Genomic DNA, 111,520 nt, shown 5'->3' on the forward strand with positions numbered 1-111,520 from the left:
TCGGCGCCGTTACGCACAAACTAGCGCATCTGATTTACGGCGTTATCCGAACAGGCAAGCCATTCGACGCAAATTTCTTATCGAATCGGCTTGTAATTCAAGACGGTATCTGACCCCGGCTGTGCTCAAGTAGTTAGGGCTGAGGTCGTGTCCGAATGTCAGACCTGACCCCGGCTGTGCCGGCTGTGCTGAATTTATGGATTAAAGTAAGCAGAGCAGAAACAAAAAACGCGGCCGGGGCCGCGTTTTCTTTGGGGACTGGCTGCTTACGCTGCTGCCAGCTTTTCCAGCTGCTCCTGCATCTTGCTGAGCGTGGCCGAGAAGTTCGCCACGCGTTCCTGCTCCTGCGCCACGACGGCGGCCGGGGCGCGGGCGACGAAGCTCTCGTTCGACAGCTTGCCGTTCGCCTTGGCGATTTCACCGGCCACGCGCGCGATTTCTTTCGACAGGCGTTCGCGTTCGGCGGCGACGTCGATCTCGACCTTGAGCATCAGCTTGGTCGTGCCGACGATCGACACGGCCGCCGGCGATTCCGGCAGCGCATCGACGATCTGCACTTCGGCCAGCTTGCCCAGCAGCTGGATGTACGGTGCGAACACCGCCATGTCAGCGCGCCCGGCGTCGCTCGACGGTTCGACGATCAGCGGCACGCGCAGCGACGGCGCCAGCGACATCTCGCCGCGCAGGTTGCGGGTGGCGTCCACCAGCGCCTTCAACTGCTCCATCCAGGCTTCGGCGCCTTCGTCGATCTGCGTCGCATCGGCTTGCGGATACGGTTGCAGCATGATCGTCGGGCCGGTCTTGCCGGCCAGTGGTGCGATGCTCTGCCACAGTGCTTCGGTCACGAACGGGATGATCGGATGCGCCAGGCGCAGGATCACTTCCAGCACGCGCAGCAGCGTGTGGCGCGTCGCGCGTTGCTGCGCTTCGGTGCCTTGCTGGACCTGGACTTTCGACACTTCCAGGTACCAGTCGCAGTATTCATCCCAGACGAACTTGTAGATGCTGTTGGCGATATTGTCGAAGCGGTAGTCGGCAAAGCCCTTGGCGACATCCTGCTCGACTCGGTTCATCAGCGAGATGATCCAGCGATCGGCCTGAGATAAGTCTTCAGGCAATGGGGCGCCGCAATCCTTGCCTTCGGTGTTCATCATCACGAAGCGGGTCGCATTCCACAGCTTGTTGCAGAAGTTACGGTAGCCTTCGGCGCGGCCCAGGTCGAAGTTGATGTTACGGCCCAGCGACGCGTAGCTGGCCATCGTGAAGCGCACGGCGTCGGTGCCGAATGCCGGGATCCCGTCAGGGAATTCGCGGCGCGTGGCCTTGCCGATCTTTTCGGCGGCGCGCGGGTCCATCAGACCCGTGGTGCGCTTGGCCACCAGCGTCTCGACGTCGATGCCGTCGATCAGGTCGATCGGGTCGAGCGTGTTGCCCTTCGACTTCGACATCTTCTGGCCCTGCGAATCGCGTACCAGGCCGTGCACGTAGACGGTCTCGAACGGCACCTTGCCAGTGAAGTGCGCGGTCATCATGACCATGCGCGCGACCCAGAAGAAGATGATGTCGAAGCCCGTGACCAGCACCGACGACGGCAGGAACATCTTCATGTCGGGCGTTTCTTCGGGCCAGCCCATGGTCGAGAAGGGCACCAGCGCCGACGAGAACCACGTGTCGAGCACGTCGTCGTCGCGGCGCAGTGCGCCGGTGATGCCGGCAGCTGCGGCCTTGGCCTGCGCCTCGGCTTCATCGCGCGCGACGACGATCTGGCCGTCTTCGGCGAACCAGGCCGGAATGCGGTGGCCCCACCACAGCTGGCGTGAAATGCACCAGTCCTGGATGTTGCCCAGCCACTGGTTGTAGGTCGTGCTCCAGTTTTCGGGGACGAACTTGATCTCGCCACTGGCGACTTTTTCCAGCGCGACGTCGGTGATCGACTTGCCCGGATTGAACGTGCCTTCCGGCGCCGGCTTGGTCATCGCGACAAACCACTGGTCGGTGAGCATCGGCTCGATCACGACGTTGGTGCGATCGCCCCGCGGGACCATCAGCTTGTGCGGCTTGATCTGTTCCATCAGGCCCAATGCTTCGAGGTCGGCGACGATCTGCTTGCGCGCGGCGAAGCGGTCCAGCCCCTGGTACTGGGCCGGGCCGTTTTCGTTGATCTTGGCGTCGAGCGTGAAGATGCTGATCGGCGCGAGGCCGGCGCGCTGGCCGACCGCGTAATCGTTGAAGTCGTGGGCCGGCGTGATCTTCACGCAGCCGGTGCCGAATTCTTTATCGACGTAGCTGTCGGCGATGATCGGGATTTCACGACCGGTCAATGGCAGCGTGAGCGTCTTGCCGTGCAAATGCAGGTAGCGTTCATCGGTCGGGTCGACCGCGACGGCGACGTCGCCCAGCATCGTTTCAGGGCGCGTGGTGGCGACCGTCAGGTGGCCGCTGCCGTCGGTGAGCGGGTACTGGATGTACCACATGAAGCCGTCTTCTTCCTGCGAGTCGACTTCGAGGTCGGACACGGCCGTGCCCAGCACCGGGTCCCAGTTCACCAGGCGCTTGCCGCGGTAGATCAGGCCCTGCTCGTACAGGCGCACGAAGACTTCGACGACCGATTTCGAGCGCGGCTCGTCCATCGTGAAGTATTCGCGCTGCCAGTCTGGCGACGTGCCCAGGCGGCGCATCTGGCCGGTGATGGTGCTGCCCGATTTTTCTTTCCACTCCCAGACTTTTTCGAGGAATGCGTCGCGGCCCAGGTCATGGCGCGAAATCTTTTGCGCGTCCAGCTGGCGTTCGACGACGATCTGGGTGGCGATGCCGGCGTGGTCGGTGCCCGGGACCCATGCGGTGTTGTAGCCGCGCATGCGGTAGTAGCGCGTCAGGCCATCCATGATCGTCTGGTTGAACGCGTGGCCCATGTGCAGGGTACCGGTGACGTTCGGCGGCGGCAGCTGGGTGCTGAAGGAGGGCTTGCCCTCGTCCATGGTCGCGGCAAAGTAGCCGCGCTGTTCCCACTCTGCGCGCCAGAACTGTTCAATATCGGCTGGCTCGAAAGACTTGGCTAATTCCATGATGTGGTGGCGTGTGATGTGCGAAAAAGACCATTATAAATTACAAGCGCGTATAATTTACCGCGCTGGACGGGGATTGCTCGTCCGGCACACGCTAGGGGTCCTGCCTGTCGTTCCAACGACACGCGGGTGAGAAATACCCTCCGAACCTGATCTGGATAATGCCAGCGAAGGGAAGCAGCCGATTCGTGCGGCCGTGCGCAGTCTTGCGCCCGACCTTGTCGCACCCGGCAACTCCTTTGCTGGCTCTCACGCACGCAAGGGAGCCACATGAACGCACCGCCGAAGTCTTCACAACTGTTCGATGCCGCCACCGCCACGGTGGACCAGGCAGCCATCGCATCGCTACCCAATTCCCGCAAGGTCTACATCGAAGGCAGCCGGCCCGATATCCGCGTGCCGATGCGCGCGATCAGCCAGTCGGCCACGTCCGACAGCTTTGGCGGCGAACCCAATCCGCCGCTGTTCGTCTACGACACGTCCGGGCCGTACACCGAACCGGCCACCGCAATCGATATCCGCAGTGGCCTGGCGCCGATGCGCCAACCCTGGATCGACGGGCGCGGCGACACCGAGCAACTGGCCGGACCATCGTCGCAATTCGGCCAGCAGCGGCTGAACGATCCGGACTTGAGCGCGCTGCGCTTCAACCTGCAGCGCGCGCCCCGCCGCGCCAGGAGCGGCGCGAACGTCACGCAGATGCACTACGCGCGCCAGGGCATCATCACGCCCGAGATGGAATTCATCGCGCTGCGCGAAAACATGCAGCGCAAGGAATACATCGCGTCGCTGCATGCGTCCGGCCCGATGGGCAAGCGGGTTGCCGACCTGATGGGCCGCCAGCATCCGGGCCAGTCGTTCGGCGCCAGCATCCCCGCTGAAATCACGCCGGAATTCGTGCGCTCGGAAGTCGCACGCGGGCGCGCCGTCATTCCCCTCAATATCAACCACCCCGAAATCGAGCCGATGATCATCGGCCGCAACTTCCTGGTCAAGGTCAATGCCAATATCGGCAATTCGGCCGTGACCTCGTCGATCGGCGAAGAAGTCGAAAAGATGACCTGGGCGATCCGCTGGGGCGCCGACACGGTCATGGATCTGTCGACCGGCAAGCACATCCACGAAACGCGCGAATGGATCCTGCGTAACAGCCCGGTCCCGATCGGCACGGTGCCGATCTACCAGGCGCTGGAAAAGGTCAATGGCAAGGCCGAGGACCTGACCTGGGAGATTTTCCGCGACACGCTGATCGAGCAGGCCGAGCAGGGCGTCGACTACTTCACGATCCACGCCGGCGTGCTGCTGCGCTACGTGCCGATGACGGCGAACCGCCTGACGGGCATCGTCTCGCGCGGCGGCTCGATCATGGCCAAGTGGTGCCTGGCGCACCACCGCGAATCGTTCCTGTACACGCACTTCGAAGACATCTGCGCCATCATGAAGGCGTACGACGTGACCTTCAGCCTGGGCGACGGCCTGCGCCCCGGCTCGATCTACGACGCCAACGACGAGGCGCAACTGGCCGAACTGAAAACGCTGGGTGAACTCACGCAGATCGCGTGGAAGCACGATGTGCAGACGATCATCGAAGGCCCCGGCCACGTGCCGCTGCACCTGATCAAGGAGAACATGGACCTGCAGCTCGAGCAGTGCCATGAAGCGCCGTTCTACACGCTCGGGCCGCTCACGACCGATATCGCGCCCGGGTACGATCACATCACGTCCGGCATCGGCGCGGCCACGATTGGCTGGTACGGCACGGCGATGCTGTGCTACGTGACGCCCAAGGAGCACCTGGGCCTGCCCGACAAGCAGGACGTCAAGGACGGCATCATCACGTACAAGATCGCCGCCCACGCGGCCGACCTGGCCAAGGGCCATCCGGGCGCGCAGCTGCGCGACAACGCGCTCTCAAAAGCACGCTTCGAATTCCGCTGGGACGACCAGTTCAACCTGGGCCTGGATCCCGACAAGGCACGCGAATTCCACGACGAGACCCTGCCCAAGGATTCGGCCAAGGTGGCCCATTTCTGCTCGATGTGCGGCCCGCATTTCTGCTCGATGAAGATCACGCAGGAAGTGCGCGCCTACGCCGCCGCCAATGGCGTGCAGGGCGAGAAGGCCCTGCAGCAGGGGATGCAGGAAAAAGCGATCGAGTTCGTGCGCGACGGCGCCCGGCTGTACCGGGAGGTCTGAATGACGTCCATCGAAGTCAATGGCGCGCCGTGCGGCGTGCCCCCGGGCCAGACGCTCGCCGGGCTGCTCGAGCAGCTGGACCTGAGCGGGCAGGGGATGGCGCTGGCCGTGAACCGCGAGGTGGTGCCACGCCAGCAGTGGCCCACGCGCCGCCTGCAGGCGCAGGACCGGGTCGATATCGTGCGCGCCATCGGTGGCGGCTAAAGGAGAGCAGGATGAATATCATGAACGAAAACATGAAACGAGACGGGCAACCGGATGTACTCACCATCGCCGGGCGCGCCTACCACTCGCGCCTGCTGGTCGGCAGCGGCAAATACCGCGACCTGGCGCAAACGCGCGAGGCCACGCTGGCAGCCGGCGCCGAGATCGTCACCGTGGCGATTCGCCGCGTGAACATCGGCCAGGATCCGAACGCGCCCAGCCTGCTCGACGTGCTGCCGCCGTCCGACTTCACCATCCTGCCCAACACGGCCGGCTGCTTCAATGCGAAGGACGCGGTCTACACGTTGCAGATGGCGCGCGAGCTGCTGGGCGGGCGCAACCTCGTCAAGCTCGAGGTGCTGGGCGACACCACCACGCTGTTCCCGCACATGCCCGAAACACTCAAGGCCGCCGAAACGCTGGTGCGTGACGGTTTCGACGTGATGGTCTACTGCAGCGACGATCCGATCCAGGCCCGCATCCTGCAGGAGATCGGCTGCGTGGCCGTGATGCCGCTGGCGTCGCTGATCGGCTCGGGGATGGGCATTCTCAATCCGTGGAACCTGTCGCTGATCATCGAGCAGGCCACGGTACCGGTGCTGGTCGACGCCGGTGTGGGCACGGCGTCGGATGCGGCGATCGCCATGGAACTCGGCTGCGACGGCGTGCTGATGAACACCGCGATTGCCGGCGCGCGCGACCCGGTGCGCATGGCGCGCGCGATGAAGCATGCGGTGCTGGCCGGGCGCGATGCGTATCTGGCGGGGCGCATGCCGAAGCGCTTCGCGGCCTCGCCATCGTCGCCGGTCGAGGGCAAAGTCACCCCATGACACCGTGCGTGCTGGTCTTCGCCGGGCTCGATCCCGGCGGCGGCGCGGGCCTGGCGGCCGACATCCTGGCCATTGCCGCGCAGGGCGCCCACGCGCTGCCGGTGGCCACGGCGCTGACCTGCCAGGACAACAACCGCGTGTTCGAGGCGCACCCGGTCGACGCCGGCCTGGTCGCGTGCCAGGCCGCGCCGCTGGTTGCTGCCTTCGACATCCGCGCCGTCAAGCTGGGCATCCCCGGCAACGCGGCCAATGCAGCGGCAATCGCGGACGTCATCCGCAGTCTGCGCACGCGGCAGCCGGCGCTGCCGGTAGTGCTGGATCCGGTGCTGGCCAGCGGCCATGGCGATGCGCTGGGGCAGGGCAGCGCCAGCGCCGCCTTGTCCGATTTGCTGACGCTGGCGACGATCGTGCTGCCCAATCTGCCCGAACGCGATGCGCTGGACATGCCAGGCACCATGCAGATGCTCGTCACGGGTGGCCACGCGCCTGGCGACACGGTGATCAACCGCTGGCTGCAGGACGGTCAAGTGTTGGGCGAGTGGCGTTGGCCGCGCCTGCCCGATACCTACCATGGCAGCGGCTGCACGCTGGCTGCCGCACTGGCGGCGCGCCTGGCGCTGGGCGAGTCGATGGCCATCGCCCTCGAGTACGCCCAGGCCTATACACACGCGACGCTGGCGCAATCGTTTGCGATCGCACCGGGCCAGCGCATCCCGCGCCGCCTGTGCCAACCACATTGAAGGAGCCACTATGAAGGGCTTGTATCTCGTCACACCGAACTGGAACGACACCGACCGGCTGCTGGCCGCCACCGACGCTGCGCTGAGCGCCGGCGCAGCGCTCGTGCAATACCGGCACAAGGAGGCCGACGCGCGCCTGCGGCTCGAGCAGGCCACGGCGCTGCTGGCGTTGTGCCGCCGCCACGGCTGCCCGTTCGTCATCAACGACCATCTCGACCTGTGCCAGGCGCTCGACGCCGATGGCGTGCACCTGGGCCACACGGATGGGGGGATCGCGGATGCCCGCGCGCTGCTGGGCCCGGCCAAGATCGTCGGTGCCTCGTGCTACGGCGACCTGGCGCTGGCGCGTGCCGCGCGCGACGCCGGTGCCAGTTACCTTGCCTTTGGTGGCTTTTATCCGTCCCCGGTCAAAAAATACACATTCGTGACGCCACCGGCACTGCTCGACCAGGCGCGCGCCGAGTTCACGCTGCCCCTCGTCGTCATCGGCGGCATGACACCGGCCAACGCCGCGCCGCTGGTCGCGCGGGGCGCCGACATGGTCGCGGCGATCACGAGCGTGTACGGCGCAGCCGACCCGCAGGCAGCCGCGCACGCATTCGGGAGCCTGTTTTCGGCCGGCTGAACCTACAATGGCAGTACTTACGACTTTGTCCTGCCGCCATGATCGCTCCGCGCCTGTTCATCCATACCCGCCGCCATCCTTCCGCCATCCTGCTGCTGGTGCAGCTGCTCGGCATGCTGTCCTATCCGTTCATCGAGGGCACGCGTGCCGGCCAGGTGGCGTTCAACTGCTTCGGCATCGTGGTGCTGGCGTTTGCCATCCGCATGGTGCGGCGCACGCCCGGCGAGGTGCGCGTGAGCTGGGCGCTGGCGGTGCCCATCATCTTCCTGCTGCTGGCGCAGATCCTGCTCGGCTATAACCACCTGCTGGCCTGGTCGTCGGGGCTGGAGGCGCTGTTCTACTTTTATGCGGCCGGCAGCCTGATCGCCTACATGATGGAAGACGAACGGGCCACGACCGACGAGCTGTTCGCGGCCGGCGCCACGTTCACGCTGCTGGCCTGGGCGTTCACGCACATGTACATCCTGCTGCAGGAAGTCCAGCCCGGCACCTTTGCTGCCGCCGTCAATGCGGGCGCGCCGCGTACCTGGACCGAACTCAATTACCTGAGCTTTGCGCTGCTCTCGAGCACGGGCATCGGCGACGTGATTCCACTGACCGCACCGGCGCGGGCGCTGGCCAGCGTCGAAATGCTGGTCGGTTTGATGTACCTGGCGGTGGTCGTGGCGCGGCTGATTGCCTTCACGACCCGCAACCGGATCGAGGTCGGGCGCGCGCGCAAGCGCAAGCTGGAAGAGTGGGAACAGGATTAAGCCACACGGCAGAGATTGCTTGCTAGAATCGTTGTTCGATAACCAACAGGAGCACGTGCATGGCGCACCAACTGGCTGCTTTCACGATCCGCAATTTCACGCCCGATGCATGGCCGGCCTATCGCGCGCTCCGACTGCGCGCGCTGGAAGATGCCCCCGACGCCTTTGGCAGCACGCTGGCCGACGAATCCACGCGGCCGTCCGAAGAATGGGCGGCGCGCCTGGCGCGTGCGGCCACGTCCGGCATCGACCATCCATTGGTAGCCGACGTCGCTGGCAATCTTGCCGGGCTGGCCTGGGCGAAGGTCGACGCGGACGACCCGGCCCTCGTGAACCTGTTCCAGATGTGGGTGGCGCCTGAAGCACGCGGGCAGGGCGTGGCCGCTGGCTTGCTGGCCGAGGCGGTGCGCTGGGCGCAGGCGCGCGGCGCAACTGCTATGCAGCTTGGGGTCAATTGCGCCAACGATGGGGCAGTGCGCTTATATACGCGCGCCGGCTTTGTCGCGACGGGGTGGCAAGAGCCGATGCGGCCAGGATCGGATCAGGTCGAGCAGCGCATGCGTCTGGTCATCGCACCAGTGTGAACATCAGGCTGGTGCGGGGCGTGCGGCGCGCTGAACACCGCTTGTTACCACGTTTTTGATTCAAAGTAGAAATATTTCCTTAATAAACTATTAGTGTGCATAAGCGCGCTACCGCACAGTAGTGCGAGTGCCGAAAAGCAATAGTCCGTTCCGGTTCGCGCTTGCCTGGCAGGCGCCGACCCGATTTCCGTCCTTGGCATGAGTCTCATGCAAAGCAGCTCCGGAAATTGTCTTGAACAGGGAACGACATGATACAAACCGTGAGACGCAACATCAAACGCCTCGTTTGCGGCCTCGGCCTTGCAAGCGCCGTGCTGGCCGCAGGTTGCGGCAGCGGTGACCAGGGCCGTGACCCGGTGCTGGGGCTGCCGGCAGCGAGCCTGGTCAGCGTGGCCGTCGCGCCAACGACCGCATCGGTCGCCATTGGCGCGAGCCAGCAATTCACGGCAACGGCCGCCTACTCCGACGGTACCGCGCGTGACATCACCCGCCTGTCGGCCTGGACCTCGGCCACGCCGGCTGCCGGCACCGTCGATGGCGCCCGTGGCCTTGCTATCGGCGTTGCTGCCGGCACCTCCGTCATCACCGCGGCCTTCGAAGGCAAGAGCGGCGCAGCGACCCTGACCGTCCTGCCGGCCAGGCTGGTGTCGATCGCGGTTGCACCAGTGAATCCGTCGATCAATATCGGCAATGCACAGCAGTTCGTGGCGCTGGGCACCTTCGACGACAAGACGACACGCGACATCAGCGCAGTGTCGACCTTCACGTCGGCCTCCACCGGGGTGGCGTCGATCTCGGCCAGTACTGGCCTGGCGCTCGGCAAGACGGCCGGCACCTCGGTCATCGCTGCCGCCTCCGGCGGGCTCACCGGCAGCGCGACGCTGACGGTGTTGCCGCCAACGCTCGTGTCGTTGGCGCTCACGCCTGGCGCCACCACCTTCGACATCGGCGCCACCGGACAGTTGGCCGTGAACGCCACCTATTCGGATGGCACGGTGGTCGATGTCACGACCGCCAGCACCTACGCCTCGGCCACGCCGGGTGCAGTCAGTGTCGGCACGACCGGCATGATCACCGGCATCGCGGGTGGCACATCGGTCATCACTGCCGGCTTCGGCGGTAAATCGGCCATCGCCAACGCGACGACCAGTGCTGCGGTCGTGACGAGCATTGCCGTCACGCCGGCAAGCGCCGTTGTCGCGGTCAATGGCCTGCGCCGCTACGTCGCAACGGCAACCTACTCGAACAACACGACAGCAGTCATTACCACTACTGCCACTTGGACCTCGTCCTCGACCGCCACCGCCACTGTCCTGCCAACCGGCTGGGCCACCGGCGTCACACCTGGTACGATTGTCGTGACCGCGACCTCTGGCGGCAAATCGGGCAGCGCGAATCTGACCGTCCTTGCACCACGGCCGGTGCCAGTACCTGCGCCTGCACCGGTCCCGGAACCGGAACCGGATCCGGATCCGGCCCCGATCCCTGTGCCAGTGCCAGTGCCAGTGCCAGTCCCAGTGCCCGTGCCAGTCCCCGTCCCAGTACCAGTACCAGTACCAGTACCAGTGCCTCCGGTCGTGGTCCTCGACCCTGTCGACCTGGGTAGCGCGGCGTCGTTCGGTGTGCTGGCCCAGACCTCGCTGACCAACAACGCCGGTGGCACCACCGTCGTTACCGGTAACGTCGGGTCGCCGTCACAAACGACGACGCCAGTCATTGCCGGCGCGTTCCAAACGTACTACACGGGCGCCTTCCTCGATACCGCATTTGCCGACCTCGAGCTGGCCATCACGGACGCCAATCTGCGTCCCTGCACCGTGACGTTCCCGGGCAATATCGATCTGGGCGGCCTGCCTCTCACGCCCGGCGTGTACTGCGCCACCGGCACGATGAACATCACGGGCAAGCTGACGCTCGACGGTCCTGGCGTGTACATCTTCACGAGCACCCAGACGCTCAATACCGTCGCCAATTCCGAAGTGGAATTGATCAATGGGGCCACCGCGGACAACGTGACCTGGGTTCCCGTCGGCGCCACCACGCTCGGTGCAAACAGCATCTTCAAGGGATCGATCCTGGGCCGCGCTGCTGCGATCACCGTGGGCGATAACACGACCCTGCTCAACGGCCGCGTGCTGTCGACCGCTGCCGTCACCCTGAGCAACAACCAGATCACCAAATAAGCGGCTTACCCCATCATGAAAACCACACTCACACTTCTCGCATGCATCGCCATGGCTGGTGCCGGCATCAGCAACGCCTCGGCCGCGGGCCAGGACCAGACCGCCGCCGGGCGCGACGTCATCGACCCGAACTGGGCTGACAGCGCCTGGTACGCTGGCGCCGGCCTGGGCCAGGGCCGCGCCACGATCGACGACGAGCGCATCGCCCGCAGCCTGACTGCCAATGGCGCCAGCCTCGATGCATTCACGACCGACCAGCGCGACCTTGGCTACAAGGTCTTCATCGGCAAGAAATTCAACCGTTACTTTGCCATCGAGGGCGGTTACTTCGACCTCGGCAAGTTCGGCTTCCAGGCAAACACGTCCGGAAACGGCAGCGGTGTCCTGCGCGGCGAGACGAAATTTCGCGGCGTCAATCTCGACCTCATCGGCCATCTGCCGCTGACCGAACGCCTGTCGGCGCTGGCCCGTATCGGTGGCCAGTACGGCCGCTCGACGGCGACGTTCTCGGGCAACCGGCTCAATGCCGTCACCGCGCCGAATCCCGAAAAGGAAGAGAAGTTCCAGGCCAAGGTCGGCCTGGGCCTGCAATACCAGATCAACGATGCCTGGGCAGTGCGCGGCGAAGTGGAGCGCTATCGTCTGCGTGATCCGCTGGGCAACCGTGGCGAGATGGACCTGGCTTCGATCAGCCTGATCCGCGCGTTCGGCCGTCCTGCTGCGCGCACGATCCCTGCGCCGGCGCCGGTGGCTGCGCCGCAGGAAGTGCAACCGGTCGCGCCGGTTGTCGAAGCGGCGCCGCAGCCGGTGTCGGAGAAAGTGTCGTTCGCGGCCGAGGCGCTGTTCGATTTCGACCGCGCGCTCGTCAAGCCGGAAGGCAAGGCTGCTCTGGACGACCTGATGCGCAAGCTGCAAGGCATGGACACCGAAGTCATGATCGCCGTCGGTCACACCGATTCGGTCGGCTCGGACGCGTACAACCAGAAGCTGTCGCTGCGCCGCGCCGATGCCGTCAAGGCCTACCTGGTCTCGAAGGGCCTCGATCAGGCGCGCCTGTACACCGAAGGCAAAGGCGAAACGCAGCCGATCGCGGACAATGCCACGGCCGAAGGCCGCGCCCGCAACCGCCGCGTCGTGATCGAAGTGGTCGGTACGCGCACCACGCGTTAAGGGTCAGCAGGGAGGGTCAGTCGACCTTCCATCGCTGCATCGTCAAGCCGTCCCCGCTGCCAGCAGCCGGGACGGCTTGTTGTTTCATGAGGGTACGGCCTGGCGCCGCAGCGTGATCCGGGTCAGCTCGGACGGCACGCCCAGGCGCAGCGCGAAGCCCGGCCACAATGCGGTGCCATTGTTCAGGTACATGGTCATGCCATCGACGTCGTAGCGGCCCGACACGAAGCCGTTGTTGGCGCGCGCCACCACCCGATCGAGCCCGACGATCATGCCGCCGTGGGTGTGGCCAGACAATTGCAGCGCCACGCCGCGGCTGGCGGCATGACGCGCATTGCGCGGCTGGTGGTCGAGCAGGATCACCGGTGCGCCGGCCGGCGCGCCGCGCAAGGCCGCATCGACATCGGGCGCCGCCGCGCCCGTCTGCGGGGCGGTCACGTCGTTGACACCGGCCAGCACCAGCTGTCCGGCGCCGCGCTTGAGAACGGTATGGCTGTTGTCCAGCGGCGTCATGTTGAGCCCCGCGAAATACGCCATCCACGCCTTGTGGCCGAAGAAGTACTCATGGTTGCCGGGAATGACCCAGACGCCGTCGGGTGCGCGCAGGTCGCGCAGCGGTGCCACGTCGCGTTCGCGGTGTGCAATATTGCCGTCGATGAGGTCGCCGGTAATGACGATCAGGTCGGCGTCCAGCGCATTGGTGTCGGCGACGACCTTGCGCGTCCACGGTGCGTCGAACAGGCGGCTGATGTGCAGGTCGGTCAGGTGCACGACCTGGTAGCCGTCGAATTCGTGTGGCAGGTTCTTCACCTCGATCAGCACGTCTTCGAGCGACGGCGACTTGATCGCCTGGTTCACGCCCAGGGCTGCCAGCAGCGCGGCGGCGACGGCGATGCCATAGCGCAGGCGTGGCGCAATCGCCACGCGCCGGCGCCGGATCGCCATCACGATCAGGGCGCCGGCATCGACCAGCAACTGGAACACGGCCAGCAGCAGGATCGCGCCAAAGCCCCAGTTGAACAGGATCACCAGCCCTTTCGGGAATTCAGGCGAGAACACGCTGCCCGACGACAGGCGCGACCACAGGTGGTATTGCGAGACCAGCACCAGCACGACGGCGCTGGCTACTTTCGATTTCGTGGACAACGGCAGCGGCCAGAGCCAGCGCACCAGGACCAGCAGGCAGGGAAGGCTGAACATCAGATGAAACATCAGCTGCGCTCCATTCGTGCCGGGAAGCGGCCTGCAGTGACGGGAGGGGTGGTGCGTGGGCGCTTCATGACGCCCACGGAATGAGTCGAGTAAATATGCATCGTGCGGTCTGCCTGAATAAACTAACCGGCAAGCATAGCCTAGATTGGCCGCGGGCACAGGCGGCCTCGTCAGCATGGACGGGGCGCGGTATAGTCTTCGATGAGACGCCAGTGCCGGCACGGCGGCTGGCACGGACCCGATCATGATTGGATGGCCATGCAGAAAATAGAGTTCGCCATGTTGATGCGCCTGGCCCAGGCGTCGGCGGCAGTCACGACGCCATGCAGCTGTACCGAGGTGCCCTTGACCGCCTGGATGGCGCAGCCGCTGACGCTGGAACTGGACCGTTTTGAAGACATCGGCACCTTGCTCGACGATCCGTACGACGAGCCGACGTTCACGGAATACCATCCGGCGGGCACGCGCTACGAAAGTGCGGACGCGCCCATCGCGCCCGGCTTTTATCCGTATAACCGCTGCACGGTGGCGCGCTGCACGACGTGTGGCCGGGTTTATCTTCGCTACAACGAGGCTGGCGGCTACTTTACCGAGTGGCGCATTCGCGCGCTGCAGCCAGGCCTGCTGGTGGACGCGCCGTCATCGCAACGTCCGTGATCGGCGACCCGGCGCACGCCGGCTAGGCCGTGCCTTCGCGCCGCTGCATCCGCACCAGCATGAGCTTTGCGGCGCATAGCACGATAAAGGTGATGGCAAACAGGATCAGTCCCAGTGCATACAGCGACGCGACATGCAGCGCTTTTTCCGCTTCGCCGAATTCGTTTGCCAGCGTCGAAGAGATCGAACTGCCGGCAGCAAACAGCGACCAGGACAGCCGATGCGCATTGCCGATCACAAAGGTGACCGCCATCGTTTCGCCCAGCGCCCGCCCCAGGCCGAGCATCACGCCGCCGACCACACCGTTGCGGGTGTAGGGCAGCACGACCCTGCATGCCACTTCCCACTTCGTGCAACCAAGACCATAGGCCGATTCCTTGAGCACTGCCGGCACGATCGTGAAGACGTCGCGCATGACGGATGCAATGAACGGAATGATCATGATCGACAGGATCAGGCCGGCGGTCAGGATGCCCAGGCCGGTTTGTGAGCCTGCAAACAGCTTGCCGATCACCGGAACCTGGCCGAGCGTGCTGGCCAGCAAGGGCTGGACGTAATCCGCGAACAGAGGCGCGAAAACGAAAAAGCCCCACATGCCGTAGATGATCGATGGCACACCGGCCAGCAACTCGACTGCAGTACCCAGCGGGCGGCGCAGCCATGCGGGACAGATTTCGGTCAGAAACAGCGCGACGCCAAAGCTGATCGGAACCGCCACGGCCAGCGCAATGAACGAGGTCGCCAGCGTGCCGCCGATGGCGATCATCGCGCCGAACTGCTCGTTGACCGGGTCCCATTCGACCCGCGTGACGAATCTGGGACCGAACTCGCGCAGGGCCGGCCACGCGCCGATCGTCAGCGAAGCGATGATGCCGGCCAGTATGACCAGAACCGATGCAGCGAACAGGCCGGTGGTTCGATGAAACAGGAAATCCTGGCGCCGTCGTGCGCTCATCGTGCCCGGCCGGCGCGTGGCGTGCAGGTCTGCGTCGGATTCGTCGGGCAGCGCGTGCCGGTGCGCGATCTTGTAGTCAGCCGTATTCATCACGTGTTCCTCGAGGCGCCGTTGGATGGCCCGGGGGCAGGTAATGCGCGTCCCCGACGAATGCGGACTGTAATGACAGCATGTGACGGCGTCATGACGCCTGGATCGGCAGGCGCATCTGCAGCGCGCGGCCATGTTGCCGCAAGCTTGTTATCATGATGTTTTGCAGCGCGCCTGCGCGCGCGGGTCCATTCAAGCAACGGGAAAACGACATGAAAACCAAGGCAGCAATCGCGTGGAAGGCGGGTCAGCCGCTGACGATCGAAGAAGTGGAACTCGAAGGCCCGAAGGCCGGTGAAGTGCTGGTCGAGATCAAGGCCACCGGCATTTGCCACACGGACTACTACACGCTGTCGGGCGCCGATCCGGAAGGTATCTTCCCGTCGATCCTGGGCCATGAAGGCGCCGGCGTGGTGGTGGATGTCGGCCCGGGCGTGACCAGCCTGCGCAAGGACGATCACGTGATTCCGCTGTACACGCCGGAATGCCGCCAGTGCAAATTCTGCCTGTCGCAAAAGACCAATCTGTGCCAGGCGATCCGCTCGACGCAGGGCCGCGGCCTGATGCCGGATGCGACGTCGCGCTTCTCGATCGACGGCCAGCCGATCTATCACTACATGGGCACGTCGACTTTCTCGAACTACATCGTGGTGCCCGAGATCGCCCTGGCGAAGGTGCGCAATGACGCGCCGTTCGACAAGATCTGCTATATCGGTTGCGGCGTGACCACCGGCATCGGCGCCGTGATCTTCACCGCCAAGGTGGAGGCGGGCGCGAATGTCGTCGTGTTCGGCCTGGGCGGTATCGGCCTGAACGTGATCCAGGCAGCCCGCATGGTCGGCGCCGACAAGATCATCGGTGTCGACCTGAACCCGGAACGCGAAGCGATGGCGCGCAAGTTCGGCATGACCCATTTCATCAATCCGACGCAGGTCGAGAACGTGGTCGACGCCATTGTTCAATTGACCGATGGCGGCGCCGACTACAGCTTCGAGTGCATCGGCAACGTGAACACGATGCGCCAGGCGCTCGAGTGCTGCCACAAGGGCTGGGGCAAGTCGATCATCATCGGCGTGGCCGCTGCCGGCCAGGAAATTGCCACCCGTCCGTTCCAGCTGGTGACGGGCCGCGAATGGAAGGGCTCGGCCTTCGGCGGCGCCCGTGGGCGCACCGACGTGCCGAAGATCGTCGACTGGTACATGGAAAACAAGATCAATATCGACGATCTGATCACCCACCACCTGCCGCTCGACCGTATCAACGAAGGTTTCGACCTGATGAAGTCGGGCGAGTCGATCCGCTCGGTGGTCGTGTATTAAGTCAGGGCAGGCCTCGCAGTCTGCGCTCTCTGTCTGAATTCAACGCGGCCTTCGGGCCGCGTTGTCGTTCTGGGCCCCGATTGACGGTCTGCGCCGCGATTTCGACGGCCTGTCGCAGCGCGCTGGTTCGTGACGGGAGCGGCGGCTAGAGTGATGTCATCGCCGGCTGCGTCCGGCCCGTTGTCATTGTCCCTGGCCCAAGGAGAACATCATGCCGCATCCTGCACCGCTCACGCGCCGACTGGCGCTTCCCTTCATCGGTCTGGCGCTGTGCGCTGCGTCGCTGGCATTGACCGTGCCCCTGCAGGCTGGCGCGCAGGAAGCCAAGCGGGCGGTGCGCGTGACGCAGGGCGAGCCGTACGCGCTGGTGCGCGGCAAGGAAGGCAGCTTCAATATCAGTGGCAGCAGCGATGACTGGCCGGCGGTGAAAGCGGCCCAGCGCGTCATTCCCGGCGAGTTCATCTGGTTCCGTGAAGATGGACGCGACTACGTGATCCAGGATGCCGCGGTGATGGCCAAGGTGCGCACGGCCTGGGCGCCGCTGGATCGGCTGAGTGCCCGCATGGACGTGCACAGCAAGGAGATGGATGTGCACAGCAAGAAAATGGATGTGCTGGGGCGCCAGATGGACCGGGTTGCGGTCAGCAAGGACAACCTGCCCAGTGAGCGCGACATGCGTGAAATCGATGGTGGCATGCAGGCGCTGGGCCAGCACATGGAGCGTCTGAGCAGCCAGATGCAAACAGCACGTGACCAGGCCGAGCGCGAGCGCCTGAGCCGCGAGATGGCCGCAACCGGCGCGCGCATGAATGCCGCGGGGCGGCAGATCGGCCAGGCCTACGACTCGCCGCAGATACGCAAGTCGCACGCAGCGATGGAGGCGATCGGCCGCCAAATGGAAGAGGCCGGCAAACCGATGCATGTGCTGGGCGAGCAAATGGGCATGCTGGGCAAGGAGATGGAGCGCGAAAGCAAAGTCGCCGACAAGACGGTGCGCGCATTGATCCGCGATGCACGGGCGAATGGTCTGGCGCGGCCGGCGCCGGTTGCGGGTTGATGCGCGCCCGTTGATGTGAAGAGGGCGGCCATCGAGCCGCCCTTTTGTGCTTCGGAAGGGTTACGGTAATATCTGTTCACAAAAAATTCGCATGGAATCGCCTGCGTGAAGCGAAATCCACCGGGCTGGCAAGTATATTAGTCAGCCAGGCACGACTGCCGCGCTTCCTGCGCAGCGGCCGATGCAGAACCAGAGACAGAATCACCTATTACGGAGCATTCCTTGGCCCGCCGGATCACCCACCGCAATCTTCCCCAGCTTTTTCTGAAGGCGCGAGAATCGTTGTTGCTGCACTTCCGTCCCATCCTCAACCATTTCGGCGTGACCGAACAGCAATGGCGCATCCTGCGCGTGCTGGACGAGCATGAGCAACTCGAGCCACGGGAGATGTGCGAACTGTGCCAGATCCTGAGCCCGAGCATGACGGGCGTGCTGTCGCGGATGGAAGAGCTGGGGCTGATCGAGCGCCAGCGCGTGGCGGCCGACCAGCGCCGCATCTGGGTGCGCCTCGCTCCGAAGGGCGACCGCCTGATCGACGATATCGCGCCGCTCATCGAGCGCCAGTACAAACTGATCGAAGCGGCCTACGGCGCGCAGGTCGTGGCCGATCTGTCGCTGGCGCTCGAAGGTTTTATTGCCGCGCAGACGACGCCGGTCGAGCGCGTGGCGCTGCCGGCGTCGATCAAGCCGGTCAACAGCCGCCGGCCGTAGCCGGCGTGCCTGTGCCGGCGCGCGGGTCGATCAATGCTGGTCGACCTTGCCGCGCCAGGCGCCGGTTTCACTGCCACGCTGCTCGAGCAGTTCCTTCAGATTGGCCAGGTTGGCGCGCGCTTCCATGCGCACGGCGCCCAGGGCATCGCCCAGCGTTTCCAGCGCGCCTTCGGGCTCGTAATCCATCTGCAGCGCGATGCGCGTGACAGTATCCGAGATCTTGTGGAAGGTGACGACACCACCATTTTTCACGCCGGTGACGCTGCGCCATGCAATGCGGTCATCCGGGATCTGCTCGGTGATCTCGGCATCCCACTCTTTCTCTTCGCCGGCGACGTTCGCACGCCAGTGCAGGTGCTTGTCGTCGAGCTGGCGGATTTCCTTCACGCTTTTCATGAATTGCGGGAAGTCTTCGAATTGCGTGAACTGGTTATAGGCAGTGCTTACGGGCACATTGATCTCGATGGTTTCGACAATCCCCGAGCTGGCGCCAAAGCCATTGTTTCCCTTGAGTTTTTTTGACAGCATGACACCGCCAACGGCCAGTGCGGCCATGGTCACTACGCGTCCTAGCATGATCATTCTCCTTGTTAAGATTTTCACGAGCTTGTCGCAAAGCTGGTGTTAACATAAGCGAAACACTCGTCACACGGCGCGCGGTTGCGAAGCTTGAATCGTGAAAATTGCGCGAAGTTAATCCTATTTCTTCGGTGAAATGTCCGAAGATAACGGCGGGAAGGGTGGCAACGTTAGTCGGTGGGCGCTTCTGCGGTGCAGTCCGGATTGATACCAATGGCGCACCGTTCAACAGCGTATTGGTCCGCATTCGTCACGCGTACGCCACGAAACTGGATGGGCATACAGTATATCGCGGCGGTATAATGGCCGGATGCTGAAACTCGACACCCTGAATCCTGAACAATTTGCCGCCGTCACCTTGCCGGCGCAAAGCGCCCTGATCCTGGCCGGCGCCGGCTCGGGCAAGACGCGCGTTCTGACCACGCGGATTGCCTGGCTGATCCAGACCAACCAGGTCTCGCCCGCTGGGATCATGGCGGTGACGTTCACGAACAAGGCCGCGAAAGAAATGCTCACGCGCCTGTCGTCGATGCTGCCGATCAATACGCGCGGCATGTGGATCGGCACCTTCCACGGCCTGTGCAACCGGCTGCTGCGCACGCACTACCGCGACGCCGCGCTGCCGCAGACGTTCCAGATTCTCGATTCGCAAGACCAGCTTTCGCTGATCAAGCGCATGCTCAAGGCGCACAACGTCGACGATGAAAAGTACCCGGCCAAGGCGCTGATGTACTTCATCAACAACGCCAAGGACCAGGGCTTGCGCGCGTCGCAGGTCGAGGCCTACGACCCGATCGAGCGCCGCATGGTCGAGCTGTATGAACTGTACGACCAGCAGTGCCAGCGCGAAGGCGTCGTCGATTTCGCCGAACTGCTGCTGCGCTCGTATGAGCTGTTGTCGCGCAATACGCCGCTGCGCCATCACTACCAGATGCGCTTCCGTCACATCCTGGTCGACGAGTTCCAGGATACCAACGACCTCCAATACAATCTGCTCAAGCTGCTGGCGGGGCAGGGCGAGTCGGGCGGCGGCGCCATCTTTGCCGTCGGCGACGATGACCAGAGCATCTACGCCTTCCGCGGCGCCAACGTCGGCAATATGTCGGCGTTCGAACGCGACTACCAGGTCAAGAACCTGATCAAGCTCGAGCAGAATTACCGCTCGCATGGCCACATCCTCGACAGTGCCAACTTCCTGATCGCCAACAACGCCAAGCGCCTGGGCAAGAACCTGCGCACGGATGCGGGCCAGGGCGAGCAGGTGCGCGTGTATGAGGCCTCGTCGGATCTCGAAGAAGCGCAGTGGATCATCGAAGAATCCAAGAGCCTCATGAACGAGGGCATGGGCCGCAATGAAATCGCGATCCTGTACCGCAGCAACGCGCAGAGCCGCGTGATCGAGCATGCGCTGTTTGCGGCCGGTATTCCGTACACCGTGTATGGCGGCCTGCGCTACTTCCAGCGCGCCGAGGTCAAGCACGCGATCGCCTATCTGCAGCTGATGGACAATCCGCACAACGATTCGGCCTTCATGCGCGTGGTGAACTTCCCCACGCGCGGCATCGGCGCGCGCTCGATCGAGCAGTTGCAGATGGCGGCCGACAGCTACGGTATTTCGCTGTATGCGGCCGTGCCGTACATGACGGGCAAGGCAGGCACCGTGCTGGGCAACTTCGTCAAGCTGATCGAAGGCGCGCGCTTCGAGACCCAGCAATTGCCGCTGCCCGAGCTGGTGCGCGTGGTGCTCGAGCGCAGTACGCTGCTGACGCACTACGGCAATGAAAAAGAAGGCGCCGACCGTATCGAAAACCTGGAGCAGATGGTCAGCGCCGCGACCCAGTTCGTGCAAGAAGAGGGCTTCGGCACCCAGGCGCCGGCCCACCTCGGCCCACCGGCGCAGGCGCAGGCCGGTGAATCGGTCGTGTATCAGGATGGCATCGAGATCCTCGATGGCGGTGCGCCGCTGCCCACCGTGATGTCGCCGCTGTCGGCCTTCCTGTCGCACGCGTCGCTCGAAGCGGGCGATGCCCAAGCGCAGGCCGGGCAAGAGGCGCTGCAACTGATGACGGTGCACTCGGCCAAGGGCCTTGAATTCGACGCCGTGTTCATCACGGGTCTCGAAGAAGGCCTGTTCCCGCACGAGAGCAGCGCGCGCGAGGCCGACGGTGTCGACGAAGAACGGCGCCTGATGTACGTGGCGATCACGCGCGCGCGCCGCCGTCTGTACATGAGCTTTACGCAGCAGCGCATGCTGCATGGTCAAACGCGCTTCAACATGAAATCGCGCTTCTTCGACGAACTGCCCGATGAATCGATCAAGTGGCTGTCGCCGCGCGTCCAGGGCAACTGGTTTGGCGGGCGCAAGTCGACGACGGCATGGGACGACGCCAAGTTCCGCGAAGGCGGCAGCGACAACAAGATCGCGCAGCAGATCACGCAAAAGGCCGGCAATGGTACTGGCTGGCGGGTGGGCGAGAGCGTGGTTCACGCCAAGTTCGGCGAAGGCGTGATCGTCAACATCGAGGGCGGCGCCGGTGCGGCGCGGGCCCAGATCAACTTCGGTTCGGCGGGGGTGAAGGTGCTGGATCTGTCGATCGCGAAGCTGGAGCGGGTAGGCCGCTAAGGGAAAGGCCAACGCCGGCGGCAATGCCGCCAGCGTTGGCTGATTGTTGCTGATCGTTGCTGATTACCGCTGCTTGTCGAGGCTGACCTTGTTGCCGGGTTCTGCCGGTGGCTTGCCGAAGATCTCGCGATAGCCCACATACAGCGCGCACTGCAGCAGCAGGATGAACAGGAAGATCACCCACATGATCACCACGCGCGCGATGCTGCTGCCGCCCAGGATGACAGCGATGACCATGCACACGGTAAAGAAGATGCCGAACCACGCCAGCAGCATCACGATGAAAATGCCGGCGCTGCGTTTGACGGCAAAAAAGCTGTAGAACACGGCCTTGAACGGCGGCATTTTCTGCCAATAGGTCAGCGGCGCAGCAAAGCACAGTGAAATCAGCGCCACCGCGTCGAGCGCAAAAATCAGGAACATCGCCAGCACGTCCTGGCCTGCCAGCACGGCCGGGGTGCCTTCCGTACTCTGGGCCTGCACCTGTTCCCAGAAGTCCGGCTGCACGGCAAAGCGCGTGATCAGCGTCAGGATCAGCGACACGCCCAGATAGACGATGCCGACCTTGCACAGCTCACGCAGCACCGGCTTGCGAAAACCTGTCAGCGCCACGGCCGGCGTGACGCGCTGGCCGTTTTCGATCATCGAGCACGCCATCATGAACGCCATCGAGAACGAGGGAATCAGCACCACCGCCACCATCGCGCCCAGCACCGGCACGGCGCTGATCAGAATACTGACCAGGATATTGGCGAACAGCAGCGTGGTCAGCGCGGCCGGTTGTTGACGAAACAGCAGGGCGCCATTTTTAAGCCAGGTCCAGCCGGTAGATGCAGGTAGTTTGTTCATGTAATGACAGTGGTGGGCAAGCCCGGCGCGGGGTGCGCAATGCGCTCGCGCAGAATACGTTCGAAATGGGTGGGGTCGTGCGGCGTCAACAGTTCGGCCGCGCGGGGAAGGTGCAGATCATACAGGCGTGACAGCCAGAAGCGTAGTGCGCCCGCGCGCAACAGCGGTTGCCAGGCGTCGCGCTCGTCGTCGGTGAACGGGCGCACCGCGTGGTAAGCGTCGAGCAGGGCGCGCACGCGCGCTTCGTCCAGCTCGCCCGTGGCCAGGTCGACGCACCAGTCGTTGACGGTGACGGCCACGTCGTACAGCCAGGTGTCGATGCCGGCAAAGTAAAAGTCGAAGCAGCCGCTCAGGCGCTCGCCTTCGAACATCACGTTATTGCGAAACAGATCGGCGTGCACCGGGCCGCGGGTCAGGTTGGCATAGGTAGCGCTCGCGGCGAATGTGGCCTGGAACGCGACTTCGTCCCGCAGCAGCGTGGCTTCGGCTTCGCTCAGCAACGGGGCGACCTCGGGTGCGGTCGCTGTCCACCAGTCGATGCCGCGCAGGTTCGGCTGCTGCAATGCAAAGTCCTGCGCCGCCAGATGCATCCGCGCCAGCATGCGGCCCACTTCGGCGCAGTGCACCGGCTGGGGAGCGAGCTGCGAGCTGCCGTTCAGGCGGCTGACGATGATCGCCGGCTTGTCGTGCAGGCTCACGATCAGCTCGCCATCGTTGTTGGGCACCGGCGCCGGCACGGGAATGCCGCGCCCGGCCAGGTGGCGCATCAGGTTGACATAGAAGGGGAGCTGATCGAAGCGCAGGTTCTCGAAGATCGTCAACACGTAGTGACCGGACTGCGGACCGGACTGCGTACCGTGCTGAGTATTCAAGAAGAAATTGCTGTTGTCGATGCCGGAGGAAATGCCTTCAAGCCCGACGGCCTGGCCGAGGGGGAACTGCTTGATCCACTGGTGAAGGTCATCCAGCGAGACCGCGGTGAAAACTGCCATGAGCTAGCAAGAAAGAGAAGTGGACGATGGCCGCGAGACTGCCGCGCGAACGCGGCAGGCGGGATCATTGTTTGGTGGTCGGCTCGAGCGCAGGAGGCGGCGGCACATCGGCGCGCGCCGGGACGTTCCCGGCGGCACCGGCACGGGCTGGCGCCGCGGCAGCTGGCTGCTCGTCGGTGTTCTGCTTCTTGGGATTGCCAATATCAAATTCCATCACTTGCCATTGTGGGGCGCGGATGCTGCTGCCCGAGATATCGCCTGGTTGGGCATTTCCCGGTGCAACGTTGGGCTTCATGGTGTAGCGGCTTGGGCCGGCTTGCACTTCGACTTCGTTGATCTTGCCATCATTGCCGCGTTTCTCGGTAATGACCGTGCCTTTGCGCGGCGGGATCGTCGTGGCCGGTACGTCGCTGCCCGGCTCGATGCGCTCGAGCTGCGGCGGCGCGTCGCTTGGACGCTGCTGCTGCGCTGGCTGGGCTGGCGTCGTGGCGCGTGGCGCCGGCTGGGTCTGCGTTTGCGGTGGTGTGGTCGGCTGCGCCGAGGCCAGGCCCGCGTGGGCGAACAGGCACAGCGTCAGGAGGGCAAAGCGGGGTGTCGAGCGCAGCATGATGGTCACCTAATGTCGTTTAGTCCATTGTAGCAAACAGTACCGCCTCCCTGTGAAACGTGTGCCACATCCCATGATTGCTGCGAGGAATTGAGACGCTGGAGCGGGCGCTGCTCATCATGCGGATTCTGCGATAATGGCAGCGACCCTGGCGCCACCCTGACGCCGCATGCTTACCTGATTTTCGCCCCCTATGGACAATACCCTTCTGCTCGTCGACGGTTCCAGCTATCTCTACCGCGCCTTCCATGCATTGCCCGACCTGAGGAGCCCGGACGGCTTCCCGACCGGCGCCATGCACGGCATGGTCAATATGCTGCGCCGCCTGCGTGCCGATTTCCCGGCCGCCTACATTGCCTGCGTGTTCGATGCCAAGGGCAAGACCTTCCGCGATGACCTGTATCCCGAGTACAAAGCCACGCGCGCGTCGATGCCGGAAGACCTGGGCAAGCAGATCGAGCCGATCCACGAAGTGGTGCGGCTCATGGGCTGGCCGATCCTGATGGTCGACGGCGTCGAGGCCGATGACGTGATCGGCACGCTGGCCGTGCAGGCCACCGCGCGCGGCATGAAGACGGTCGTCTCCACCGGCGACAAGGACCTGGCCCAGCTCGTCAACGACAAGGTCATGCTGATCAACACTATGAGCAACGAGCGCCTGGACGACGCCGGCGTGCTGGCCAAGTTCGGCGTGCCACCGAACCGCATCATCGATTACCTGACGCTCGTCGGCGACACCGTCGACAACGTGCCGGGCGTGCCCAAGTGCGGTCCGAAAACAGCGGTCAAGTGGCTCACGCTGCACGGCTCGCTCGATGGCGTGATGGAAAACGCCGGCAGTATCGGCGGCGCCGTGGGCGAGAACCTGCGCGCGGCGCTCGACTGGCTGCCGAAAGGCCGCGAGCTGATCACCGTGAAAACCGACTGCGACCTGGTCAAGCACGTGGTGTCGTTCGAAGAAACGCTGGTGGGCCGGCCCGAAAATGCCGACGCGCTGCGCGAATTCTTCAGCCGCTACGGCTTCAAGACGATGCTGCGCGACCTGGGCGGCGCCAAAGCCGGCGACGGCAGCGTGCGCCCGGCAGCCGGCAGTGCGCCGGGCGGCGGTCCGCTCAATTCGCCGGAAGGCGCGCAGGCCACGCTCGATGGCATGCCGGTCATCAAGGGCGAGTACGAAACGATTCTGACTGACGCGCAGCTCGACACGTGGCTGGCGCTGATCGACGCGGCCACCTTGACGTCGGTCGACACCGAAACCACATCGCTCGATCCGATGACGGCGCAGATGGTGGGCATTTCGCTGTCGGTCGAACCGGGCAAGGGCGCCTACATCCCGCTGGCGCACCGCTACGCCGGCGCGCCTGACCAGCTCGAGCGCGAACACGTGCTGGAAAAGATGCGCGCCTGGCTGGAAAATCCGGCCAAGCCCAAGCTCGGCCAGAACCTCAAGTACGACATGCACATCTTCGCCAACCATGGCATCGCCCTGAAGGGCATCGTGCATGACACGCTGCTGCAGTCGTATGTGTTCGAGTCGCACAAGCCGCACGACATGGACACGATGGCCATGCGCCACCTGGGCTACACGACGATTCCGTTCGTGGACGTGTGCGGCAAGGGCGTCAACCAGATCTGCTTCGACCAGGTCGAACTGGGCCGCGCCACCGAGTACGCGGCCGAGGATTCCGACATCACGCTGCGCCTGCACGGGTCGATGCTGCCGCACGTCGAAGCCGACAAGGGCCTGACGTACATCTACCGCGACATCGAGATGCCGACGATGGAAGTGCTGCACAAGATCGAGCGCAACGGCGTGCTGATCGACAGCGACCTGCTGGGCGTGCAATCGAACGAACTGGGCAAGCGCATGCTCGAACTCGAGCAGCAGGCGTACGAGCTGGCCGGCGGCCCGTTCAACCTGGGTTCGCCAAAGCAAATTGGCGAGATCTTCTTTGTTAAACTCGGCCTGCCGGTGATCAAGAAGACCGCCACCGGGGCGGCGTCGACCGACGAAGAAGTGCTGCAGAAGCTGGCCGAGGATTATCCGCTGCCGAAGATCCTGCTCGAGCACCGCGGCATGTCCAAGCTGAAGTCGACCTATACCGACAAGCTGCCGAAGATGGTCAACGCCAGCACGGGGCGTGTGCACACCAATTATTCGCAGGCGGTGGCAATCACGGGGCGCTTGTCGTCCAATGAGCCGAACCTGCAGAACATCCCGGTGCGCAACGCCGAAGGGCGCCGTATCCGCGAAGCCTTCATCGCGCCGCCGGGCAGCGTGATCGTCTCGGCCGACTATTCGCAGATCGAACTGCGCATCATGGCGCATATCTCGGGCGACGCGGCAATGCTCAAGGCCTTTGCCGATGGCGAAGACATCCACCGCGCGACGGCCGCCGAGATCTTCGGCATCCCGCCCGCGGACGTGCAGAGCGAGCAGCGCCGCTATGCCAAGGTCATCAACTTTGGCCTGATCTACGGCATGAGCGCCTTTGGCCTGGCGGCCAACCTGAACATCGAACGGGGCGCGGCGGCCAATTATATTGAACGCTATTTCGCGCGCTTCTCGGGCGTGAAGCAGTACATGGACGAGACGCGCCTGCAGGCCAAGGCACGCGGCTATGTCGAAACGGTGTTTGGCCGCCGCCTGTGGCTGCCCGAGATTAATTCGCCGAACGGCCCGCGCCGCGCCGGCGCCGAACGTGCGGCGATCAATGCGCCGATGCAGGGCACGGCAGCCGACCTGATCAAGCTGGCGATGATCGCCGTGCAGAACTGGCTTGAAACCGAACAACTTGGCACGCGCATGATCATGCAGGTGCACGATGAACTGGTGCTCGAGGTGCCGCAGGCTGAACTGGAACTGGTGCGCGTGAAGCTGCCCGAACTGATGGCCGGCGTGGCAACGCTGAAGGTGCCGCTGGTGGCCGAAACGGGCGTCGGCGAAAACTGGGAAAAGGCACACTGAACCGTGGGGTGGACGGCTACGCTGTCCACGCGTTGACCCACAAAATCCGTTACAGAACGCGTATTTTTCTCGCAATTTATATGTGAGAATAAGTGATGTTTACGCAACCTGACTACGCGGCACTGTTCGCGGCCTCGCCGTATCCTTACCTGCTCATCAACCGGGATTTCACCATCATTGGTGCAAATCCCGCGTATCTGGAATCGACCGGGCGCACGGCGCAGCAGATCGTCGGCCAGCATATCTTCGAGGCGTTTCCGGCCGATCCGAACGACCCCGCCTCGACCAATGTCGACGAGGTACGCCGATCGATCGAACAAGCTTTTGCGACGAAGCAGCCGCACACCAGCGCGCTGCTGCGGTATGCGGTACCGCGCGAGACGCCCGGCGGGCACGTGTTCGGCGAGCGTTGCTGGAGCGCGATTCACACGCCGGTGTTCGATGCCGCCGGCGAAGTCGCGTTCGTGGCGCAAAACGCCATCGATGTCACGGATCTGTACCGCTTCGACGCCGCCACCGGTGCGTACCATCTCAGGCAGGGCGCGCATGCGGTGCCCGACATGCCGCAGATGAACCGGCCGCAGATGCACGAGGCGATGACGCGCATCCTGAACCTGGAGCGCAGCCAGTTGCAGACGATGTTCAACCAGGCGCCGAGCTTCATCGCGGTGCTTACCGGCCCAGATCATGTCTTCGAGATGGCCAACGAAGCGTATTACCAGCTGGTCGGGCGCCGGGAGCTGATCGGCAAACCCTTGCTCGACGCGTTGCCCGAGCTGGTGGCGCAGGGCGTGCGCCGCGTATTCGACGGCGTTTTCGCCAGCGGCAAGCCGGTCGTGCTGCGCGATTCATTGATCTCGCTCCAGCGCCGGCCCGACAGCCGGCTGGAACACCGCTACGTCGATCTGCTGTGCCAGCCGATCTTCGGCCACGAAGGGCACGTGACGGGCATCTTTGCCCAGGGCAGCGATGTCACCGAGGCCTATCATGCGGCGCAGGCGCTGTTCGAAAAAGTCCAGCAGCTCGAAGAGGTCCGTGAGAACCAGACCTTCCAGCTTGCCCTGGCCGACCGCATCCGTCAGCTCGCCGACCCCGATGATGTGACCGAGGCAGCCTGCGAGCTGCTGGGCCGCGCCCTGCAGGCGTCGCGCGTCCTGTATGCGCAGATCGACGACGCCGCCGGCACCGTTGCGATCGTGCGCGACTGGACCGCCCAGGGCGTGGCGAGCCTGGCCGGCAAGGTCATGGTCATGGACGATTTCGGCCCGCCGATGATCGCCGCGCTGCGCGCCGGCCAGACTGTCGTCAACCACGATGTCGCGCAGGACAGCCGCACTGCGGGCAATACCGGCATCTATGCGCAGATCGGCGTCGGCGCCGACCTGCTGGTCCCGTACATCAAGGCCGGCAAGATGCGGGTCGTGCTGACGGTGCAGAATGCCACGGCGCGCCGCTGGCGCGAGGCAGAGATACGGATGGCGCAGGAGACCGCCGAGCGCACCTGGTCGGCGGTCGAAGCGGCGCGCGCGCACGCCGCGCTGCGCCGTGAACGCGACCAGAGCCAGAGCATCTTCGACAGCATGGGCGAGGGCTTCGCGGTGCTGGACAAAAACTGGAACATCCTGCGCATGAACGCCGAAGGCCTGCGCCTGACCCAGCGCCGCGCCGAAGATGTCATCGGCCACAACCACTGGGAAGTCTGGCCCGAACTGCGCGCTACCCCGGCCGACGCGGTGTTCCAGCGCGTGATGAGCACCGGCGCCCCCGGGATTCTCGAGCTGGCCCACCGCATGCCGGACGGGCGCCAGGCATGGATCGAAACGCGCACCCACCGCTCGCTCGATGGAGGCATCGCGTTCTTCTTCCGCGATGTCACCGAGCGCCGCGAAGCGCAAGAGCAGCTCACTGCCGCCGACCGGCGCAAGGATGAATTCCTGGCGATGCTGGCGCACGAGCTGCGCAATCCGCTCGCACCCATCGGCGCGGCCGCCGACCTGCTGCAACGGGCGCGGCTCGATGAAGCGCAGGTGCGCAAGACCAGCCAAGTCATCGGGCGCCAGGTGCGCCACATGACGAGCCTCGTCGACGATCTGCTCGACGTCTCGCGCGTCACGCGCGGCCTGGTGGCGTTGCACACCGAGCGCCTGGACATCCGGCATATCGTGAACGACGCGATCGAGCAGGTCACGCCCCTGATCCACGCCCGCCGCCATCACCTGGCGCTCGAATTGCCGCCGCAAGCGCCGCTGGTCGAAGGCGATCACAAACGCCTGGTGCAGGTGCTGGCCAACCTGCTCAGCAATGCGGCAAAGTACACGCCCGAAGGTGGCCACATCACCTTGAGCACCGAAGTGCGCGCCACGCACGTGCTGCTGCGGGTAGCCGACGACGGCATCGGCATGGCGCCCGAACTGGTCGCGCGGGCGTTCGAGCTGTTTTCGCAGGCCGAGCGCTCGTCCGACCGGTCGCTGGGCGGGCTGGGGCTGGGCCTGGCGCTGGTGAAAAGCCTGGTCGGCCTGCATCATGGCAGCGTCGCCTGCGAGAGTGCGGGGCAGGGCAAGGGCAGCACCTTCACGGTGTGCCTGCCGCGCCTGGACAGTGAGGTCGCGGCCGCAGGCACTCCGGCCGCCGGCCCGGTGAGCGCGCCGTCGCCGTCGGACCATCTTCGCATCATGGTGGTGGACGACAACGTGGACGCGGCGACGATGCTTGCGCTGCTGCTCGAATCGAACGGGCACGAGGTGCGCGTCGAGCATGCCGCGTTGCCGGCGCTGGCCGCGGCCGAGCACGCGGCGCCGCATGTGTACCTGCTCGATATCGGCCTGCCCGACCTCGATGGCATCGAACTGGCACGGCGCCTGCGCGCCCGCGCCAATGCGCAGCGCGCGGTGCTGGTGGCGATCACCGGCTACGGCCAGGAGCAGGATCGCGCGCGCACTGCGGCCGCCGGCTTCAACCACCATCTGGTCAAGCCGGTCGACATGCAGAAGCTGTACGCAATCCTCGATGAAGTGGTGCCTGCGCACACGTAGCACCGTGCGCGCCCGGTGCAGGCGATGCTAAACTCGCAAGCCTGTCCACCACTGATCGAAGGGATGACCATGAAAGACCTCGTCAACGACGCCGGCAGTCTGCTCGGCGCGAGCGCATACACCGATGGCGTCGGGCGCCGCGACTTCATCCGGGCCGCCATTGGCACCGGTTTTGCCGCCAGCGCGCTGCCAGTCATGGCGCAGACCCAGATCCAGACCGATACCGACGGCCTTGACGCCGGCGACACCATCCTCGTCATCGACGGCCAGGACGTGCCGGTCTATCGCGCCCAGCCCAAGGGCAAGACGGGCGTGCCGGTGATCCTGGTGATCTCCGAGATCTTCGGTGTGCACGAATACATCAAGGACGTGGTGCGCCGCTTCGCCAAGCAGGGTTACATGGCAATTGCGCCCGACCTGTTCGTGCGCCAGGGCGACGCGACCAAGGCCCCGAGCACGGCCGAGCTGATGAAGAACATCGTCTCAAAGACGCCCGATGCACAGGTGATGTCGGATCTCGATCGCGTGGTTGACTGGGCCAAGCAGCGCGGCGGCGACACCGAGAAACTGGGCATCACCGGTTTTTGCTGGGGCGGCCGCATCACCTGGCTGTACGCGGCGCATAACCTCAAGGTCAAGGCGGGCGTCGCCTGGTACGGCCGCCTGGTGGGCGAAGCGACCGCCACGTCGCCCAAGCACCCGATCGATTTTGCCCAGAACCTGAAAGTGCCGGTGTTGGGCCTGTACGGCGCGAAGGACACCGGCATCCCGGTCGAATCGGTACAGCGCATGCAGGCCGCGCTCGACAAGGGCAACAGCCGCTCGACGATCCACGTCTATCCGGAGTCGGGCCACGCCTTCCATGCCGACTACCGCCCGATGTACAACGCGGCGGATGCGCAGGATGGCTGGAACCGCGCGCTGGCGTGGTTTGCCAAATACGGCGTCGCCTGATGTAGCAAGCGCCGCCTTGGACGAGGGCAGGCCGGGAGCGGTACAATGCCCGGTTTGCGGCTCGTCGCACGTACAGAACAAGAGGCCTTCAAATCGACCCGTTTTCAGCCCCATTCATCGACCCGACCCTGCGCTCGATCCTGCTCGCGACGCTCGTCGCCGGCGTCGTCAGCATCTCCGGGGCTGCCATTTTCTCGTTTGCCCTGCTGTCGAAAGTGGTGGAAAAGATGGTCAGCCTGTCGGTCGGCATCATGCTGGCCACATCGCTGCTGCACGCGCTGCCGGAAGCATTCGATTCGGGCGCCGATACCCGCAGCCTGTTCGCCACGCTGCTGGGCGGCTTGCTGACCTTCTTTTTGCTGGAAAAGGTGGCCCTGCTGCGCCACTCGCACCACCACGAAGGCGATGGCCACCACCACGCCCACGGGCACGATGCGCGTGAAGCCGGCAAGGCCGGCTGGATGATCCTGCTCGGCGACGGCATGCACAATTTCACCGACGGCATCCTGATCGCCGCAGCCTTCCTGGCCAATCCGGAGCTGGGAATCGTCACCGCGCTGGCGATCGTCGCCCATGAAATCCCGCAGGAGATCGGCGACTTCATCGTGCTGCTCAATGCCGGTTTCTCGCGACTGCGCGCCTATGTGTTCAACCTGCTGTGCAGTCTGATGGCGGTGGCGGGGGGCTTGCTGGGGTATTACACGCTGGACCGGGCCAGCGGCCTGATTCCGTACGTGCTGGTGTTTGCGTCGTCAGGGTTCATCTATATTGCGGTCAGCGACCTGATGCCGCAGATGCAGCGGCGCTCGACGTTGCGCGAGTCGATCCCGCAGGTGGTGCTGATCGGGCTGGGCGTGGCGATCGTCTTCGCGTTGCACGCGTTCTGATGTCAGCATGATGCGCATGGCGTAGGGTGGACGGCTCCGCCGTCCACGCGTCGACGGTTGAGAATTATGCCGTGCCTTTGGCCACCGGCCGCGCGGGATCGCCGACCCACTCGCTCCACGACCCCGGATACAACGCCGCGCCCGGCAAGCCTGCCACTTCCAGTGCCAGCAGATTGTGGCAGGCGGTTACGCCGGAGCCGCACTGCATGATGGCTGCGGCAGGGTCGTCAATCAGCACACTGAATTCCTCGCGCAGCTGCGCGGCATCCTTGAAACGCCCGTCAGGCCCCAGGTTGTCCTTGAAGAAGCGGTTCTTCGCGCCGGGAATATGGCCGCCCACCGGATCGATGGTCTCGTTCTCTCCACGATAGCGGTCGGCTGCGCGGGCATCGATCACGATCCGTTTGCCGCTTTCCAGATTGCCCAGCACCTCACGCACCGTCACGGTCGGCATGAACGGCGTCCTCACGCTGAACGAACCGCGCGGCCTGGTGCGCACCTCGGTCGTCAACGGCTGCCCGGCAGCCTCCCACGCGGCCAGCCCGCCATCGAGTACCGCCACCGCCTCGTGCCCCAGCCAGCGCAGCAGCCACCACAGGCGCGCCGCGAACATGCCGCCGTGCGCGTCATACGCCACCACTTGCGTGGTGTCGTCGATGCCGAAGTCGCGCAGGGCTTCGGCCAGCACTTCCCGGTCGGGCAGCGGATGCCGGCCAAGGAACACGCCGTCGGCGCCGTTCTTTGCACCCGACAGCACCGTCTCGATATCGGCAAACACCGCGCCTGGCAGGTGGCCGCTCGCGTAAGCGCCACGGCCGGCGGCCAGGTTCATCAGGTCGTGGCGGCAATCGACGACGACCCAGGCCGGGTCGTCGATGTGCGCGGCCAGGTCGGCGGCAGAAATCAGGGTCTGGTGCATGACGGTTCCTTTACGTTTCGCTGGCGATCGGATCGGTGTCCTTGACGACGGCGCCGCGCGCCGTCTTGCGGGTATTGTAGAACGTTGCGGCCACGCCCGACACCAGGATCACGCCCACGCCCAGCCAGACATGCCAGTCGAACGTGTCGCCCCACAGCAGCAGACCCCACAGGCACGAGAACACGATGCCGGTGTACTGCAGGTTGGCCACCACCAGCACCTTGCCGACGCGGTAGGCGCGGGTCATCGCCATCTGCGCCATCAGCGCTGCGCCGCCGATCCCGGCCAGCAGCAGCAGGCTGTATGGCGTATGCGCGTGGAACACGGCGCCCTGTGGTCCGTCGCCGGCCAGCGTGGCCAGCAGGCCCACGACCGCGGTGGTGAGCGAAAAGAAGAACACGACGCGGTATTCGGGTTCGCCCAGCAGACCCAGTTTGCGCACCTGCATATACGCTGCCGCCGACACCACCGACGAACACACGCCGGCCAGTGCGCCGAGCCACTGCCGGCTTTCGATCGCCGGCTGCAGCACCATCGTCACGCCAAAGAAGCTCATGCCGATGGCGATGACCAGCGGCCATTCGGCGTGCTTGGTGCGGGTCCACCAGCCCAGCGCGAACATCCAGGCCGCGATCCAGATCGGGGCCATGTAGTTCAGCGTCATGGCCGTGGCCAGCGGCAGGCGGCCGATGGCGAAGAACCACATCCACAGGGCGGTCACGCCGACGAAGCTGCGGATCAGGTGCGATTTGGCGAACGGCGTCCTGAACGTGCCGCCACGGTGGCGCACCATCGCCAGCAGGATGACGGTGCCGATCAGGCCGCGGTACATCAGCAGTTCGGACGTGGAGTAGAACTCGGAGGCGAGCTTGACGCCCGCGCCCATCGCGGCGAACGCGAAGCTGGCGAACAGCATCCAGAGTGAAGCCATGGTATTCCCAATAAAAAAAGGAGGGGCAGCCGACTGGCCACACCCTCCGCAGCGCTGCGTGTCACGACACGGCTAGGGAAGCACTGATCTATTCTGGGGGATGGAATTGGCTGCGGAAAAAGCCGCCATGCAAGGCGCAAATCGCAGCAATAGCGAGCTATTGCGAGAATTTGCAACGCTGCAGGGTGGCTATTTTCCGCGCCAAGTCCGCCTCCATGAATTAATCAGTGCTTCCCTACAGCGCCATCTTGCTGCGATACCACTCATGGAAGTGCTGCATGCCGTCTTCCATGGGCGACTGGTAGGGACCGACTTCGTTGACGCCGCGCGCCACCAGGATCTTGCGGCCAGCGTCCATGCGCAGGCCGATTTCATCGTCCTCGACCGCCGTTTCCATGTACGCGGCGCGTTCGGCCTCGACGAATTCGCGCTCGAACAGCACGATCTCTTCGGGGTAGTAGAACTCGACCACGTTGCGCGTCTTGTCCGGGCCATCGGGCCACAGTGTCGACACCACCAGCACGTGCGGATACCACTCGACCATGATATTCGGGTAGAGCGTGAGCCAGATCGCGCCGTACTTCGGCGGCGCGCCGTTGTTGAACTTGAGGATCTGCTCCTGCCAGCGTTTGTAGGCAGGCGAACCGGCCTTTTGCAGTGCGCGGTTCACGCCCACGGTCTGCACGCTGTAATCCTGGCCGAATTCCCATTTCAGGTCGTCGCACGAGACGAAGTTGCCCAGGCCCGGGTGGAACGGTTCGACGTGGTAATCCTCGAGGTAGACCTCAATGAAGGTCTTCCAGTTGTAGTCGCACTGGTGCACTTCGACGTGGTCGAGCATGTAGCCCGAAAAATCGAGGTCTTTCGTCACCGACAGCTGGCCGAGCTTGTCCATCACGTTGTAGCCGTTCTGCTCGAACAGCAGCCCGTTCCAGTTCTGGAGCGGCGTCTTCGACAAATTCAGGCACGGGGTATCGGCAAAATGCGGCGCGCCGATCAGTTCACCCTTCAGGTCATAGGTCCAGCGGTGCAGTGGGCAGACGATGTTCGTCGCATTGCCGCGCCCATTGAACATGAGCGCCTGGCGATGACGGCAGACGTTGGACAGCACCTCGATGCCATTGGCGTTACGCACCAGCATACGGCCTTCGTGCTCGGCAGCGAGCGTGGCGAAGTCGCCCGTTTCGGGCACCATCAATTCATGGCCGACGTAGCGCGGGCCATTCACGAACAGCTGCTGCATCTCTTGTTTGAGCAGCGCCTCGTCAAAATACACAGTTACCGGAAGCTGCGCGTTGGATCGCGCCAGCTTGGCGTGGGTAGCCAGATCGGACATCCCAACCCCCCTTAAATAAGCATCCAAAGAAGAGAAAGAATCCAAAGACCAGTATTTAAGTAAAGGAATACGGTATTTCGGACAGAACCGGCGATTATACTTCGGAACGAGCTCTACCGTCTCGGTCCGGCGCGCGGCTGTTGTGCGCGCTGGTGGGGAAATTGCCTTCGTGGCATGATTTTCATGATGAGGGAGGGCTTGGCCCAATCGATGGACGGGGCTGCATGTTGCGAATGGTGCAATGTGCGCCCCCCGTGGTGTGGGATTGATCTAAAATACGCGATTGGATTGACCCACGGCGCACAACTGGACGCCCTTACGATACCGACCTATGGCAAAGAATATGACAGCGGGCAGCGCAGCAGCAGGGGCGGCGCCACCCGAATCCTTCGAGGGGGCGATGGCCGAACTGGCCCAGCTCGTGACACAGATGGAGTCCGGCGCCTTGCCGCTGGACGCCTCGGTCGCGGCGTATGCGCGCGGCTCCGAACTCGTCAAGTACTGCGCAGGGCAGCTCGAGAAAGTCGAGTCGCAGGTCAAGGTACTTGAAGGCGACATGCTCAAGCCGTTCTCGGGCGACGACGAGGGCGTGCAATGAGCGCGCTGGCGTTCGCCGACTGGACCCGCCAGGTCCAGCACGACGTCGAGGGTGCGCTCGACGCGTTCCTGCCAGCGGCCACCCAGGTGCCGCACAAGCTGCACGAAGCAATGCGCTACACGACGCTGGGCGGCGGCAAGCGCGTACGCCCGCTGCTGGCCTACGCCGCCGGCGCGCTGTTCGACGCCGACCCGGCCGCGCTCGCGCGGGTGGCCAGCGCCGTCGAAATGATCCACGTGTATTCGCTCGTGCACGACGACATGCCGTGCATGGACGACGACGCGCTGCGCCGTGGCAAGCCGACGGTGCACGTGGCCTACGACGAAGCGACCGCGCTGCTGGTGGGCGACACGCTGCAGGCGCAGGCCTTCACGGTGCTGGCCGAATGCGCCACCGTGCCGCCGGCGCGCCTGTTGACGATGGTGCGCCTGCTGGCCCAGGCTGCCGGCTCGAACGGCATGTGCGGCGGCCAGGCAATCGATCTCGACAGCGTGGGCCTGGCCCTGACGCGCGATGAACTCGAACGCATGCACCAGTTGAAAACGGGCGCCATGCTGCGCGTGTCGGTGCTGCTTGGCGCGCTCGCGGGCCGCGACCTGACGCCACTCGAAGTCGAGGCCCTGAACGCCTATTCGGCCGCAGTTGGCCTGGCGTTCCAGGTGGTCGACGATGTACTTGATGCGACCGCCGATTCGGCCACGCTGGGCAAGACCGCCGGCAAGGACGCGGCCGACAACAAGCCGACCTATGTGTCGATCCTCGGCCTGGCGCCTTCGCGCGACCTGGCAGAGCAATTGCGGCGTGACGCGCATGACGCGCTGGCGCCATTCGGAGAACAAGCACAGCGGCTGCGTGAACTGGCAGACCTGATCGTGCAGCGGAAGGCCTAAATGAACCTGCTAGACAATATCAACGACCCGTCCGACCTGCGCAAGCTGCCGCGCACCCAGCTCACGCCACTGGCCAAGGAGCTGCGCCAGTTCCTGCTCGAGTCGGTTTCGAAAACAGGCGGCCACCTGTCGTCCAACCTGGGCACGGTCGAACTGACCATCGCGCTGCACTATGTGTACGACACGCCGCGCGACCGCATCGTCTGGGACGTCGGCCACCAGACCTATTCGCACAAGATCCTGACGGGTCGCCGCGGCCGCATGCCGTCGCTGCGCCAGTTGAACGGCCTGTCGGGCTTCCCGAAGCGCGACGAAAGCGAGTACGACACGTTCGGCACCGCCCACTCGTCGACCTCGATCTCGGCGGCACTCGGCATGGCCGCAGCGGCCAAGATCAAGGGTGAAGACCGCCACGCCATCGCCGTCATTGGCGACGGCTCCATGACCGCCGGCATGGCGTTCGAGGCGCTGAACAATGCAGGCGTCGAAGACGACGTGAACCTGCTGGTCATCCTGAACGACAACGACATGTCGATCTCGCCGCCGGTCGGCGCGCTCAATCGCTACCTGGCGCGCCTGCTGTCGGGCCAGTTCTACGCCGCTGCCAAGAACGTCGGCAAGAGCGTGCTGCCGGCCCCCGTGCTCGACCTGGCGCGCAAGCTCGAAGAACATGCGAAGGGCATGGTGGTTCCGGCCACGATGTTCGAGGAATTCGGCTTCAATTACATCGGCCCGATCGACGGCCATGACCTCGAATCCCTGATCCCGACGCTGGAAAACATCAAGAAGCTCAAGGGCCCGCAGTTCCTGCACGTGGTGACCAAGAAGGGCCAGGGCTACAAGCTGGCCGAGGCCGAGCCGATCTTGTACCACGGCACCGGCAAGTTCAATCACCTCGAAGGCATCAAGCCGGCCACCGCGCCGGGCAAGATCACCTACACCGAAGTCTTCGGCAACTGGCTGTGCGACATGGCAGCGGCCGATCAGCGCCTGGTCGGCATCACGCCGGCAATGCGCGAAGGCTCGGGCATGGTCCGCTTCCACCAGGAATACCCGCAGCGCTACTTCGACGTCGGCATCGCCGAGCAGCATTCGGTGACCTTCGCGGCCGGTATGGCCACCGAAGGCGTCAAGCCCGTGCTGGCGATCTACTCGACGTTCCTGCAGCGCGGTTACGACCAGCTGATCCACGACGTGGCGCTGCAGAACCTCGACGTGACCTTTGCGCTGGACCGCGCGGGCCTCGTTGGCGCCGATGGCGCAACCCACGCCGGCAACTACGACCTGGCCTACCTGCGCTGCATCCCGAACATGGTCGTCATGGCCGCGTCGGACGAAAACGAATGCCGCCAGATGCTCACCACGGCTTACCACTATCCGGGCCCGGCGGCCGTGCGCTATCCGCGCGGCGCCGGTGTCGGCACGCCAATCGTCGAGGCCTTGAACTCGATCGAGATCGGCAAGGGCGAAGTACGCCGCAGCGGCAAGAACATCGCGATCCTGGCGTTCGGTTCGATGGTCTCGCACAGCATCCTGGCCGGCGACGAACTCGATGCGACGGTCGCGAACATGCGCTTCGTGAAGCCGCTGGACGTCGACCTGGTCAAGCGTCTGGCGCAGGAACACGACCTGATCGTGACGGTGGAAGAGGGCTGCATCATGGGCGGCGCGGGCGCTGCCGTGATGGAAGCGATGGCCGCTGCCGGCATCGCCAAGCCGGTGCTCAATCTGGGCTTGCCGGATACCTTCATCGACCAGGGCGATCCGGTGGCGCTGCTGTCGTCAGTGGGTCTGGACGCCAAGGGCATCGCGGCATCGATCCGCGCGCGCTTGTCGGGGGCTGGTGAACCGCGCCTGGTGGTGAACAACGGCTGACGCAGTTTCTGCGCGGCTTGACGCAAAAAAGGGCTGGCGATCGACGCCAGCCCTTTTTTTATCCCGTCTGTTTGACGGTTATTGCGCCTGGCGCGGCTTGAGGCGGTCGGCTTCGGCGACCGGGAACGGCGCGCCCAGGACAACGGCGCCGCCGCGGGTGCGGTTCCGTGCCTGGCACTTGTGCGTGCAGGCGGTGGCTGGTGGCGCCACTTCGACGGCATCCTCGCCCATCACCTGACCCATGCGTCCGCCGCTGGCGACGGACCATTGCGACACGCCGCCGCAATGCTGGACCCTGGCCACGTCGCCCGTGCGGGTGACGATATTGTTGGTGCATAGCGGTTCGGCGATGCGGTCGGCGAACTGCGGGCTGTCGCGGCCGACGAATTTCGCCGCATAGTCGTTGCCAAAATTGATGCGCGGCGTGACGGTCAGCGTGGTGTCCTTGAAGGGCACGGTATCGCCTTCGCGGTTACGGAAATTGCGGTTGTCGAAGTAGAAAGCGCTTTGCGCCAGCTTGTGCGTAAACACCGTCTTGGTTTCGTCGCTGCGCTCGACTTCCATCTGGAACAGGCCACCGGTGGCGCAATCCTTGGCCTGGATCTTCATCGTGACGCCCGGCCCGCTGCGGGTCAGCACGATGTCGGCCGAACTGCTCAATTCGACGCTGACAGCGCCGTTCAGGACCAGGCCCCGATGGTCGGGCATCTTGCTGTCGAAGACGGGCGTTGCCTTGCCACCCGTGATGTCTTCCTTGTTGGTAGCGCCGGTCAGCGTGTAATTGAGGATGCCGAACGAGGCGGCATCGACATCGAACTGGACGTAGCGGCCCTGTACCCGGAACACCGATGTCACGGCGCCCGGCGCGACCGACACCGTTTGCGCGCCGCGTTTGCCCAGTACCGTGAAGCCGCCGCTCTCGCAGCCGGCCGAATCTGCTGCGTACGCAGCGTGCGCAGTCATCAACAGGCCCATGCCGCAAGCCACCATCCAATTTTTCATGCTGTTCTCCATTGTCGGAACGTGGCGCCCGATGCGCTGGTGTTCTGAACCGTTAATACCCTGGTGTGCGGCCAGGGTTCAATGAAGATCAATAAATTTTTTCAAGCGGTGCTGATAAGCGGGGACGTGTCAGAAATGGTAGCTGGCGCTGGCCGTGAATGCACGTGGCTTCGGGAAGTCAGGCAGGTAAGTCCGCCAGCGCGCCTGCCAGCCGGCCTGCAGCGTGACATCGCCAACGTCGGTCACGAGCGCAATGCGCACGTCGGCGCTGTCCCTGGCCGCGACGCCGTCATAGGCGAACGGATGCAGCACACCGACGTGGGCGGCCAGGCGCACTGTGTCGGAAAGGGGATAGGCGCCGCTCAGGTCGAGGTAGACGCTGCGCCCCTCGCCATAGTAGGCGGGCGAATAGAACAGGCGCACGCTGGCGCGTTGCAGCGCCACGCCGGCATAGAACTCGTGGTAATTGCGGCGGCCATCGCGCAGATAGGTGTTGCGCGTGATGCCCGCATCCCATGACAGCGTCGACGTCAGCCTGCGGGCCCTGCCGGCATAGGCAGTCAGCTGGCCCTGCGTGCGATTGTCCAGCGTGACGGGCGCCGCGAAGGCGCCGCCGTACCAGCCTGCGGCGGTGTCGTGCTCCACCCGCAATTGCAGCGCAGGGCGCGTGTACAACGCGACGCCGCGGCCGGCATACTCAGAGACCAGCGTCAGGTCGCCACTGGTCTGGGCGCATGCGTCCTTGTACGGCGGCAGGGTCAGCGCAAGCGCAAGGAGGATGGTGCCGTGGCGACGGTCGAAGTACATAGGCAGACGCAGGTGTCAGCTGCCCGTGACAGGGCGGCACATGCGTCAATGTTACCACCCGTCCGCACTGTCATGGCGCCGTCCGCCTGGCGCCGCAGCGTCTGTGCGACCGTGCCCGGCTGGCGCTCGGCCAGCAGCGCCGCGAGGCCAGCCACGTGCGCCGCCGCGTACGACGAACCGGACACCATGTGCCAGCGACGGCCCGGCGCGCAGGTCGGGATGTCGGTGCCGGGTGCGTACACCAGCGTTGATGACGCCAGGTGCCGGTCGCCCGGCCGCGCGACCCCGATCACGCCTGGCAGCGCAGCCGGGAAGCCGCCATCGGGCAGGCGCGGGTCGGCCGCCGCCACCACGATCACGCCGCGCGCGAGCGCCGCCTGCAGCAACGCTTGCAGCAGGCGGTCGGCTGGCCCGGCCAGGCTCAGGTTGATGATCCGGGCGCCGTTTTCAAGCGCATAGTTGATTGCCTTGCCCAGCGTGAGGCTGTTGCAGCGCGCGGGTCGCGCACCGGTTTCCCAGCAGGCGCGCAGGGCCATCAGTTTGACACCCGGCGCCACGCCGGCGATGCCCGCGCCATTGCCAGCCAGTGCGCCGATGATGCCAGCGACTGCCGTGCCATGGACCTCGGCGACATCGCCGGTCTCGTCGACGAAGTTGCGGCGCACCCTGATGCGTCCGGCCAGATCGGGGTGGTCGGCATCGACACCGCTGTCGATCACCGCGACGCTCACGTTGCGCCCCGTGCTGACACGGTGCAGGTCGGTCAGGTGCCAGTCGTGGCCCGCTGGCTGCAGCGGGTAGAGCGGATCGCCGCCGTCCTGTGCCTGGAAATCGGCCAGCGGCTGGGCCCATGCGACGCGCGCATCGTGCGCCAGCGCGGCCACCACGCGCTCGATCGGGGCGTCATCGGATTCTTCCATCACGAAGCAGTCGACGCCGATGGCCGGCATCGGCCAGCTGTCGAGCAGGCGCAGACCATGGGCAGCGGCGATGTCATTCGCCACGCGGCGGCGCGCGGCGCTGCCGCCATCCTTCAGGTAACCGCCGCCGTACGACGCATCGGGGCGAAAGTGCTGGGCCGGCAGGCGCAGCATCACGAGCACCTGGCGCCGCGCGGCTTGCAACAGCGGGTCCGCATGGTCCTGTGCGTGCGCCGGCGTGCCCGCCAGGCCGAGCAGGGCGGCAAGCAGCGCCGCCCATGCGAGCAGGCGCTTCATGGGCCGGCCTGAACGCCGAGCGGCTCGGCCAGCGTGACGGCCGATTCGGTGCGCAGGCGCGCCGCGACGTCGGCCGGTGCTTGCGCGCTGCCCAGCATCCACGCGCCCGTGACCGTCGGACCGCCGACGATGTGCGCGCCGCTGGCCGTCACGATGCGGCGCAGTTCATGTTCCGGCGTGTCCGGTTTGAAGGTCACCGCGACGATGCTGTCGGCGCCGGCCTCGGCGCCGAGCACGCGGTAGGCGTCGTCCTGCACCGCCACCTGCGCCGCCATCTGCGTGTCGCCGGACGCGCGCAGCAGCAGCGCGCCCAGCACGACAATGGCGCAGAACTGCAGGCCCACGGCGGCGCGCAGCCAGCGCCCGTCATTCGCGGCAAGGCGCGTGCGCCAGCCGGGGATGACGGGCGCCGCATCCGTCGGCGCCACCGCATCGAGCTGCGGCAGCAGGCGCGCGAACGCCTTGTCCACGTCCAGGCCTGGCGGCGGCAGGTCGGGGACATCCTGCAGTGTGTAAAGCGCATCAAGATCGGCGCGGCATGTGACGCAGGTATCGAGGTGCGCCTGGACGCGCCGCAGCTCCGCACCGTCGAGGCGACCGTTGGCCAGCCAGGGCAGCAGGTCCTGCGCCTCGCGGTGCGCCCCCGCGCGATCAGGCAGGTGGGTCATGACCGCACCCCGATCTGGCCTTCCAGCAGCACGGCCAGGCGCTTGCGGGCATGGAACAGGCGGGTTTTGATGGTATTCACTGGGCACTCCATGATCTCGGCAATCTCTGTGTAACTCATGTCATGATAAAAAGTCAGCTGGAACGCAGTACGCTGCGCCAGCGGCAATTGGGCCAGCGCCGCATGCACGGCACCGGTCAGCTGCAGTTGCGTCAGTTGCCAGTCGGGCCGGTCGGCCTCGATGCCTTCGCGTTCATCGATGCCGGCATCGACCGGCTCGTCCAGCGCCTGCAGGCTTTTGCAGGCACGCCGGTAGGCAATGGCAAAAATCCACGTCGAGACCTTGCTGCTGCCATTGAACGTCGCCGCCTTGCGCCAGACCACCAGCAGCGTGTCGTTGACGATTTCCTCGATCAGTGGCGTGCTGCGCGTCATGCGCTGCAGGAAGCGCACCAGCCGCGGGTGGTAGGCCCGGTACAGCGTTTCGAAGGCGCGCCGGTCGCCGGCTGCGATACGCTCGACGAGTCCCGCTTCATCCTGCTCCGTGAGCGCCACGGCCGGCCTGGCGTCAAATCCTCGTTCCACCCACATCCTCTCGTTCTTCTACGGTAGATACCCCGCCACGCCGAAAAGGTTCATGGCGTCGTCACGATTGTCGAATGGGGCACGCTGCATGCTAACTGACAGTCGCAGGGCAGCGTGCAGCTTTTTCAGGATTTGGCGGTGCGTGTGCACAGATACACGGCGCCGGCCGTGACGGCAAAACCGGCGATCGACAGGGCGCCAAGCCGCTCGCCCAGGATCGCAAAGCCCATCAGCGCCGTCGTTCCCGGGATCAGATAGAACAGGCTGGCGACCCGGCTCGCGTCGCCGCGCCGCATCATCAGGAACAACAGGCTGACGGCGCCGATGGAGTTGACCACCGACAGCCAGCCGGATGCCAGGACCAGCGTCGGCGTCCACGTTACCTGCCAGCCTTCGAGACCGAGCGCCAGCGGCAGCGCGACGGCCGTGGCCACGGCCAGCTGGATGCAGCCGCCGGTGCGCAAGTCCAGGCCGGCGCAGTACTTCTTCTGGTACAGCGTGCCGAGCGTGATGCCGGCCAGGGCCAGCAGCACCGCGCCGATCCCGGCGGCGCCCATGTGCCAGGCGACGCCCTTGCCAAGCGCCACCAGCAGCACGCCGGCAATGCCTGCGCCCAGCCCGATCCACTGACGCACGCCAACGCGTTCGTGCAGGAACACGCCCGCTCCGAACGCCGTACACAAGGGCATCGCGCCAATGATCAGGGCCGAGACGCCTGCGCTTACGCCCAATTTGAGGCCCGTGTACAGGCCCCCGAACTGCAATGCCTGGACCAGCAGCCCGACGACGACGAGATGCGCATAGTGCGCACGCTGGCGCGGCCACGGCGCTCGGGTGAGCAGGGCCACAAGCAGCAGCACCAGCGCTGCCAGGCCGAAGCGCAGGACCAGCAGTGTGAATGGGCCGGCGAAGGGCAGGGCCAGCTTGCCGACGACGTAGCCGGAACTCCACATCAGGATGAACAGGAACGGCAACGTCAATGCAACAGATGGGCGTGCGACGGGAATGGGTTGAACAAGGATGCGCATGACGGTCTCCGGTGGTGGAGAAGCCACGTTACGCCTCGCTGCTTGCCGATACAATATGCTGATCGATCAACATACTGTTTCCAATGGGGATACCATGCCGGACTTGAAGCCACGCGATTTTACGGATCTGTGGGCCTTTGTCCGGGTGGTCGAGACGGGCAGTTTTTCGGCTGCCGCGCGCCAGACCGGCATGACCAAAGCCAGCGTCAGCAAGGCGGTGGCACGGCTGGAAAGCGCGTTGCAGGTCAAGCTGCTCAATCGCTCGACACGCCGCATTGGCCTGAGCGAAGCGGGGCGCGACATTCACCGGCATGCGCTGCGCATCGTCGACGAAGCGCGCGCCATCGAGAGCGTGGCTGCCGGTTTGACTGCAGGACCGGCCGGCACGCTGCGTGTGACGACATCGATGGCATTCGGGAATGCGCAACTGGCAGCCCTGCTGCCGGCGTTCATGCGCCGTTATCCGGACGTGCGCGTCAGTCTGACGCTGACCGACCGGCATGTCGATCTGGTGGAAGAGGGCATCGACGTCGCCCTGCGCCTGAGTTCCGACATCGGCTTGACGAGCGCGGTGGCGCGGTCGGTCGCGCCACTGCGCTATGTGCTGGCCGCCGCGCCGGCGTACGTGGCTGAATGCGGCTTGCCGCCCGATCTTGCGGCGCTGCAGACGCATCGCTGCCTGATGTTTGCCGATGCCGGCCCTGGCGCGAACTGGCGTTTCGACGATGCGGGCACGCCACTGCAGATCACGCCGTCACGCGCGCTGGTCATCAACAGCAGTCAGGCGCTGCGCGAAGCGATGCTGGGCGGCGCTGGCATCGCGCTGCTGCCGACGTTTGTCGTGGGAGACGATATTCGCGCGGGGCGCGCCGTTCACATCCTCCCGGCATCGAACCCGGTCGGCATGTTCGGCAGCCACGTGCTGGCTGTGTATCGTGAGAACCGGTTCCTGCCGCAGAAGGTCAGGGTGTTCATCGACTACTTGCTGGAGACCTTGGGCACGCTGCCGCCGTGGGATGCGTTTCTGCGTGCGGCGCATCGGGATGACGGCGCCCAGTACCACACCAGCCCGCTGTCGTGAGAGAGCGGGCTGGTGTTTGCTGCCTCACCGGGATCAGGCAAGGCAGGGCGATGGAACAGATTTAAGAGATATCGCCGAAGGAGACGTTACCATTGCCATCCATCGAAAAACTGCCGGTACCGACGATCGCGACAGCGATATCGTTGGCGTCAATGATGTTATCGCCGTTATCTACTACCAGCAGGTTGATGGAACCATTATTGAAGACGACGGCATCGTTGGTTGCGGTGCTCTGGGCGTTATACCCTTCAGTCAGTTTCTGGTACAGTTCTTCGACGGACATGTAGTTCGGGAGATCGATCGGCGATATGTAGAGATGCGCCACGTCAGTGGCGAAGTCGAAGATTGCCGTCGCTTGCTTCTCGACGGTCACGAAATCGATCGACGGCCCTGACTGGCTGCCCCCGGCGGTCGACAAGCTGGAGTCTGTTGCACTGCCGTACACCAAGGTATCCATGCCTTCACTCACCAGGATCTGGTCGCCGCCTGCGCCACCTGCGATCCAGTCGTCGCCGGCGCCGCCGGACAGCATATCGGTACCATCGTTGCCATGCAGGTGGTCGCTGTCGTCGCCGCCGTATAACTTGTCGTCGCCACTGGTGCCGTAGAGGATGTCGTCGCCCTCAAAGCCCCATGCGTTGCTGACGTTCTTGAGGACGTTGCTGCCAGCCGAACCCAGTGTGTAGACAAGTTGAATCGCATCTTTTACGATACCACTTTGTATCGATTCGATTGCGAACGTGCCCGAAGTAACTTGCGCCTGGGCGCCGATCGTGACGACGCCTACGCTTGCGTTGCCGTCAGTTGCAGTCGACATCACGCGTGTGGTAGTCGATGAGCCCTCCAGGAAGATCGCGCCGGCCACGCTGCTTTTCAGGTTGATCCCGCTTTCATTTGCAAAAACATACAGTGTCGGTGTCGGTGCCGGTACCTCGATCGTGAAATCGAGCGCTGCGGTTCGTGTACCGATATTGCCCGCCACATCGTACTGGCGCACCTGCACGCTGTAGCTGCCGACGTCGCTCAGTTCGAGCGTATCCACGCCACTACCGTCGTTGGTGTCGCCGTAGATCCAGGTCTTGCCTTTGTCGGTGCTGTATTCCCAGGCGGTGTCGGTATTCTGGTCCAGGCCGGTGATGTCGATCACGCCGGACGTGGTCGATCCATTGCTTGGCGCATTGTGCAGCGCGATGGCCGGCGTGTCAGGCGCCTCGGTATCGAGCGTGAACGTGAACTCCTCGTAGGAGCGGTTGCCGGCCACGTCCGTGACGCGCACCTGGACGACATTCATGCCTTCGTGTAGGGCCGGGGTGGCAGTCCAGACTTCGGTGGGCGCCGACGCGTCGTTGACATTGACGATGCCATGTTGCTGCTGCACCAGGTATTCGACCGTGGCGCCGGTTTCGACATACTCGAGATTCAGCGTCCCATCGTTCGTCACATGATCGTTATTGCCGCCCAGTTCGCCGTGATGGCTGTCCGTGGCGAGCGTGACATGGGGCCGCAGCGTGTAGCCGTCAAAAACGATGGTCTGTGTGACGGGCGTGGTGGTCGTGCCGCTGGCATCGACGGCGCGCAGCGCAATGGTGGTGACCTGTTCAGGCGGCGGTGCCATGATGGACATCGCGTTGTCGTTGCCGAGCATGGTCAGGGTTGGGAACTGGTAACCCAGCTGCACATGCTTGAGGGTCACCGTGTTGGTGTTCGCATCGACGTCGATGTTGGTATCGATCCAGTGCTTGCCGTCGAGCGAGTATTCAAAGTGCTGGCCGGTGCGCAGGTCGCGGCCCGTGTAGCTGAAGGTAACGTCGGCGGCGCTCTGGTTGGTGACGTTGTCGTCCGTCTGGTCGAGTTCGTCCTGGGTGACGTGTTCGAATGCCAGTTTCAGATTGAACGTCGGCACCGGGGCGGTCACGACTGGCGTCGGCGGATACACGACTTCGATCGCTGCCGGCAGGCCACCTTTGGCCAGAGCGTCGACAACGTCCTTCAGCGATGCATTGGCCGGCATGACCTTGAGCACCTGGTCCATGCCACCGCCACGCAGCAGCGAATCGAGCGTGACCGGGTTGCCGGCTGCTGCCTTGGCGGTGTCGGCCAGCGTCTGGGCCAGTGCGACCGGGTCGCCCTTGCCGCGCGTCGTGTCGAACAGGGCGAGCAGGGTGGTGCCGGTGGCGATCGCGTTCACCACTTGCGGGGTCTTGGTAGCGGTGTCGGCGAACGATACGGCAGCCTTGACCAGCGTGTCGATGTCGCCGGTGGCCGTGTCGACGGTCACGGCGCGCACCAGGATGCGGGCCGCTTCGACGGACGCGTAACCACTGTACTGACTGCCCGATGCTTCCACCTGGGCGGTGAAAGCGTCGACTGCCGTTTGGCGCAGCGCGGTCAGTGCCTTGTCGATGCCCTGGGCACCGCCCATGATGGCGACGGCCACGTCAGCCAACGATGCATGACCTTGTCCCACCACATTCGACCAGTATGCCAGGCCAACCGAATCCGGCGCGCGGTTGAACAGCGCCTGGTAGATTTCGCTGATCCGTTCATTGACGCTATCGCTGCCGTAGCGGACCTGGGCTTCTTCCGACGTGGCGAATGCCTGCGTGATGGAAGACAGGTTGCCATCGTTATCGGCAAGTTGCTTGGTCCAGAACGCCAGGCCTGCAGGATCGGCTGGGCGACCATAGAAAGCCAGGTAGAACGAGTTGACGGTGGAGGCAAAGGTGGTTTGCGTGCTCATGATCTCAGAGAAGTAATGGGCGGTACGGAATGTTGCCGCTGATCATTATCTTAATCGCCAAACCAGCAAAAGGCGTAAATATCTGAATATCATGTGGGATAAATCTGACATTAAATAACAGAATGTTATTCATTTGCCCCGGCTCCCCATGGCAAAGATGACAGGAAATAACGAAAAACCGCTAAATGGTAAATATCACCGTGGTACTGGAAGGATCATTCAGTACTGCCGAACAGCGCCTCGGCGCGTTGGTACAGGATCCACGAGGTGGCGATGTACTTGTCACCGCTGACGGGCACATTGCCCCGGTGCGTGTGCGTGAAGCCCGCCGGTGCGATGACCAGCCGCCCTTGTTTGGGTGCGATCTTGCGGCCCTGATACAAAAACTCGGTCTCGCCGCCCTCGGCCACATCGTTCAGGTAGACCATCCACAGCAGCACCCGATGGAGCGATTCGCAGCTTGCGTTCTGCGGATAGATCTCGGAATGCCAGTGATGATAGCCGCCGCTGCTGCACAGGTATTTTTGCAGGTTGATCGTGCCGGGCCGGTACAGCACGCGCAGCAACTCATCGATGTTGGGCCGCCCCAGTTCGTCGAAGTTGGCCATCGACAGCACGGTTGGCACGCCCGTCACCGGATGTTCGAGCGTGGGCGAGAGTGACCCCATCAGCAGCATCCGGTAGCGCTCGGCGTAGGCAGCCAGGTGGCGCGCCATCGTGTCCACCAGGAGGCCCGTGGCGTCGGCCCACTCGGGATGCTGGTTGATCGTGATGTCGTAGCTGTCCTTCTTGACGACATCGACGCCGTTGCCCGTTTGGCCGCGCACCACCTTGTCGCTGGCGTCGAAGCGCTTGATGAGCGCTTCACACTGCTGCGCGGTGAGCGCGTCGTCGTAGACGCCGATGAAGTCGTCCATGACTTATCTGGCCTTGCGCTCGTGATTCCACAGCACGTCACTGCCACCCGCGAAGCGGTTCAGTACGCGCGCCAGCACGAACATCAGGTCGGACAGGCGATTGACGTACTGGCGCGGGTGCGCGTGAATCTCTTCTGCCTTCGACAGCGCGACGATCGCGCGTTCGGCGCGCCGGCACACCGTGCGGCACAGGTGCGCCGTGGACGCCGCGCGTGAACCGGCCGGCAGGATGAATTCCTTCAGCACCGGCAGGTCGGCGTTGTATTTTTCGAGCATGGCGTCGAGGCGCAGTACATGTTCTTCCTTGATCATCTGGTAGCCCGGAATGCACAACTCGCCGCCAAGGTCGAACAGGTCGTGCTGGATGCCCACGAGCTCGTCGCGCAAATCCGGTGGCATGTCTTCGCACAGCAGCAGGCCGACAAAGGAATTGAGTTCGTCGACTTCGCCCAGCGCGTGGATGCGCGCGCTGTCCTTGCCGGTGCGGCTGCCGTCGCCGAGGCCCGTGCTGCCATCGTCGCCGGTGCGGGTTGCTATTTTTGAGAGGCGGTTGCCCATGATGTTCTCTTATGCAGTAGGGTGAAAATACGATGGCACGAGGATACGACAAAACCTGTCGATTTGCTTACAATCGACCCATGCCATCCCCGAATCCAGACCTGCATGACCGGCGCGCACAGGTTGTCGCCGCGCTGCTGGCGCGCGTGCCTGCGGCGTGCGTCCTGTCCGCCCCGGAAGACACGCGGCCCTACGAATGCGATGGTCTGGCCGCGTATCGCCAGTTGCCGATGATCGTGACGCTGCCGACCGACGAAGAACAGGTGCTGGCGATCCTGGCCGTGTGCCGCGCGCTGAACGTGCCGGTGGTCCCGCGCGGTGCCGGTACCGGTCTGTCGGGCGGTGCGCTGCCGATCCACGATGGCGTCGTGCTCTCGACCGCGCGCATGAACGCCATTCAACGGGTCGATCATTTGGCGCGTACCGCCGTCGTGCAGCCGGGCGTGCGCAACCTGGCCATTTCCGAAGCCGCCGCCAGCCACGGCCTGTATTACGCGCCCGACCCGTCATCGCAGATCGCCTGCACGATCGGCGGCAACGTGGCCGAAAATGCGGGCGGCGTGCATTGCCTCAAATACGGCCTGACGATCCACAATGTGCTGCGCGTGCGCGTGGCCACGATCGAGGGCGACATCGTCGAACTGGGCGGCGCTGCGCTCGACGCGCCGGGCCTGGATCTGCTGGCCGTGTTCATCGGCTCCGAAGGCATGCTCGGCATCGTCGTCGAAGTGACGGTGAAGCTGGTGCCCAAGCCGGCGCTGGCGCAGGTCATCATGGCCTCATTTGCCGACGTGGTCACGGCCGGCAACGCGGTGGCCGACGTCATCGCGGCCGGCATCATCCCGGCGGGCCTCGAGATGATGGACCGCACCTCGGTGCGCATGGTCGAACCGTTCGTCAAGGCCGGCTACGACCTGGACGCCGCCGCCATCCTGCTGTGCGAAGCCGATGGCACCGCGCTCGAAGTGGCCGAAGAAATCAGCCGCATGAGCGCGGTGCTGGCGCGCGCCGGCGCCACGGCCATTACCGTCTCGCAGAGCGAAGCGGAGCGCGGGCGCTTCTGGTCGGGCCGCAAGAATGCGTTTCCGGCGGCGGGGCGCATCTCGCCCGATTACTACTGCATGGACGGCACGATCCCGCGCAAGCAGCTCGCGCGCGTGCTGGCCGGGATCGCGGCGATGGAAGTCACGTACGGCCTGCGCTGCTCGAACGTGTTCCACGCCGGCGACGGCAATATGCATCCGCTGATCCTGTTCGACGCCAGCGTGCCGGGCGAATTCGATCGCGCCGAAGCCTTTGGCGCGGCGATCCTGGCGCTGTGCGTCGAGGTGGGCGGCACCATCACGGGCGAGCATGGCGTGGGTATGGAAAAGATCGGGTCGATGTGCGTGCAGTTCGGGCGCAAGGAGCTCGACGCGTTCTTCGCCGTCAAGCACGCGTTCGATCCGTGCGCGCTGCTCAATCCCGACAAGGCCATCCCCACGCCGCACCGCTGCGCCGAATTCGGCAAGCTGCACGTGCACCACGGGCAGGTGCCGTTTCCCGACCTGCCGCGCTTCTGATGAATACCATTGAACACTTCCAGCAGCAGGTCAGGGCGGCCGCCGCCAGCGGGCAGCCGCTGCGCATCCGTGGCGGCGGCACCAAGGACTGGTATGGCGGCGCGCCGTCTGGCGCCATCCTCGACACGCGCGCCCATGCGGGCATCGTCGACTACGAGCCGACCGAACTGGTGATCACGGCGCGCTGCGGCACGCCGCTGGCCGAGATCGAAGCCGCGCTGGCCGAACGCAACCAGATGCTGGCGTTCGAGCCACCGCACTTCGGCCCGCACGCCACGCTGGGCGGCGTGATTGCGGGCGGCTTGTGCGGCCCGCGCCGCGCGACCAGTGGCGCCGCGCGTGACTTCGTGCTGGGCGCCACGCTGCTCGATGGCCGCGGCGACGTACTGGCCTTCGGCGGGCGCGTCATGAAGAACGTGGCCGGCTACGACGTCTCGCGCATGCTGGCCGGTTCGCTCGGCACGCTGGGCGTGCTGCTGGAAGTCTCGGTCAAGGTGCTGCCACGGCCCTTTGCTGAAACGACGCTGCGGTTTGCACTGAACGAGATCGATGCGCTGCGGTCCCTGAACACGTGGGGCGGCCAGCCCTTGCCGATCTCGGCCAGTGCCTGGGTCGACGGCGAGCTGGCGCTGCGTTTGTCGGGCGCCGAGGCAGCGGTCGATGCCGCCGTGCGGGGCCTCGGTGGCGAGGTGATGCCGGAGCCCGATGCGTTCTGGCACGCCGTGCGCGAACAACGCACGGCGTTTTTTGACGGCGACGGTGCGCTGTGGCGCCTGTCGGTGCCATCCACCACGGGCGCGCTGGTGCTGGGCGGCGCGCAGATGATCGAATGGGGCGGCGCCCAGCGCTGGTTGCGCGCCGATGGCGACGCAATTACTGCGCAGACCATCCGGCGCACCGCGCAGGCCTGTGGCGGCCACGCGACGCTGTTCCGCGGCGGCGACAAGTCGGCCGGCGTGTTCCAGCCACTGGCGCCAGCGCTGGCGCGCATCCATGCGCGCATGAAAGACGCGTTCGACCCGGCGCATATCTTCAACCCGGGCCGCATGTACAACGAAAGCAAATAAGGCATGCAAACCACTCTGGCCGATTTCATCAAGGGTACGCGCGAGGGCAGCGAGGCCGAGGCGATCCTGCGATCCTGCGTGCACTGCGGCTTTTGCACCGCCACCTGCCCGACGTACCAGTTGCTGGGCGACGAACTCGATGGCCCGCGCGGGCGCATCTACCTGATCAAGAACGTGCTCGAAGGCGCCGAGCCGACACGCAAGACCCAGTTGCACCTGGACCGCTGCCTGACGTGCCTGAATTGCGAAACCACGTGCCCGTCGGGCGTCAAATACGGGCGCCTGCTCGACATCGGCCGCAAGCTGGTCGACGAGCGCGTCGCGCGGCCCCTGGGCGAGCGGCTCACGCGCACGACGCTCAAGGCCTGCCTGCCGCATGCGGGCCTGGCCACGCCCGCATTCAGGGCAGGGCGCCTGCTGCGGCCCCTGTTGCCGGAGAAGCTGCAAGCCAAGTTGCCGTCCGTGCTCGCCGCCGGCCGCTGGCCGACACGCATCCATCCGCGCAAGATGCTGGTGCTCGATGGCTGCGTGCAGCCCGGCATGGCGCCCAACATCAATGCCGCTGCCGCGCGCGTGCTCGATGCACTGGGCGTGCAGCTGACCGTGGCGTCCAAGGCCGGCTGCTGCGGCGCGCTGCGTTATCACATGAACGACCAGGACGGCGGGCTGGATGACATGCGCCGCAATATCGACGCATGGTGGCCCAGCGTTGAAAACGGCGCGGTCGAGGCGATCGTCATGACCGCCTCGGGCTGCGGCGTCACCGTCAAAGAATACGGCCACCTGCTGGCACATGATCCGGCGTATGCCGCCAAGGCCGAACAAATCAGCGCAATGACGCGCGACCTGTCGGAAGTCCTGGCCCTATTTCAGGACCGGATCGCCGCACTGTCAAAAGGGAAGGGCGGCCCGCCCGTGGCGTACCACCCGCCGTGCACGCTGCAGCATGGCCAGCAGATCCGTGGCAAGGTCGAGGGCGTGCTGCAGGCGGCCGGCGTGGACGTGGTGCTGTGCGCCGACAACCACCTGTGCTGCGGCTCGGCCGGCACCTATTCGGTGCTGCAGCCGGCCATCTCGCTCGCGCTGCGCGAGCGCAAGCTGGCCAGCCTGGCCGCGACGGGGGCTGACCACATCGTGTCGGCCAATATCGGGTGCATCGCGCATTTGCAGGCAGGGACCGGGACGCCCGTGACGCACTGGATCGAGCTGCTGGATCGGATCTGTACAGCAGACTGACAGGGGCCGTGGTAGCATCGCCCCGACCCCAGCAACGAACACCAGCAGGAACGATCTTGAGCTTTACCTTTCAACTCGTGCGCGAGGACGAAGACAGTCCGCGCGCCATCGTCTTCGAAGACAGCAGCACCCCGGGCCTCGTGCCGGTATGGGAGGCCGCCGGTGTCTACGACGCGCTCTACAACAGCGATGGCCAACTGGCGCGCGACGTGTCGCGCCGGCTGGCGTATGGCGTCGACCGGCTGAACGACGACCCGGGGCTGGCCAACCTGCTGCCGCCCGGCCTGTCGATGGATGTGGCGATCCGCTTTCTGGATAACGTCACCCGCGCCTGCATCACCCACGGCGCGGCCCGCATTCAGACGCGATAAGATGGCCCTATGGTCATCCGGGGCAAGGGCTTGTACCATAGGAGCGTTCTGCTCGCCAAATGAAAGAGTTTTATGACCTTGCCTATCCTTTCCCGCACGCTGTGCCTGACCCTGTTCGCTGCGGCCTGCAATGCGCCTGCGCAGGCTGACAGCTTCGCGTCGTCCGCGTCCAGCGCCGGCTCGGCGTCGTCGGCCAGCATTTCCGATTCGGTCAGCGGTTCCAGCAACAGCTCGAGCGACAACGACAAGGTCGCCGCCGGCCAGTACCGCGTGATCAACATCGCGCACGCCCCGAACAAGCCCGATACCACCCGGCTGACGCTGCGCGCAACTGCTGCCGGCCAGGCCCGTTCGTTCGAGCTGGACGTCCCCAACCGCGCCCTCGCGACGCGCACCGTGATCACGGGCGACGTGGTCCAAGTCAATGACCGCGCCTACGGCTATGAATTTGCCTACGCCGATACCCAGCGGCCGTTCTTCCTGGCCCTGCAGGATGAGTGGTACCGCGAACTGGGCTCGCGCAAAGTCACGATCTGATGCTCGTGCGCCAGGCTGCGCTGGCGCTGCTGTTGTGTGCGAGCGGCAGTGCCTGGGCCGGCTTTCCCACCTTCTGCGAACGCTCGCGCGACCTGAACGCGGCCGAGCAGGACCGCGTGCTGCGCTTTGCCGGCGTGGTCAAGCAGGAGCTGGCGCGCTCGAACGGCAAGGTCGCCCTGATCGCGCGCGCCGGCACGGACCTGAGCCGCTTCGATCTGGTGTATTCACACGCCGGCGTCGCACTGCGCGACACGCCGGACAGCCCATGGGCCGTGCGCCAGCTGTACTACGAGTGCGACGAGGCGCGTCCGTACATCTTCGACCAGGGCATCGCCGGCTTCGCGCTCGGCGCCGACGCACCGGGCAAGGGCCATATTGCCTTGTTGTTCCTGCCGGATGCCGACAGCGCATCGCTCGAACGCGCCGCCCGCGACAAGGCACTGGCGCTGGCCCTGCTGGCCGGTCAATACAGTGCCAACGCCTATGCGTACGGCACCAAATACCAGAACTGCAACCAGTGGGTGGCCGAGCTGATGGCCAGCGCCTGGGGTGGCGCGGCAGGCGAGGGCAACGCGCGGAAAAAAGCGCAGGCCTGGTTGCGCGCCAACGATTACGTCCCCGGTCCGGTCAGGGTGCCATCGCACTTCACGATGTTCGCCGGGCAGTTCGTGCCGCTCGTGCACGTGGACGACCACCCGGTGGAAGACCTGCACGCGCTGTCGCTGCAGGTCAGCGTGCCAGCCTCGATCGAAGCGTTCGTGCAGCGCCGCGCGCCCGAGACGCAGCGCGTGGAAATCTGCCACGACGAACGCCGCATCGTCGTGCGGCGCGGCTGGACGCCGCTCGGCGCAAGCTGCGAACCGCAGCCGGGTGACGAAGTGATCGCCATTGCGCCGTGAGCGCTGGCGCAATCAGACCCGGTTCGCCAGCACCTTCTCGATATCGCCGCCCAGGTCTTCCGGCTTGGTGGTGGGCGCATAGCGCGTAACGACCGCGCCTTCGCGGTTGACGAGGAACTTGGTGAAGTTCCATTTGACCGCTTCGGTGCCCAGCACGCCGGGCGCTTCGCCCTTCAGGAAGCGAAACAGCGGATGCGCGTCGTCGCCGTTGACGTCGACCTTGGCGAACATCGGGAACGTCACGCCATAGTTCTTTTCGCAGAAGGCGCCGATCGCTGCCTCATCGCCCGGTTCCTGGTGCCCGAACTGGTTGCACGGAAAGCCCAGCACCACGAGGCCCTCGTCGGCATAGCGGCGCTGCAGCGCTTCGAGCCCCTGGTATTGCGGCGTGAAGCCGCAGGCGCTGGCCGTATTGACGATCAGGAGCGCCTTGCCGCGGTAGCGCTGCAGGTCGACCGGCTGGCCGTCGAGGGCAGTGGCGTTGAAATCGTAGGCATTCATTGAGGTCTCCTTGTTGTAAACAATGCAGTTTACGCTACTGCAGGGGGGCGCACGGCAGAGCGCTGGCCCCGGCGTCATCGGTTGGCCGATCGATGCTGTGGCATTTGAACCGTCTTAGCATTTCTTAACAAATTCCGGGCTCGACGCATGCGACAATCACGCTCGTTCAAACGTCCCGTTACCCAGGTATTCATGTCACGTCACCGTTCTTCCGCACTGTTGTTCGCGCTGCTCGCGCCTGTCTGCGCATTTGCGCAGGAAACCGCCGTACGTCCTGCGGATCCCGTCACTGGCGCCGCGACGCCGACCGCCCCGGCGCTGCAGGGTGCCGACGTTCCCGTCGCCTCCACCGTCGCCGTGACGGCCGCGCGTTCGTCGAACCGGATCGACCGCCAGGCATATGACGTCAAGAGCGACGCCGCGTCGACCAACGACACGGTGGCCGACACGCTCAACAAGGTGCCGTCGGTGGCCGTGGACGCGGACGGCAACGTGACGCTGCGCGGGCGCAGCAATGTGCAGATCCTTGTCGATGGCAAGCCGTCGGCGATGATGCAGGGCGAGAACCGCGCCGCAGCGCTGGGCGCGATTCCCGCAGCCGATCTGGATTCGGTGGAAGTGATCAACAACCCCGGCGCGCAGTTCGGCAACGAAGGCGGGGGCGGCCCGATCATCAATCTGGTGATGCGGCGCGAGCGCACGCCGGGCGGCTTCGGGGCCGTCAACGCGAACGTCGGCCCGGAAGGGCGCGCCAATGCGTCGAGCTTCGGCAGCTACACGACGGGGCGCGTGAGCGTGCAGGGCGGCGTGTACGTCCGGCGCGACACGCGTGGCTCCGACGGCGAAACAAACCGCGACCGGATCGATCCGCTTACCGGCGCCGTGGCCAGCAGCACGCAGCGCTCGACCAGCGAGACCGACACCGAGGCCGTGGGCATGAACAGCTCGCTGACCTACAATCTGGGCGACAAGGACGTGCTGTCGGCCAAGGCCAGCTTCTCGGCCAACGGCAGCGACGGGCAGTCGCAGGAACGCTATCGCGGCGTGAACGCCGACGGCAGCATTGACGGCGACTACCTGCGTTCGAGCGTGCGAGACAACGACAACCGCAGCTACAGCCTGAGTGGCGGCCTGGATCACAAGGGCGCACGCCCCGGCGAAATCTTCAAGGTCGACCTGCGTTTGTCTGGCAACAAGGGCGAGGCCGACACGCGCTTTGCCAGCGATTACACGGTCCGCCCTGCCAATTCGACCGCGCCGCGTACGCACCAGAACAACCTGACCGAAACGCGCGTGATCGACTTCACGGGCGACTATGAACTGCCGGGCGAGAAGGGCGTGTTCAAGGCGGGCTACAAGGTCGCGCAGAACAGCAATGTGTTCGACACGCGCTTTTTCAATGTCGATGAGGCGACGCTGGCCGAGAGCCTCAGCAACCAGCGCACCAACCGCTTCGAGCTCGATGAAACGACAGTCGCTTTGTATGGTACTTACCAGCTGCGCCTGGCCGAAAAATGGGGCTTGCTGGGCGGGCTGCGTACCGAATACACCGACCTCGATCTGAACCAGGTGACCACGAACGTGAAGGCCAACAACCATTACTTCGATGCGATCCCGAGCGCATTTCTCACCTACGATCTGTCGGACGACACGGCGCTGCGCCTGAGTTACGCGCACCGCATCCGCCGGCCGGGCGCGGGCGACCTCAATCCCTTCGTCGTCTACCGCGACGAAACCAACGTCTCGTCCGGCAATCCCGACCTGATGCCCACCAAGACCGACTCGATCGAACTGGGGCTGGAGACCAAACTGGGCAAGGTCGAGACCAATGTGCGTCTGTACGCACGGCGCGACTCGGACCTGATCCAGGAACGGCGCACCTTCATCTCCGATACGGTGCTGCTGACCACCCGTGAGAACGCCGGCAGCAGCAATTCGGGCGGCCTCGAATTCACGTTCAGCGGCCGCGTGACGCCCAGCTTGACGGTCAACGCGAGCGGCAACCTGGGCTACTCCGAACAGTCGGTACTCGGCAACAGCCAGGACGACAAGCGCAGCGCCACCTCGCTCAGCGGCCGCGCGCGCGTGAGCTACCAGATCAATCCGACCAACAGCCTGCAACTGGTGCTCAATGCGCAGGGCAAGACGCTGTTCGGCGAAGGCTATCGCCAGCCGACGCGCAGCGCTGACCTGAGCTATCGCCGCAACCTGAGCCAGGCCATGAGCCTCGTCGTGAATGTCAACGACATCTTCGACTCGCAAAAGACCGAATCGATCACCGAGACCGACCGCCTGCGCGAATACAGCATCCGCCGCCAGGAAGGGCGCCTCGTGTATGTCGGGTTGTCCTACCGCTTCGGCAGCTTTGGCGGTGCGGGCGGGCGGCGGCCGGATGGACCGCGGGGCGGGCCTGGCGGTCCACCGGGGTTCGGGCCACCGGGCGGCGGCATGGGGCCAGGACTCTGATCGATCGGTCCACATGCGGGCAGGGTAATTTGAGGATGTGCTGTTCTACGTAGCAGGGGCATGACAGAATACGGCACCTTTGAATCTGCCATGACTGCCCCCAAATGCTTCGCCCCACGCTTGTCGCGCTTTCCCTGTCTGCCTTGCCGGTTTACGCTCAGAACACCGCGGCACCGGCACTTTCCACGGACACTGTCCAGAAGGTCGAAGTCAAGGCCGACGCCAACGGCTATGATCCGCGCCGCGACGACACCGCCAGCAAGATCGTCGTCTCGACCGAAGAAATCCGGCGCTACGGCGACACCTCGGTGCTCGACGTGTTCAAGCGCCTGCCGGGGATCACGGTCAGCGGCGGCGCCGGGCGTGGCGGTGGCGAGATCCGCATGCGGGGCCTGGGCAGCGGCTACACGCAGATTCTTCTGAATGGCGAGCGCGCGCCGGCCGGCTTCGACATCGACCAGCTTTCACCCGAGTCGATCGAGCGCATCGAAATCCTGCGCGCCGCCAGCGCCGAGTTCTCGACCCAGTCGATCGCCGGCACCATCAATATCGTCCTCAAGCGCGCGGTGAAAAAGGCGCAGCGCGAACTGCGCGTTGGGTATGGCAAAAGCGGGGAGGTGAGCAATCCTTCGGCCAGCCTCACCATGTCGGACCGCGTCGGCAAGATGTCGTATTCGCTCGCCGCGAGCGCCTGGCGCTACGAGTTCGATCGCCCGTCGCCATTTGAGGAGTCGCAAATCGATGCGGCTGGGCGCCCCATCTTCGTGCGGCGTAGCGAGCAGACCGATCGTGGCAGCCCGCAAGGCATCAACCTCACACCACGGCTGAACTGGAGCCTGGAAAACGGGGATACGGTCAGCTGGCAATCGCTCGTCGCGCACCAGCGCAACAATTACCAGGGGAGCACCTTGACCGAGACCATTCTTGGCCTGCGCCCCCTGTACGACGAGCGCGACGTGCGCAGCAAGGGCACCAACACGACGCTGCGTTCGGACCTGACCTGGATGCATAACCTGGAAGAAGGCGCCAAGTTCGAGCTGAAACTGGGCGTGAACGGGTCGCGCAGCCGCGGCAACTGGCATGAAGACGACTTTCGCACGCTGGACAGTGTTGATCGTCTGGCGCGCGACTCCACCGTGCTCAGTGCCACTGACGAAGTTGGCGGCACCGCGGTGGGCAAGTATTCGCGGCCATGGAAAAAGGACCACGCGCTGTCGATGGGCTGGGACGCCGGCCATACCTTGCGCGACGATGCACGCGGCGAGGTGGAACTGTTCCCGCTCGCGGGCAGCACGCTGCGCCGCGATGAAGATTACGACGCCACCCTCAAGCGCCTGGCGCTGTTCGTGCAGGACGAGTGGAACGTCACCAAGCAATGGTCGATGTACGCTGGCCTGCGCTGGGAAGGGCTGGAGACGCGCAGCAGCGGCAACACGTTCGACACCAGCACCAATCGCGCCAGCGTCTGGAGTCCGCTCGCCCAGACACTCTACAAGCTGCCCGACAGCCGCGATCAGGTGCGCGTGGCGCTGACGCGCACGTTCAAGGCGCCGGCGGCCAGCAGCCTGATCCCGCGACGCTTCACCACCCCGAACAACAGCCAGACCGACCCTGACTATCGCGGCAATCCCGACCTGAAGCCCGAACTGGCGACCGGCATCGACGCATCGTACGAACATTACTGGGCCGAGAAGGCGCTGCTGAGCGCCAGCCTGTCGGTACGGCGCATCAGCGACTACACGCGTCAGGGCCTGCTTTTTGAAGACGGCCGCTGGATCCAGACGCCGGTGAATGATGGCGACGCGCTCACGCGCAGCCTGGAGCTGGAGGCGAAGTTTCCGCTGTCAGCCGTACTGCAGGACGTGCCGGACATCGACCTGCGCGCCAGCCTGGCGCGCAACTGGTCGCGCGTCGATACGGTGCCGGGGCCGGACAACCGGCTCGATCAGCAGGTGCCGGTGTCGGGCACGCTCGGTGTGGATTACAAGACGCCTGGCGGCAAGCTCACGACGGGCGCGAGCTTCGCCTTCAAGAACGGCGGCAACGTGCGCGTAAACGTGGAGCAGTCACGCTACCAGAGCGTGCGGCGTGAGCTCGACGTGTATGCGCTGTGGAAGCTCAATCCGACCTACCAGCTGCGGCTGGCGGCAACCAATCTGCTGGCGCAGGATACGGTGTCCGAGTCGCGCTACGTGGATGACAACGGCGTGCAGCGCAGGACGACGTTTTCGGATGGGCAGGCAGTGGCGCGTGTGACGCTGGAGTCGCGGTTTTAAAACGTAGCGTGGACGGCTGCGCCGTCCACGCGGTGATCGGTATCAGTGCCGATTTCGTGCCGGATGAATTTGGTGTTAACCATCACCGCGTGGACGGCATAGCCGACTGCGCGTCCCGGTCCACCCTACGCCATGGTTTTATATCCGGCCACGCAATGGTACCGACCGGGTACACCACCCCATCACACCAACCCCAACGCCTCCGTCCCGCTCGAAAAATCGCGGTTCTTCGCATGCTTGCTATTGAGCTTGATGTTCAATCGCAGGTCATTGACCGAGTCCGCATTGCGCAGCGCATCTTCGTAAGTGATCTTGTCGGCCTCGTACAGGTCGAACAGCGCCTGGTCGAACGTCTGCATCCCCAGCTCGCGCGACTTCTTCATGATTTCCTTGATCTCATGGACTTCGCCCTTGAAGATCAGGTCCGAAATCAGCGGTGAGTTCAGCAGGATCTCGATTGCCACCACGCGCCCCTTCGATTCCTTCTTTGGAATCAGGCGCTGCGAGACCAGGCCTTTCAGGTTCAGCGACAGGTCCATCAGCAGTTGCTGGCGCCGCTCTTCGGGGAAGAAGTTGATGATCCGGTCCAGCGCCTGGTTGGCGCTGTTGGCGTGCAGCGTGGCCAGGCACAGGTGGCCCGTTTCGGCGAACGCGATGGCATGTTCCATCGTCTCGCGGTCGCGGATCTCGCCGATCTGGATCACGTCCGGCGCCTGGCGCAGCGAGTTTTTCAGGGCTGCTTCGAAGCTGTCGGTGTCCACGCCCACTTCGCGCTGCGTGATCACGCAGTTCCGGTGCGGGTGGACGAATTCAACGGGATCTTCGACCGTGATGATGTGGCCGTAGCTGTTCTCGTTACGGTAGCCGACCATCGCCGCCAGCGTCGTCGATTTGCCCGACCCCGTCGCGCCGACCATGATCACCAGCCCGCGCTTGGTCATCACGACGTCCTTGAGCGTGTCGGGCAGGCTCAGTTCCTCGAACTTCGGGATCGCCGTGGTGATCACGCGCAGCACCATGCCCACGCAGCCCATCTGCATGAAGGCCGAGACACGGAAGCGTCCCAGGTCCCCCGGCGTGATCGCGAAATTGGCTTCGCGCGTCAGCTCGAACCCGGCCCCCTGCTTGTCGTTCATAATGGCGCGCGCCAGGTCGCCCGTGTGGCCGCTGGTGAGCGGCTGGCTCGAGACGGGCGTCATGCGCCCGTCGATCTTGATCGCCGGCGGAAAGCCCGCCGTGATGAACAGGTCCGAGCCGCCCTTGGTCACCATCAGGCGCAGCAGGTCGAACATGAATTTGGTAGCCTGGTCGCGTTCCATCAATGGTCCTTAACCGAGGAAGTTTTCGGGGATCTTGGCGGCGCTGCGCGCGACCACCGACGAGATCATGTTGCGGCGTACGAGGTCGGTCAGGTTCTGGTCGAGCGTCTGCATGCCCACATTGCTGCCGGTCTGGATCGCCGAGTACATCTGCGCGATCTTCGCTTCGCGGATCAGGTTACGGATGGCCGGTGTGCCGATCATGATTTCGTGCGCCGCGACGCGGCCCGAGCCGTCCTTGGTCTTGAGCAGCGTTTGCGAGATCACGGCCTGCAGCGACTCGGACAGCATCGCGCGCACCATCTCTTTTTCTTCGGCCGGGAACACATCGACGATACGGTCGATGGTCTTGGCGGCCGACGACGTGTGCAGCGTGCCGAACACGAGGTGACCCGTCTCGGCGGCCGACAGCGCCAGGCGGATCGTTTCCAGGTCGCGCAACTCGCCGACCAGGATCGCGTCCGGATCTTCGCGCAGCGCCGAGCGCAGCGCGTTGCTGAACGAGAGCGTGTGCGGGCCGACTTCGCGCTGGTTGATCAGGCATTTCTTGGAGTCGTGCACGAATTCGATCGGGTCTTCGATCGTCAGGATGTGGCCGTATTCCTGTTCGTTGAGGTGATTCACCATCGCCGCCAGCGTGGTCGACTTGCCCGAGCCCGTAGGGCCCGTGACCAGCACCAGGCCGCGCGGTTTCAGCGCCAGTTCGCCGAAGATCTTCGGCGCGTTCAGGTCTTCGAGCGACAGGATCTTGGATGGAATCGTGCGCAGCACGGCGGCCGCGCCCCGTTCCTGGTTGAACGCATTGACGCGAAAACGCGCCAGCCCCGGAATCGCGAACGAGAAGTCGCACTCGAGCACTTCTTCGTACTGCTTGCGCTGGCCGTCGTTCATGATGTCATAGATCATGCCGTGCACGTCCTTGTGCTCCAGCGGCGGCAGGTTAATCCGGCGCACGTCGCCATGGACGCGGATCATCGGCGGCAGGCCGGCCGACAGGTGCAGGTCCGAGGCCTTGTTCTTGACCGAGAAAGCGAGTAATTCCGATATGTCCATTTATAATCCCAGTGCCGCAAACGGCCTCAAAAATATTTCCTATAGAAAATCATTATGTCCATAATCGCCGGGAACTTGCAAGCTGTCGAAGCGACAATCACCGATGCTGTAAAGGCATCGGAACGCACCAGAAGCGACGTCCAGTTGCTGGCCGTATCGAAGACCTTCCCTGCGCAGGCGGTATTGGATGCGATGGCCGCGGGCCAGCTGGCGTTCGGCGAAAACTATTTGCAGGAAGCGCTCGACAAGATCGCAAGCGTCGCGCAGGCGCAACCAGATGCCGCCGTCGAGTGGCATTTCATCGGCCCGATCCAGAGCAACAAGACGCGGCCCATCGCCGCCAGCTTCGCCTGGGTGCACACGGTCGAGCGGCTCAAGATCGCGCAGCGCCTGTCGGAGCAGCGGCCGCCCGAACTAGGCCCGCTGAATATCTGCCTGCAAGTGAATATCAGCGGTGAGGCCAGCAAAAGCGGCGCCTCGCCCGAAGAATTACCGGGGCTCGCGCGTGAGGTCGCGCAATTGCCGAACCTGCGCCTGCGCGGCCTGATGGCGATCCCTGAACCGACCACCGATGTCGCAGAACAGCGCGCCGCCTTTGCCCGCGTGCGGGACCTGTTTGACGCGCTGCGCGCCGATGGCCTGGAACTGGATACGCTGTCGATGGGCATGTCGGGCGACCTGGCGCCCGCAATCGCCGAAGGCGCGACGATCGTGCGCGTTGGCAGCGCCATCTTTGGCAAACGCGATTACACCTGACAGGATCACCATGAACATCGTCTTTATCGGCGGCGGCAATATGGCCGCAGCCTTGATTTCCGGGCTCGTGAAGGTCGCGGGCTCCGGCGCGCAGATCCACGTGGTGGACCGCAATCCCGAAGCACTGGAGCGCCTGGCGCGCGAGTATGGCGTGCGCACCGCGACGGACATCGACGAGGGTGTCCGGCACGCTGAAGTCGTGGTGCTGGCCGTGAAGCCGCAGCAGATGCGCGAAGTGGCCACGGCACTGGCGCCGCACCTGACGCGCCAGCTGGTGCTGTCGATCGCAGCGGGCATCCGCAGCAGCGACCTGGCACGCTGGCTCGGTGGCTACGACGCCATCGTGCGCACGATGCCGAACACGCCGGCGCTGATCGGCATGGGTGTGACGGGGATGGCGGCGCAGATTGGTGTGAGCGCTGCACAGCGCGAACAGGCCGACGCCGTCATGCGCGCGGTCGGCAAGACTGTGTGGCTGGACGACGAAGCGCAGATCGATGCGGTGACGGCGGTCTCGGGCAGCGGGCCGGCCTACGTGTTTTACTTCCTCGAAGCGATGCAGGAAGCGGCGCGCGCGATGGGTCTGAATGCGGAGCAGGGCAGGGAGCTGGCGCTGGCCACGTTCACGGGCGCCGCGCAACTGGCGGCGCAGTCTGCTGAACCGGTCGACGTGCTGCGCGCGCGCGTGACGTCAAAGGGCGGCACGACGCATGCGGCAATCGAGAGCATGGAAGCGGCAGGCGTGAAAGGCGCGATCGTCGCAGCGATGCAGGCCGCAGCAGCACGTGGCAAGGCGCTCGGGGACGAGCTGGGCCAGGACTGAGCGCATGAAAAAAGGGGCGCCGCGAATGCGGACGCCCCCTTTATATTGGGGGAGTGCGGGGTTCAATGTACCTCGAACTTCCTCCACCCCAGCACCGGCAGCACCTTCTGCGCCAGCTTGTAGGCCGACAATGCTGCCGTGATCGCGCCGACCACCCAGGTCGGCCTGGTCAGCAGGATGCCCACCCCGACGCCGGCGGCGGTCAGGATGGCTTTCTTGTGCTGCACCACATAGCCCGTGGTGCCGCCCATCGCCGACGGCGTGCGCAGCAGCGTCACGTCGGCCGACATCTGGGCGCGCTGTTCGGCGCATTGCGCAGCCAGCAAACGGCGGCGCACCGCCAGTGGTTCAGATTTTGACGTCATCGATCGGCTCTCCTTTGACAGCTTGCGCATCCTTGCGCAGTTCGGCCAGCGTGGCCGCCATGATCGGCCCGCGGTTCGTCAGGTCACCACGGACCTTGAAGAACGCCAGCACACTGCCCAGCGCGAACAGCAGCGTCATGCCGCCAACGGCGAGCAGGCGGTGCGTATCCCAGAACAGCACCAGCACGAACAGAATCAGCAGCAGCACCGCGACCAGGCCGAAGAAGGCGGCAGCGATGCCCCAGGCCACATACCCGAACAGGCGGTGCGTTTCTTCCTGCAGTTCGAGCGTCGCCAGCTCCAGCCGCGTGCGCAGCATGGCCAGCAGCGTGGCCCCGATGCGCGAAATGGTCGCGGGGATCGTCATCTTATTTACGGACGATCAGCATGCCGATGACGACACCGATGGCGGCGCCCAGGCCAACCGATTTCCATGGGTTGTCCTTGACGTATTCGTCGGTGGCCTTGGCGGCGACCTTGGTGCGCTCGACCACGGTTTCTTCGGCGTTGATCAGGCCGACCTTGGCCGAGGCCAGCGTCTGCTCGAACTTGGCCTTGGCCGACTTGAGTTCTTCGCCGGTCAGCTGGCTGCCGTTGCGCAGCCACGATTCCGCGTCGCCGATGACGCTTTTCAGGTCATTGACCAGCTGGTCACGGGTATTGGTCTGGGTCGGGATTTTTTCGATCATATTGGGCCTCTTGGTGTGGTGGTCGATCACGCTGCCGGAGCAGCGATGAATGTATTTCGGACAATATTAACCTAATGCATAATCTAGTGCGACACCAATGAACAGTGCGGCCCCCAGCCAGTTGTTATGGCGGAAGGCCTTGAAGCAGTTCGTCCGGTCGCGATGGCGGATCAGCGTGTAGTGATACAGCGCAATCGCGCCCGCCACCGCCACACCGGCCACGAACCACCAGCGCAGGCCCAGCGACCAGCCGCACAGCAGGAAGATCGCCAGCGACGCGCCGTAGCACAGCATGATCGCGGCCACGTCGAAGCGCCCGAACGTGATGGCCGACGTGCGCATGCCCAGCTTGATGTCGTCATCGCGGTCGACCATCGCATACGCGGTGTCGTAGGCCACGGCCCAGAACACGTTCGCCACCAGCAGCCACCAGGCTACGCCGGGCACCGCGCCCTGCACGGCGGCAAACGCCATCGGGATGCCGAAGCCGAACGCGATGCCCAGGTAAGCCTGCGGAATGGCGAAGAAGCGCTTGAAGTATGGGTAGGTGCCGGCAACCACCACGGCCACCACCGACAACTGCTTGGTCAGCGCATTGAGCGGCAGGATCAACAGGAACGACGCGATTGCCAGCACGGCCGCGACCATCACCGCTTCCCAGCCCCGGATCTTGCCGCTCGTGAGCGGGCGGTCGACCGTGCGTTTGACGTGGCGGTCGAAGTCGCGGTCGGCGTAGTCGTTGATGGCGCAGCCGGCTGAGCGCATCAGCGCCGTGCCGATCACGAAGATCGCCAGCACGTCCAGGGCCGGCACGCCGCCGGAGGCCATCCACAGCGCCCACAGGGTGGGCCACAGCAGCAACAGGATGCCGATCGGCTTGTCGGCCCGGATCAGGCGAAAGTAGAGCGCCAGCTTGTTCATGTGTTCGCTTTTTTGTCGCAAAAAATATTGATCGGAAGACAGCAATTCTAGCCGGTTTGGGGATGCTGCGCGGCGCACCCTTGCCGCAGCAGGCCCCATGCGATGTGCATGACAGGCAGATGTCACGACCAACGGTGTAGGGCAAAAAATTGTCTTTTTGTTGTCATTAACTTGACATGATCGTTTGCTTTAATGCATCGGTCCGAGCCGGGGTGGTAAGGACAGGCGGGCCGCCGCTCAGGCGCTGCCAACATTCGAGATGCCGGTCCACCGGCTCGCACGTCCAATCAATGGAGAAGTACACATGAACAACCACGACACGTCGCCGTCGCGCCGCAACCTGCTCAAGGGCATCGCCGGCGCCAGCGCGCTGCCATTCGTCGGCGCCTTCGCCGCGCTGCACGCCCGTGAAGCGGCCGCCGCCAATGGCGTCACCGCGCTGGTCGACAGCCCGTACGGCCCGATCGCGCCGACCAATGACCTGAGCACCGGCCTGCCGCTGCTGCAACTGCCGCCCGGCTTCACGTACAAGAGCTATGGCTGGCGCGGCGACATCATGACCGATGGCCGGCCATGCCCGGCGGGCCACGACGGCATGGGCGTGATCGCCACGCGCAAGGTCGGCCGCAGCACCGAGCAGGTGTTGGTGCGAAATCATGAAATCACCAGCAGTGCAGCTGGCAATTTCATCAACGCCTACAGCTTCTACGACGGCGGCACGATCAATACCACCACGACCAACCGCTCGTGCGGCGGCACCACCAACCTGGTATTCCGCGATGGCGACTGGGTCAGCATGACGCCAAGTCTGGGCGGCACGCAGCAGAATTGCGCCGGCGGCGTCACGCCATGGGGCACCTGGCTTACCTGCGAAGAAGTCGGTTCCGACGCCATCACCGCCGGCGGCAAGAAGCACGGCTACGTGTTCGAAGTGACCGCCGATCCGCGCCAGACGACCGGCCAGCCGATCGTCAACATGGGCCGCTTCGCGCACGAAGCCGCGGCCGTCGACCCCACCAACAGCAATGTCTACCTGACCGAAGACTCGTCCGGCAAGTCGGGCTTCTACCGCTACGTACCCGACATCAAGACCGGCGCGGCCGGTTCACTGGCGCGCGGCGGCGTGCTCGAGATGGCGAAGGTCAAGGGCGTCAACAACGTCAACCTGGCCACTGCGTCGGTCGACCTGACGTACGAACTGGAGTGGGTGTCGATCCCGAACCCGGACGCCAACCGCGGCAACAGCGTCGGCTTGAATGGCCAGGCGATCAGCAACGCCGCCGGTCCGTTCAATCAGGGCTGGGCCAAGGGCGCGCTGCGCATGAACCGCGGCGAAGGCATCTTCTACACCAAGGGCAAGCTGTACGTGATGGACACGTCGGGCGGCCCGGTCAACCGTGGCGCGATCTGGGAACTGGACCTGGCCAGCCAGACGCTCAAGTGCATCTATTCGAGCCCGAGCCCGCTGATCGGCAATATGGGCGACAACCTGGCCGTCAGCCCGCGCGATGGCCTGCTGATCTGCGAAGACTCGTCCAGCCCGATTACCGACACCTTCGGCTTCGGCCAGCGCCTGATGGGCCTGACGGGCGCCGGTGATGCGTACATCTTTGCCAAGAACAACGTGAACCTGACGGCGGCCCAGCTGACCGCCGCCGGCAAATTGACGACGCTGGCCGGCGATGGCCGCGGTAATGAATTTGCCGGCGCCTGCTTCGATCCGACCGGCCGCTACCTGTTCGTCAATATCCAGACGCCAGGCATCACCTTCGCGATCTCGGGTCCATGGGCCAAGGGTCCGCTGTAATTCTCACCGCATTCATTCAAGGATATTCACCATGACCATCAACAAATTCATCATCGCCGGCCTGGCTGCACTGGCGTTCTCCACATCGAGCCACGCGGCGCTGCTGGTCAACTCGAACAGCGCGGCAGGCAATGTCGTGACCGATTACAGCGTCGCCGGCGCCGTGTCGTTCGACTTGGCGCTGGCCAATTTCACTGGCACCACGCTCAACTTCGTGCTGGAGGAAGCCGACCTGGCTGGACCGCTGAGCCTGAGCGCGATGGTGATCAACCTGAGCGGCATGTCGTTCCCGCAGTTTAACTTTGGCTTGCAGGGCATCCGTTTCGCTGCGCCGGGCACGGTGTCCGCATTCTCGCAAGCGCTCAGCGTCAACCACTCGTTCTACAACGCGGCGATCACGTTCGCCAATGGCGAACCGGCCGAGTTCCAGTTCGGGAACCCGACGCTGCTCGATGGCCGCAGCGACTGGCTGCTCGACACCAGCGGCATGCGCGCCGGCGACACGTTCTCGATCGTGGCCGAAGTGCCGGAACCGTCGACGATCGCGCTGATGCTGCCGTTGCTGCTGGGTGGCTTGATGGCGGCCCGTCGCCGTCAGGGCTGATCGGGCTGGTTACTGGCATAGCGTGGGCGGAATATCCGCCCACGCTGCCGGTATTACGGGTGTTGAGGATTCACGGCCCGCATCGCCTCGCGTTGCGCAGCAAGCACCTCCGATGCGCGCAGGATCTGCGCGATCCGGCTGACCTGGTCGGACGGCGGCTGCTTCACCAGCGTCACCAGCACGCCCAGGCCGACGGCGAACACGAGCGCCGACTGCACCGCAGGGGCGATCCGCAATACTCTTCCCGGCAGCATCAGCAGGGCGCCGATGGCGATCCCGGCGAGGGCACCACCGATGTGGGCCGCATTGTCGGTGCCGGTCATCAGAAAGCCCATGCCGATATTCAGCGCCACCACCTGGAAGATGACCTTCAATTCGATTTTGGCCGCCGTGCCGGCGCACAGTGCATGTACCAGCAGGGCGCCGGACGCGCCGAGCAGCGCGCCGGATGCGCCGATGCTGACCGTGGTCGCGAAATGCGGCGTGAAGCCCATGGCCGATGGCACCAGGTCGTAGCCCATATTGCGCACGGCCACGCTTGCATACCACCAGGCGCTGGCCAGCCCGCCGAACAGGCCGGACAACAGATAGATCAAGGTAAAGCGGGTACGGCCCCAGACCGCTTCGGACAATGGACCGATCTGCGACAGCATGAACATGTTCAGGCCAAGGTGCAGCGCGCCACCGTGCAGGAACATCGACGTGACAAGCCGCGTCCAGTCGCCGGTGAGGGTGTAGGGGCCGAGGTTGCCGCCCCAGGCAGTCAGGTCGGCCGGGCGGGGCGACATCCAGTCGACGCCGTTCATGCCCAGATACACCCAGGCGCCGATATTGAGCAGGATGAACCAGAAGGTGGGGGTGGTGAAAAGGCTCGGGCGCGTGCCCGGTGTTGTCTGCATGATTGTTACCGAAAATAAATTATCGGTGAAAATAGCACCTTTCAACGAAGCCGTCGATTCGATATGGCTCGTTCATTGCCAATCGCCTGCGACACCCTTGCGCTGCCAGCAATAGTGCGGGCATTACATCGGCAGGATGCTAGACTTTGGGTCCCGGACACCACTGTCCGGCCATCGAACCGATCGCATCGCACGTTCGGGCCAGCAAGTTGGCCCGGACACCGCGTGTCCGTCACTGCGCATCCGCAGACACGTCATGTCGCGGCGACAGCACCGTTGCTCCTGCCTGGCTGACGCCATTCAATATGCGCCATGCGCCATGCGATCAAACACGTGCAAGGAGTCGTTTTGAATAGAATATTTTCCATGAGATTACTGGTCTCGCTGTCCCTGGCATTATTGCTGGGGCTTACCCAACCGCCAGCGTTTGCCGCCGGCCAGGATGCCGAGGCGCCCGCCGCCGCCGAACCTGCCGTCCCCGATCCGCTCAAGCGCGAGACCCCGCGCTCCATGGTCTCCGGCCTGCTCGGCGCGCTTGGCCAATCCGACTACGATCGCACCGCGCTGTACTTCGACTTGCCACCAGCAACCAGCTCACGCCAGCGTACCAACGCGGTGGAGCAGGCGCGCGCGTTCCATGCGGTGCTGGACGATGGCGGCACGCTCGATACCTTCATCACGCTCTCCAACGATCCCAACGGCAAGGTGAGCGACGACCTGCCGGTCGATCAGGAGCGCGTGGGCGAGATCGCCATCCAGGACAAGAAAATCCCGGTGCTGCTCACGAAAGGGCAGGACGGCGAGCATCAGGTATGGCGCGTCTCGCGCGAGACGCTGACCCAGATCACCGCGGCCACCAAGCGTGCGCCCGTGGTCACGGAACCTGCGGCCGACCAGGTCGTCGTCGCTGGTGCGCCGCTGAAGGATTGGGCGTTGTTGCTGGGCCTTGGCGTGCTGGTGTTCGGCGGTCTGTGGATGCTGTCGGCGCTGATCGTGTTCTGCATGCGCAAGCTCGTGCCCGACCCGGAAGCCAATGGCCTGTACCGCTTCTTCGAGGCGGCCCTGCCGCCGGTGAGCCTGTTGATCGCCGTCGGCGTGTTCTACAACTGGGCCGAGCAGCTGCCGGTGTCGATCGTGGCGCGTCAGACCTTGCTGCGCTATACCGGCATCGTCTCCGTCATCGCGCTGGTGTGGTTCGGCCTGCGGCTGGTCGATGCGATCTCGGAACTGGCGATCGCCCGCATGCAGCGCAGCCAGCGGCGTCAGGTCATTTCGGTCATCACGCTGGCGCGCCGCGCCGCCAAGGTCATCCTGCTGGCGTTTTCGTGCATTGCGATCCTGAGCACCTTCGGCATCGACGTCACGACGGGGATTGCGGCCCTCGGTATCGGTGGTATCGCGCTGGCGCTGGGCGCCCAGAAGACGGTGGAAAACCTGGTCGGCAGCGTGACCGTGATTGCCGACCGCCCGATGCAGGTGGGCGACTTCATCAAGGTCGGCGACGTGGTGGGCACCGTGGAAGACGTCGGCATCCGCTCGACCCGCATCCGCACCAACGAGCGCACGGTGGTGACGATTCCGAACGGCGACCTGTCGGCGCGCCAGATCGAAAACTACGCTGCGCGCGACCGGTTCCTGTTCAATCCCGTGATCGCGATCGCTTATGGCAACTCGTCGGCCAAGCTGAAGGAAGCGATTTCCATCGTCCAGCAAGTTCTCGCTGAAGAAAAGAACATGGCGGAAGGGCACCGCGCGCGCCTGGGCAGCATCAGCGAGCGCGCCTTCAACATCGAGGTGTTTTCCCACATCGACGTGCACGAGTTCGACACGCAGGTGATCATTCGCGAAAAGCTGCTGCTGACGATCTTCGAGCGGCTGGAAGCGGCTGACATCAGCCTGGCGTTCCCGACCCAGACCATCGTGTTCTCGCCGTCACAGCTCGAGGCGGTCAGGGGCGGGCCTGCGGCCAACGGCGATGCGACCGATGCGGACGATACGAACGAGAAGGCCGACGCCGTCGCTATCGCGCCGCCAGCCGTGTGGACCGGCGCTACGCAGCCGCCTCGTACGTGATCATCTCCACGCCAGCGAGCTGACATTCACTCACCGCCTGCATCACCGCATCGATGGCAGCGCGGCGGGTGAAGCTCTTGCGCCAGGCGATCACGACGCGGCGCGACGGCGCCGGCCTGGTGAACGGCACATAGGCCAGCAAGCCGTTCGACTCGCTCAGGTCGGTCACCGACGCACGCGGCAGCACCGTCAGACCAATGCCGCTGGCAACCATGTGGCGGATCGTTTCCAGCGACGAACCTTCGAACGTGCGCTGCATGCCGGTGCCACCGCCCGGCGCCGAGAAGCGCGCCATTTCCGGACACACTTCCAGCACCTGATCGCGGAAGCAGTGGCCGGCACCGAGCAGCAGCATCGTTTCGCTTTTCAGGTCCTCGGCCGAAATTTCCTTGCGCTTGGCCCACGGGTGGTGTTTCGGCATGGCCACGATGAATGGCTCGTCGTACAGCGGCTGCACCGCCATGCCATGGTCGGGCAGCGGCAGCGCCATGATCGCGGCGTCGAGCTCGCCTTGGCGCAGCAATTCCAGCAGCTTGTGCGTGAAATTCTCTTGCAGGATCAGCGGCATCTGCGGGACCGTGTCGATCAGGTTTTTCACGAGTGGCGGCAGCAGGTACGGGCCGATCGTGTAGATCACGCCCAGGCGCAGCGGGCCAGCCAGCGGGTCCTTGTTCTGCTTGGCCAGTTCCTTGATGGCAGCGGTCTGTTCCAGCACGCGCTCGGCCTGCGCCACGATCTGGGCGCCCAGGGGCGTGACGGAGACTTCGGAACCGCCGCGCTCGAACAGCAGCACGCCCAGCTCGTCTTCCAGCTTCTTGATGGCGACCGACAGCGTGGGCTGGGCCACGAAACAGGCTTCGGCCGCGTGGCCGAAGTGCTTGGCGCGGGCGACGGCGACAATGTATTTCAACTCGGTCAGGGTCATGATGGGTGTCTCGACTAGGCGCGTTGCCGGCGCCGCGTAGTGAGCGGGGCAGCACGGCGCGCGCCATGAAATAATGGTGTAGCGAGAATGATAGTCGATATAATCTCTTGATAGGCTCCGCCTATGCATCTTTTGTGAAAGGCCCGCATGTCCACCACGTTTGGCCCGGCGGAAGCCCAGGTCTATATCCATAAACTGCTCACGGTGATGCATCACCAGGGCGGTTCCGACCTCTTCATCTCGGCTGATTTCCCGCCGAGCATGAAATACCAGGGCGCCATGAAAGCCCTCAGCCAGCAGCGCCTGAGCGGCGAAGTCACGCGCGCGCTCGCGATCTCGCTGATGAACGAGCGCCAGCGCGCCGAGTTCGAGACCGAAATGGAGTGCAATTTCGCGATTTCATTGCCCAACGTCTGCCGCTTCCGCGTGAATGTCTATGTGCAGCAGCAAAGCGTCGGCATGGTGGTGCGCACCATTTCGTCCGAGATCCCCAACTTTGAAAAGCTCGACCTGCCCGAAGTGCTCAAGGATGTCGTGATGACCAAGCGCGGCCTGGTGCTGGTCGTGGGCGGCACGGGCTCGGGCAAGTCGACGACGCTGGCGGCGATGATCGACTACCGCAACAACAATTCGGCCGGCCACATCATCACGGTGGAAGACCCGGTCGAATACGTCCACAAGAACAAGAATTGCCTGATCACGCACCGCGAGGTTGGCGTCGATACGCTGTCGTGGCACAACGCGCTGAAGAACACGCTGCGCCAGGCGCCGGACGTGATCCTGATCGGCGAGATTCGCGATACCGAAACGATGGAGCATGCGATCGCGTTTGCCGAAACGGGCCACCTGTGCCTGGGCACGCTGCACGCGAACAATGCCAACCAGACGATGGACCGGATCATTAACTTCTTCCCCGAAGAACGGCGCAACCAGTTATTGATGGACCTGTCGTCGAACCTGCGCGCCATTGTCTCGCAGCGCCTGGTGCGTACCGAGGACGGCAAGGGCCGCAAGGCCGCCATCGAAATCCTGCTCAACACGCCGACGATTGCCGAGATGATCCTGAAAGGGAACTTCCAGAGCATCAAGGAGATCATGCACAAGTCGCGCGAGCTGGGGATGTGCACGTTCGACCAGGCCTTGTTCGAGCTGTACAACAAAGGCTTCATCAGCTACGACGAAGCGATCCGCAATGCCGACTCGGCCAACGGCCTGCGGCTGCAGGTCAAGCTGTCGGGCGAACGCAAGGAGCCGGGGCTGCCTGCCGGCGCCGCGCGGCCATCCGAACTGTCGATGGCACTTGACGAAGAGCCTGACGACGAACCGCCCAAACACTGACACTGACTACCCATGCCTTCATTTGAAAACAAGCTCTGCACGCGCGCCGACCTGGCTGCGCGGATCGCCGCACTGCCAAAGCCGGTGGTGCTGACCAACGGCGTGTTCGACATCCTGCACCGCGGCCACGTGACCTATCTGGCGCAGGCGCGCGAGCTGGGCGCCTCGCTCGTGGTGGCGGTCAACACGGATGCGTCCGTCAAGCGGCTGGGCAAGGGCGACGATCGCCCGCACAACACGCTGGCCGATCGCATGGCGGTACTGGCTTCGCTGGAATCGGTCAGCCTGGTGGTCGAGTTCGACGAACAGACGGCGCTCGAAGTGGTGCAGGAAGGCCGGCCCGATATCTATGCCAAGGGCGGCGACTACGTGATGGACCAGATTCCCGAAGGGCAGGCCGTGCTGGCGTATGGCGGGCGTGCGGTGGCGATCGACTTCGAGCATGACCGCTCGACCACGAAATTAGTGGCCCGGATCCGGGGCTGACCGGCATGGCCAAGCTCCCTGTGATGCCGGCACTGGCCGGCCTGTATCCGCCAGCGCCCGATGGCATCGTCAATCTCGAGCACGGCTACTTTGGCGCGATGGCGCAGCCGGTGCAGGCGGCGCTGGTCGAATCGGTCGACTATCTGAATCGTCATCTGAGCCCGTTCCTGCGCAGTGCGCAAGCTCTCGAGCATGGCGCTGTGCTGTGCGCGCGGCTGGCCAAGCTGATCAATGCCGAACCGCATGAGATTCTGCTCACGCGCAGCGCGAGCGAATCGATGCAGGTGCTGATCGGGCAATACCACCGGCTGGCACCGGGCGATGGCGTCCTGTGGAGCAACCTCGATTATCCGGCGATGCGCTATGCGATGGCGTGGCTGGAAGGGCGGCGCGGCGTGGTGCCGACCGAACTGCACTTGAGCCTGCCGTTGTCCGGCGACGCGCTGCTGGAACAGTATGCGACGGCGATCCGCGATACGCCGGGCCTGAAACTGATTCTGCTCTCGCAGGTGTTTCCGGCCAATGGCCAGTCGGTGCCGGTACGCGAGATCGCCGCACTGGCGCGGGCACGCGGCGTCGATGTGCTGGTCGACAGCGCGCACGCGCTGGGCCAGCTGCCCGTCGACGTGCAGGCCATGGGCATCGATTTCGCCGGCTTCAACCTGCACAAGTGGATCGGCGCGCCGCCGGGGCTGGGCTTTGCGTATATCCGGTCGTCGCGCCTGGACCGGATCGAGCCGCATTTCGGCGACCGCGATTATCCGGCGGACGATATCCGCGGACGCCTGCATGCTGGCATGCCGCCGATGAGCGCGATCATGGCTGCGCCGGTGGCGCTCGACGTGCATGCGCAGCTGGGTGGCTCACCCGCGAAAGGCGCGCGGCTCGCGTGGCTCAGGAATTACTGGGTGCAGCGCGTGGCGGACCTGCCGGGCATGCAGTTGATGAGCCCGCTGGTGGGCGACACGGCGCTGGCGGCGTTCACGATCGACGGCATGCGTGCGCTTGACGTGCAGGCGGCGCTGCTGGAGCGCTTCGGCGTGTTCACGGTAGAGCGGCCGGTGGGCGACGCCAGCCTCGTGCGTGCCACGGTGGCGCTGACGACCACGGTGGAAGAACTCGATCGCCTGGTCGAGGGCTTGACGGTGCTGACCCGCGAAGCGGCAGGTGCCTGATGACGGGCACGTCGATGTACACGCTGTCGCCGATTCCCGCAGACCTGATCCATGGCGCGGTCGAGCTCGAACGCACGGATGCCGGCCTGCTGCCGCAGCGGTTGCCGGCCTGGGCGCTCGAGCACTGCCCGGATGTGCAACTGGCGCTGGCTGCGGCACAACCATCCGGCGTGCGCCTGGCATTCCGGACGACGGCCCGTGTCGTCGAGGTGCTGGTGCTGCCGACCAAGCGGCGCTACGGCAAGATGGCGTCGCGACCGGACGGTATCTTTGATCTGGTGGTCGATGGGAAGCTGCTCCAGCAGGCAAGCGCGCCGGGTGGCAAGCTCCTTGAGATTGACATGATCAGCGGCGCAACGCGGGTACATCCGGGCGAGCCGCACTGGCTGCGCTTTGCCGACCTGCCGGCGGGCGACAAGACCGTCGAACTCTGGTTGCCGCATGACGAGACGACCGAGCTGGTGAGCTTGCGCGCGGATGCGCCGGTGTCGCCGCTGTTGGCAGGCGGCCAGCGCCGCTGGGTTCATCACGGCAGTTCGATCAGCCAGGGCTCGAATGCGACCCACTCGACCGGCATCTGGCCTGCGGTGGCGGCTGGCCTGGCCGGCGTCGACCTGTTCAATCTGGGCTTTGGCGGCAATGCCTTGCTCGACCCGTTCACGGCGCGCACGATCCGCGACCTGCCGGCGGACCTGATTAGCCTGAAGCTCGGCATCAACCTCGTCAACACCGACCTGATGCGCGTGCGCGCGTTCGGGCCGGCCGTGCACGGCTTTCTCGACACGATCCGCGAAGGACGGCACCGGAGCACGCCGTTATTGGTGATCTCGCCGACCTGGTGTCCGATCCATGAAACGACACCGGGGCCAACCATGTTCGATGGCAAGGCCATGGAGCAGGGCAGGCTGCTGTTCCGGGCGATGGGCAATGATGCCGAGCGGCGTCAGGGCAAGCTGACGCTGGGTGTGATCCGCGAGCAGCTGCAGAGGATCGTGGCCCAGCGGGCCGGCACCGATGCGCACATCCATTACCTCGATGGCAGCGCGCTGTATGGCGCCGACGACAACGCGCACCTGCCGCTGCCCGATGCGCTGCATCCGGACGCCGCCACGCACCGGCTGATCGGTGAGCGCTTTCATGCGCAGGTGTTTGCCGATGGCGTGTTCGGCCATCGGGGCTGACAGCTTCAGCGCATCGTGCGGAACGTTGCGCGCAGATGCTCGACGAGGACGGCCGGGTTTTCCATCGCCGCGAAATGGCCGCCATGCTCGGCTTCGCCAAAGAAGCGCAGGTCGGCAAAGCGTGCTGCGGCCCAGCGCTGCGACAGCCGCATCTGCTCGCCTGGAAACATGCTGATGCCGGCAGGCAGGGGCAGTGGGGCGGTGGGCATGCCCTGCGCCATCTCGCGCGCGCCTTCCCAGTAAAAACGTGCCGAGCTCGGCCCGGTATTGGTCAGCCAGTACATCATCACGTCGTCGATCAGGCGGTCCGGCGCGATCGTACGCTCCGGCTGGCCATCGGTATCGGACACGTCCTGGAACAGCGCGTACAGCCAGCTGGCCAGGCCCACCGGCGAATCCGCCAGCGCGAACGCGACCGATTGCGGGCGCGTGCACTGCAGCTTCATGTAGCCCGAATATTCTTTCTCGTAGCGCGCGGCGTCGTCCAGCATCTGCTGCTCTTCTGGTGTCGCGTCGGCGATTTCCTGTTTGGTTGGATGGAACATCACCATATTCAGGTGGATGCCCGCCAGGCCCGGCACGCGCATGTGCGCCAGGGCGCTTGTGACGGCCGCGCCCCAATCGCCGCCTTGCGCCACCCAGCGCTCGCCATAGCCGAGGCGGCGCATGAGTTCCGCAAAGGCCTGCGCCGTGCGGCCCACGCCCCAGCCCGGTTCGGTCGGCTTGTCGGAAAAGCCGAAGCCGGGAAGGGCTGGAATCACCAGATGGAATGCATCGGACGCGAGGCCGCCATGCGCCTGTGGCTGCGTCAGCGGACCGATCAGCTCGCGAAATTCCAGCACGGAGCCCGGCCAGCCATGCGTCAGCAGCAGGGGTGTCGCATTCGGTTCCGGTGAGCGGATATGCAGGAAGTGAATGCCCAGCCCATCGATGACGGTGCGGCTGCTGCCCCATTGGTTGAGTGCGGCTTCCGTGCTGCGCCAGTCGTAACCGTCCTGCCAGCGTGCCACCAATGCGCGGATGCGGGCCAGTTGCGGGCCCTGCGAGGTGTCGTTCACGGTCTCGGCATCGGGCCAGCGCGTGCGCGCCAGGCGGTCGGCGAGGTCGGTCAGATCGGCTTCTGGAATATGGATGGGAAATGCGTCGATTGCAGTGTGCATGGCGGGCCTCTCAAGTCGGTGATGGGGCACGGGCCAGCGTGACCCGTGCGTGTTCGGGTTTTACAGAACGATCTCGCCCTGGTCGGCGCCATTCCAGTAGTGGATTCGGGCGGCGCGAACGCGTATCATGACCAATCCCGGCGTGTCGACGCCTTGCTCGAACCAGTGATCGAGCCCGGCCGTCCAGTGCGCTGCAAACATGGCCTTGTCGCGAATCAGTTCCGCGTTGCCTTGCACCGCGATGAACAGCGGTGGCTGCCCATGTGGTCCAGGGGCACCGGTAAAGGTCAGACCGACCGCTGCGTCGCCCTCGATGTCAGCCACAGTACGGGCCTGGTCGTAGGTGAAAAAATAGCTGTCTCCGTCATAATCGACCTCGCCGTTGTTGCTCATGGGCCGGCTGGCAAAGGCGCCGCCTTCGGTGCGGGTCGAGAGCATGCCAAAATCAATGGCCTTCATATTGTCAGATAGAAATTTCAAACGCATGTCCATCGCTTCACCTTTGATTGAGAGTCTAGAAACTGAACTATACCATTCAGTTCAGTTTATTATGATGACTATTTTGCCATGCGCGTGACATCCAACCTGCCGGAGCCAGAACAAGCGCCAGCCACGCGCAAGCGCGGCGGCCGGCCATCTGCCGAGCATGCCGGTGAAGTGGACCGCCGCATCCTCGATGCGGCGACGACGCTGTTCCTGCGCGCCGGTTTCGATGCGACGAGCTGCGACCAGGTCGTCGCCATGGCGGGTGCCGGCAAGGCAACGCTGTACGCACGTTATGCCAACAAGGACGCGCTGTTCAGCGCAGTCGTGCACCGTGCCCTCGAGCGCGCAGCGCCGCCTGCGCCTGACTTGCCGCTTGCCATGCCAGTGCGGGATCGCCTGCATGCAGTTGGGCTGCATCTTCTGCAGCATGCCCTCACGGAAGAATCAGTGGCGTTGCTGCGGGTAAGTTTGACAACGGCGCCCCGGCTGCCCGAATTGTCGCGACTGGTGGACCAGACTGGGCGCGATGGCGGCATAGCGTGCGTGGTGGATGCGCTGGCCGGGGCTGCGCCGTCGGCTGATCAGACCGCAGCGGCAACGGCGATCGCGCAGCGCTTCATCGACTTGGTGGTCGTACCACAGCAGATGCGCGCTCTGGTTGGCGACGACCGCGAGCAACTCGACGACGCCGCTCCGCGTCGGGTCGACGAGGCCATTGACCTGCTGGCCCGCGGTGGTCTGCTCGATGCATTCGAACGAGTAGCACAAGCTGGCACAAGCCGGGGTCAGGTCTGACATTCGGACACAAGCTCTACTGTAATCCCACCTTTTGTTATCGGTATGACTTCGGTTTCGAGGCCAGCTTGTCATATGTGCCCCTCAACAGTCGAGGCCGTGTCCGAATGTCAGACCTGACCCCGGCTTTTGACACGACGCTTGTTTGAGCTGTAACGTTAGTTCAGGCGCCGCCGGCGTAGCTGTTCTGGCGCCAGGCTTCGTAGACGACGACGGCTACCGTGTTCGACAGGTTCAGGCTGCGGTTATCGGGCCGCATCGGCAGGCGGATGCGTTGGGCGGGTGGGAAGGTCTCGCGCAAGGCGGGGGGCAGGCCGCGCGATTCCGGGCCGAATACGAACACGTCGCCCGGCTGGAAGTGGGCGTCGGCGAAGGGCGCCGAGCCGTGCGTGGTCAGTGCGAACATGCGCGCCGGGTCGGGCCGGGTGTCCGCCACGAACGCGGCCCAGTCCTTGTGCACTTTCATCGTCGCGTAGTCGTGGTAATCGAGGCCGGCGCGGCGCATCTTGGCGTCGTCCAGTGGAAAGCCGAGCGGCTCGATCAGGTGCAGTTGCACGCCGGTGTTGGCGCACAGGCGGATCACATTGCCGGTATTCGGCGGGATTTCTGGTTCGACCAGGACGACGTGGAACAACGTGCTTCTCCTTGATGATGAGGCTTATCCATGCGGCGGGGTGCGCGCGAAGACGATGTTCGTCACGCGCGCGGCGCCCGCCTGTTTCAATACGGCGGCAATTTCTGCCAGTGTGTGGCCGCTGGACATGACATCGTCGACCACGCCCACATGCCGGTCACGTACGTCGAACGTGCTGGCCACGCCAAACGCACCCCGCACGTTCCTGCGCCGGTCGCCTGGCCCGGCGCCCGATTGTGGCGCTGTCTCGCGCAGCCGGTGCAGCAGTTGCGGGACGACCGGCACGCCCAGCGCACGGGCCAGCGGGCGCGCGACTTCGAGCGCCTGGTTGTAGCCGCGCTCGATCAGGCGGGCCGGGCCCAGCGGCACCGGACACAGTACATCGGGCAAGACCGGCGCCGGATGCATGATGGACGAAATCGCCCCATGCAGCACGCGCGCCATCCACGGCGCCAGCGCCAGTTGCCCGCCAAACTTCAGTTGCAGCACCAGGCTATCGAGCGGCGCCGCGTAATCGCAGGCAGCCCAGGTCGCATCGAAGGACGGCGCCTGCGCGAGGCACGCGCCGCAATGCCGTGTGCTGTCCAGCGCGCCGGCCGGGTTTGCGCAGCAAGGACAGCGCGGCGTCGGCACCACATACGCCTGCTCACAATCGACGCACACCGCCGCCCGCGCGTGCCCGCCACACAGTGCGCAGCACGAGGGCAAGAACGCGTCCAGCAGCGCGTGCACGAGGCGTATCGGCAGCGGGCGAAGGTCCGGCATCGGCTCGGCGTCCCACAAACGGTTAAACTGCCCACATTATCTCATCACGCATCCGATCCCATGGCATCTCCTCAATCCCCGTCCAAGCTGAGCGCGCCCATTGACTTGTCGCGTGTGCGCAACCTGTTCGCGCGGCCCGAACGTATCGCGTCGTCGGATTTCCTGCGCCGCGAAATCGCCGCGCGCATGCACGAGCGCCTGGCCCTGGTGAAGATCATCCCGAAGCAGGTGCTCGACGCCGGCTGCGGCCCCGGGGGCGACCTGGCCCTGCTGCAAAAGACCTACCCATCGGCGCAGATCGTCGGCCTGGATGGTGCCGGCGCCATGGCGCGCGCGGCGAAAAAGCCGGGCGCCTCGGGTTCGCTCAATCAGTTATTGAGCCGGCTGATGCCGGCCAAGGCGGGCGTCGACATCCTGTGCGGTGACTACGGCAACCTGCCGCTCGGTCCGAACTCGGTCGATTTGCTGTGGTCGAATCTGGCGTTGCACTGGCATCCGCTGCCCGACCGCGTGTTTGCCGAATGGCGCCGCGTGCTGCGCGTCGAGGGCTTGCTGATGTTTTCCAGCTTCGGCCCCGACACGTTCACCGAACTGCGCACGGCATTTGCCGCGCTGGATGCGTATCCGCACACGTTGCCATTTGTCGACATGCACGATTTCGGCGATCAGCTGGTCGAGGCGGGCTTTTCGACACCGGTCATGGACATGGAGCGCATCACGGTCACCTACGATACGCCGCAGGCGCTGCTGCGCGACGTGCGTGCACTGGGCGGCAATCCGCTCGAATCGCGCCGGCGCGGCTTGATCGGCCGCGCTGCATGGCAGCGTGTGCTCGCTGCGCTCGAGGCGCAGCGTCTCCCCGATGGCAAGCTGGGCCTGACCTTCGAAGTGATCTACGGCCATGCGTTTCGCCCTGCGCCGCGCCAGACGGCAGCCGGCGAATCAATCGTCCGCTTCCAGCCGCGCAAACCGTAATGTCGTCGCCGTGCATGGCCAAATTGACCAGCCCCCGATATTCCTTGAATAAAAATTAGTGCTTTAGATATAATCAATTGCTATTTTTCACGTCTAGCCGATAGAATCGCTTGAAAAAGCGGCATCGCAGGCCGTGAAACAGCATCAGAACAGAAACAGAAAAAGAATTGCAGCAGCCGCAGAGATGCCCCGGCACGGCATCGGTGTTCTGCGGCCGGCACGGAGCGGCGTCGTTCGTTCGTGGAATGGCTGACCGTTTAAAAATAATTCTTATTTTTTGGGTGGTTGGGGACATACATGACATATGCAACGCGACTTCGGGCCGTGCTGTACGGCTGTGCCGTACTCGGCGCCGCCGCTGGCTCTGCGCCGGCTTGGGCGCAGCAACTGACGGGCCGGCCTCAGGAGCACCAGCTCAATATGCAGGCCCCGGTCACCGCCGTCGGCGCCGACATCTACGGCTTGCACACCTGGATGATGATCGTCTGCCTGGTGATCTTCGTCGCCGTGTTCGGCGTCATGTTCTATTCGGTGTTCAAGCACCGCAAATCCCTGGGCCACAAGCCGGCCACCTTCCACGAATCCACCGCCGTCGAAATCGCCTGGACGATCGTGCCGTTCCTGATCGTCATCGGGATGGCGCTGCCGGCCACCAAGACCGTCGTCGCGCTGAAAGACACGTCCAATGCCGATCTGACCATCAAGGCCACGGGCATGCAGTGGAAATGGGGCTATGACTACCTGAAAGGCGAGGGCGAGGGCATTTCGTTCCTGTCGAACCTGTCCACGCCGCGTTCGCAGATCGGCGAGCCCGGCGTGGCGCCGACCGAAGCGCGCACCGCCAATTACCTGCTCGAAGTCGATAACGAGATGGTCGTGCCGGTCAACAAGAAGATCCGCATGGTCTTCACGGCCAACGACGTGATCCACGCCTGGACCGTGCCGGCCTTTGCCATCAAGCAGGATGCGATCCCCGGCTTCGTGCGCGACGGCTGGTTCAAGGCCGAGCAGATCGGCGTGTATCGCGGCAACTGCGTCGAGCTGTGCGGCAAGGACCACGCGTTCATGCCGATTGTCGTGCGCGTCGTGTCCGATGCCGATTACACGGCCTGGGTCGCGGGCAAGAAAAAAGAGATGGCAGCGCTGGCCGACGACCCGACCAAGGTCTGGACCATCGACGAACTCAAAACCCGTGGCGAAGCGGTCTACACCGCCAACTGCGTGGCCTGCCACCAGGTCAATGGCAAGGGCATCCCGGCCGCGTTCGCGGCGCTGGACGGCTCGCCAAATGTCCTGGGCAACAAGGCGCACCAGATCGACATCCTGCTGCACGGCCAGAAGAGCGGCAAGTTCCCGACCGCAATGCCGGCCTGGCCGCAATTGTCCGACACCGAGATCGCCGCCGTGATCACCTATACCCGCAATTCCTGGTCGAACAAGGCTGCGGAAAATATCGTCCAGCCGGCCGAAGTCCTGGCCGCCCGCAAATAATGTCCGCCACCAACGCACGTAACGAGCAGGGGTAACGCCATGAGCACCACGACGATCGACCACGCACCAGGTCACGGCAATGAGCACGGCAATGAGCACGCACACGACGAACACCACGACCATCCGCACGGCTGGCGGCGCTGGGTGTATGCCACCAACCACAAGGACATCGGCAGCCTGTACCTGTGGTTCTCGTTCATCATGCTGCTCTCGGGCGGTGTGCTGGCGCTGATGATCCGGGCCGAGCTGTTCCAGCCCGGCCTGCAGTTCGTGCGTCCCGAATTCTTCAACCAGCTCACGACCATGCACGGGCTGATCATGGTGTTCGGCGCGATCATGCCGGCCTTCGTCGGCTTTGCCAACTGGATGCTGCCGCTGCAGGTCGGCGCGTCCGACATGGCGTTTGCGCGCATGAACAACTTCTCGTTCTGGCTGCTGCCCCCGGCCGCGATCCTGCTGGCGACGTCGTTCCTGGTGCCGGGCGGCGCTACCGCCGCCGGCTGGACGCTGTACGCGCCGCTCTCGACGCAGATGGGCCTGGGGATGGACATGGCGATCTTCGCGATGCACATCATGGGCGCCTCCTCGATCATGGGCTCGATCAACATCATCGTCACCATCCTCAACATGCGCGCGCCCGGCATGACCCTGATGAAGATGCCGATGTTCTGCTGGACCTGGCTGATCACCGCCTACCTGCTCATCGCCGTGATGCCGGTGCTGGCCGGCGCGATCACGATGACGCTGACCGACCGCCACTTCGGCACCTCGTTCTTCAATGCTGCCGGCGGTGGCGATCCGGTGATGTACCAGCACATCTTCTGGTTCTTCGGCCACCCCGAGGTCTACATCATGATCCTGCCGGCGTTCGGCATCGTCTCGCAGATCATTCCGGCGTTTGCCCGCAAACCGTTGTTTGGCTACGCGTCGATGGTCTATGCGACGGCCTCGATCGCGATCCTGTCGTTCGTCGTCTGGGCGCACCACATGTTCACGACGGGCATGCCGGTGACGTCGCAGCTGTTCTTCATGTACGCAACGATGCTCATCGCCGTGCCCACCGGCGTGAAGATCTTCAACTGGGTCGCCACGATGTGGAAGGGCTCGATGACGTTCGAGACGCCGATGCTGTTCGCAGTCGGCTTCATTTTCGTGTTCACCATCGGCGGCTTCACGGGCCTGATCCTGGCCGTCACGCCAATCGACATCCAGGTGCACGACACCTATTACGTCGTGGCCCACTTCCACTACGTGCTGGTAGCCGGCTCGCTGTTCGCGCTGTTCGCCGGCTTCTATTACTGGGCGCCAAAGTGGACCGGGCACATGTACCCGGAGGCGCGCGGCAAGATGCACTTCTGGCTCTCGCTGATCACGTTCAACATCACCTTCTTCCCGATGCACTTCCTGGGCCTGGCCGGCATGCCGCGCCGCTATGCCGATTACGCGGTGCAGTTCACCGACTTCAACATGATCGTCTCGGTTGGCGCATTCGGCTTCGGCTTCAGTCAGGTGTACTTCCTGTTCGCAGTCGTGCTGCCGACGATCCGCGGCGGCGCCAAGGCGCCCGCCAAACCGTGGGAAGGCGCCGAAGGCCTGGAGTGGACCGTACCGAGCCCGGCGCCGTTCCACACCTTCGAGACGCCGCCGCTGGTGAAGTAAGGACAATCCGATGACCGCACCACGCAAACCCAACAACCTGAAAACCGCGCTGTGGCTGGCCGGCCTGGCCCTGTTCTTCTTCATCAGCGTGTTCGTCAAGTTCACGCTCCTGAGTTGATATGGCCACCAGCCTCAAGTTGCTGCGCCTGAACCGCCGCACCTTCGGCAAGCTGGTGGTGGTCGCCGTGGCGATGTTCGGCTTCGGCTATGCGCTGGTGCCCGTGTACCGGCAGATTTGCGAAGTGCTGGGCATCAACGTGCTCACGCAGCAGGATGGGTTTGTCGCGGCGCCGACCAATAGCCAGGTCGACAAGTCGCGCACGATCACGATCGAGCTTGACGGTAATTCGCAGGGCCCGTGGCGCTTCCGGCCCACCACGCGCAGCATCGACGTGCATCCGGGCGAACTGGCCACCGTCATGTACGAGGTCGTCAACACGCAGGGCAGGGCGGTGAAAGCGCAGGCGATTCCCAGTTACGCGCCGCAGTCGGCCACGCCGCACTTCATGAAGGTCGAGTGCTTCTGCTTCCGCGAGCAGACGCTGGCCCCGAACGAAGCGCGCCAGATGCCGGTGGTGTTCTTCATCGATCCCAAGTTGCCGCGCGAAGTGAAGAACATCACGCTGTCGTACACGTTCTTTGAAATTGGCGGGGCGTTCAAGGCCGCTGCCGCGCCGAAAGACGGCGATGCAAACGGATAAGCCGCACCAGCGCAAGGGCAGTTTTCTGGCCAGCATGAAGGCCGTGCTGTGGTCGTTCTTCGGGGTGCGCAAGCGCGCCGATTACGAGAACGATGCGGCCAGCCTGAACCCGGTCCACGTGATCGTCGCCGGCCTGATCGGGGTGGCGATCTTCATCGGCCTGATCATGCTGGCGGTAAGTTTCGCGGTGGCCTAGTTTCTCAGTTTGACGCAACAATCAACAGCATCGCCCGAGGAGATAAAGATGAGTTCGTCACAACCAGCATCGCCAACGACCGCCGCGCCTTATTACTTCGTTCCCGGCCCCTCGCGCTGGCCGCTGCTGGCCGGCCTGTCGATGCTGGTGACGATGGCCGGCGCGTCCGGCTGGGTCAACGGGCTGCCGTTCGCGATGCCCGTGTGCCTGACGGGCATCGTCGCGATGCTCGTCGTGCTGTACTTCTGGTTCGGCGAAGCGATCGGTGAATCCGAATCGGGGTTGTACGGCAAGCGCATCGATTTGTCGTTCCGCTGGTCGATGAGCTGGTTCATTTTCTCGGAAGTAATGTTCTTTGGCGCGTTCTTTGGCGCGCTGTTCTATGCCCGCGTGATTTCGATGCCGTGGCTGGGCGACCTCGATCACCAGATCCTGTGGCCCGATTTCTCGGCGCACTGGGGTAATACGGGGCCGGCCGGCATCGTCGAAGGCTTCCGCACGATGGGGCCGTTCCCGATCCCGACCATCAACACGGCGTTGCTGCTGACGTCGGGCGTGACGCTGACCATTTCGCACCATGCCCTGCGCGCCGGCCACCGCGCCAAGACGGCGTTCTGGCTGGCCGCGACCATTTTGCTGGGCGCCGTGTTCATGGGCTTCCAGGTGTATGAATACATGCACGCCTACCAGGACCTGAACCTCAAGCTCACGTCGGGCATCTACGGTTCGACCTTCTTCATGCTGACCGGGTTCCACGGTTTTCACGTAACCATGGGCGCAATCATGCTGTCGGTGATCCTGTACCGCGTGCTGCGCGGGCACTTCACGGCCGAGCACCACTTTGGCTTCGAAGGGGCCGCATGGTACTGGCACTTCGTCGACGTGGTGTGGCTGGGCCTGTACGTCGTGGTGTACTGGCTGTAAGCAAGCACAACGCGATCAACGCAAACCTGTCGGCGCAATCCATCCCATCTGGTGCGCCGCCAGCAGGCACAGGAACAGCACGATCGACAAGCCCACCCGCAGCGCCAGCGCATTGACGGTGCGGTTGGTGCGCCCCTTGTCGCGCATCATGAAGAACAGGGCCGACGCCAGGCTGGCCAGGATCAGGACGAAGGCGATGGCAACGAAGATTTTCATGATGGACCCGCGAAAGGTTGAGAATTCATTGTAATGCGCTTCGCCTTCCGATTTCGCCCCGTCGCCCTGATTGCAGCACTGATTGTGGCCCTCATCGGCATCCTGCTCGGCAACTGGCAACAGGACCGGGCCGCCTACAAGACCGACCTGCAGGCGCGCCAGCTGGCGCGCGCCGCCGAGCCGCCATTCACCCTCGGCCCCACCATCGCCGCCTCCCCGGATCTTGAATTTCGCCGCGTGCGCGTGCACGGCGAATTCGTCGCCGGCTGGCCCGTCCTGCTCGCGAACCGCCCACGCGGGAGCCAGTCCGGGTTCTATCTCGCAATGCCGTTTAAAATAGCGGGTGCCGACGAGCACGTGCTGGTGCTGCGTGGCTGGTTGCCGCGCCAGGCCGAGTTCGACAAGCTGCCAACGTTTGCGACGCCAGCCGGGCCGGTCACGCTCGAAGGACGGCTCGTCCTGTCTGCAGGCAAGGTGATGGAACTGGGCGACGGCCCGCCGCTGGCGCCGGGCGCGGCGGTGCAGAACCTGACGCCGCAAGCGCTCGCACAGGCAAGCGGCCTGCGCCTGCTGCCGTTCCTGGTGCAGCAGACGTTGCCGGCGACGCCGGCCGACCTGATGGCGCGCGACTGGCCGCTGCCCGAGGCAGGGATCGACAAACACCGCGGCTATGCTTTCCAGTGGTATGCACTGGCGGCGCTGGCCCTTCTTTTTTATGTGATGACGGGATTTCGACGTGGCTCAAGAACAACTCGCTGACCCTGACACCGCGCGCCGCCGCGGCCGCCTCAAGCTGCTGCTGGTGCTGCTGATCTGCGCCGCGCCGCTGATCGTGTCGTACATTACCTTCTACATTGTCAAGCCGACCGACCGCACCAACTACGGCACGATCCTCGATGCACGCACCTTGCCGATCCCGCAGATGGCCACGACCACGCTCGACGGCCAGCCGCGCACGCTCGCCGACCTGAAAGGCAAATGGGTCATGCTGCGCGTGGGCGGTGGCAAATGCGACGATGAATGCATGCGCCAGCTGTACGCGATGCGCCAGTGGCGCACGATGCAGGGCAAGAACATGGAACGCATGGAACGCGTGTGGCTGATCACCGACAGCGAACCGCTCGACACCGTCATGATGCGCGAATACGACGGCATGGAATTGCTGCGCGCGCCGGCCGCCACCGTGGCCAAATGGCTGCCGACCGAAACGGGCCGCGCCCCGAGCGACCATATCTACCTGATCGACCCGCTGGGCAATCTCATGATGCGCTTCCCGTTCCAGCCCGAGCCGGGCCGCGTCTACAAGGACATCGCCAAACTGCTCAAGGCATCGGCCATTGGCTGAACCACGTCACCCGTAAAGAATCACATGGACCTGTCTTCCCTCATACACCTCGGCCTGATGGGCCTGCTCGTGGCCAGCCTGCCGCTGGCGATCGTCTGGATGTCGTCCGACGCCCACAAATACCGCAAGCTGGTCTGGGTGATGGTGTTCCTGACGTTCGACCTGATCGTGTTCGGCGGCTTCACGCGCCTGACCGACTCGGGCCTGGGCTGCCCGGACTGGCCGGGCTGTTATGGCGAAGCCAACCCGTTCCTGGCGCACGAGCAGATCGCTGCCGCCGAAGCGGCGATGCCGACCGGCCCGGTCACGGTGGCCAAGGCCTGGATCGAGATGATCCACCGCTACCTGGCGATGGGTATCGGCGCGCTGATCCTGGCGCTGCTGTTCACGTCGGTAAAACAATGGCGCCGCACGCACGACGCCGTGTTCCAACCGGCCATGCCGATCGCCTTGCTGGTCTCGGTACTGGTGCAGGGCGCGTTCGGCGCGTGGACCGTCACGCTCAAGCTGCAACCGGTGATCGTCACGATCCACCTGTTGCTGGGCATGACGCTGCTGGCGATGCTGGTCTGGATGGGCTGCCGCGAGGATGCGCTGCTGAAGCGGCCAGCGCCGCTGCAGGGGCCTGGAATGGTCGCACGACTGCGCAGTCTGCGCTGGCTGTCGCTGCTCGCCGCCGTCGTGCTGACCGTGCAGATCGCGCTGGGCGGGTGGGTAAGCACTAACTATGCAACCATGGCCTGCGATACGTTCCCGCTGTGCCAGGGCGCGATCGTGCCGGAACTGGACTTCGAGCACGGCTTCCACCTGTGGCGCGAGCTGGGCAAGACAATGGAGGGGCATTATTTGCCGTTCTCGGCGCTGGTTGCGATCCACTGGGTGCACCGCGCCTTTGCGCTGGCCGTCGTGCTGGTGCTGGGTTTGGCGGCGTGGCGCGCCTGGCGTTTGCCGGCGCTGGGCAAGACTGCGCGCCTGCTGGTACTGGTCATGGTGGCGCAGCTGCTCACCGGCATCGCGACCGTGTATTTCAGCTTCCCGCTGGCGATTGCCGTCATGCATAACGCCGGGGCGGCGCTGCTGGTGATCCTGGTGACCATGTTAAACTACCGGGTGAAGTTCCAACTCGACGCGGCCTGCGCTGTCCCAGCGCCCGGACTCGCCGCGTCCGCAAGCACCCATTGATGACAACCCAGACAGCCATCCCCAAGCCCCAAAGCCGTTTCTCGCAGTATTGGACCCTGACCAAGCCGCGCGTGACGAAGCTGGCGGTATTCTGCGCGGTGATCGGGATGTTTCTCGCCACGGACGGCTTCCCGGGCTGGCAAACGCTGATCGCCGGCACGGCCGGTATCTGGCTGCTGGCTGCGGCTGCATTCGCTGTCAATTGCCTGGTCGAGGCGCGCGTCGATGCGCGCATGACGCGCACCGCGCGCCGCGCCACGGCCTCGGGCGAACTGAGCACGACGCAGACCGTGGTCTTTTCGTCGATCATCGGCGGCCTGGGCATGCTGGTGCTGTACACGCTCGTCAATCCGCTGACCATGTGGCTGACCTTCGTCACGTTCGTCGGCTACGCCTTCATCTACACGCTGCTGCTCAAGCCGAACACGTCGCAGAACATCGTCATCGGCGGCTTGTCGGGCGCGATGCCGCCGGCGCTGGGCTGGGCAGCGGTAGCCAACGATGTGCCGATGGAAGCGTGGCTGCTGGTCCTGATCATTTTCATGTGGACCCCGCCGCACTTCTGGGTGCTGGCGATGTATCGCCGCGAAGACTATGCACGCTCGGGCCTGCCGATGCTGCCGATCACGCACGGCATGAAGTTCACCGGCCTGCAGGTGTGGCTGTATACGATCGGCCTGGCCGCCACCACCTTGCTGCCGTTCGCGGTCGGCATGAGCGGCCTGATCTACCTGGCGGCCGCGGTGCCGCTCAATGCGGTCTTCCTGCGCCACTCGTGGCGCGTGCACCGCAACTACAGCGATGCGCAGGCGCGCAAGACGTTTACCTGGTCGATCGTCTACCTGTCGTTGCTGTTCGCGGCGCTGCTGGTCGACCATTATTTTAAGTTTTGATTCGTAAGTTCTGATATTGGGTTCCAGATGAAACGACTGCTGACCATCGCGGCGTTCTCGGCCGTGGCGCTGTTTGCCACCGGCTGCGACAAGCTGCGCGACAAAGCCCCGGCTTTCCACAACACGGACGTGACGGGCGTCGACTACGCCAAGGGCTTCACGCTGACCGACCATACCGGCAAGGTGCGCACGCTGGAAGACTTCCGCGGCAAGATCGTCGTGATGTTCTTCGGCTATACCCAGTGCCCGGACGTGTGCCCGACCACGATGGCAGAAATGGCGACCGTGCTCAAAGAAATGGGCCCGTCGGCCGACGAAGTCCAGGTGCTGTTCGTCACGGTCGATCCCGAGCGCGACACGCAGGAACTGCTGTCGCACTACGTGCCGGCGTTCGACAAGCGTTTCATCGGCCTGTACGGCGACGCCGCAGCCACCGCGAAAGTGGCCAAGGAATTCAAGGTGTTCTACGCCAAGGCGCCCGGCGCCGATGCGAGCAGCTACACGGTCGACCACACGGCCGGCAGCTTCGTGTTCGACAAGCAGGGCCAGCTGCGCCTGTTCGTGCGCCATGGCCAGGGGCCGGGCCTGATCGCCCACGACCTGCGTCAACTGCTATGATGCCGTAAAGACCACTTCCCTGAGGCAGCATGGAGCAGCAACGACCTGGCAGGAACTACACCCGCATCGCCATGGTCATCCTGCTCACGCTGGGCTGCCTCTATGTGCTGCGGCCTTTCCTGCCGGCGATCCTGTTCGCCGCCGCCGTCGCCATTTCGAGCTGGCCGCTGTACCTGCGGCTGCTCACGCGCCTGAACGGCCAGCGCACGATTGCGGCGCTGACCATGACGCTCTCGCTCACGCTGCTGTTCATCATTCCGCTGTCGATGGTCGCCTATAACCTGGGCGACGACGTCGCGCGCGGCTTCGGCGAACTGCGCCTCTTGATCGAGCACCGCGAACTGGCGCCGCCCACCTGGCTGCGCGAGATCCCGCTGGTCGGCCCGTCGGTCGAGACCTATCTGAACGACCTGATCGCCAGCCGTGAGCAGATGCTGGCGCTGGCCCAGCGCATGCTCGAGCCGGCGCGCCACTGGCTCGTCAAAGGCGGCTTGATGCTGGGCACCGGCGTCGTGCAAATGAGCCTGGCCGCGTTCGTGAGCTTCTTCCTGTACCGCGACGGCAATGGCCTGCTGTCGATCATCGAAGTGACGATGCGCAAGGTGATGGGCGAGGGCGCCGAATCGATCCAGGCCACCGTCAGCCAGACGGTGCGCGGGGTGATGTACGGCCTGCTCGGCACCGCGCTGGCGCAGGCAATCGTCGCTGCTATCGGCTTTGCGATTGCCGGTGTGCCGGCCGTGCCGCTGCTGTCGGTGCTGATCTTCCTGACGTCGCTGATCCCGTTCGGCCCGCCGCTGGTCTGGGGCGGGGCGGCGCTCTGGCTGTTCGCACAAGGCGAGACCGGCTGGTCGATCTTCATGACGGTCTGGGGCGCGGTCTTGATCAGCGGCGTCGATAACGTCGTGCGGCCGATGCTGATCAGCCGTGGCAGCAGCCTGCCGTTTTTGCTCACGCTGCTCGGCGTGCTGGGCGGCCTGATCGCATTCGGCTTCATCGGGATGTTCATCGGCCCAGTATTGCTGGCAGTCGGTTACTCCCTGATGAGCGAGTGGACCGGCACCGAAGATCCGATCGTCAAGCACGACGAAGAACGCATCGTCGAATAGGTTCCACTGGAGTTTTCCTGCTGGAACCGTAAGAGGGGTGCACGAACCCCTGTGCTATCGTCGACAGCACATTCTCGTGAACCAACAAGGCCTCATGAATGGTCCGCTTGCCGCGCGCAACCGGGCTGTTTCTGCCTGCTCGAAAGGAATTCAATGAACCGTTTTAATGATAAAACCGTCCTCGTCACGGGTGCCGCATCCGGCATCGGCCTGTCGGCTGCCCGCCGGTTTCTGGATGAGGGCGCCCGTGTCGTCATGCTCGATATCGACGGCGATAAACTCGGCAAAGCTGCCGCCAGTCTTCCCCAGGATCGCGTGCTCGTGCAGGTCGGTGATACCGCCGACAAGGCCACTGCGACAGCCGCCGTCAAGGCCACCGTCGAGCGCTTCGGCGGCCTGCATATCCTGATCAACAACGCCGGCATCGCGACGGACGGCGACATCATGGCCACGAGCGAAGAAGACTTCGCGCGTGTCATGGCCGTCAATGTCACCGGCTACTATCACATGGCCAAGGCCGCAATGCTTGAACTCGTCAAGACCCGCGGTTCGATCGTGATGACGTCGTCGGTCTCGGGATTGGGCGGTGACTGGGAAATGTTTGCCTACAACACGTCGAAAGGCGCGGTCAGCAATATGGTGCGGGCAATGGCGATGGATGCGGCCAAGGACGGGGTGCGCGTGAACGCGGTCAATCCAAGCTTTACCGACACCGGGTTGACCCAGGACATGATCAACAAGCCCGAACTGGTCGCCAAGTTCAACGAGCGCATGCCGCTGGGCGCGCCGGAAGATCCGGATGGCGTTGCAGCCGCGATGGCGTTCCTGGCGAGCGACGATGCGCGCCTCATTACCGGCGTGAACTTGCCGGTGGATGCCGGGTTGATGGCGTCGAACGGTCAGCCGCCGCAGTAAATGTCGATCAGAAATCCGGCAAGTTCTTGTCGGAATTTCTTACACAACTAGCAATAAAAAATGACGCCCCTTTAAGATTCAAGAGGTTACAGAACAGGCACGCGAATTGCTATGTTCTAATTTCCAGAACAATTAAAGAGGTTACCCATGTTTCGACGTTGTATTGCAGCAGCTGTCCTCACGCTTACCGCGGCCGCGCCGGCTGTTGCAAATTCCATCAGTATCTCGTTTGAAGAGTTTGCCCACGGCGTGACCATCGGCGATTACCACAATGGTGGCAAGGACAGCCTGGGACGGGCTTCAGGCAATGACTACGGGTTGACCTTCAAGGGCGGCACGATCAGGCACACGACGTTGGGTGCTTATCTGTCCGGTCCCGTTCAATTGACGATCGATGTCGCCAAACTGACAGCCCTGCTCGGCACGGACGATTACTATGTTTCATTCAACGCCGCCCGGCATGACCTTAATGGGGAGTTTACCTATTCTTTCACCGATACTGGTCGTATGGATGGAACGTGGATTAACGGTAATGGCACTCCGGGCTGCAGTGGAAGAGAGCCATGCAACAACGCCTTTTATGGTGAAATGGCCGGCTATCATATTTACGCTGGTACTGGTGTTGGCAGCCTGTCAAACATCAAGTTCGATATTGACCGGCTTGATAACCTCCAGATTCATGCCTATGACGGTAGCGCCTTTATTGTCCCGGGTCTGATTCCCGGTTCGGCCGAGATCAATCGGGATATCCCGGAGCCTGCCTCCATGGCGTTGCTCGGGATCGGTGCGGTTGCGCTACTGGCGCGCCGCCGTCGTCGTCGTTAAACGCTCTCGACCAGCGCACTGCATCAGCGCCGTCGCTGACCAGCGACAGGCGCCTGATGTACGTGCTTGCCAGGAATCAGATTCTTCGGCGAGCGCGCTTAGCCCCCGCCAATACCCACAATGACGTGGCCGCTGCCGCCGCATTGCGGGCATTCCTTGCCATCGGGGAGTGTGCCTTTGCCGGCGCAGGCGTCACAGACGTCTTCGCCGGTACCAGGCGTGCCGGGTTCGGCATCGTCGCCGGGATTGAGGTCGTGTTCGGGATGAATGCTCATGATGGTCCTCGCTGCTGATCGGTCAACCGATTGTAGTGAGGTTCTCGAGCAGGTGGCGCGAGGCAGGCGCGGCGGGAAACGCGCGCGCCCCAATCGCTTGCCGGACAACGGTTCGGCAGTCGGAGCAATGAGCACCTCCCACCGAAACACGTTTTACTTCTGCATGCTGTAACGCTCGAGCCAGTGCGCATACGGCGCCGGCAATACCCAGGTCGGACGCTCGATGCCCAGCTCTTTGGCCGCTTCCAGCGGGTAGTGCGGATTGGCCAGGTGGGCGCGGCCTACCATGACGAGGTCCAGCTGTTCGTCGGCCACGGCGCGTTCTGCCAGGTGCGGACCGTCGAAGCCCCACGCCGATGCGACCGGAATGCCGGCTTCGTCACGCACGCGCTTGGCCACCGGACCCAGGAAGGCCGGACCCCAGGGGATATTCACATCCGGAATCGTGAAGTTGACGCTGACACTCAGCATGTCCAGGCCGCGCTGGCGCATCATGCGCACCAGTTCGATCGATTCGTTGACGGTTTGTTCGTCGTTGCCATCGTATTCGATGACACCGAGGCGCGCGGTCAGCGGCAGGTTGGCCGGCCAGACTTCGCGCACGGCCTCCAGCGTCTCGAGCAAAAAGCGGCTGCGGCCGGCGAAATCGCCGCCGTATTGGTCGGTACGCTTGTTGGCGTGCGGCGAAAAGAAGCTCTGGCCCAGGTACCCGTGCGCAAAGTGCAGTTCGAGCCATTCGAAGCCGGCCGCGAGCGCGCGACGGGCAGCGTCGACGAAATTGGCCTTGACGCGCGCGATGTCGTCCAGCGTCATTTCCTTCGGCACTTTTGGCAGATTCTTGCCGAAGGCAATCGCCGACGGTGCGATGGTGTCCCAGCCGTAGGCATTTTCCGACGGGATATGGTCATCGCCTTCCCACGGACGGTTGGCGCTGGCCTTGCGGCCGGCGTGGCCGATCTGGATGCCGGCGACCGCACCGGCGGCCTTGATACGGGCGGCAATGTGGGCCATGCCCTCGACCTGTGCATCATTCCACAGGCCAGTGCAGCCCGGCGTGATACGGCCTTCGGGCGAAACGGCGGTCGCTTCGACGATCACCAGGCCGGCGCCGCCACGAGCAATGCTGGCGTAATGCGTCTGATGCCAATCGTTGACGAAGCCGTCATTGGCGGTGTACTGGCACATCGGCGGCACCGCGATACGGTTGCGCAAAGTGACGTCTTTGAGGGTGAACGGGGTAAACAAGGCTGCCATGAATTTTTCGTTTTCTTAACATGAGGGTCAAGCCGCGGTCTGCGCCGCGGCGGTCGGCCAGTATAGAAGGAAGGCGCAAAACGTGCTGGCGAGGCCAGCATTTTGCGGTTGGACCGGTCGATGTGTGCCCAGCGCTCGTAGCAAAAGTTCCGCCAGCACCATTGTGATAATCTTGTCGGTCGCTTACTTTCAGGGACCACCATGACCTTGCCCGTCGTTGCTATTTTTGTTGCCAAGCCCGGTTTGGAAGAGAAACTGGAAACACTGTTACGCACCGTTGTCGAGCCGACGCTGCGCGAGGAAGGGTGCATCAGCTACCAGGTGAACCGCGATATTGCCAATCCACGGCGCTTCGTGTTTACCGAGGAGTGGCAGAGCAAGGCCGACCTTGACCGGCATCTTGCGACGCCGCATCTGCGGATGCTGTCGGAGCAGATACCGGCGTTGATCGAATCGAGCGATGTGATCTTGCTGGCGAAGGTTGCCGGCGGTCCGGCGTAAGCCGGAGGGCGCCTGGCGCCGGCCAGGCGGCTGGCTTTTACTTGTCGCCTAAAAAAGCGACGAGTTCTTCATGCCCGCCGATGCGCTTGCCGTCAATATAGGTCTGCGGTGTCGTCTCGACCCCCTCGGCCTGCATGAACGAATCGACTTCGCTACGGGTCGTCAATTGATGATCCTCGACCTGGTAGCCCGCCTGTTGCAATAAGTCGAGTGATGCGACGCCGAATGGACAAGTATGTTCCGGGGTGACCATGCGGTGCAGTGTTGCTTGCTTCGATTCCATTGGAATATAACCTTTCTTGAATAGCTCGCTTGCTTGTGGCAACGCGACGAGCAGTGACATCGGGAGTTCGAGATTAGGCGTGTGGTACCGGCCGCGCCGTGCGTGAACGCACGCACATCTGTAAATCATTGCACCTGACTCGCCCGGCACTGTCGCCTGATATCGCGTCACTTGCTTCGCACCGATTGCACGAGCGCAGAATTCACTCCCTGGCCGAATCGCATACACTGAAATACTCTACCTATCAGGAGCCAGTATGCGAACAACACGCGCCGCACACATCATCCTTGCCCTTGCCAGCCTTTGTGCAGGCCAGGCATTCGCGCAGCAACCGACCATCAAACCCGGGCTGTGGCAGATCGATATGACGCTGCCCGACAAGGCGGCGGGCAATCCGCTGGGAGGCTACCTCGAGCTGATGAAAAGCCAGATGGCCCTGATGACGCCCGAGCAGCGCGCGCAGATCGACAAGATGATGGCCGCCAGCGGCACTGAACTGAACGGCGATGGTTTGCGCACGAGACAGTGCATTACCCGGCAAAACATCAACGACTTCGATTTGTTCGGTAAAAAAGGCGCGGATTCCTGCACCAAGAAGATGACACCAACTGCCGACGGGATGAATGTGAGCATGACCTGCGCCCAGCCCCGGATGAAGGTCGACGCCGTCCTGAAGGCCGAGAGTGAGACATCGTATCGGTTTGAATCAGTCACTACCCTACCTGGGCCGGGTGGCGCCGACATCAGCCAGAAATCGAGCGGCACCGGAAAATGGCTGGGAAGCGATTGTGGAAAGACCGCTGCAGCAGCAGTTGGCCGGTAACGGGCACGCCCGTTCAGGCGAGGGCAAACATGCACGCCACAGCGAGCGCCATCACCGACGTGCATAGCCATCCAAGGACTTTCAAGCGCCGGGAGATGGTCAATGCGCCCATGACGTCGTGCCGCGCCGCCATCAGCAGCATCACGGCCATGATCGGGACCGAGACGACGCCGTTGATGACGGCGCTCCAGTAGAGCGCCTTGATCGGGTCGATGGGTGCGTAGATCAGTGCCACCCCGAGAAGCGTCGCCAGAACGATGATCGCGTAGAAACGCGGTGCCACTGCCGGCTTGTCTTGCAGGCTGTTCTTCCATTCAAAGGTGCCCGCCATCGCGTAGGCAGCCGATCCCGCAAGCACGGGAATCGCCAGCAGGCCGGTGCCGATGATGCCAAGACTGAAAAGGATGAACGCGAATTCGCCGGCAATCGGCCGCAGCGCTTCCGCCGCCTGCGCCGAGGATGAAATATCGGTGACGCCGTGCAGGTGCAACGTCACGGCAAAGGTCAGCATGATGGCGAATGCCACGGCATTTGAAAAACCCATGCCAATATAGGTATCGACCTTGATCCGGTCGAGGCTTGCCTTGGCGTCGGCTGGCGCATATTTCAGCGCCCGCGCTTCGGGTATCGCACGCAGGTTTTCGACTTCCTGCGATGACTGCCAAAAAAACAGGTACGGGCTGATGGTGGTACCGAATACCGCAACAATCGTCGTCACGTAGGCGGCCTTCCAGGGCAGGTGCGGGAACGTGATCAAGCCGACCGCGACTGTGGCCCATGGCACCCTGACGACAAACACGGTCACCACGTACGCCAGTAGCGCCAGCGTCATCCATTTCAGGATGCGCACATAACGTGTGTAGGGAATCATCACCTGCAGCACGGCAGACAATGCACCGAAGCCGATCGCATACACATGCGCGGGGCCGCCCATTACCAGCCGCAGGGCGTCGCCCATTGCCGCGATGTCGGCGGCGATATTGATGATGTTTGCAAGCAGCAAAAGCATGACGATGGCATACAGCAACGTCTTCGAATAATGGCGGCGGATATTGGTGGCTAATCCATGCCCAGTCACCACGCCAATACGTGCGCTGACAATCTGGATGCCCACCATCAGCGGATAGGTAAAGATCACCGTCCACAGCAACCCAAAACCGAATTGCGCACCGGCCTGCGAGTAGGTTGCGATACCGCTCGGATCGTCGTCTGCCGCGCCGGTGATCAGGCCAGGTCCTAATTTGGACAGCAATGTGGTGGGTTTTTCAGCGAACGCCGGCAAGGACTCTTCCATAATTGCAGGCTATTCCATTTACTCATGCATGGTTTAGGACGGACTGGAGGGGATGTTCATCACTTCCCCACGAGTCTAACGTGTTCATTCGCCTTGTAGGATATTTCTTACACGGCGCACGCATTCATGCCACTGTCATCATGCCGAATTAGCATCCCCTCGTCATCCCCGCCGATATGGCGCTGACAACTTCTGATGCGCTCGCCCGTGGTGCGAGGCGCGAAATAACTCATCACACTTGAAGAGGGGTTGCTTTTATGAAAACGTCGCATCTTGGACTGTTGCCGCTCGCGGCCATGCTGTTCGCGCCGGTCGCCGCCCATGCCATGCCCGTGTCGACACTCACCGGTGAACGTCCTTTGGTGATTGCCCATCGCGGCGCCAGCGGCTATCTGCCGGAAGAGTCGGTGCAGTCCTATCAGCTCGCCATCCGCATGGGCGCCGACTATATCGAAGGCGATGTGTACCTGACCGCCGATAACAAGGCTGTAATGCTGCATGACGGCACCTTGAATGCCACGACGAACGTCGTCGCGTTCGCCGCCACGCATCCCGAGATCGCCGCCCTGCGTTCCAGCAATGGGACCTACGATGTGCGCAAATTCACGCTGGCGCAGCTCGAGAAGTTGTCCGTGACGTGCCGCAACGCCAATGGCTACTGCACCGACAAGACCTATTTCAACCCGGCCGTCTCGTACAGCTTCACGTCTTACGACGCCTTCCTCGACCTGGCCTACAACCATTTCCTGGAAACGGGTGTCGCGATCGGCGTCTTCCCGGAAGCCAAGCAGACCGGGCTGGAGGTTGCGGAAGCCATCCTGGCGGGCCTGACCAATGCGAAGTACAACGGCTACTTCACGACGGCAGGCCGCGCCCTGACGCAGTCCTTCAACGCGGCGCAGGTGGAATACCTGAACACCAACTCGTCGATCCCGGTCAGCTATCTGGGCGTCTGCCCCAACACGGCAGCAGGGGCAGCTGCCGTTGCGGCCATCGCCGACGGGATCGGTCCTTCGGCAGGCCTGCTCAGCGCAGCCTGCGTGAAGGCTGCGCACGATGCGGGAATGACGGTCACGCCGTATACGTTCCTGAACAACCCGGCCAGCTACGAGGCCGCTTACAACCTCGGTGTGGACGGCGTGTTCACGAATTACCCGGACATCGCCGGCACCGTGCGCGACCAGGTATTCGGGCCGGCGACGCCGGTGCCCGAGCCGCATTCGCTGGCACTGCTGGGCCTGGGGCTGGCCGGCATCGTCGGGCTGAAGAAGCGCAAGCAGGCTTGATCACGCACGTGATTTGCACGCCCGGCCGGCCTGTCCGACCGGGCGTTTTTTTATGGCGGACACTTCATGCCCCGTGCATCGCCCGCGTCATCAGAGCGTCATCGGCGCTGGCTAAGATTTGCCGTCTTTCACTTTTGCCAATTGCCATCCCATGAACCAATCGCATTCGCGTCGCAATTTCATTCGCACCTTCTCCCTCGGCACCGTCGCCGTGTCCACGCTCCCGCTCGCGGCCTGCGGCGGCGACGGCGACGACCGCGTCGTCAGCTTCTCGCATGGCGTGGCCAGCGGCGACCCGCTGGCCGATCGCGTCATCCTGTGGACGCGCATCACGGCCACCGGTGCCGACGACATCGATGTCGGCTGGGAGATCTCGGAGACGAGCGACTTTTCGCGTACGGTGGCCTCGGGCAGCCTTCGCACCGGCAGCGCCAGCGATTTCACGGTGAAGGTCGATGCGACCGGCCTGACGGCCAACCGCAGCTATTTCTACCGCTTCGGCTGCTACGGCCAGCTCTCGCCGGTGGGGCGTACCAAGACCCTCCCAACGGGCAGCGTGGCGCGCGTGCGCTTTGCCGTGTTCAGCTGCTCGAACTACCCGGCCGGCTACTTCAACGTGTATGCGGATGCCGCCAGGTTTGACGACATCGATGTCGGCCTGCACCTGGGCGACTACATCTACGAATACGCTGCCGGCGGCTACGCGTCGCAGAACGCGGGCACCCTGGGGCGCGTGTCGAAGCCGGCCACCGAGATCATCACGCTGACGGATTACCGGGTGCGCTTCCAGCAATACCGCACCGACCCGGACCTGCAGGCGGTGCACGCGCGCATGCCTTTCATCGCCGTCTGGGATGACCATGAACTGACCAATGACACCTGGAGCGGCGGTGCCGAGAACCACGACCCGGCCACGGAAGGCCTGTGGTCGGCGCGACGCCAGATGGCGATCCAGGCCTATCACGAGTGGATGCCGATCCGCGTGCCGGACGCGACGCGCCCGGACAAGATCTACCGCTCGTTCGATTTCGGCAACCTGCTGTCGCTGCACATGTTGGATACCCGCGTGATCGGCCGCGACAAGCAATTGGCCTACGCCAGCTATGTCGGCGCTGACCGCAGCTTCAACAGCGCCGCCTTTACTGCCGACGTGACGAACCCGGCGCGCCAGCTGATGGGCATGGAGCAGACTGCCTGGCTGCGCAACCAGATGAGCAAGTCGACGGCCACCTGGCAAATCCTGGGCCAGCAGGTGCTGATGGCGCGCATGCTGCTGCCGGCACCGATGGTGCTGGGCACGACGGGCTATGCGGCGTACTTCGCGATCGCCGCCAAGGTCAAGGCCGGCGTGGCGCTGAGCGCCGCCGAACAGCAGCAGCTGGCAGCCACACCGGTGCCGTACAACCTCGATGCCTGGGATGGCTACCATGCCGCGCGCGAGACGGTGCTGAACATGGCACAGACGCTGAACAAGAACATGGTGGTGCTGGCAGGCGACACGCACAATGCCTGGGCCAGCGACCTGGCCGACCAGCAGGGGCGGGCAGTGGGTGTTGAATTCGGCGTGCCTGCCGTAACCTCGCCTGGTTTCGAAAGCTACTTCCCGACTGTCGCGCCGGCCACCGTGGCAGGCGGCATGGAGCAGCTGATCGGGCCGCTGCAATACGCGGAGACGGCCTTGCGCGGCTTCGTCGTGCTGACGGTCACCCCGACCGAAACACGGGCCGAGTACCGCTACGTCGATACGATCACGTCGAAAACGTACAAGGCGGTCGTCGGCAAGACGCTGTGCATGTTGCCGGGGGTGGCAAACCGCAAGATCGTGGCTGCTTGACGAGGGCAGGGGGCGAGGCCCCTGGCCTCGCTTCGCTTCGTACCATCAACACATTCCCAGCTGCCAGACGAGTTTTTCACGATCCTTTTCCAGCAGCTGCACTTCGACCCCCTTGCTGGCCGAGCGCGTGATCACGACCGTCTTGTGAAAGTACGCGTACTGGATGCTGACCGTGCCCGAACTCTCGCTGCGCTTCACATCGGCCCGGTCGAGGTTGAGCTTGAGGTTCTGCAGGATCTGCGCATCGGGCCAGCCGGCCGACAGGCGCACGTGGCGCGTGCGGTCGTCGTCATTGGCCTGCGGGTAGACGCGCTCGCAAGCATGGGCAGGCGCTGGCGCCACGACCAGCGCGGACAGTGACAGCAAGCCTGCTGCAAGAAGGTTCAGGGACAAGGCGCGGGTCATGTTGTCGATGCCGGTAAGGAACAAGTGCTTACTGTAGCAGCAAGCGCAGCCGCTCGATATCGATCGGCTTGGTCAGGTGATGGTCGAACCCCGCATCGCGCGCCAGTTGCCGGTCGCGCTCTTGGCCCCAACCCGTTGCCGCAATCAGTTTGGTACCGGCGCAGGCATCCAGCCCGCGCAGGCGCCGCGCCAGCTCGTAACCATTGAAGTCGGGCAGGCCGATATCCAGTAGCGCCACTTCGGGCAAGAAGTCCGGTGCCAGCGCCAGTGCACCGGCGGCCGTGTGCGCCAGTAGCGTCGTGCAGCCGAACAGCTCGAGCATGGCCGCCATCGTCTCGGCCGCATCGACATTGTCATCCACTACCAGCACCCGCAGCGCCGCCGGCTGGCCAGGTGCCGCCAATGCTGGTTCGGCCACCGCGCAACCCGCGATCAGCGGCAGACGCAGCGTGAACTGGCTGCCGCGGCCCGGTCCGTCGCTCTCGCTCAGGATGTCGCCACCATGCAGCTCGACGATGCCGCGCGCCAGGGCCAGGCCGATGCCCAGGCCGCCGCAGGCGCGCTCGCGCCCCGGTTCCAGCTGGGTGAACAACTGGAAGATCGTGCCCAGGGCGCCCGCCGGGATGCCGATGCCGTTGTCGCGCACGCGCAGTTCGGCGTGGCCGGCCTGGCCGGTCAGTTCAACATCGATCAGCCCGCCATCGGGTGTGTACTTGGCCGCGTTGCCCAGCAGGTTGATCACGACCTGCGCCAGGCGCGTGGCGTCGCCATCGACGGTCAGCGGCGCATCGGGCAAGGCCAGGCGCAGCGTGTGGCGCGCCGCCGTCATCATCGGCGTCATGTCGTGCACCGCGCCGCGCACCAGCGCCGCCATGTCGACCGGCGCGCGCCGCAGCTGCATGCGGTTCTGCGTGATGCGCGAGACTTCCATCAGGTCGTCCACCAGCCGCGTCAGGTGCCGCAGCTGGCGGTCGAACGCACCGATCACGCGTGCGTCTTCATCGTTGCCGTGCTTGATCTTGAGAACGTCGAGCGCGCTGCGCATCGGTGCGAGCGGATTGCGCAGCTCGTGCGACAGCGTGGCGAGAAATTCATCCTTGCGCAGGTCGGCCGCCGACAACTGCGTGTTTACTGCCTGCAGTTGCAGGTCGCGCTGGCGTTGCACCTCGCGGGCTGCATCGGCCGCGTCCGATCTGCACAGCAGCGCGTTTTCGTAGGCATGCCTGCCACCATCGCGAAACAGGGCCCAGTGGTCGATCTCGCGATCGCCGTCGCGCTGACGTACGAGCTGGAGCAGCACTGGCAGCCGCGCGCCGCCTGGTGTCAGGAGGTCGATCTGGATGTCATGCGCCGCGCCTTCGCTCTGCAGGCGCGGCACGCAGCACGTGTAGTGGAACAGGCGGGCGCTGGCCGGCAGCAGGTCGTGCAGGCGCGTGCCGATCAGGGCTCCCTGCGGCATACCGAGCCACGCATGCAGGCTGGCGTTGGCCGTGAGGATCATGCCATGTGCATCCGTTGCCATCAGGCCGCAAGCAGCCTGGTCGAAGAACAGGTCGGTCACGGTGAGGGCGGCGTTCATGGACGGTCAGCGAAGCTGCTGTGTGAGGAAGGTGTCGATGGCGGCCGAGACGGCGGTCGGCGCACTCATGTGCGGACAATGGCCGACATTCGGTACCATCGCAAACGTGCTGCCGGGCAGGTTCTGGTGCAGCCATTGGCCGGCCGTGCGCGGCGCGATCAGGTCGTCGCTGCATTGCAGGATCAGTGCCGGCGTCGTGGACCTGGGCACATCAAGACGGTGGTCCGAGCGGAACGTAACGCTGGCAAAGTGATGCGCGATCTCGGGATCGTTGCGGCAAAAACTGGCCGTCAGCCCGGAAGCCAGGTGGGGCTGGTTGGGCGCGCCCATGATGGTGGGTGCAAGGCTGTGCGACCAGGCGATGAAGTTCGTCTCCATCGTCTCGAGCAACTCGTCGATGTCGTCGCGCGTGAAGCCGCCGGTATAGTCGCCGTCGTTGATGTAGCAGGGCGACGGACTGACCATGATCTGGGCCGCGAAGCGCTCGGGTGCAGCGATCGTGGCCAGCAGGCCGATCGTCGCGCCGACCGAATGGCCGACAAACACCACCGGGCCGCTGGCATGGGCATCCATGATGGCGAGCAGGTCGTCGGCATGACCCTGCAGCGTCGCATGGCGCGCGCGGTCATAGGCCGACAGGTCCGAGCCGCCGGAGCCGACGAGATCGTAGGTGAGAACGCGATACCGGTGCTGGTAGGCGGGGGCGAGGTGACGCCACATCGTCTGGTCGCAACCGAAACCATGGGCAAACACCATCGTGGCGGCGCCCCGGCCGGCAAGGTGAACGTTATGGCGAAGCTGGGCGGACATTGAATGCCTCTCGTCGGTTCACGCAGATATACACAAAAAATAGCATCATTCCTGTGTAATGTCAGCAATGCCGATGTAAAAGGCGGTTAGTCGTGGTCGTCGTTCTCGCCGGCACGTGTCAGTTGCGGGATCACCTTGACCAGCAGGATGCGCGGGCCATTCATTTTCTTGACCACGACATCGAACTGCGGGAAGCCGATGCGCTGGCCTTGCTTGGGGATGTCGCCCAGCTTGGCCATCAAGAGGCCGCCGACCGATTCCACGTCGTCCAGGCCCATCTGCTCGTTGTCGATGTCGATGCCCAGCAGGCGTTCGAGCGAGAAGATCGGCAGGCTGGCCTTGCCGATCCAGGTGCCATCGGCCTGCTTGAGCCAATCGTTCTCGTTCATCCGGAATTCGTCGCGGATCTCGCCGACCATCGCGCCCAGCAGGTTGTCGAGCGTAACGAAGCCCACCGGGCGCTTGCCTTTTTCGCCGATCAGCGCGAAGTGGGGCGCGCCGCCGCGGAAGCGCCGGAAGATGTCCTGCGCCGGCGTGCGCGCCGAAATCGATTCGACCGGCCGCAGGAACTGGGTCAGGTCGCCGATGGGCCGGCCCGACTGCAATGCGAAATACAGGTCTTTCAGGTGGACGATGCCGATGACTTCCTCGCCGTCCTTGTCGAAATACGGATAGCGCGAAAAGCGGTTGCGGCGCACGGTCTCCAGGTTCTGCTCGAGCGAGCGGCTGGCGTACAGGGCGCTGACTTCGTTGATCGGGCGCATCAGCTCGGACACGGCCAGCTGGCTGAAGTCGAGCGACTGGGCCAGGATATTGCGGTCGTCCTGCGTGATCTTTTCGGCCGGGTTGCTGGTGCGCAGAATCAGTTTGAGTTCGTCGAGCGAGTAGTGGTGGTCGTGCCCGCCCTTGCCGGCCAGGCCCGCCACGCGCAGCAGCGTATTGGCGCTGGCATTGAGCAGGGCGATCGCCGGGTACATGGCCCAGTAGAACGCATACAGCGGGATGGCGCACCACAGTGCCACCGATTCCGGCAGCCGGATCGCCAGCGTTTTGGGGGCCAGTTCGCCGACCACGATGTGCAGGAACGAAATGACCGAGAACGCGACGATGAACGAAATGCTGTGGATCAGCTCTTCGGACGTCACGCCGACAAACGCAAAGACCGGTTCGAGCAGGCTGGCAAAGGCCGGCTCGCCGACCCAGCCCAGGCCCAGCGATGCCAGCGTGATGCCGAGCTGGCAGGCCGACAGGTAGGCGTCGAGCTTGCCGTGGACTTTCTCCAGGATGCGTCCGCGCAGGCCGGTGGTCTTGGCGATGGCGTTCACGCGGGTCTTGCGCAGCGTGACGATACTGAATTCGGCGGCGACGAACAGGCCGTTCAGCGCGACCAGAAACAGGGCGAGAACGAGGAAGAGGATATTTTCCATGCTGGAGATGTATTAACAGAAGGTAAAGCCAAGGGGCATTGTACAGCCCAAAACGGCCCTTATCCGTCTGCCAACGCGCCTTTGTGCACGGCCGACAGGATTGCCTCGACCGCCGGATGCTTGATCTTGCGTTCGTTCGAGATCGCATAGAAGTGTTCGCGCACCTCCGGCACCCGGCCGACCAGCTCGGCGCCGAGCTGGTAGTCGATGTCGGCGGCGGGCGCGGCCGGCGTGAAGAACAGCCCCAGGCCGCGCCGGCCAAAGGTATTCAATAACGCGTTGTCCTCGAACTCGCCGACCACGTCGGGCCTGATCGCATGACGCTCGAACCAGTCGTCGATCTTGCCGCGCAGCGCGTTGTTGCGGGTGGGCAGCAAAAACGGCGCGCCGTGCAGCGACGCCGGAAAGTCATCGCGGTAGTCGTGCGCCAGGGCCGGCGCGCCGACGACGAACATCTCGCTTTCGGACAGCAGGTGGCTGAACACGCGCAGCGTGGTGCCGGTGGGCACGGCGCGGTCGGTCAGCACCACGTCGAGCTTGTGCAGCGCCAGGTCGCCCAGCAGCGCCTCGTACTGGTCTTCGTGGCACACCAGGCGCACGGGTGTGGCCAGCCGGGTCGTGACCTCGAGCAGGCGGTAAGCGGTGAACTTGGGCAGCGAATCGGAAATGCCCACCGCCAGGCGGATGCGCGTGCTGTCGGAGGCGTCGAGCGCCTCCTGCATCTGCTCACCCAGCAGAAAGATCTGGTCAGCATACGAGAGCGCCAGGCGGCCCGCTTCGGTCAGCGTCAGGCGCCGGCCCTGCTGGGTGAACAGTGCCTTGCCAAACGCCTGTTCAAGTAAGGTAAGCTGCGTACTCACTGTCTGGATGGCCAGGCCGAGGCGCTCGGCGGCGCGGGTAATGCTGCCTTCCTTGGCAACCACCCAGAAGTAATAGAGGTGACGAAAGTTGGGGAGTGCGTGGCTCATGGCTTCTGTTTTTCGGAAGTAACCCTTCAATTATCTTCGCTTTTTCAATCGCTTGCCAACCTTTACACTTGTTCGTCAGCACCGTTTTTCATAAATTTATAAGAGGGGAACACCAATGAAGTACTTTACCTGGTCATTCATCGTGACCGCGGTCTGCCTTGCCCTTGCGGCATGGTGGGGATTCGAGCACGGTGGCGTGTCGGGCCTGGTCACTGCGCTGGGCGTGGCGACCATCCTGGCCGTCATGGAAGTGTCGCTGTCGTTTGATAACGCGGTGGTCAACGCGTCGGTCCTCAAGACCTGGGATGAATTCTGGATCAAGCTGTTCCTGGGCGTCGGCATCATCATCGCCGTGTTCGGTATGCGCCTGGTGTTCCCGCTGGTCATCGTGGCCGTTGCTGCTGACCTGGGCGCGATGGAAGTCTGGGACCTGGCACTGTCGGATCCAAAAGCCTTCTCGATGCACCTGACCAACCACCACGCTGAAGTGGCGGCATTCGGCGGCATGTTCCTGCTGCTGGTGTTCCTGAACTTCATGCTGGACGATGAAAAAGAAACCCACTGGCTGGGCAACTTCGAAGCAAAACTGGGTTCGCTCGGCAAGGTGTCGTCGATCGCCGTCATGATCGCCATCGCTGCGCTGCTGTTCAGCCTGACGTATGTTGATGAAGCGCAGAAGATGGTCGTTGCGATCGCCGGTATGTGGGGCATCCTGGTCTATGTTGCTGTCGATATGCTCAGCAGCCTGCTGGAAAAGAGCGAGTCGGGCGGCGGCGCCGTCGGTGACGCGGTCAAAAAAGGCGGTATCGGTGGTTTCCTGTACCTCGAAGTGCTGGATGCGTCGTTCTCGTTCGACGGCGTGATCGGCGCGTTCGCGATCACCAGCGACGTCGTGATCATCATGCTGGGCCTGGCAATCGGCGCGATGTTCGTGCGTTCGATGACCGTGTTCCTGGTGCGCAAGGGCACGCTCGATGAATACGTCTACCTGGAGCACGGCGCGCACTACGCGATCGGTATCCTGGCGGTGATCATGCTGGCCAGCATGAAGTGGCACGTGCCAGAGCTGATCACCGGCGGTGTGGGCGTGGCCTTCATCCTGGCGTCGCTGTGGAGCTCGATTCAGTACAAGAAGAAGCACGCCGCACTCGGCGGCGCGTAAGCAGCAACCGGGCCGGCGGCATGCATGCCGGCCCTGCAGTACAGAATTCGCTGCGAGTGGCAGAACACCAGCTCGCGGCGCTTGCAACCCGGTGTTCACAATTTAGGAGATTCTCATCATGGCAATCAGTCTGCAAAAAGGCGGCAACGTCAACCTGTCGAAAGAAGCACCAGGCCTGACTTCACTGAAAGTCGCACTCGGCTGGGACATTCGCGCCACCGATGGCGCAGCCTTTGACCTCGACGGCGCTGTGTTCCTGCTCAATTCGTCCGGCAAGGTCCGTTCGGATGGCGACTTCATCTTCTATAACAACCTGAAGTCGAGCGACGGTTCGATCGTCCACTCGGGCGACAACACGACCGGCGCCGGCGACGGCGACGACGAATTCGTCACCATCGACCTGACCAAGGTTCCGGCCGACGTCGACAAGGTCGTCCTGGGCGTGACCATTCACGATGCCGAAACCCGTCGCCAGAACTTCGGCATGGTCGGCAAGGCGTTCATCCGCTGCGTCAACAACGCCACCAATGCCGAAGTCGCGCGCTACGACCTGTCGGAAGACGGTTCGACCGAAGCAGCAATGATCTTCGGTGAGGTCTACCGCAACGGCGCGGACTGGAAATTCCGCGCAATCGGCCAGGGCTTTGCCGGCGGCCTGGGCCCACTCGCCCGCAACTACGGCGTCAACGTTTAATCATTCAAGCCAGGGCGCTTCTGCGGAGGCGCCCTGCGTGGAACCTCATTCTAAGGAAGCCAAATGCCAGTATTTACCGTGACCGGGGATGTCGATCCTTTCCTTCATGTGTCGATGAGGCAGGGCGAGACCATCTATTGCGAATCCGACGCGATGGTGATGATGGAATCGACCCTCGACCTCAAAGGCAAGATGAAGGGCGGGCTCGGTAGTGCGCTGATGCGCACCTTTGCCAACGGCGAGTCGTTCTTCCAGCAGCACATCGAAGCCACGCGCGGCGATGGCGACTGCCTGCTGTCGCCAACTCTGCCGGGTGCGATGCAGACGGTCGATGTCGGCCCGAACCACTACATCATCAGCGATGGCGCCTTTGTCGCGGCCACGTCGGGCGTCGACCTCAAGGTGCGCACGCAAAGCCTGGGCAATGCCATGTTCGCCAACAGTGGCGGCTTCTTCGTCACCGAGACGGGTGGCCAGGGCCAGGTGGTGGTGTCGGGCTTCGGGTCAATGTCGGTACTGGATGTCGAGCCGGGCAAGGACGCGATCATCGACAACTCGCACGTGGTGTGCTGGGACAGCACGCTGCGCTACGAGATTTCGATCACGACCGGCACCAGCGGCGGTTTCCTGGGTAACCTGATCAACAGCCAGACGAGCGGCGAGGGCATGGTCCTGCGCTTCTCGGGTCGTGGCAAGGTGTATGTATGTTCGCGCAACCGCACTGCATTCAAAGCCTGGATGCAGCAGCCAGCGAAATAACGGAGGAACACAATGTCAGTCAATCTGCAAAAAGGCCAGAAGATCTCTCTGGACAAGGAAGCCGGTGGCGGCCTGTCCCGCGTGACCATGGGTCTGGGTTGGGATGCGATCAAGTCGAAGGGTTTCTTCGGCTTCGGTGGCGGCAAGTCGGACGCCGTCGACCTGGATGCATCGGTGGTCATGTTCGACGAGTCGAACAAGCCGGTGGACGTGATCTGGTTCCGCCAGCTCAAGAGCAAGGACGGCAGCATCGTCCATACGGGCGACAACCGCACCGGCGCCGGTGATGGCGACGACGAGCAGATCACCGTCGACTTGAACGCCGTGCCGGCATCGGTCAAGGCACTGGTCTTCACGGTCAACAGCTTCACCGGGCAGACCTTTGCCACGGTCGAAAACGCCTACTGCCGCCTGATCAATGCAGCCAACCAGCAGGAAGTCGCGCGCTTCAACCTGTCGGTGACGGGTTCGCACTCGGCGCAGATCATGGCCAAGCTGTACCGCCATGGCGGCGAGTGGAAGATGCATGCGATCGGCGAGAACGGCAATGGCCGTACGTTTGACGATCTGATGCCGCAGATTTCAGTGCACCTGTAATCGGCGGGATTGTTCGACCAGAGAACCGGGGCCTTGTGCCCCGGTTTTTTATTGCTGCGGCGTGCCTTCGCAGATATAGCGGCACAGCTTTTCCGTATCGTCCTCGTGCTTTTCGATGATCGACGCTTCGCGTTCCTTGAGCTGTGCCAGCTTTTGCGGATCCGTCTCCTTGCTTTTTTCGTCGTTCAGCGTCGCCATCCTGTGCGCGAACTGTTCGTTCTTTGCCGCGGATGGACCCACTTCGGCGCAGGCGCGCATGCAGCTGCCATACGTCCTCGGGGCCGCAGTGGCGTGCGAAGCGATGCATGCCAGTGCCAGTGCCAGTGCGGTGATGATCTTGTTCATGGTTTCTCCCTGTTACTCATAGTTTGGTTTCCAGCCGAATCGCCACGCGCGCATGGTTGGACGTATCGGTCGTGCGCCGCACGATCTCGGCCGCGCCCAGATACGCGTCGATGCGTGACCGTGTGCGTGGCACGAGATTGTCGAGATTGAGCACCAGCCTGGTCTGCTTGCTGACCGTCCAGCTCGCGTTCATGCCCAGCACCCGCTTGCCCGATTCATACACGCGCTGGTTCACGCTGTCGCGTACCCAGTCGCCCGGCAGATAACTGGCGTCGATGCCCAGCTTGACCGGCACTGTCTGGAGCGTATAGCTGCCGCCCACCTTGGCGCGCCATGGCGATTGGCCGGACAGACGGTTGTCGGGGCCGGGCAGGTCGCTCAGCGTGGAGTCGGCCAGGCCCACGCTGCCATGCAGGTCCAGGCGCGTCAGATGGCTGCCGATATCCTTGCCCGACACGCGTGCCTCCAGGTCCAGGCCCCGGATCCGGGCGCTGCCCAGATTGGCCTGGCGGCCGATATAGCGTGGTGTGCTTGCCCACGGCACATCGGCCAGCGCGATCTCGTAGCCGGTCTTGTTGCTGATGTTGCGAGAGTAGGCCTCGAGGGTGATCTCGCTGTCCTTGCCGATGCCATGGCTGTACGACAGGTTCACACCCAGCGCCCGCTCGGGCTGCAGGCCGGGATTGCCGGCAGTGTCGGCGGTATCGAGCGTGTTGGCGCCGCACAGCATCTGGCCGCGACACGGTGCAAACGTGTTGATCACGGGGCGCCACAGCAGTTCATCGAAAAATGGCGCGCGAAAGCTGCGCGCAACCGAAAGCCGGAGCTGGCGCTTGCGGTCAGCGCCGAGCTTGCGCGACACGTGCAGTGACGGCGCCCACATCGTGAAGCCGGGGCTGCTGCTGGCCGTGCCTTCGCGCAGACGATAGGCGCGCCGCTCGACCGAGCTGCCGATGTTCACGGCCCAGCTGCGATTGATGCGCCATTCATCCTGCAGGAACAGCTCGCCGCTCGTCAGGCGGGCCGTGTCGCTCCGGCCCAGGACCGCCAGGCTGTAGTCGGGCATGCCGTTGAAGAAGTCGCTGTAGGTATTGTTGGCCCGGTTGTGCGCGAACTTGGCGCCAGCCGTGATCGCATGGCCGTTCTCGAACTCGGTCGCGTAGTCCACGTGCAGGAAGGTATTTGTCGTGACTGACCTCGGGCGCGATACCAGCTCGTCCATGAGCGCCGCATTGCTGGTATCGATGCGCAGCGCATCGCTGTCGATGTGGGCGCGGTTCACGTTCAGCTTCACGTTCAGGCTGCTCTCGGGATCGATGCGCCAGTCCCAGCGCAAGGGAATCTCGAGCGACGTCATCGCACTGTCGCCATCCTGGCGCGTGAGCAGGGTGCTGCCGTCGCGCCAGAAGCGCTGTTGCCGGCTGCGTCGCGGCCCCCCGAAATAACTGGCCGCCGGACTGAATGTCAGCGCGTGCGCGTTGTCGACGTTCCAGGTGAACTCCCCGGAGGCACTGACGATGTTCGCGGCATTGCGGTTGCGCGCCTGTCCGGTGTAGGCCAGAACCGGGGCGGCAAAGGCGTTCTCGCGGGTCGCGATGTAGTCCATCCGGCTGGACACCGGCTTGTGTACGGCCGACAGGCGCACGCTGTACACGAGCGGCTTGCCCTCGATTGGGCCGCCAGTCGACCAGGCCACATCGGCGCCAGGAAGCCCGGCCGTTGTTGACAGGCCGGCATTGACCTGCGCCAGAGGGGTCTTCTGCGCCTTGCGGCGGATGATATTGATCGTGCCGGCGATGCCGATCGGGCCGGTCGCGGCGGTACTCGATTTGATGATCTCGATGCGCTCGACATGCACCAGGTCGAGCGTGAACGTGTCGCCCTGGGGCGGCATGCCGTCCACCAGCACCTGCGTGTAGCCGGGCAGGCCGAGCAAACCGATGCGTCCATCCTTGCCGACGCTGACCGATGGCTCGCGGTTGAGCAGCTCGCCGACATTCTGCAGGCCGCTCCC

Annotated in this window: 107 protein-coding genes, 1 pseudogene and 1 riboswitch (1 of these 109 cut by a window edge); of the genes and pseudogenes, 63 read left to right on the forward strand and 45 right to left on the reverse strand. The window is 64.2% G+C overall.

The window, feature by feature from the left end; translation table 11 throughout:
• Positions 1-266: 266 nt before the first annotated feature.
• Positions 267-3,065, reverse strand: a complete 2,799-nt coding sequence (locus tag AC56LW_RS06350) for a valine--tRNA ligase (protein ID WP_499632936.1) — start codon at positions 3,063-3,065, stop codon at positions 267-269.
• Positions 3,066-3,151: 86 nt separating this feature from the next.
• Positions 3,152-3,258, forward strand: a riboswitch (TPP riboswitch).
• A 77-nt stretch (positions 3,259-3,335) separates the two neighbouring features.
• Between AC56LW_RS06350 and thiC the strand changes: the two genes are divergently transcribed.
• The 9 genes from thiC (at position 3,336) to AC56LW_RS06395 (ending at position 12,349) form a co-directional block, all read left to right on the forward strand.
• The gene (gene thiC, locus AC56LW_RS06355; protein WP_499632939.1) at positions 3,336-5,261 is read left to right on the forward strand and encodes a phosphomethylpyrimidine synthase ThiC; all 1,926 of its coding nucleotides are present in this window, start codon (positions 3,336-3,338) and stop codon (positions 5,259-5,261) included.
• Positions 5,262-5,465: a sulfur carrier protein ThiS gene (gene thiS, locus AC56LW_RS06360; RefSeq protein WP_183556875.1), complete on the forward strand. Its 204-nt coding sequence runs from the start codon at positions 5,262-5,264 to the stop codon at positions 5,463-5,465.
• A gap of 11 nt (positions 5,466-5,476) precedes the next feature.
• A complete protein-coding gene (locus AC56LW_RS06365; protein WP_499632942.1) occupies positions 5,477-6,295 on the forward strand; it encodes a thiazole synthase in 819 nt (272 codons plus the stop codon).
• Positions 6,292-7,035, forward strand: coding sequence for a bifunctional hydroxymethylpyrimidine kinase/phosphomethylpyrimidine kinase (locus AC56LW_RS06370; protein ID WP_499632945.1), 744 nt, complete (start codon positions 6,292-6,294; stop codon positions 7,033-7,035). The genes AC56LW_RS06365 and AC56LW_RS06370 overlap by 4 nt, the downstream gene beginning before the upstream one ends.
• Before the next feature lie 10 nt (positions 7,036-7,045).
• The gene (thiE, locus tag AC56LW_RS06375) at positions 7,046-7,660 is read left to right on the forward strand and encodes a thiamine phosphate synthase (RefSeq protein ID WP_499632947.1); all 615 of its coding nucleotides are present in this window, start codon (positions 7,046-7,048) and stop codon (positions 7,658-7,660) included.
• 38 nt (positions 7,661-7,698) lie between these two features.
• Entirely contained in the window at positions 7,699-8,412 is a 714-nt protein-coding gene (locus AC56LW_RS06380) for an ion channel (protein ID WP_499632950.1), read from the forward strand.
• A 59-nt stretch (positions 8,413-8,471) separates the two neighbouring features.
• Positions 8,472-8,996, forward strand: coding sequence for a GNAT family N-acetyltransferase (locus AC56LW_RS06385; RefSeq protein ID WP_499632953.1), 525 nt, complete (start codon positions 8,472-8,474; stop codon positions 8,994-8,996).
• Between the two features lie 260 nt (positions 8,997-9,256).
• Entirely contained in the window at positions 9,257-11,179 is a 1,923-nt protein-coding gene (locus tag AC56LW_RS06390; protein WP_499632956.1) for an ice-binding family protein, read from the forward strand.
• 15 nt (positions 11,180-11,194) lie between these two features.
• Complete coding sequence (locus tag AC56LW_RS06395; protein WP_332532606.1) at positions 11,195-12,349, forward strand: OmpA family protein; 1,155 nt, start codon at positions 11,195-11,197, stop codon at positions 12,347-12,349.
• Between the two features lie 84 nt (positions 12,350-12,433).
• Here the strand turns inward: AC56LW_RS06395 and AC56LW_RS06400 are convergent, their stop codons facing one another.
• Complete coding sequence (locus tag AC56LW_RS06400) at positions 12,434-13,561, reverse strand: metallophosphoesterase (protein WP_332532607.1); 1,128 nt, start codon at positions 13,559-13,561, stop codon at positions 12,434-12,436.
• Positions 13,562-13,819: 258 nt separating this feature from the next.
• Between AC56LW_RS06400 and AC56LW_RS06405 the strand changes: the two genes are divergently transcribed.
• Positions 13,820-14,218 carry a hypothetical protein gene (locus AC56LW_RS06405; protein WP_332532608.1) on the forward strand — a complete coding sequence of 133 codons (399 nt, stop codon included), beginning with the start codon at positions 13,820-13,822 and terminating at the stop codon, positions 14,216-14,218.
• A gap of 22 nt (positions 14,219-14,240) precedes the next feature.
• Here the strand turns inward: AC56LW_RS06405 and pstC are convergent, their stop codons facing one another.
• On the reverse strand, positions 14,241-15,173 hold the full coding sequence (gene pstC, locus AC56LW_RS06410; RefSeq protein ID WP_499633663.1) for a phosphate ABC transporter permease subunit PstC: 933 nt from the start codon (positions 15,171-15,173) through the stop codon (positions 14,241-14,243).
• Positions 15,174-15,475: 302 nt separating this feature from the next.
• Between pstC and AC56LW_RS06415 the strand changes: the two genes are divergently transcribed.
• The 3 genes from AC56LW_RS06415 to hpaR all read left to right on the forward strand — a co-directional run bounded on the left by AC56LW_RS06415 (position 15,476) and on the right by hpaR (position 18,350).
• A complete protein-coding gene (locus tag AC56LW_RS06415; RefSeq protein ID WP_183556889.1) occupies positions 15,476-16,582 on the forward strand; it encodes an S-(hydroxymethyl)glutathione dehydrogenase/class III alcohol dehydrogenase in 1,107 nt (368 codons plus the stop codon).
• A 211-nt stretch (positions 16,583-16,793) separates the two neighbouring features.
• Positions 16,794-17,639 (forward strand): hypothetical protein, encoded by an 846-nt coding sequence (locus AC56LW_RS06420; RefSeq protein ID WP_499632961.1) that lies wholly within the window; start codon positions 16,794-16,796, stop codon positions 17,637-17,639.
• Positions 17,640-17,861: 222 nt separating this feature from the next.
• Entirely contained in the window at positions 17,862-18,350 is a 489-nt protein-coding gene (gene hpaR / locus AC56LW_RS06425; protein ID WP_183556894.1) for a homoprotocatechuate degradation operon regulator HpaR, read from the forward strand.
• Positions 18,351-18,380: 30 nt separating this feature from the next.
• Here hpaR and AC56LW_RS06430 read toward each other — a convergent pair whose 3' ends face one another.
• Positions 18,381-18,926 (reverse strand): SRPBCC family protein, encoded by a 546-nt coding sequence (locus AC56LW_RS06430; RefSeq protein ID WP_332532610.1) that lies wholly within the window; start codon positions 18,924-18,926, stop codon positions 18,381-18,383.
• Between the two features lie 313 nt (positions 18,927-19,239).
• Here AC56LW_RS06430 and AC56LW_RS06435 point away from each other — a divergent pair, with 313 nt between their 5' ends.
• Complete coding sequence (locus AC56LW_RS06435) at positions 19,240-21,552, forward strand: UvrD-helicase domain-containing protein (RefSeq protein WP_332532611.1); 2,313 nt, start codon at positions 19,240-19,242, stop codon at positions 21,550-21,552.
• A gap of 63 nt (positions 21,553-21,615) precedes the next feature.
• Here the strand turns inward: AC56LW_RS06435 and AC56LW_RS06440 are convergent, their stop codons facing one another.
• The 3 genes from AC56LW_RS06440 to AC56LW_RS06450 all read right to left on the reverse strand — a co-directional run bounded on the left by AC56LW_RS06440 (position 21,616) and on the right by AC56LW_RS06450 (position 24,000).
• Positions 21,616-22,401: a BPSS1780 family membrane protein gene (locus AC56LW_RS06440; protein WP_332532612.1), complete on the reverse strand. Its 786-nt coding sequence runs from the start codon at positions 22,399-22,401 to the stop codon at positions 21,616-21,618.
• Complete coding sequence (locus tag AC56LW_RS06445) at positions 22,398-23,393, reverse strand: homoserine kinase (protein WP_332532613.1); 996 nt, start codon at positions 23,391-23,393, stop codon at positions 22,398-22,400. The genes AC56LW_RS06440 and AC56LW_RS06445 overlap by 4 nt, the downstream gene beginning before the upstream one ends.
• Before the next feature lie 64 nt (positions 23,394-23,457).
• Positions 23,458-24,000: a hypothetical protein gene (locus AC56LW_RS06450; protein WP_499633665.1), complete on the reverse strand. Its 543-nt coding sequence runs from the start codon at positions 23,998-24,000 to the stop codon at positions 23,458-23,460.
• Positions 24,001-24,193: 193 nt separating this feature from the next.
• On the opposite strand from AC56LW_RS06450, the gene polA reads away from it, so the two are divergent.
• From polA to AC56LW_RS06470, 4 genes are all read left to right on the forward strand, one after another.
• Positions 24,194-26,968 carry a DNA polymerase I gene (polA, locus tag AC56LW_RS06455; protein ID WP_499632966.1) on the forward strand — a complete coding sequence of 925 codons (2,775 nt, stop codon included), beginning with the start codon at positions 24,194-24,196 and terminating at the stop codon, positions 26,966-26,968.
• A 95-nt stretch (positions 26,969-27,063) separates the two neighbouring features.
• Positions 27,064-30,000, forward strand: coding sequence for a hybrid sensor histidine kinase/response regulator (locus tag AC56LW_RS06460; RefSeq protein ID WP_499632969.1), 2,937 nt, complete (start codon positions 27,064-27,066; stop codon positions 29,998-30,000).
• Positions 30,001-30,069: 69 nt separating this feature from the next.
• Positions 30,070-30,954, forward strand: coding sequence for a dienelactone hydrolase family protein (locus AC56LW_RS06465; protein WP_499632972.1), 885 nt, complete (start codon positions 30,070-30,072; stop codon positions 30,952-30,954).
• 188 nt (positions 30,955-31,142) lie between these two features.
• Positions 31,143-31,841: a ZIP family metal transporter gene (locus tag AC56LW_RS06470; RefSeq protein ID WP_332532643.1), complete on the forward strand. Its 699-nt coding sequence runs from the start codon at positions 31,143-31,145 to the stop codon at positions 31,839-31,841.
• 64 nt (positions 31,842-31,905) lie between these two features.
• Here the strand turns inward: AC56LW_RS06470 and AC56LW_RS06475 are convergent, their stop codons facing one another.
• The 3 genes from AC56LW_RS06475 to AC56LW_RS06485 all read right to left on the reverse strand — a co-directional run bounded on the left by AC56LW_RS06475 (position 31,906) and on the right by AC56LW_RS06485 (position 35,027).
• A complete protein-coding gene (locus AC56LW_RS06475) occupies positions 31,906-32,760 on the reverse strand; it encodes a sulfurtransferase (RefSeq protein ID WP_499632975.1) in 855 nt (284 codons plus the stop codon).
• A gap of 10 nt (positions 32,761-32,770) precedes the next feature.
• On the reverse strand, positions 32,771-33,691 hold the full coding sequence (locus AC56LW_RS06480; RefSeq protein WP_499632977.1) for a DMT family transporter: 921 nt from the start codon (positions 33,689-33,691) through the stop codon (positions 32,771-32,773).
• A gap of 235 nt (positions 33,692-33,926) precedes the next feature.
• Positions 33,927-35,027, reverse strand: a complete 1,101-nt coding sequence (locus AC56LW_RS06485) for an aromatic ring-hydroxylating oxygenase subunit alpha (RefSeq protein ID WP_499632979.1) — start codon at positions 35,025-35,027, stop codon at positions 33,927-33,929.
• Positions 35,028-35,358: 331 nt separating this feature from the next.
• On the opposite strand from AC56LW_RS06485, the gene AC56LW_RS06490 reads away from it, so the two are divergent.
• Genes AC56LW_RS06490 through dxs form a run of 3 tightly spaced genes read left to right on the forward strand, consistent with a single transcriptional unit; the run spans position 35,359 to position 38,390 of the window.
• Positions 35,359-35,625: an exodeoxyribonuclease VII small subunit gene (locus tag AC56LW_RS06490; RefSeq protein WP_258836625.1), complete on the forward strand. Its 267-nt coding sequence runs from the start codon at positions 35,359-35,361 to the stop codon at positions 35,623-35,625.
• Positions 35,622-36,515 carry a polyprenyl synthetase family protein gene (locus tag AC56LW_RS06495; RefSeq protein ID WP_499500885.1) on the forward strand — a complete coding sequence of 298 codons (894 nt, stop codon included), beginning with the start codon at positions 35,622-35,624 and terminating at the stop codon, positions 36,513-36,515. Before AC56LW_RS06490 ends, AC56LW_RS06495 begins: the two co-directional genes overlap by 4 nt.
• Positions 36,516-38,390 (forward strand): 1-deoxy-D-xylulose-5-phosphate synthase, encoded by a 1,875-nt coding sequence (dxs, locus tag AC56LW_RS06500; protein ID WP_499632981.1) that lies wholly within the window; start codon positions 36,516-36,518, stop codon positions 38,388-38,390.
• Between the two features lie 78 nt (positions 38,391-38,468).
• Here dxs and AC56LW_RS06505 read toward each other — a convergent pair whose 3' ends face one another.
• The 6 genes from AC56LW_RS06505 to AC56LW_RS06530 form a co-directional block, all read right to left on the reverse strand.
• Positions 38,469-39,392, reverse strand: a complete 924-nt coding sequence (locus AC56LW_RS06505) for a hypothetical protein (protein WP_499632983.1) — start codon at positions 39,390-39,392, stop codon at positions 38,469-38,471.
• 129 nt (positions 39,393-39,521) lie between these two features.
• A complete protein-coding gene (locus tag AC56LW_RS06510; RefSeq protein WP_499632985.1) occupies positions 39,522-40,199 on the reverse strand; it encodes a TorF family putative porin in 678 nt (225 codons plus the stop codon).
• Positions 40,151-41,416, reverse strand: a complete 1,266-nt coding sequence (locus tag AC56LW_RS06515; RefSeq protein ID WP_499632987.1) for a S8 family peptidase — start codon at positions 41,414-41,416, stop codon at positions 40,151-40,153. Before AC56LW_RS06515 ends, AC56LW_RS06510 begins: the two co-directional genes overlap by 49 nt.
• Complete coding sequence (locus AC56LW_RS06520) at positions 41,413-42,084, reverse strand: zf-HC2 domain-containing protein (RefSeq protein ID WP_499632989.1); 672 nt, start codon at positions 42,082-42,084, stop codon at positions 41,413-41,415. The genes AC56LW_RS06515 and AC56LW_RS06520 overlap by 4 nt, the downstream gene beginning before the upstream one ends.
• Positions 42,081-42,674, reverse strand: a complete 594-nt coding sequence (locus tag AC56LW_RS06525; protein WP_499632991.1) for an RNA polymerase sigma factor — start codon at positions 42,672-42,674, stop codon at positions 42,081-42,083. Before AC56LW_RS06525 ends, AC56LW_RS06520 begins: the two co-directional genes overlap by 4 nt.
• Before the next feature lie 119 nt (positions 42,675-42,793).
• Positions 42,794-43,696 (reverse strand): DMT family transporter, encoded by a 903-nt coding sequence (locus AC56LW_RS06530; RefSeq protein WP_499632993.1) that lies wholly within the window; start codon positions 43,694-43,696, stop codon positions 42,794-42,796.
• A 94-nt stretch (positions 43,697-43,790) separates the two neighbouring features.
• Here AC56LW_RS06530 and AC56LW_RS06535 point away from each other — a divergent pair, with 94 nt between their 5' ends.
• A complete protein-coding gene (locus AC56LW_RS06535) occupies positions 43,791-44,777 on the forward strand; it encodes a LysR family transcriptional regulator (protein WP_499632994.1) in 987 nt (328 codons plus the stop codon).
• A 61-nt stretch (positions 44,778-44,838) separates the two neighbouring features.
• Here the strand turns inward: AC56LW_RS06535 and AC56LW_RS06540 are convergent, their stop codons facing one another.
• From AC56LW_RS06540 to AC56LW_RS06555, 4 genes and pseudogenes are all read right to left on the reverse strand, one after another.
• Positions 44,839-47,199 carry an Ig-like domain-containing protein gene (locus AC56LW_RS06540; RefSeq protein WP_499633667.1) on the reverse strand — a complete coding sequence of 787 codons (2,361 nt, stop codon included), beginning with the start codon at positions 47,197-47,199 and terminating at the stop codon, positions 44,839-44,841.
• 6 nt (positions 47,200-47,205) lie between these two features.
• Positions 47,206-47,538: pseudogene (locus AC56LW_RS06545) on the reverse strand (DUF4214 domain-containing protein); the annotation flags it as partial.
• Positions 47,539-47,732: 194 nt separating this feature from the next.
• On the reverse strand, positions 47,733-48,434 hold the full coding sequence (locus tag AC56LW_RS06550; RefSeq protein ID WP_499632996.1) for a 2OG-Fe(II) oxygenase: 702 nt from the start codon (positions 48,432-48,434) through the stop codon (positions 47,733-47,735).
• A 3-nt stretch (positions 48,435-48,437) separates the two neighbouring features.
• A complete protein-coding gene (locus AC56LW_RS06555) occupies positions 48,438-48,992 on the reverse strand; it encodes a cob(I)yrinic acid a,c-diamide adenosyltransferase (RefSeq protein WP_499632998.1) in 555 nt (184 codons plus the stop codon).
• Between the two features lie 80 nt (positions 48,993-49,072).
• Here AC56LW_RS06555 and AC56LW_RS06560 point away from each other — a divergent pair, with 80 nt between their 5' ends.
• The 6 genes from AC56LW_RS06560 (at position 49,073) to AC56LW_RS06585 (ending at position 54,664) form a co-directional block, all read left to right on the forward strand.
• The gene (locus AC56LW_RS06560; protein ID WP_499633000.1) at positions 49,073-50,554 is read left to right on the forward strand and encodes an FAD-linked oxidase C-terminal domain-containing protein; all 1,482 of its coding nucleotides are present in this window, start codon (positions 49,073-49,075) and stop codon (positions 50,552-50,554) included.
• The gene (gene glcE, locus AC56LW_RS06565) at positions 50,554-51,621 is read left to right on the forward strand and encodes a glycolate oxidase subunit GlcE (protein WP_499633002.1); all 1,068 of its coding nucleotides are present in this window, start codon (positions 50,554-50,556) and stop codon (positions 51,619-51,621) included. The genes AC56LW_RS06560 and glcE overlap by 1 nt, the downstream gene beginning before the upstream one ends.
• Before the next feature lie 3 nt (positions 51,622-51,624).
• Positions 51,625-52,857: a glycolate oxidase subunit GlcF gene (gene glcF, locus AC56LW_RS06570; protein ID WP_499633004.1), complete on the forward strand. Its 1,233-nt coding sequence runs from the start codon at positions 51,625-51,627 to the stop codon at positions 52,855-52,857.
• Positions 52,858-52,913: 56 nt separating this feature from the next.
• Positions 52,914-53,228 (forward strand): hypothetical protein, encoded by a 315-nt coding sequence (locus AC56LW_RS06575; protein ID WP_332532633.1) that lies wholly within the window; start codon positions 52,914-52,916, stop codon positions 53,226-53,228.
• Positions 53,229-53,300: 72 nt separating this feature from the next.
• The gene (locus AC56LW_RS06580; RefSeq protein WP_499633006.1) at positions 53,301-53,765 is read left to right on the forward strand and encodes a hypothetical protein; all 465 of its coding nucleotides are present in this window, start codon (positions 53,301-53,303) and stop codon (positions 53,763-53,765) included.
• On the forward strand, positions 53,765-54,664 hold the full coding sequence (locus tag AC56LW_RS06585) for a DUF2145 domain-containing protein (RefSeq protein WP_499633008.1): 900 nt from the start codon (positions 53,765-53,767) through the stop codon (positions 54,662-54,664). The genes AC56LW_RS06580 and AC56LW_RS06585 overlap by 1 nt, the downstream gene beginning before the upstream one ends.
• Positions 54,665-54,676: 12 nt before the next feature.
• On the opposite strand, the gene AC56LW_RS06590 is transcribed toward AC56LW_RS06585, so the two are convergent.
• Complete coding sequence (locus tag AC56LW_RS06590) at positions 54,677-55,165, reverse strand: glutathione peroxidase (protein WP_332532636.1); 489 nt, start codon at positions 55,163-55,165, stop codon at positions 54,677-54,679.
• A gap of 192 nt (positions 55,166-55,357) precedes the next feature.
• Between AC56LW_RS06590 and AC56LW_RS06595 the strand changes: the two genes are divergently transcribed.
• Positions 55,358-57,631, forward strand: a complete 2,274-nt coding sequence (locus AC56LW_RS06595; RefSeq protein WP_499633010.1) for a TonB-dependent receptor domain-containing protein — start codon at positions 55,358-55,360, stop codon at positions 57,629-57,631.
• A gap of 143 nt (positions 57,632-57,774) precedes the next feature.
• Positions 57,775-59,907 (forward strand): TonB-dependent receptor plug domain-containing protein, encoded by a 2,133-nt coding sequence (locus AC56LW_RS06600; protein ID WP_499633012.1) that lies wholly within the window; start codon positions 57,775-57,777, stop codon positions 59,905-59,907.
• A gap of 182 nt (positions 59,908-60,089) precedes the next feature.
• Here the strand turns inward: AC56LW_RS06600 and AC56LW_RS06605 are convergent, their stop codons facing one another.
• Together AC56LW_RS06605 and AC56LW_RS06610 are read right to left on the reverse strand one after the other, a co-directional pair.
• Positions 60,090-61,226, reverse strand: coding sequence for a PilT/PilU family type 4a pilus ATPase (locus tag AC56LW_RS06605; RefSeq protein ID WP_183556964.1), 1,137 nt, complete (start codon positions 61,224-61,226; stop codon positions 60,090-60,092).
• A 9-nt stretch (positions 61,227-61,235) separates the two neighbouring features.
• Positions 61,236-62,279, reverse strand: coding sequence for a type IV pilus twitching motility protein PilT (locus AC56LW_RS06610; RefSeq protein WP_332532983.1), 1,044 nt, complete (start codon positions 62,277-62,279; stop codon positions 61,236-61,238).
• A 54-nt stretch (positions 62,280-62,333) separates the two neighbouring features.
• On the opposite strand from AC56LW_RS06610, the gene AC56LW_RS06615 reads away from it, so the two are divergent.
• Together AC56LW_RS06615 and proC are read left to right on the forward strand one after the other, a co-directional pair.
• Positions 62,334-63,035 (forward strand): YggS family pyridoxal phosphate-dependent enzyme, encoded by a 702-nt coding sequence (locus tag AC56LW_RS06615; protein WP_499633015.1) that lies wholly within the window; start codon positions 62,334-62,336, stop codon positions 63,033-63,035.
• Between the two features lie 10 nt (positions 63,036-63,045).
• Positions 63,046-63,858, forward strand: coding sequence for a pyrroline-5-carboxylate reductase (gene proC / locus AC56LW_RS06620; RefSeq protein WP_499633017.1), 813 nt, complete (start codon positions 63,046-63,048; stop codon positions 63,856-63,858).
• Between the two features lie 62 nt (positions 63,859-63,920).
• Here proC and AC56LW_RS06625 read toward each other — a convergent pair whose 3' ends face one another.
• The 4 genes from AC56LW_RS06625 to ubiA form a co-directional block, all read right to left on the reverse strand.
• Positions 63,921-64,223 carry a hypothetical protein gene (locus tag AC56LW_RS06625; RefSeq protein ID WP_499633019.1) on the reverse strand — a complete coding sequence of 101 codons (303 nt, stop codon included), beginning with the start codon at positions 64,221-64,223 and terminating at the stop codon, positions 63,921-63,923.
• Positions 64,207-64,590, reverse strand: a complete 384-nt coding sequence (locus tag AC56LW_RS06630) for a phage holin family protein (protein WP_183556975.1) — start codon at positions 64,588-64,590, stop codon at positions 64,207-64,209. The genes AC56LW_RS06625 and AC56LW_RS06630 overlap by 17 nt, the downstream gene beginning before the upstream one ends.
• A 1-nt stretch (position 64,591) precedes the next feature.
• On the reverse strand, positions 64,592-64,912 hold the full coding sequence (locus tag AC56LW_RS06635) for an ElaB/YgaM/YqjD family protein (RefSeq protein ID WP_332532988.1): 321 nt from the start codon (positions 64,910-64,912) through the stop codon (positions 64,592-64,594).
• 66 nt (positions 64,913-64,978) lie between these two features.
• Complete coding sequence (gene ubiA / locus AC56LW_RS06640) at positions 64,979-65,833, reverse strand: 4-hydroxybenzoate octaprenyltransferase (protein WP_499633021.1); 855 nt, start codon at positions 65,831-65,833, stop codon at positions 64,979-64,981.
• A gap of 304 nt (positions 65,834-66,137) precedes the next feature.
• Here ubiA and AC56LW_RS06645 point away from each other — a divergent pair, with 304 nt between their 5' ends.
• On the forward strand, positions 66,138-67,640 hold the full coding sequence (locus tag AC56LW_RS06645; RefSeq protein WP_332532990.1) for a PhoX family protein: 1,503 nt from the start codon (positions 66,138-66,140) through the stop codon (positions 67,638-67,640).
• A gap of 31 nt (positions 67,641-67,671) precedes the next feature.
• Positions 67,672-68,244 carry a PEP-CTERM sorting domain-containing protein gene (locus tag AC56LW_RS06650; protein WP_499633023.1) on the forward strand — a complete coding sequence of 191 codons (573 nt, stop codon included), beginning with the start codon at positions 67,672-67,674 and terminating at the stop codon, positions 68,242-68,244.
• Between the two features lie 53 nt (positions 68,245-68,297).
• On the opposite strand, the gene AC56LW_RS06655 is transcribed toward AC56LW_RS06650, so the two are convergent.
• Positions 68,298-69,143 (reverse strand): rhomboid family intramembrane serine protease, encoded by an 846-nt coding sequence (locus tag AC56LW_RS06655; protein ID WP_499633025.1) that lies wholly within the window; start codon positions 69,141-69,143, stop codon positions 68,298-68,300.
• A gap of 366 nt (positions 69,144-69,509) precedes the next feature.
• Here AC56LW_RS06655 and AC56LW_RS06660 point away from each other — a divergent pair, with 366 nt between their 5' ends.
• Entirely contained in the window at positions 69,510-71,216 is a 1,707-nt protein-coding gene (locus tag AC56LW_RS06660; protein WP_499633029.1) for a mechanosensitive ion channel family protein, read from the forward strand.
• Here AC56LW_RS06660 and AC56LW_RS06665 read toward each other — a convergent pair.
• Entirely contained in the window at positions 71,194-72,141 is a 948-nt protein-coding gene (locus AC56LW_RS06665; protein ID WP_332533092.1) for a LysR substrate-binding domain-containing protein, read from the reverse strand. The genes AC56LW_RS06660 and AC56LW_RS06665 overlap by 23 nt on opposite strands.
• Positions 72,142-72,288: 147 nt before the next feature.
• On the opposite strand from AC56LW_RS06665, the gene AC56LW_RS06670 reads away from it, so the two are divergent.
• From AC56LW_RS06670 to AC56LW_RS06685, 4 genes are read left to right on the forward strand one after another with little or no spacing between them, the layout of a single operon-like run.
• A complete protein-coding gene (locus AC56LW_RS06670; protein WP_332532994.1) occupies positions 72,289-73,479 on the forward strand; it encodes a PilT/PilU family type 4a pilus ATPase in 1,191 nt (396 codons plus the stop codon).
• 12 nt (positions 73,480-73,491) lie between these two features.
• Positions 73,492-73,965: a D-glycero-beta-D-manno-heptose 1-phosphate adenylyltransferase gene (rfaE2, locus tag AC56LW_RS06675; protein ID WP_258836587.1), complete on the forward strand. Its 474-nt coding sequence runs from the start codon at positions 73,492-73,494 to the stop codon at positions 73,963-73,965.
• Positions 73,966-73,970: 5 nt separating this feature from the next.
• Complete coding sequence (locus tag AC56LW_RS06680) at positions 73,971-75,140, forward strand: aminotransferase class V-fold PLP-dependent enzyme (RefSeq protein ID WP_499633032.1); 1,170 nt, start codon at positions 73,971-73,973, stop codon at positions 75,138-75,140.
• Complete coding sequence (locus tag AC56LW_RS06685) at positions 75,140-76,321, forward strand: SGNH/GDSL hydrolase family protein (protein WP_499633034.1); 1,182 nt, start codon at positions 75,140-75,142, stop codon at positions 76,319-76,321. The genes AC56LW_RS06680 and AC56LW_RS06685 overlap by 1 nt, the downstream gene beginning before the upstream one ends.
• A 5-nt stretch (positions 76,322-76,326) precedes the next feature.
• On the opposite strand, the gene AC56LW_RS06690 is transcribed toward AC56LW_RS06685, so the two are convergent.
• Together AC56LW_RS06690 and AC56LW_RS06695 are read right to left on the reverse strand one after the other, a co-directional pair.
• Entirely contained in the window at positions 76,327-77,481 is a 1,155-nt protein-coding gene (locus AC56LW_RS06690; RefSeq protein ID WP_499633036.1) for an epoxide hydrolase family protein, read from the reverse strand.
• A gap of 60 nt (positions 77,482-77,541) precedes the next feature.
• Positions 77,542-77,973: a pyridoxamine 5'-phosphate oxidase family protein gene (locus AC56LW_RS06695; protein ID WP_258836583.1), complete on the reverse strand. Its 432-nt coding sequence runs from the start codon at positions 77,971-77,973 to the stop codon at positions 77,542-77,544.
• Positions 77,974-78,048: 75 nt separating this feature from the next.
• Between AC56LW_RS06695 and AC56LW_RS06700 the strand changes: the two genes are divergently transcribed.
• Positions 78,049-78,762 carry a TetR/AcrR family transcriptional regulator gene (locus AC56LW_RS06700; RefSeq protein WP_499633038.1) on the forward strand — a complete coding sequence of 238 codons (714 nt, stop codon included), beginning with the start codon at positions 78,049-78,051 and terminating at the stop codon, positions 78,760-78,762.
• A gap of 163 nt (positions 78,763-78,925) precedes the next feature.
• On the opposite strand, the gene trmL is transcribed toward AC56LW_RS06700, so the two are convergent.
• On the reverse strand, positions 78,926-79,396 hold the full coding sequence (trmL, locus tag AC56LW_RS06705) for a tRNA (uridine(34)/cytosine(34)/5-carboxymethylaminomethyluridine(34)-2'-O)-methyltransferase TrmL (RefSeq protein WP_499633040.1): 471 nt from the start codon (positions 79,394-79,396) through the stop codon (positions 78,926-78,928).
• A gap of 24 nt (positions 79,397-79,420) precedes the next feature.
• A complete protein-coding gene (locus AC56LW_RS06710; RefSeq protein ID WP_499633042.1) occupies positions 79,421-80,161 on the reverse strand; it encodes a ComF family protein in 741 nt (246 codons plus the stop codon).
• A gap of 60 nt (positions 80,162-80,221) precedes the next feature.
• On the opposite strand from AC56LW_RS06710, the gene AC56LW_RS06715 reads away from it, so the two are divergent.
• From AC56LW_RS06715 to AC56LW_RS06745, 7 genes are all read left to right on the forward strand, one after another.
• Positions 80,222-81,136 carry a methyltransferase domain-containing protein gene (locus AC56LW_RS06715; protein WP_183557008.1) on the forward strand — a complete coding sequence of 305 codons (915 nt, stop codon included), beginning with the start codon at positions 80,222-80,224 and terminating at the stop codon, positions 81,134-81,136.
• 297 nt (positions 81,137-81,433) lie between these two features.
• Positions 81,434-82,627 carry a cytochrome c oxidase subunit II gene (coxB, locus tag AC56LW_RS06720; protein WP_499572741.1) on the forward strand — a complete coding sequence of 398 codons (1,194 nt, stop codon included), beginning with the start codon at positions 81,434-81,436 and terminating at the stop codon, positions 82,625-82,627.
• Between the two features lie 39 nt (positions 82,628-82,666).
• On the forward strand, positions 82,667-84,286 hold the full coding sequence (gene ctaD / locus AC56LW_RS06725) for a cytochrome c oxidase subunit I (RefSeq protein ID WP_499633044.1): 1,620 nt from the start codon (positions 82,667-82,669) through the stop codon (positions 84,284-84,286).
• Between the two features lie 10 nt (positions 84,287-84,296).
• A complete protein-coding gene (locus tag AC56LW_RS06730) occupies positions 84,297-84,404 on the forward strand; it encodes a cytochrome oxidase small assembly protein (RefSeq protein WP_499633046.1) in 108 nt (35 codons plus the stop codon).
• Between the two features lies 1 nt (position 84,405).
• Positions 84,406-84,987, forward strand: coding sequence for a cytochrome c oxidase assembly protein (locus AC56LW_RS06735; protein ID WP_499633048.1), 582 nt, complete (start codon positions 84,406-84,408; stop codon positions 84,985-84,987).
• Positions 84,974-85,183, forward strand: coding sequence for a DUF2970 domain-containing protein (locus AC56LW_RS06740; RefSeq protein ID WP_183557016.1), 210 nt, complete (start codon positions 84,974-84,976; stop codon positions 85,181-85,183). The genes AC56LW_RS06735 and AC56LW_RS06740 overlap by 14 nt, the downstream gene beginning before the upstream one ends.
• A gap of 48 nt (positions 85,184-85,231) precedes the next feature.
• Positions 85,232-86,107, forward strand: a complete 876-nt coding sequence (locus AC56LW_RS06745; protein WP_332533008.1) for a cytochrome c oxidase subunit 3 — start codon at positions 85,232-85,234, stop codon at positions 86,105-86,107.
• 15 nt (positions 86,108-86,122) lie between these two features.
• Here AC56LW_RS06745 and AC56LW_RS06750 read toward each other — a convergent pair whose 3' ends face one another.
• Entirely contained in the window at positions 86,123-86,323 is a 201-nt protein-coding gene (locus tag AC56LW_RS06750; protein ID WP_183557020.1) for a twin transmembrane helix small protein, read from the reverse strand.
• A 33-nt stretch (positions 86,324-86,356) separates the two neighbouring features.
• On the opposite strand from AC56LW_RS06750, the gene AC56LW_RS06755 reads away from it, so the two are divergent.
• From AC56LW_RS06755 to AC56LW_RS06790, 8 genes are all read left to right on the forward strand, one after another.
• A complete protein-coding gene (locus AC56LW_RS06755; protein WP_499633050.1) occupies positions 86,357-87,082 on the forward strand; it encodes an SURF1 family protein in 726 nt (241 codons plus the stop codon).
• Positions 87,060-87,668 (forward strand): SCO family protein, encoded by a 609-nt coding sequence (locus AC56LW_RS06760; protein ID WP_499633052.1) that lies wholly within the window; start codon positions 87,060-87,062, stop codon positions 87,666-87,668. Before AC56LW_RS06755 ends, AC56LW_RS06760 begins: the two co-directional genes overlap by 23 nt.
• A 24-nt stretch (positions 87,669-87,692) precedes the next feature.
• Complete coding sequence (locus tag AC56LW_RS06765) at positions 87,693-88,850, forward strand: COX15/CtaA family protein (protein WP_499633054.1); 1,158 nt, start codon at positions 87,693-87,695, stop codon at positions 88,848-88,850.
• Positions 88,850-89,743: a heme o synthase gene (cyoE, locus tag AC56LW_RS06770; RefSeq protein ID WP_332533012.1), complete on the forward strand. Its 894-nt coding sequence runs from the start codon at positions 88,850-88,852 to the stop codon at positions 89,741-89,743. Before AC56LW_RS06765 ends, cyoE begins: the two co-directional genes overlap by 1 nt.
• Before the next feature lie 27 nt (positions 89,744-89,770).
• The gene (locus AC56LW_RS06775; protein ID WP_332533013.1) at positions 89,771-90,361 is read left to right on the forward strand and encodes an SCO family protein; all 591 of its coding nucleotides are present in this window, start codon (positions 89,771-89,773) and stop codon (positions 90,359-90,361) included.
• A 29-nt stretch (positions 90,362-90,390) separates the two neighbouring features.
• Complete coding sequence (locus AC56LW_RS06780; protein ID WP_499633056.1) at positions 90,391-91,470, forward strand: AI-2E family transporter; 1,080 nt, start codon at positions 90,391-90,393, stop codon at positions 91,468-91,470.
• A 153-nt stretch (positions 91,471-91,623) separates the two neighbouring features.
• Positions 91,624-92,385 carry a meso-2,3-butanediol dehydrogenase gene (budC, locus tag AC56LW_RS06785; RefSeq protein WP_332533015.1) on the forward strand — a complete coding sequence of 254 codons (762 nt, stop codon included), beginning with the start codon at positions 91,624-91,626 and terminating at the stop codon, positions 92,383-92,385.
• Positions 92,386-92,532: 147 nt separating this feature from the next.
• A complete protein-coding gene (locus AC56LW_RS06790) occupies positions 92,533-93,210 on the forward strand; it encodes a PEP-CTERM sorting domain-containing protein (RefSeq protein ID WP_499633058.1) in 678 nt (225 codons plus the stop codon).
• A 98-nt stretch (positions 93,211-93,308) separates the two neighbouring features.
• Here AC56LW_RS06790 and AC56LW_RS06795 read toward each other — a convergent pair whose 3' ends face one another.
• Both AC56LW_RS06795 and AC56LW_RS06800 read right to left on the reverse strand, forming a co-directional pair.
• The gene (locus AC56LW_RS06795; protein ID WP_499633060.1) at positions 93,309-93,485 is read right to left on the reverse strand and encodes a hypothetical protein; all 177 of its coding nucleotides are present in this window, start codon (positions 93,483-93,485) and stop codon (positions 93,309-93,311) included.
• Between the two features lie 153 nt (positions 93,486-93,638).
• Positions 93,639-94,739, reverse strand: coding sequence for an NADH:flavin oxidoreductase/NADH oxidase (locus tag AC56LW_RS06800; RefSeq protein WP_499633062.1), 1,101 nt, complete (start codon positions 94,737-94,739; stop codon positions 93,639-93,641).
• A 201-nt stretch (positions 94,740-94,940) separates the two neighbouring features.
• Here AC56LW_RS06800 and AC56LW_RS06805 point away from each other — a divergent pair, with 201 nt between their 5' ends.
• On the forward strand, positions 94,941-95,240 hold the full coding sequence (locus AC56LW_RS06805; RefSeq protein WP_332533019.1) for a putative quinol monooxygenase: 300 nt from the start codon (positions 94,941-94,943) through the stop codon (positions 95,238-95,240).
• A gap of 37 nt (positions 95,241-95,277) precedes the next feature.
• Here the strand turns inward: AC56LW_RS06805 and AC56LW_RS06810 are convergent, their stop codons facing one another.
• On the reverse strand, positions 95,278-95,583 hold the full coding sequence (locus AC56LW_RS06810) for a glutaredoxin domain-containing protein (RefSeq protein WP_499633064.1): 306 nt from the start codon (positions 95,581-95,583) through the stop codon (positions 95,278-95,280).
• A 196-nt stretch (positions 95,584-95,779) separates the two neighbouring features.
• On the opposite strand from AC56LW_RS06810, the gene AC56LW_RS06815 reads away from it, so the two are divergent.
• Entirely contained in the window at positions 95,780-96,346 is a 567-nt protein-coding gene (locus tag AC56LW_RS06815; RefSeq protein WP_499633066.1) for a DUF3617 domain-containing protein, read from the forward strand.
• 13 nt (positions 96,347-96,359) lie between these two features.
• Here the strand turns inward: AC56LW_RS06815 and AC56LW_RS06820 are convergent, their stop codons facing one another.
• Positions 96,360-97,640 (reverse strand): Nramp family divalent metal transporter, encoded by a 1,281-nt coding sequence (locus AC56LW_RS06820; protein WP_499633068.1) that lies wholly within the window; start codon positions 97,638-97,640, stop codon positions 96,360-96,362.
• 257 nt (positions 97,641-97,897) lie between these two features.
• On the opposite strand from AC56LW_RS06820, the gene AC56LW_RS06825 reads away from it, so the two are divergent.
• Positions 97,898-98,926, forward strand: coding sequence for a glycerophosphodiester phosphodiesterase family protein (locus tag AC56LW_RS06825; protein WP_499633070.1), 1,029 nt, complete (start codon positions 97,898-97,900; stop codon positions 98,924-98,926).
• 151 nt (positions 98,927-99,077) lie between these two features.
• Positions 99,078-100,760: an alkaline phosphatase D family protein gene (locus AC56LW_RS06830; RefSeq protein ID WP_499633072.1), complete on the forward strand. Its 1,683-nt coding sequence runs from the start codon at positions 99,078-99,080 to the stop codon at positions 100,758-100,760.
• 45 nt (positions 100,761-100,805) lie between these two features.
• Here the strand turns inward: AC56LW_RS06830 and AC56LW_RS06835 are convergent, their stop codons facing one another.
• From AC56LW_RS06835 to nhaR, 5 genes are all read right to left on the reverse strand, one after another.
• A complete protein-coding gene (locus AC56LW_RS06835; protein ID WP_499633074.1) occupies positions 100,806-101,165 on the reverse strand; it encodes a hypothetical protein in 360 nt (119 codons plus the stop codon).
• 28 nt (positions 101,166-101,193) lie between these two features.
• Positions 101,194-102,744, reverse strand: coding sequence for a hybrid sensor histidine kinase/response regulator (locus AC56LW_RS06840; protein WP_499633076.1), 1,551 nt, complete (start codon positions 102,742-102,744; stop codon positions 101,194-101,196).
• A 6-nt stretch (positions 102,745-102,750) separates the two neighbouring features.
• Positions 102,751-103,554, reverse strand: a complete 804-nt coding sequence (locus AC56LW_RS06845; protein ID WP_499633078.1) for an alpha/beta fold hydrolase — start codon at positions 103,552-103,554, stop codon at positions 102,751-102,753.
• An 86-nt stretch (positions 103,555-103,640) separates the two neighbouring features.
• Positions 103,641-104,981: a hemolysin family protein gene (locus tag AC56LW_RS06850; protein ID WP_183557055.1), complete on the reverse strand. Its 1,341-nt coding sequence runs from the start codon at positions 104,979-104,981 to the stop codon at positions 103,641-103,643.
• 59 nt (positions 104,982-105,040) lie between these two features.
• On the reverse strand, positions 105,041-105,949 hold the full coding sequence (nhaR, locus tag AC56LW_RS06855) for a transcriptional activator NhaR (RefSeq protein ID WP_332533029.1): 909 nt from the start codon (positions 105,947-105,949) through the stop codon (positions 105,041-105,043).
• A gap of 115 nt (positions 105,950-106,064) precedes the next feature.
• On the opposite strand from nhaR, the gene AC56LW_RS06860 reads away from it, so the two are divergent.
• The 4 genes from AC56LW_RS06860 (at position 106,065) to AC56LW_RS06875 (ending at position 109,161) form a co-directional block, all read left to right on the forward strand.
• Complete coding sequence (locus AC56LW_RS06860) at positions 106,065-107,111, forward strand: DUF475 domain-containing protein (RefSeq protein WP_332533030.1); 1,047 nt, start codon at positions 106,065-106,067, stop codon at positions 107,109-107,111.
• Positions 107,112-107,229: 118 nt separating this feature from the next.
• Positions 107,230-107,805: a TerD family protein gene (locus AC56LW_RS06865; protein ID WP_183557061.1), complete on the forward strand. Its 576-nt coding sequence runs from the start codon at positions 107,230-107,232 to the stop codon at positions 107,803-107,805.
• A gap of 63 nt (positions 107,806-107,868) precedes the next feature.
• Positions 107,869-108,564, forward strand: coding sequence for a TIGR00266 family protein (locus AC56LW_RS06870; protein WP_332533031.1), 696 nt, complete (start codon positions 107,869-107,871; stop codon positions 108,562-108,564).
• 12 nt (positions 108,565-108,576) lie between these two features.
• Positions 108,577-109,161, forward strand: coding sequence for a TerD family protein (locus AC56LW_RS06875; RefSeq protein ID WP_183557066.1), 585 nt, complete (start codon positions 108,577-108,579; stop codon positions 109,159-109,161).
• A gap of 48 nt (positions 109,162-109,209) precedes the next feature.
• Here the strand turns inward: AC56LW_RS06875 and AC56LW_RS06880 are convergent, their stop codons facing one another.
• Together AC56LW_RS06880 and AC56LW_RS06885 are read right to left on the reverse strand one after the other, a co-directional pair.
• Entirely contained in the window at positions 109,210-109,506 is a 297-nt protein-coding gene (locus AC56LW_RS06880; protein WP_332533032.1) for a hypothetical protein, read from the reverse strand.
• Between the two features lie 16 nt (positions 109,507-109,522).
• Positions 109,523-111,520: the 3' portion of a TonB-dependent receptor plug domain-containing protein gene (locus tag AC56LW_RS06885; RefSeq protein ID WP_499633080.1), read on the reverse strand. It continues 171 nt past the right edge of the window; only the last 1,998 of its 2,169 coding nucleotides appear in the window; its start codon lies off the right edge, out of view; its stop codon occupies positions 109,523-109,525.

This window comes from Telluria sp. LT2P80, assembly GCF_059685955.1.

Coding starts and splice junctions, on each gene's coding strand:
- AC56LW_RS06350 (WP_499632936.1), bottom strand. CDS start 3,065: ATGGAATTAGCCAAGTCTTTCGAGCCAGCCGATATTGAACAGTTCTGG.
- thiC (WP_499632939.1), top strand. CDS start 3,336: ATGAACGCACCGCCGAAGTCTTCACAACTGTTCGATGCCGCCACCGCC.
- thiS (WP_183556875.1), top strand. CDS start 5,262: ATGACGTCCATCGAAGTCAATGGCGCGCCGTGCGGCGTGCCCCCGGGC.
- AC56LW_RS06365 (WP_499632942.1), top strand. CDS start 5,477: ATGAATATCATGAACGAAAACATGAAACGAGACGGGCAACCGGATGTA.
- AC56LW_RS06370 (WP_499632945.1), top strand. CDS start 6,292: ATGACACCGTGCGTGCTGGTCTTCGCCGGGCTCGATCCCGGCGGCGGC.
- thiE (WP_499632947.1), top strand. CDS start 7,046: ATGAAGGGCTTGTATCTCGTCACACCGAACTGGAACGACACCGACCGG.
- AC56LW_RS06380 (WP_499632950.1), top strand. CDS start 7,699: ATGATCGCTCCGCGCCTGTTCATCCATACCCGCCGCCATCCTTCCGCC.
- AC56LW_RS06385 (WP_499632953.1), top strand. CDS start 8,472: ATGGCGCACCAACTGGCTGCTTTCACGATCCGCAATTTCACGCCCGAT.
- AC56LW_RS06395 (WP_332532606.1), top strand. CDS start 11,195: ATGAAAACCACACTCACACTTCTCGCATGCATCGCCATGGCTGGTGCC.
- AC56LW_RS06400 (WP_332532607.1), bottom strand. CDS start 13,561: ATGTTTCATCTGATGTTCAGCCTTCCCTGCCTGCTGGTCCTGGTGCGC.
- AC56LW_RS06405 (WP_332532608.1), top strand. CDS start 13,820: ATGCAGAAAATAGAGTTCGCCATGTTGATGCGCCTGGCCCAGGCGTCG.
- pstC (WP_499633663.1), bottom strand. CDS start 15,173: ATGAGCGCACGACGGCGCCAGGATTTCCTGTTTCATCGAACCACCGGC.
- AC56LW_RS06415 (WP_183556889.1), top strand. CDS start 15,476: ATGAAAACCAAGGCAGCAATCGCGTGGAAGGCGGGTCAGCCGCTGACG.
- AC56LW_RS06420 (WP_499632961.1), top strand. CDS start 16,794: ATGCCGCATCCTGCACCGCTCACGCGCCGACTGGCGCTTCCCTTCATC.
- AC56LW_RS06430 (WP_332532610.1), bottom strand. CDS start 18,926: ATGCTAGGACGCGTAGTGACCATGGCCGCACTGGCCGTTGGCGGTGTC.
- AC56LW_RS06435 (WP_332532611.1), top strand. CDS start 19,240: ATGCTGAAACTCGACACCCTGAATCCTGAACAATTTGCCGCCGTCACC.
- AC56LW_RS06440 (WP_332532612.1), bottom strand. CDS start 22,401: ATGAACAAACTACCTGCATCTACCGGCTGGACCTGGCTTAAAAATGGC.
- AC56LW_RS06445 (WP_332532613.1), bottom strand. CDS start 23,393: ATGGCAGTTTTCACCGCGGTCTCGCTGGATGACCTTCACCAGTGGATC.
- AC56LW_RS06450 (WP_499633665.1), bottom strand. CDS start 24,000: ATGCTGCGCTCGACACCCCGCTTTGCCCTCCTGACGCTGTGCCTGTTC.
- polA (WP_499632966.1), top strand. CDS start 24,194: ATGGACAATACCCTTCTGCTCGTCGACGGTTCCAGCTATCTCTACCGC.
- AC56LW_RS06460 (WP_499632969.1), top strand. CDS start 27,064: ATGTTTACGCAACCTGACTACGCGGCACTGTTCGCGGCCTCGCCGTAT.
- AC56LW_RS06465 (WP_499632972.1), top strand. CDS start 30,070: ATGAAAGACCTCGTCAACGACGCCGGCAGTCTGCTCGGCGCGAGCGCA.
- AC56LW_RS06475 (WP_499632975.1), bottom strand. CDS start 32,760: ATGCACCAGACCCTGATTTCTGCCGCCGACCTGGCCGCGCACATCGAC.
- AC56LW_RS06480 (WP_499632977.1), bottom strand. CDS start 33,691: ATGGCTTCACTCTGGATGCTGTTCGCCAGCTTCGCGTTCGCCGCGATG.
- AC56LW_RS06485 (WP_499632979.1), bottom strand. CDS start 35,027: ATGTCCGATCTGGCTACCCACGCCAAGCTGGCGCGATCCAACGCGCAG.
- AC56LW_RS06490 (WP_258836625.1), top strand. CDS start 35,359: ATGGCAAAGAATATGACAGCGGGCAGCGCAGCAGCAGGGGCGGCGCCA.
- AC56LW_RS06495 (WP_499500885.1), top strand. CDS start 35,622: ATGAGCGCGCTGGCGTTCGCCGACTGGACCCGCCAGGTCCAGCACGAC.
- dxs (WP_499632981.1), top strand. CDS start 36,516: ATGAACCTGCTAGACAATATCAACGACCCGTCCGACCTGCGCAAGCTG.
- AC56LW_RS06505 (WP_499632983.1), bottom strand. CDS start 39,392: ATGAAAAATTGGATGGTGGCTTGCGGCATGGGCCTGTTGATGACTGCG.
- AC56LW_RS06510 (WP_499632985.1), bottom strand. CDS start 40,199: ATGTACTTCGACCGTCGCCACGGCACCATCCTCCTTGCGCTTGCGCTG.
- AC56LW_RS06515 (WP_499632987.1), bottom strand. CDS start 41,416: ATGAAGCGCCTGCTCGCATGGGCGGCGCTGCTTGCCGCCCTGCTCGGC.
- AC56LW_RS06520 (WP_499632989.1), bottom strand. CDS start 42,084: ATGACCCACCTGCCTGATCGCGCGGGGGCGCACCGCGAGGCGCAGGAC.
- AC56LW_RS06525 (WP_499632991.1), bottom strand. CDS start 42,674: ATGTGGGTGGAACGAGGATTTGACGCCAGGCCGGCCGTGGCGCTCACG.
- AC56LW_RS06530 (WP_499632993.1), bottom strand. CDS start 43,696: ATGCGCATCCTTGTTCAACCCATTCCCGTCGCACGCCCATCTGTTGCA.
- AC56LW_RS06535 (WP_499632994.1), top strand. CDS start 43,791: ATGCCGGACTTGAAGCCACGCGATTTTACGGATCTGTGGGCCTTTGTC.
- AC56LW_RS06540 (WP_499633667.1), bottom strand. CDS start 47,199: ATGGGCGGTGCCCAGGGCATCGACAAGGCACTGACCGCGCTGCGCCAA.
- AC56LW_RS06550 (WP_499632996.1), bottom strand. CDS start 48,434: ATGGACGACTTCATCGGCGTCTACGACGACGCGCTCACCGCGCAGCAG.
- AC56LW_RS06555 (WP_499632998.1), bottom strand. CDS start 48,992: ATGGGCAACCGCCTCTCAAAAATAGCAACCCGCACCGGCGACGATGGC.
- AC56LW_RS06560 (WP_499633000.1), top strand. CDS start 49,073: ATGCCATCCCCGAATCCAGACCTGCATGACCGGCGCGCACAGGTTGTC.
- glcE (WP_499633002.1), top strand. CDS start 50,554: ATGAATACCATTGAACACTTCCAGCAGCAGGTCAGGGCGGCCGCCGCC.
- glcF (WP_499633004.1), top strand. CDS start 51,625: ATGCAAACCACTCTGGCCGATTTCATCAAGGGTACGCGCGAGGGCAGC.
- AC56LW_RS06580 (WP_499633006.1), top strand. CDS start 53,301: ATGACCTTGCCTATCCTTTCCCGCACGCTGTGCCTGACCCTGTTCGCT.
- AC56LW_RS06585 (WP_499633008.1), top strand. CDS start 53,765: ATGCTCGTGCGCCAGGCTGCGCTGGCGCTGCTGTTGTGTGCGAGCGGC.
- AC56LW_RS06590 (WP_332532636.1), bottom strand. CDS start 55,165: ATGAATGCCTACGATTTCAACGCCACTGCCCTCGACGGCCAGCCGGTC.
- AC56LW_RS06595 (WP_499633010.1), top strand. CDS start 55,358: ATGTCACGTCACCGTTCTTCCGCACTGTTGTTCGCGCTGCTCGCGCCT.
- AC56LW_RS06605 (WP_183556964.1), bottom strand. CDS start 61,226: ATGGAACGCGACCAGGCTACCAAATTCATGTTCGACCTGCTGCGCCTG.
- AC56LW_RS06610 (WP_332532983.1), bottom strand. CDS start 62,279: ATGGACATATCGGAATTACTCGCTTTCTCGGTCAAGAACAAGGCCTCG.
- AC56LW_RS06615 (WP_499633015.1), top strand. CDS start 62,334: ATGTCCATAATCGCCGGGAACTTGCAAGCTGTCGAAGCGACAATCACC.
- proC (WP_499633017.1), top strand. CDS start 63,046: ATGAACATCGTCTTTATCGGCGGCGGCAATATGGCCGCAGCCTTGATT.
- AC56LW_RS06625 (WP_499633019.1), bottom strand. CDS start 64,223: ATGACGTCAAAATCTGAACCACTGGCGGTGCGCCGCCGTTTGCTGGCT.
- AC56LW_RS06630 (WP_183556975.1), bottom strand. CDS start 64,590: ATGACGATCCCCGCGACCATTTCGCGCATCGGGGCCACGCTGCTGGCC.
- AC56LW_RS06635 (WP_332532988.1), bottom strand. CDS start 64,912: ATGATCGAAAAAATCCCGACCCAGACCAATACCCGTGACCAGCTGGTC.
- ubiA (WP_499633021.1), bottom strand. CDS start 65,833: ATGAACAAGCTGGCGCTCTACTTTCGCCTGATCCGGGCCGACAAGCCG.
- AC56LW_RS06645 (WP_332532990.1), top strand. CDS start 66,138: ATGAACAACCACGACACGTCGCCGTCGCGCCGCAACCTGCTCAAGGGC.
- AC56LW_RS06650 (WP_499633023.1), top strand. CDS start 67,672: ATGACCATCAACAAATTCATCATCGCCGGCCTGGCTGCACTGGCGTTC.
- AC56LW_RS06655 (WP_499633025.1), bottom strand. CDS start 69,143: ATGCAGACAACACCGGGCACGCGCCCGAGCCTTTTCACCACCCCCACC.
- AC56LW_RS06660 (WP_499633029.1), top strand. CDS start 69,510: ATGAGATTACTGGTCTCGCTGTCCCTGGCATTATTGCTGGGGCTTACC.
- AC56LW_RS06665 (WP_332533092.1), bottom strand. CDS start 72,141: ATGACCCTGACCGAGTTGAAATACATTGTCGCCGTCGCCCGCGCCAAG.
- AC56LW_RS06670 (WP_332532994.1), top strand. CDS start 72,289: ATGTCCACCACGTTTGGCCCGGCGGAAGCCCAGGTCTATATCCATAAA.
- rfaE2 (WP_258836587.1), top strand. CDS start 73,492: ATGCCTTCATTTGAAAACAAGCTCTGCACGCGCGCCGACCTGGCTGCG.
- AC56LW_RS06680 (WP_499633032.1), top strand. CDS start 73,971: ATGGCCAAGCTCCCTGTGATGCCGGCACTGGCCGGCCTGTATCCGCCA.
- AC56LW_RS06685 (WP_499633034.1), top strand. CDS start 75,140: ATGACGGGCACGTCGATGTACACGCTGTCGCCGATTCCCGCAGACCTG.
- AC56LW_RS06690 (WP_499633036.1), bottom strand. CDS start 77,481: ATGCACACTGCAATCGACGCATTTCCCATCCATATTCCAGAAGCCGAT.
- AC56LW_RS06695 (WP_258836583.1), bottom strand. CDS start 77,973: ATGGACATGCGTTTGAAATTTCTATCTGACAATATGAAGGCCATTGAT.
- AC56LW_RS06700 (WP_499633038.1), top strand. CDS start 78,049: ATGCGCGTGACATCCAACCTGCCGGAGCCAGAACAAGCGCCAGCCACG.
- AC56LW_RS06710 (WP_499633042.1), bottom strand. CDS start 80,161: ATGCCGGACCTTCGCCCGCTGCCGATACGCCTCGTGCACGCGCTGCTG.
- AC56LW_RS06715 (WP_183557008.1), top strand. CDS start 80,222: ATGGCATCTCCTCAATCCCCGTCCAAGCTGAGCGCGCCCATTGACTTG.
- coxB (WP_499572741.1), top strand. CDS start 81,434: ATGACATATGCAACGCGACTTCGGGCCGTGCTGTACGGCTGTGCCGTA.
- ctaD (WP_499633044.1), top strand. CDS start 82,667: ATGAGCACCACGACGATCGACCACGCACCAGGTCACGGCAATGAGCAC.
- AC56LW_RS06730 (WP_499633046.1), top strand. CDS start 84,297: ATGACCGCACCACGCAAACCCAACAACCTGAAAACCGCGCTGTGGCTG.
- AC56LW_RS06735 (WP_499633048.1), top strand. CDS start 84,406: ATGGCCACCAGCCTCAAGTTGCTGCGCCTGAACCGCCGCACCTTCGGC.
- AC56LW_RS06740 (WP_183557016.1), top strand. CDS start 84,974: ATGCAAACGGATAAGCCGCACCAGCGCAAGGGCAGTTTTCTGGCCAGC.
- AC56LW_RS06745 (WP_332533008.1), top strand. CDS start 85,232: ATGAGTTCGTCACAACCAGCATCGCCAACGACCGCCGCGCCTTATTAC.
- AC56LW_RS06750 (WP_183557020.1), bottom strand. CDS start 86,323: ATGAAAATCTTCGTTGCCATCGCCTTCGTCCTGATCCTGGCCAGCCTG.
- AC56LW_RS06755 (WP_499633050.1), top strand. CDS start 86,357: ATGCGCTTCGCCTTCCGATTTCGCCCCGTCGCCCTGATTGCAGCACTG.
- AC56LW_RS06765 (WP_499633054.1), top strand. CDS start 87,693: ATGGACCTGTCTTCCCTCATACACCTCGGCCTGATGGGCCTGCTCGTG.
- cyoE (WP_332533012.1), top strand. CDS start 88,850: ATGACAACCCAGACAGCCATCCCCAAGCCCCAAAGCCGTTTCTCGCAG.
- AC56LW_RS06775 (WP_332533013.1), top strand. CDS start 89,771: ATGAAACGACTGCTGACCATCGCGGCGTTCTCGGCCGTGGCGCTGTTT.
- AC56LW_RS06780 (WP_499633056.1), top strand. CDS start 90,391: ATGGAGCAGCAACGACCTGGCAGGAACTACACCCGCATCGCCATGGTC.
- budC (WP_332533015.1), top strand. CDS start 91,624: ATGAACCGTTTTAATGATAAAACCGTCCTCGTCACGGGTGCCGCATCC.
- AC56LW_RS06790 (WP_499633058.1), top strand. CDS start 92,533: ATGTTTCGACGTTGTATTGCAGCAGCTGTCCTCACGCTTACCGCGGCC.
- AC56LW_RS06795 (WP_499633060.1), bottom strand. CDS start 93,485: ATGAGCATTCATCCCGAACACGACCTCAATCCCGGCGACGATGCCGAA.
- AC56LW_RS06800 (WP_499633062.1), bottom strand. CDS start 94,739: ATGGCAGCCTTGTTTACCCCGTTCACCCTCAAAGACGTCACTTTGCGC.
- AC56LW_RS06805 (WP_332533019.1), top strand. CDS start 94,941: ATGACCTTGCCCGTCGTTGCTATTTTTGTTGCCAAGCCCGGTTTGGAA.
- AC56LW_RS06810 (WP_499633064.1), bottom strand. CDS start 95,583: ATGTCACTGCTCGTCGCGTTGCCACAAGCAAGCGAGCTATTCAAGAAA.
- AC56LW_RS06815 (WP_499633066.1), top strand. CDS start 95,780: ATGCGAACAACACGCGCCGCACACATCATCCTTGCCCTTGCCAGCCTT.
- AC56LW_RS06820 (WP_499633068.1), bottom strand. CDS start 97,640: ATGGAAGAGTCCTTGCCGGCGTTCGCTGAAAAACCCACCACATTGCTG.
- AC56LW_RS06825 (WP_499633070.1), top strand. CDS start 97,898: ATGAAAACGTCGCATCTTGGACTGTTGCCGCTCGCGGCCATGCTGTTC.
- AC56LW_RS06830 (WP_499633072.1), top strand. CDS start 99,078: ATGAACCAATCGCATTCGCGTCGCAATTTCATTCGCACCTTCTCCCTC.
- AC56LW_RS06835 (WP_499633074.1), bottom strand. CDS start 101,165: ATGACCCGCGCCTTGTCCCTGAACCTTCTTGCAGCAGGCTTGCTGTCA.
- AC56LW_RS06840 (WP_499633076.1), bottom strand. CDS start 102,744: ATGAACGCCGCCCTCACCGTGACCGACCTGTTCTTCGACCAGGCTGCT.
- AC56LW_RS06845 (WP_499633078.1), bottom strand. CDS start 103,554: ATGTCCGCCCAGCTTCGCCATAACGTTCACCTTGCCGGCCGGGGCGCC.
- AC56LW_RS06850 (WP_183557055.1), bottom strand. CDS start 104,981: ATGGAAAATATCCTCTTCCTCGTTCTCGCCCTGTTTCTGGTCGCGCTG.
- nhaR (WP_332533029.1), bottom strand. CDS start 105,949: ATGAGCCACGCACTCCCCAACTTTCGTCACCTCTATTACTTCTGGGTG.
- AC56LW_RS06860 (WP_332533030.1), top strand. CDS start 106,065: ATGAAGTACTTTACCTGGTCATTCATCGTGACCGCGGTCTGCCTTGCC.
- AC56LW_RS06865 (WP_183557061.1), top strand. CDS start 107,230: ATGGCAATCAGTCTGCAAAAAGGCGGCAACGTCAACCTGTCGAAAGAA.
- AC56LW_RS06870 (WP_332533031.1), top strand. CDS start 107,869: ATGCCAGTATTTACCGTGACCGGGGATGTCGATCCTTTCCTTCATGTG.
- AC56LW_RS06875 (WP_183557066.1), top strand. CDS start 108,577: ATGTCAGTCAATCTGCAAAAAGGCCAGAAGATCTCTCTGGACAAGGAA.
- AC56LW_RS06880 (WP_332533032.1), bottom strand. CDS start 109,506: ATGAACAAGATCATCACCGCACTGGCACTGGCACTGGCATGCATCGCT.